118 protein-coding genes are annotated in these 113,214 nt (G+C 67.4%); 51 read left to right on the top strand and 67 right to left on the bottom strand.

All coding sequences use genetic code 11. The features are described from left to right. Positions 1-294: 294 nt before the first annotated feature. From RMCB_RS13225 to RMCB_RS13205, 5 genes are all read left to right on the top strand, one after another. Complete coding sequence (locus RMCB_RS13225; protein ID WP_062829140.1) at positions 295-1,260, top strand: acyl-ACP desaturase; 966 nt, start codon at positions 295-297, stop codon at positions 1,258-1,260. 89 nt (positions 1,261-1,349) lie between these two features. After that, entirely contained in the window at positions 1,350-2,186 is an 837-nt protein-coding gene (locus RMCB_RS13220; protein WP_062829519.1) for a TetR-type transcription factor C-terminal domain-containing protein, read from the top strand. A gap of 169 nt (positions 2,187-2,355) precedes the next feature. Beyond that, positions 2,356-3,387: a phosphotransferase family protein gene (locus RMCB_RS13215; protein ID WP_062829518.1), complete on the top strand. Its 1,032-nt coding sequence runs from the start codon at positions 2,356-2,358 to the stop codon at positions 3,385-3,387. Next, on the top strand, positions 3,387-4,148 hold the full coding sequence (locus RMCB_RS13210) for an SDR family NAD(P)-dependent oxidoreductase (RefSeq protein WP_062829139.1): 762 nt from the start codon (positions 3,387-3,389) through the stop codon (positions 4,146-4,148). Before RMCB_RS13215 ends, RMCB_RS13210 begins: the two co-directional genes overlap by 1 nt. Before the next feature lie 22 nt (positions 4,149-4,170). Further along, the gene (locus RMCB_RS13205) at positions 4,171-5,376 is read left to right on the top strand and encodes an acyl-CoA dehydrogenase family protein (protein ID WP_062829138.1); all 1,206 of its coding nucleotides are present in this window, start codon (positions 4,171-4,173) and stop codon (positions 5,374-5,376) included. Between the two features lies 1 nt (position 5,377). On the opposite strand, the gene RMCB_RS13200 is transcribed toward RMCB_RS13205, so the two are convergent. Next, the gene (locus RMCB_RS13200) at positions 5,378-6,202 is read right to left on the bottom strand and encodes a PucR family transcriptional regulator (protein WP_062829137.1); all 825 of its coding nucleotides are present in this window, start codon (positions 6,200-6,202) and stop codon (positions 5,378-5,380) included. 22 nt (positions 6,203-6,224) lie between these two features. Further along, positions 6,225-6,587: an RsbRD N-terminal domain-containing protein gene (locus RMCB_RS13195; RefSeq protein WP_131805520.1), complete on the bottom strand. Its 363-nt coding sequence runs from the start codon at positions 6,585-6,587 to the stop codon at positions 6,225-6,227. Between the two features lie 172 nt (positions 6,588-6,759). Here RMCB_RS13195 and hchA point away from each other — a divergent pair, with 172 nt between their 5' ends. Further along, positions 6,760-7,641 carry a glyoxalase III HchA gene (hchA, locus tag RMCB_RS13190; protein WP_029369593.1) on the top strand — a complete coding sequence of 294 codons (882 nt, stop codon included), beginning with the start codon at positions 6,760-6,762 and terminating at the stop codon, positions 7,639-7,641. Positions 7,642-7,762: 121 nt separating this feature from the next. Here the strand turns inward: hchA and RMCB_RS13185 are convergent, their stop codons facing one another. The 12 genes from RMCB_RS13185 to RMCB_RS13130 form a co-directional block, all read right to left on the bottom strand. Continuing rightward, positions 7,763-8,584 carry a BtpA/SgcQ family protein gene (locus RMCB_RS13185; protein ID WP_029369592.1) on the bottom strand — a complete coding sequence of 274 codons (822 nt, stop codon included), beginning with the start codon at positions 8,582-8,584 and terminating at the stop codon, positions 7,763-7,765. A gap of 45 nt (positions 8,585-8,629) precedes the next feature. Then, positions 8,630-9,400, bottom strand: a complete 771-nt coding sequence (locus RMCB_RS13180) for an SDR family NAD(P)-dependent oxidoreductase (protein ID WP_029369591.1) — start codon at positions 9,398-9,400, stop codon at positions 8,630-8,632. Between the two features lie 29 nt (positions 9,401-9,429). Then, positions 9,430-10,506 (bottom strand): ABC transporter ATP-binding protein, encoded by a 1,077-nt coding sequence (locus RMCB_RS13175; protein WP_062829134.1) that lies wholly within the window; start codon positions 10,504-10,506, stop codon positions 9,430-9,432. A gap of 22 nt (positions 10,507-10,528) precedes the next feature. Beyond that, a complete protein-coding gene (locus RMCB_RS13170) occupies positions 10,529-11,344 on the bottom strand; it encodes a carbohydrate ABC transporter permease (RefSeq protein ID WP_029369589.1) in 816 nt (271 codons plus the stop codon). Then, positions 11,341-12,192: a carbohydrate ABC transporter permease gene (locus tag RMCB_RS13165; RefSeq protein WP_062829517.1), complete on the bottom strand. Its 852-nt coding sequence runs from the start codon at positions 12,190-12,192 to the stop codon at positions 11,341-11,343. The genes RMCB_RS13170 and RMCB_RS13165 overlap by 4 nt, the downstream gene beginning before the upstream one ends. Positions 12,193-12,252: 60 nt before the next feature. After that, a complete protein-coding gene (locus RMCB_RS13160) occupies positions 12,253-13,578 on the bottom strand; it encodes an ABC transporter substrate-binding protein (RefSeq protein WP_029369587.1) in 1,326 nt (441 codons plus the stop codon). A gap of 29 nt (positions 13,579-13,607) precedes the next feature. Further along, positions 13,608-15,089 (bottom strand): FGGY-family carbohydrate kinase, encoded by a 1,482-nt coding sequence (locus RMCB_RS13155; RefSeq protein ID WP_062829133.1) that lies wholly within the window; start codon positions 15,087-15,089, stop codon positions 13,608-13,610. Then, a complete protein-coding gene (locus tag RMCB_RS13150) occupies positions 15,086-15,901 on the bottom strand; it encodes a DeoR/GlpR family DNA-binding transcription regulator (protein ID WP_029369585.1) in 816 nt (271 codons plus the stop codon). Before RMCB_RS13150 ends, RMCB_RS13155 begins: the two co-directional genes overlap by 4 nt. A 172-nt stretch (positions 15,902-16,073) precedes the next feature. Next, positions 16,074-16,553 carry a pyridoxamine 5'-phosphate oxidase family protein gene (locus RMCB_RS13145; protein WP_062829132.1) on the bottom strand — a complete coding sequence of 160 codons (480 nt, stop codon included), beginning with the start codon at positions 16,551-16,553 and terminating at the stop codon, positions 16,074-16,076. A 13-nt stretch (positions 16,554-16,566) separates the two neighbouring features. Beyond that, positions 16,567-16,791: a hypothetical protein gene (locus RMCB_RS13140; protein ID WP_062829131.1), complete on the bottom strand. Its 225-nt coding sequence runs from the start codon at positions 16,789-16,791 to the stop codon at positions 16,567-16,569. Positions 16,792-16,829: 38 nt separating this feature from the next. Continuing rightward, on the bottom strand, positions 16,830-17,435 hold the full coding sequence (locus RMCB_RS13135) for a TetR/AcrR family transcriptional regulator (protein WP_062829130.1): 606 nt from the start codon (positions 17,433-17,435) through the stop codon (positions 16,830-16,832). Continuing rightward, the gene (locus RMCB_RS13130; protein WP_062829129.1) at positions 17,422-18,291 is read right to left on the bottom strand and encodes an oxygenase MpaB family protein; all 870 of its coding nucleotides are present in this window, start codon (positions 18,289-18,291) and stop codon (positions 17,422-17,424) included. The genes RMCB_RS13135 and RMCB_RS13130 overlap by 14 nt, the downstream gene beginning before the upstream one ends. 109 nt (positions 18,292-18,400) lie before the next feature. On the opposite strand from RMCB_RS13130, the gene RMCB_RS13125 reads away from it, so the two are divergent. The 8 genes from RMCB_RS13125 (at position 18,401) to RMCB_RS13090 (ending at position 29,687) form a co-directional block, all read left to right on the top strand. Then, positions 18,401-22,780 (top strand): AAA family ATPase, encoded by a 4,380-nt coding sequence (locus RMCB_RS13125; RefSeq protein WP_109784295.1) that lies wholly within the window; start codon positions 18,401-18,403, stop codon positions 22,778-22,780. A gap of 75 nt (positions 22,781-22,855) precedes the next feature. Continuing rightward, complete coding sequence (locus RMCB_RS13120; protein ID WP_062829127.1) at positions 22,856-23,596, top strand: hypothetical protein; 741 nt, start codon at positions 22,856-22,858, stop codon at positions 23,594-23,596. Between the two features lie 7 nt (positions 23,597-23,603). Continuing rightward, complete coding sequence (locus RMCB_RS13115) at positions 23,604-24,776, top strand: polyprenyl synthetase family protein (protein ID WP_062829126.1); 1,173 nt, start codon at positions 23,604-23,606, stop codon at positions 24,774-24,776. Then, positions 24,773-25,234, top strand: coding sequence for a hypothetical protein (locus tag RMCB_RS13110; protein ID WP_062829125.1), 462 nt, complete (start codon positions 24,773-24,775; stop codon positions 25,232-25,234). The genes RMCB_RS13115 and RMCB_RS13110 overlap by 4 nt, the downstream gene beginning before the upstream one ends. Next, positions 25,231-25,485: a hypothetical protein gene (locus RMCB_RS13105; protein WP_062829124.1), complete on the top strand. Its 255-nt coding sequence runs from the start codon at positions 25,231-25,233 to the stop codon at positions 25,483-25,485. Before RMCB_RS13110 ends, RMCB_RS13105 begins: the two co-directional genes overlap by 4 nt. Further along, a complete protein-coding gene (locus tag RMCB_RS13100; protein WP_062829123.1) occupies positions 25,482-26,492 on the top strand; it encodes a hypothetical protein in 1,011 nt (336 codons plus the stop codon). The genes RMCB_RS13105 and RMCB_RS13100 overlap by 4 nt, the downstream gene beginning before the upstream one ends. Next, a complete protein-coding gene (locus RMCB_RS13095; protein ID WP_062829122.1) occupies positions 26,485-26,886 on the top strand; it encodes a hypothetical protein in 402 nt (133 codons plus the stop codon). The genes RMCB_RS13100 and RMCB_RS13095 overlap by 8 nt, the downstream gene beginning before the upstream one ends. Continuing rightward, a complete protein-coding gene (locus RMCB_RS13090; protein ID WP_062829121.1) occupies positions 26,886-29,687 on the top strand; it encodes an FAD-dependent oxidoreductase in 2,802 nt (933 codons plus the stop codon). Before RMCB_RS13095 ends, RMCB_RS13090 begins: the two co-directional genes overlap by 1 nt. Here RMCB_RS13090 and RMCB_RS13085 read toward each other — a convergent pair. The 8 genes from RMCB_RS13085 to RMCB_RS13050 form a co-directional block, all read right to left on the bottom strand. Next, positions 29,684-29,914, bottom strand: coding sequence for a hypothetical protein (locus RMCB_RS13085; RefSeq protein WP_029369573.1), 231 nt, complete (start codon positions 29,912-29,914; stop codon positions 29,684-29,686). The two genes, RMCB_RS13090 and RMCB_RS13085, sit on opposite strands and share 4 nt — an antisense overlap. Beyond that, the gene (locus RMCB_RS13080) at positions 29,911-30,384 is read right to left on the bottom strand and encodes a transport-regulating membrane protein Mce1N (RefSeq protein ID WP_062829120.1); all 474 of its coding nucleotides are present in this window, start codon (positions 30,382-30,384) and stop codon (positions 29,911-29,913) included. Before RMCB_RS13080 ends, RMCB_RS13085 begins: the two co-directional genes overlap by 4 nt. After that, positions 30,377-30,781: a hypothetical protein gene (locus RMCB_RS13075; RefSeq protein WP_062829119.1), complete on the bottom strand. Its 405-nt coding sequence runs from the start codon at positions 30,779-30,781 to the stop codon at positions 30,377-30,379. The genes RMCB_RS13080 and RMCB_RS13075 overlap by 8 nt, the downstream gene beginning before the upstream one ends. 26 nt (positions 30,782-30,807) lie before the next feature. Beyond that, complete coding sequence (gene hemB / locus RMCB_RS13070) at positions 30,808-31,788, bottom strand: porphobilinogen synthase (protein WP_062829118.1); 981 nt, start codon at positions 31,786-31,788, stop codon at positions 30,808-30,810. Continuing rightward, positions 31,789-33,471, bottom strand: coding sequence for a bifunctional uroporphyrinogen-III C-methyltransferase/uroporphyrinogen-III synthase (locus RMCB_RS13065; RefSeq protein ID WP_062829117.1), 1,683 nt, complete (start codon positions 33,469-33,471; stop codon positions 31,789-31,791). Continuing rightward, positions 33,468-34,427 (bottom strand): hydroxymethylbilane synthase, encoded by a 960-nt coding sequence (gene hemC, locus RMCB_RS13060; protein WP_109784275.1) that lies wholly within the window; start codon positions 34,425-34,427, stop codon positions 33,468-33,470. Before hemC ends, RMCB_RS13065 begins: the two co-directional genes overlap by 4 nt. Positions 34,428-34,430: 3 nt before the next feature. Further along, positions 34,431-35,786, bottom strand: a complete 1,356-nt coding sequence (locus tag RMCB_RS13055; RefSeq protein ID WP_062829116.1) for a glutamyl-tRNA reductase — start codon at positions 35,784-35,786, stop codon at positions 34,431-34,433. 119 nt (positions 35,787-35,905) lie between these two features. Further along, positions 35,906-36,190, bottom strand: coding sequence for a glutaredoxin family protein (locus RMCB_RS13050; RefSeq protein ID WP_029369566.1), 285 nt, complete (start codon positions 36,188-36,190; stop codon positions 35,906-35,908). 38 nt (positions 36,191-36,228) lie between these two features. Here RMCB_RS13050 and RMCB_RS13045 point away from each other — a divergent pair, with 38 nt between their 5' ends. Both RMCB_RS13045 and RMCB_RS13040 read left to right on the top strand, forming a co-directional pair. Then, entirely contained in the window at positions 36,229-37,134 is a 906-nt protein-coding gene (locus tag RMCB_RS13045) for an HAD family hydrolase (RefSeq protein WP_029369565.1), read from the top strand. A gap of 64 nt (positions 37,135-37,198) precedes the next feature. Next, positions 37,199-37,729: an FAS1-like dehydratase domain-containing protein gene (locus RMCB_RS13040; protein WP_029369564.1), complete on the top strand. Its 531-nt coding sequence runs from the start codon at positions 37,199-37,201 to the stop codon at positions 37,727-37,729. Between the two features lie 87 nt (positions 37,730-37,816). Here RMCB_RS13040 and RMCB_RS13035 read toward each other — a convergent pair whose 3' ends face one another. The 8 genes from RMCB_RS13035 to RMCB_RS13000 form a co-directional block, all read right to left on the bottom strand. Next, entirely contained in the window at positions 37,817-38,884 is a 1,068-nt protein-coding gene (locus RMCB_RS13035; RefSeq protein WP_029369563.1) for a lysophospholipid acyltransferase family protein, read from the bottom strand. A gap of 36 nt (positions 38,885-38,920) precedes the next feature. After that, positions 38,921-40,042 carry an SDR family oxidoreductase gene (locus tag RMCB_RS13030; RefSeq protein WP_062829115.1) on the bottom strand — a complete coding sequence of 374 codons (1,122 nt, stop codon included), beginning with the start codon at positions 40,040-40,042 and terminating at the stop codon, positions 38,921-38,923. A gap of 29 nt (positions 40,043-40,071) precedes the next feature. After that, positions 40,072-40,173 (bottom strand): 30S ribosomal protein bS22, encoded by a 102-nt coding sequence (locus RMCB_RS13025; RefSeq protein ID WP_003402602.1) that lies wholly within the window; start codon positions 40,171-40,173, stop codon positions 40,072-40,074. 89 nt (positions 40,174-40,262) lie between these two features. Further along, positions 40,263-40,493 carry a cell division/environmental response transcriptional regulator gene (locus tag RMCB_RS13020; RefSeq protein ID WP_026256699.1) on the bottom strand — a complete coding sequence of 77 codons (231 nt, stop codon included), beginning with the start codon at positions 40,491-40,493 and terminating at the stop codon, positions 40,263-40,265. Positions 40,494-40,631: 138 nt separating this feature from the next. Beyond that, the gene (gene proC / locus RMCB_RS13015; protein WP_109784294.1) at positions 40,632-41,489 is read right to left on the bottom strand and encodes a pyrroline-5-carboxylate reductase; all 858 of its coding nucleotides are present in this window, start codon (positions 41,487-41,489) and stop codon (positions 40,632-40,634) included. 45 nt (positions 41,490-41,534) lie between these two features. Then, positions 41,535-42,380: a sugar phosphate isomerase/epimerase family protein gene (locus RMCB_RS13010; RefSeq protein ID WP_029369560.1), complete on the bottom strand. Its 846-nt coding sequence runs from the start codon at positions 42,378-42,380 to the stop codon at positions 41,535-41,537. A 72-nt stretch (positions 42,381-42,452) separates the two neighbouring features. Then, positions 42,453-43,439 carry an Rv0497 family membrane protein gene (locus RMCB_RS13005; protein ID WP_029369559.1) on the bottom strand — a complete coding sequence of 329 codons (987 nt, stop codon included), beginning with the start codon at positions 43,437-43,439 and terminating at the stop codon, positions 42,453-42,455. Positions 43,440-43,469: 30 nt separating this feature from the next. Continuing rightward, on the bottom strand, positions 43,470-44,441 hold the full coding sequence (locus RMCB_RS13000; protein ID WP_029369558.1) for a Ppx/GppA family phosphatase: 972 nt from the start codon (positions 44,439-44,441) through the stop codon (positions 43,470-43,472). Positions 44,442-44,548: 107 nt separating this feature from the next. Here RMCB_RS13000 and RMCB_RS12995 point away from each other — a divergent pair, with 107 nt between their 5' ends. After that, positions 44,549-45,340 (top strand): DUF3109 family protein, encoded by a 792-nt coding sequence (locus RMCB_RS12995; protein WP_029369557.1) that lies wholly within the window; start codon positions 44,549-44,551, stop codon positions 45,338-45,340. On the opposite strand, the gene regX is transcribed toward RMCB_RS12995, so the two are convergent. The 6 genes from regX to RMCB_RS12965 all read right to left on the bottom strand — a co-directional run bounded on the left by regX (position 45,341) and on the right by RMCB_RS12965 (position 51,343). Beyond that, on the bottom strand, positions 45,341-46,027 hold the full coding sequence (gene regX / locus RMCB_RS12990) for a two-component sensory transduction protein RegX (RefSeq protein WP_029369556.1): 687 nt from the start codon (positions 46,025-46,027) through the stop codon (positions 45,341-45,343). It lies immediately after the preceding gene. An 8-nt stretch (positions 46,028-46,035) separates the two neighbouring features. Then, entirely contained in the window at positions 46,036-47,220 is a 1,185-nt protein-coding gene (locus RMCB_RS12985; protein WP_062829113.1) for a sensor histidine kinase, read from the bottom strand. Positions 47,221-47,352: 132 nt separating this feature from the next. Further along, positions 47,353-48,096, bottom strand: coding sequence for a phosphoglyceromutase (locus RMCB_RS12980; protein ID WP_029369554.1), 744 nt, complete (start codon positions 48,094-48,096; stop codon positions 47,353-47,355). A gap of 40 nt (positions 48,097-48,136) precedes the next feature. Beyond that, positions 48,137-48,643, bottom strand: coding sequence for a type III secretion system chaperone family protein (locus RMCB_RS12975; protein WP_062829112.1), 507 nt, complete (start codon positions 48,641-48,643; stop codon positions 48,137-48,139). Continuing rightward, complete coding sequence (gene mshA, locus RMCB_RS12970; RefSeq protein WP_062829111.1) at positions 48,640-49,974, bottom strand: D-inositol-3-phosphate glycosyltransferase; 1,335 nt, start codon at positions 49,972-49,974, stop codon at positions 48,640-48,642. Before mshA ends, RMCB_RS12975 begins: the two co-directional genes overlap by 4 nt. 10 nt (positions 49,975-49,984) lie before the next feature. Beyond that, positions 49,985-51,343 (bottom strand): ROK family protein, encoded by a 1,359-nt coding sequence (locus RMCB_RS12965; RefSeq protein ID WP_062829110.1) that lies wholly within the window; start codon positions 51,341-51,343, stop codon positions 49,985-49,987. 191 nt (positions 51,344-51,534) lie between these two features. On the opposite strand from RMCB_RS12965, the gene RMCB_RS12960 reads away from it, so the two are divergent. Next, a complete protein-coding gene (locus RMCB_RS12960; protein WP_062829109.1) occupies positions 51,535-52,287 on the top strand; it encodes an SDR family oxidoreductase in 753 nt (250 codons plus the stop codon). On the opposite strand, the gene RMCB_RS12955 is transcribed toward RMCB_RS12960, so the two are convergent. Together RMCB_RS12955 and RMCB_RS12950 are read right to left on the bottom strand one after the other, a co-directional pair. Further along, a complete protein-coding gene (locus tag RMCB_RS12955; protein ID WP_201028301.1) occupies positions 52,284-53,570 on the bottom strand; it encodes a L,D-transpeptidase in 1,287 nt (428 codons plus the stop codon). The genes RMCB_RS12960 and RMCB_RS12955 overlap by 4 nt on opposite strands. A 45-nt stretch (positions 53,571-53,615) precedes the next feature. Then, entirely contained in the window at positions 53,616-54,680 is a 1,065-nt protein-coding gene (locus RMCB_RS12950) for a UDP-N-acetylmuramate dehydrogenase (protein ID WP_062829107.1), read from the bottom strand. Positions 54,681-54,706: 26 nt separating this feature from the next. Here RMCB_RS12950 and RMCB_RS12945 point away from each other — a divergent pair, with 26 nt between their 5' ends. Genes RMCB_RS12945 through RMCB_RS12930 form a run of 4 tightly spaced genes read left to right on the top strand, consistent with a single transcriptional unit; the run spans position 54,707 to position 57,771 of the window. Further along, the gene (locus RMCB_RS12945; RefSeq protein WP_062829106.1) at positions 54,707-55,213 is read left to right on the top strand and encodes a DUF2505 domain-containing protein; all 507 of its coding nucleotides are present in this window, start codon (positions 54,707-54,709) and stop codon (positions 55,211-55,213) included. A 23-nt stretch (positions 55,214-55,236) separates the two neighbouring features. Further along, entirely contained in the window at positions 55,237-56,046 is an 810-nt protein-coding gene (locus tag RMCB_RS12940) for a class I SAM-dependent methyltransferase (RefSeq protein ID WP_062829105.1), read from the top strand. 4 nt (positions 56,047-56,050) lie between these two features. Continuing rightward, positions 56,051-56,866: a carbon-nitrogen hydrolase family protein gene (locus RMCB_RS12935; protein ID WP_062829104.1), complete on the top strand. Its 816-nt coding sequence runs from the start codon at positions 56,051-56,053 to the stop codon at positions 56,864-56,866. Continuing rightward, on the top strand, positions 56,863-57,771 hold the full coding sequence (locus RMCB_RS12930) for an LmeA family phospholipid-binding protein (protein ID WP_062829103.1): 909 nt from the start codon (positions 56,863-56,865) through the stop codon (positions 57,769-57,771). The genes RMCB_RS12935 and RMCB_RS12930 overlap by 4 nt, the downstream gene beginning before the upstream one ends. Positions 57,772-57,775: 4 nt before the next feature. Here the strand turns inward: RMCB_RS12930 and deoC are convergent, their stop codons facing one another. The 6 genes from deoC to RMCB_RS12900 all read right to left on the bottom strand — a co-directional run bounded on the left by deoC (position 57,776) and on the right by RMCB_RS12900 (position 61,773). Continuing rightward, on the bottom strand, positions 57,776-58,453 hold the full coding sequence (gene deoC, locus RMCB_RS12925) for a deoxyribose-phosphate aldolase (RefSeq protein ID WP_062829102.1): 678 nt from the start codon (positions 58,451-58,453) through the stop codon (positions 57,776-57,778). After that, complete coding sequence (locus tag RMCB_RS12920; protein ID WP_062829101.1) at positions 58,453-58,878, bottom strand: DUF2599 domain-containing protein; 426 nt, start codon at positions 58,876-58,878, stop codon at positions 58,453-58,455. Before RMCB_RS12920 ends, deoC begins: the two co-directional genes overlap by 1 nt. A 4-nt stretch (positions 58,879-58,882) precedes the next feature. Continuing rightward, positions 58,883-59,164, bottom strand: coding sequence for a DUF2516 family protein (locus RMCB_RS12915; RefSeq protein WP_029369541.1), 282 nt, complete (start codon positions 59,162-59,164; stop codon positions 58,883-58,885). 77 nt (positions 59,165-59,241) lie between these two features. Next, a complete protein-coding gene (locus RMCB_RS12910; protein ID WP_062829100.1) occupies positions 59,242-59,871 on the bottom strand; it encodes a hypothetical protein in 630 nt (209 codons plus the stop codon). 13 nt (positions 59,872-59,884) lie between these two features. Then, on the bottom strand, positions 59,885-60,352 hold the full coding sequence (locus tag RMCB_RS12905; RefSeq protein ID WP_029369539.1) for a helix-turn-helix domain-containing protein: 468 nt from the start codon (positions 60,350-60,352) through the stop codon (positions 59,885-59,887). 86 nt (positions 60,353-60,438) lie between these two features. Continuing rightward, complete coding sequence (locus tag RMCB_RS12900; protein ID WP_029369538.1) at positions 60,439-61,773, bottom strand: DUF445 domain-containing protein; 1,335 nt, start codon at positions 61,771-61,773, stop codon at positions 60,439-60,441. A 106-nt stretch (positions 61,774-61,879) separates the two neighbouring features. Between RMCB_RS12900 and RMCB_RS12895 the strand changes: the two genes are divergently transcribed. The 3 genes from RMCB_RS12895 (at position 61,880) to RMCB_RS12885 (ending at position 64,435) form a co-directional block, all read left to right on the top strand. Next, positions 61,880-62,572, top strand: a complete 693-nt coding sequence (locus RMCB_RS12895) for a TetR/AcrR family transcriptional regulator (RefSeq protein ID WP_029369537.1) — start codon at positions 61,880-61,882, stop codon at positions 62,570-62,572. Positions 62,573-62,589: 17 nt separating this feature from the next. Further along, positions 62,590-63,468 (top strand): polyphosphate kinase 2 family protein, encoded by an 879-nt coding sequence (locus RMCB_RS12890; RefSeq protein ID WP_062829099.1) that lies wholly within the window; start codon positions 62,590-62,592, stop codon positions 63,466-63,468. A gap of 109 nt (positions 63,469-63,577) precedes the next feature. Then, positions 63,578-64,435 carry an endonuclease domain-containing protein gene (locus RMCB_RS12885; protein WP_062829098.1) on the top strand — a complete coding sequence of 286 codons (858 nt, stop codon included), beginning with the start codon at positions 63,578-63,580 and terminating at the stop codon, positions 64,433-64,435. Between the two features lie 76 nt (positions 64,436-64,511). Here RMCB_RS12885 and RMCB_RS12880 read toward each other — a convergent pair whose 3' ends face one another. From RMCB_RS12880 to RMCB_RS12865, 4 genes are all read right to left on the bottom strand, one after another. Continuing rightward, complete coding sequence (locus RMCB_RS12880) at positions 64,512-65,387, bottom strand: cyclopropane mycolic acid synthase family methyltransferase (protein ID WP_029369534.1); 876 nt, start codon at positions 65,385-65,387, stop codon at positions 64,512-64,514. 143 nt (positions 65,388-65,530) lie between these two features. Then, entirely contained in the window at positions 65,531-66,391 is an 861-nt protein-coding gene (locus RMCB_RS12875; protein WP_062829097.1) for a 3-hydroxybutyryl-CoA dehydrogenase, read from the bottom strand. Between the two features lie 216 nt (positions 66,392-66,607). Continuing rightward, positions 66,608-67,894, bottom strand: a complete 1,287-nt coding sequence (gene aceA / locus RMCB_RS12870; protein WP_029369532.1) for an isocitrate lyase — start codon at positions 67,892-67,894, stop codon at positions 66,608-66,610. Positions 67,895-68,148: 254 nt separating this feature from the next. Next, positions 68,149-68,970: an acyl-[acyl-carrier-protein] thioesterase gene (locus RMCB_RS12865; RefSeq protein WP_062829096.1), complete on the bottom strand. Its 822-nt coding sequence runs from the start codon at positions 68,968-68,970 to the stop codon at positions 68,149-68,151. 117 nt (positions 68,971-69,087) lie between these two features. Here RMCB_RS12865 and ramB point away from each other — a divergent pair, with 117 nt between their 5' ends. Both ramB and RMCB_RS12855 read left to right on the top strand, forming a co-directional pair. Continuing rightward, a complete protein-coding gene (gene ramB / locus RMCB_RS12860) occupies positions 69,088-70,503 on the top strand; it encodes an acetate metabolism transcriptional regulator RamB (protein WP_062829095.1) in 1,416 nt (471 codons plus the stop codon). 97 nt (positions 70,504-70,600) lie between these two features. Next, a complete protein-coding gene (locus RMCB_RS12855) occupies positions 70,601-71,152 on the top strand; it encodes a carboxymuconolactone decarboxylase family protein (RefSeq protein ID WP_029369527.1) in 552 nt (183 codons plus the stop codon). Positions 71,153-71,163: 11 nt separating this feature from the next. On the opposite strand, the gene RMCB_RS12850 is transcribed toward RMCB_RS12855, so the two are convergent. The 5 genes from RMCB_RS12850 to adh all read right to left on the bottom strand — a co-directional run bounded on the left by RMCB_RS12850 (position 71,164) and on the right by adh (position 76,320). After that, on the bottom strand, positions 71,164-72,513 hold the full coding sequence (locus RMCB_RS12850) for an MFS transporter (RefSeq protein WP_062829094.1): 1,350 nt from the start codon (positions 72,511-72,513) through the stop codon (positions 71,164-71,166). 87 nt (positions 72,514-72,600) lie between these two features. Further along, a complete protein-coding gene (locus tag RMCB_RS12845; protein WP_029369525.1) occupies positions 72,601-72,870 on the bottom strand; it encodes a hypothetical protein in 270 nt (89 codons plus the stop codon). Continuing rightward, the gene (lpdA, locus tag RMCB_RS12840; RefSeq protein WP_062829093.1) at positions 72,867-74,267 is read right to left on the bottom strand and encodes a dihydrolipoyl dehydrogenase; all 1,401 of its coding nucleotides are present in this window, start codon (positions 74,265-74,267) and stop codon (positions 72,867-72,869) included. The genes RMCB_RS12845 and lpdA overlap by 4 nt, the downstream gene beginning before the upstream one ends. A 53-nt stretch (positions 74,268-74,320) precedes the next feature. Then, positions 74,321-74,794: a DUF779 domain-containing protein gene (locus RMCB_RS12835; protein WP_029369523.1), complete on the bottom strand. Its 474-nt coding sequence runs from the start codon at positions 74,792-74,794 to the stop codon at positions 74,321-74,323. Between the two features lie 2 nt (positions 74,795-74,796). Beyond that, on the bottom strand, positions 74,797-76,320 hold the full coding sequence (gene adh, locus RMCB_RS12830) for an aldehyde dehydrogenase (RefSeq protein WP_062829092.1): 1,524 nt from the start codon (positions 76,318-76,320) through the stop codon (positions 74,797-74,799). A gap of 61 nt (positions 76,321-76,381) precedes the next feature. Between adh and RMCB_RS12825 the strand changes: the two genes are divergently transcribed. Both RMCB_RS12825 and RMCB_RS12820 read left to right on the top strand, forming a co-directional pair. Then, positions 76,382-78,385, top strand: a complete 2,004-nt coding sequence (locus RMCB_RS12825) for a prolyl oligopeptidase family serine peptidase (protein ID WP_062829091.1) — start codon at positions 76,382-76,384, stop codon at positions 78,383-78,385. A 76-nt stretch (positions 78,386-78,461) separates the two neighbouring features. Then, positions 78,462-79,190 carry a gamma-glutamyl-gamma-aminobutyrate hydrolase family protein gene (locus RMCB_RS12820; protein ID WP_201028288.1) on the top strand — a complete coding sequence of 243 codons (729 nt, stop codon included), beginning with the start codon at positions 78,462-78,464 and terminating at the stop codon, positions 79,188-79,190. Between the two features lie 8 nt (positions 79,191-79,198). Here RMCB_RS12820 and RMCB_RS12815 read toward each other — a convergent pair whose 3' ends face one another. Continuing rightward, the gene (locus RMCB_RS12815; RefSeq protein WP_029369519.1) at positions 79,199-79,714 is read right to left on the bottom strand and encodes a MarR family winged helix-turn-helix transcriptional regulator; all 516 of its coding nucleotides are present in this window, start codon (positions 79,712-79,714) and stop codon (positions 79,199-79,201) included. Positions 79,715-79,944: 230 nt separating this feature from the next. On the opposite strand from RMCB_RS12815, the gene RMCB_RS12810 reads away from it, so the two are divergent. The 3 genes from RMCB_RS12810 to RMCB_RS12800 are packed head-to-tail and all read left to right on the top strand — an operon-like array spanning position 79,945 to position 83,375. Beyond that, on the top strand, positions 79,945-81,297 hold the full coding sequence (locus RMCB_RS12810; protein ID WP_062829089.1) for a glutamine synthetase family protein: 1,353 nt from the start codon (positions 79,945-79,947) through the stop codon (positions 81,295-81,297). 28 nt (positions 81,298-81,325) lie between these two features. Beyond that, entirely contained in the window at positions 81,326-82,294 is a 969-nt protein-coding gene (locus tag RMCB_RS12805) for a PDR/VanB family oxidoreductase (protein ID WP_062829088.1), read from the top strand. A 25-nt stretch (positions 82,295-82,319) separates the two neighbouring features. Beyond that, on the top strand, positions 82,320-83,375 hold the full coding sequence (locus tag RMCB_RS12800) for a Rieske 2Fe-2S domain-containing protein (RefSeq protein WP_062829087.1): 1,056 nt from the start codon (positions 82,320-82,322) through the stop codon (positions 83,373-83,375). Between the two features lie 60 nt (positions 83,376-83,435). On the opposite strand, the gene RMCB_RS12795 is transcribed toward RMCB_RS12800, so the two are convergent. Continuing rightward, positions 83,436-84,701: a cytochrome P450 gene (locus RMCB_RS12795; protein ID WP_201028287.1), complete on the bottom strand. Its 1,266-nt coding sequence runs from the start codon at positions 84,699-84,701 to the stop codon at positions 83,436-83,438. A gap of 129 nt (positions 84,702-84,830) precedes the next feature. On the opposite strand from RMCB_RS12795, the gene RMCB_RS12790 reads away from it, so the two are divergent. Genes RMCB_RS12790 through RMCB_RS12740 form a run of 11 tightly spaced genes read left to right on the top strand, consistent with a single transcriptional unit; the run spans position 84,831 to position 94,500 of the window. Next, positions 84,831-85,652: an acetoacetate decarboxylase family protein gene (locus tag RMCB_RS12790; RefSeq protein WP_062829086.1), complete on the top strand. Its 822-nt coding sequence runs from the start codon at positions 84,831-84,833 to the stop codon at positions 85,650-85,652. Then, positions 85,649-87,133: an aldehyde dehydrogenase gene (locus RMCB_RS12785; protein ID WP_062829085.1), complete on the top strand. Its 1,485-nt coding sequence runs from the start codon at positions 85,649-85,651 to the stop codon at positions 87,131-87,133. Before RMCB_RS12790 ends, RMCB_RS12785 begins: the two co-directional genes overlap by 4 nt. Then, positions 87,133-88,086 carry a DODA-type extradiol aromatic ring-opening family dioxygenase gene (locus RMCB_RS12780; RefSeq protein ID WP_062829084.1) on the top strand — a complete coding sequence of 318 codons (954 nt, stop codon included), beginning with the start codon at positions 87,133-87,135 and terminating at the stop codon, positions 88,084-88,086. Before RMCB_RS12785 ends, RMCB_RS12780 begins: the two co-directional genes overlap by 1 nt. A gap of 23 nt (positions 88,087-88,109) precedes the next feature. Next, a complete protein-coding gene (locus tag RMCB_RS12775) occupies positions 88,110-88,973 on the top strand; it encodes a fumarylacetoacetate hydrolase family protein (RefSeq protein WP_201028286.1) in 864 nt (287 codons plus the stop codon). A gap of 4 nt (positions 88,974-88,977) precedes the next feature. After that, positions 88,978-89,916 carry a TIGR03619 family F420-dependent LLM class oxidoreductase gene (locus RMCB_RS12770; protein ID WP_201028285.1) on the top strand — a complete coding sequence of 313 codons (939 nt, stop codon included), beginning with the start codon at positions 88,978-88,980 and terminating at the stop codon, positions 89,914-89,916. Continuing rightward, complete coding sequence (locus RMCB_RS12765; protein ID WP_062829082.1) at positions 89,916-90,632, top strand: type 1 glutamine amidotransferase; 717 nt, start codon at positions 89,916-89,918, stop codon at positions 90,630-90,632. The genes RMCB_RS12770 and RMCB_RS12765 overlap by 1 nt, the downstream gene beginning before the upstream one ends. After that, positions 90,632-91,429, top strand: a complete 798-nt coding sequence (locus RMCB_RS12760) for an SDR family NAD(P)-dependent oxidoreductase (protein ID WP_062829081.1) — start codon at positions 90,632-90,634, stop codon at positions 91,427-91,429. Before RMCB_RS12765 ends, RMCB_RS12760 begins: the two co-directional genes overlap by 1 nt. A 26-nt stretch (positions 91,430-91,455) precedes the next feature. Beyond that, positions 91,456-92,913 (top strand): APC family permease, encoded by a 1,458-nt coding sequence (locus RMCB_RS12755; protein WP_062829080.1) that lies wholly within the window; start codon positions 91,456-91,458, stop codon positions 92,911-92,913. A 28-nt stretch (positions 92,914-92,941) separates the two neighbouring features. Beyond that, positions 92,942-93,142, top strand: a complete 201-nt coding sequence (locus tag RMCB_RS12750; RefSeq protein WP_029369506.1) for a hypothetical protein — start codon at positions 92,942-92,944, stop codon at positions 93,140-93,142. A 31-nt stretch (positions 93,143-93,173) separates the two neighbouring features. After that, positions 93,174-94,073 carry a crotonase/enoyl-CoA hydratase family protein gene (locus tag RMCB_RS12745; protein ID WP_062829079.1) on the top strand — a complete coding sequence of 300 codons (900 nt, stop codon included), beginning with the start codon at positions 93,174-93,176 and terminating at the stop codon, positions 94,071-94,073. 19 nt (positions 94,074-94,092) lie between these two features. Further along, on the top strand, positions 94,093-94,500 hold the full coding sequence (locus RMCB_RS12740) for a DUF1622 domain-containing protein (protein ID WP_062829078.1): 408 nt from the start codon (positions 94,093-94,095) through the stop codon (positions 94,498-94,500). A 10-nt stretch (positions 94,501-94,510) separates the two neighbouring features. Here the strand turns inward: RMCB_RS12740 and RMCB_RS12735 are convergent, their stop codons facing one another. The 5 genes from RMCB_RS12735 to RMCB_RS12715 form a co-directional block, all read right to left on the bottom strand. Beyond that, complete coding sequence (locus RMCB_RS12735) at positions 94,511-95,365, bottom strand: hypothetical protein (protein ID WP_062829077.1); 855 nt, start codon at positions 95,363-95,365, stop codon at positions 94,511-94,513. A gap of 42 nt (positions 95,366-95,407) precedes the next feature. Beyond that, complete coding sequence (ppk2, locus tag RMCB_RS12730; RefSeq protein ID WP_062829076.1) at positions 95,408-96,268, bottom strand: polyphosphate kinase 2; 861 nt, start codon at positions 96,266-96,268, stop codon at positions 95,408-95,410. A gap of 73 nt (positions 96,269-96,341) precedes the next feature. Continuing rightward, positions 96,342-97,871, bottom strand: coding sequence for an aldehyde dehydrogenase family protein (locus tag RMCB_RS12725; protein ID WP_062829075.1), 1,530 nt, complete (start codon positions 97,869-97,871; stop codon positions 96,342-96,344). Positions 97,872-97,924: 53 nt separating this feature from the next. Beyond that, the gene (locus tag RMCB_RS12720; RefSeq protein WP_062829074.1) at positions 97,925-98,488 is read right to left on the bottom strand and encodes a phosphatase PAP2 family protein; all 564 of its coding nucleotides are present in this window, start codon (positions 98,486-98,488) and stop codon (positions 97,925-97,927) included. Next, positions 98,485-99,003 (bottom strand): mycothiol transferase, encoded by a 519-nt coding sequence (locus RMCB_RS12715; RefSeq protein WP_029369498.1) that lies wholly within the window; start codon positions 99,001-99,003, stop codon positions 98,485-98,487. The genes RMCB_RS12720 and RMCB_RS12715 overlap by 4 nt, the downstream gene beginning before the upstream one ends. Before the next feature lie 55 nt (positions 99,004-99,058). Here RMCB_RS12715 and RMCB_RS12710 point away from each other — a divergent pair, with 55 nt between their 5' ends. Further along, entirely contained in the window at positions 99,059-99,652 is a 594-nt protein-coding gene (locus RMCB_RS12710) for an Rv1363c family protein (protein WP_062829073.1), read from the top strand. Beyond that, the gene (locus RMCB_RS12705) at positions 99,649-100,164 is read left to right on the top strand and encodes a hypothetical protein (RefSeq protein ID WP_062829072.1); all 516 of its coding nucleotides are present in this window, start codon (positions 99,649-99,651) and stop codon (positions 100,162-100,164) included. Before RMCB_RS12710 ends, RMCB_RS12705 begins: the two co-directional genes overlap by 4 nt. Here the strand turns inward: RMCB_RS12705 and RMCB_RS12700 are convergent. Beyond that, complete coding sequence (locus tag RMCB_RS12700) at positions 100,161-100,544, bottom strand: VOC family protein (RefSeq protein WP_029369495.1); 384 nt, start codon at positions 100,542-100,544, stop codon at positions 100,161-100,163. The genes RMCB_RS12705 and RMCB_RS12700 overlap by 4 nt on opposite strands. A gap of 65 nt (positions 100,545-100,609) precedes the next feature. On the opposite strand from RMCB_RS12700, the gene RMCB_RS12695 reads away from it, so the two are divergent. The 3 genes from RMCB_RS12695 to RMCB_RS12685 all read left to right on the top strand — a co-directional run bounded on the left by RMCB_RS12695 (position 100,610) and on the right by RMCB_RS12685 (position 104,292). Continuing rightward, on the top strand, positions 100,610-102,361 hold the full coding sequence (locus tag RMCB_RS12695) for an N-acyl-D-amino-acid deacylase family protein (RefSeq protein ID WP_062829071.1): 1,752 nt from the start codon (positions 100,610-100,612) through the stop codon (positions 102,359-102,361). After that, positions 102,358-102,735 (top strand): hypothetical protein, encoded by a 378-nt coding sequence (locus RMCB_RS12690; protein WP_062829070.1) that lies wholly within the window; start codon positions 102,358-102,360, stop codon positions 102,733-102,735. Before RMCB_RS12695 ends, RMCB_RS12690 begins: the two co-directional genes overlap by 4 nt. Before the next feature lie 210 nt (positions 102,736-102,945). Beyond that, entirely contained in the window at positions 102,946-104,292 is a 1,347-nt protein-coding gene (locus tag RMCB_RS12685) for a PE-PPE domain-containing protein (RefSeq protein WP_062829069.1), read from the top strand. An 80-nt stretch (positions 104,293-104,372) separates the two neighbouring features. Here the strand turns inward: RMCB_RS12685 and groL are convergent, their stop codons facing one another. From groL to RMCB_RS12660, 4 genes are all read right to left on the bottom strand, one after another. Continuing rightward, entirely contained in the window at positions 104,373-105,998 is a 1,626-nt protein-coding gene (groL, locus tag RMCB_RS12680; protein WP_029369491.1) for a chaperonin GroEL, read from the bottom strand. A 217-nt stretch (positions 105,999-106,215) separates the two neighbouring features. Next, positions 106,216-106,773 carry a hypothetical protein gene (locus tag RMCB_RS12670; protein ID WP_062829068.1) on the bottom strand — a complete coding sequence of 186 codons (558 nt, stop codon included), beginning with the start codon at positions 106,771-106,773 and terminating at the stop codon, positions 106,216-106,218. A gap of 9 nt (positions 106,774-106,782) precedes the next feature. Then, positions 106,783-107,616: an LLM class F420-dependent oxidoreductase gene (locus RMCB_RS12665; protein ID WP_062829067.1), complete on the bottom strand. Its 834-nt coding sequence runs from the start codon at positions 107,614-107,616 to the stop codon at positions 106,783-106,785. 10 nt (positions 107,617-107,626) lie between these two features. Then, positions 107,627-108,175 carry a TetR/AcrR family transcriptional regulator gene (locus RMCB_RS12660; RefSeq protein ID WP_062829066.1) on the bottom strand — a complete coding sequence of 183 codons (549 nt, stop codon included), beginning with the start codon at positions 108,173-108,175 and terminating at the stop codon, positions 107,627-107,629. A 108-nt stretch (positions 108,176-108,283) separates the two neighbouring features. Here RMCB_RS12660 and RMCB_RS12655 point away from each other — a divergent pair, with 108 nt between their 5' ends. Continuing rightward, the gene (locus RMCB_RS12655; protein ID WP_062829065.1) at positions 108,284-109,237 is read left to right on the top strand and encodes an SDR family NAD(P)-dependent oxidoreductase; all 954 of its coding nucleotides are present in this window, start codon (positions 108,284-108,286) and stop codon (positions 109,235-109,237) included. On the opposite strand, the gene RMCB_RS12650 is transcribed toward RMCB_RS12655, so the two are convergent. Continuing rightward, complete coding sequence (locus tag RMCB_RS12650; protein ID WP_062829064.1) at positions 109,227-109,994, bottom strand: polysaccharide deacetylase family protein; 768 nt, start codon at positions 109,992-109,994, stop codon at positions 109,227-109,229. The two genes, RMCB_RS12655 and RMCB_RS12650, sit on opposite strands and share 11 nt — an antisense overlap. A 96-nt stretch (positions 109,995-110,090) precedes the next feature. On the opposite strand from RMCB_RS12650, the gene RMCB_RS12645 reads away from it, so the two are divergent. Both RMCB_RS12645 and RMCB_RS12640 read left to right on the top strand, forming a co-directional pair. Next, on the top strand, positions 110,091-110,585 hold the full coding sequence (locus RMCB_RS12645; RefSeq protein WP_062829063.1) for a cupin domain-containing protein: 495 nt from the start codon (positions 110,091-110,093) through the stop codon (positions 110,583-110,585). Between the two features lie 73 nt (positions 110,586-110,658). Then, the gene (locus tag RMCB_RS12640; RefSeq protein WP_062829062.1) at positions 110,659-112,365 is read left to right on the top strand and encodes a DEAD/DEAH box helicase; all 1,707 of its coding nucleotides are present in this window, start codon (positions 110,659-110,661) and stop codon (positions 112,363-112,365) included. A 7-nt stretch (positions 112,366-112,372) separates the two neighbouring features. Here the strand turns inward: RMCB_RS12640 and RMCB_RS12635 are convergent, their stop codons facing one another. Beyond that, positions 112,373-112,858: a hypothetical protein gene (locus RMCB_RS12635; RefSeq protein ID WP_062829061.1), complete on the bottom strand. Its 486-nt coding sequence runs from the start codon at positions 112,856-112,858 to the stop codon at positions 112,373-112,375. Between the last annotated feature and the right edge of the window lie 356 nt (positions 112,859-113,214).

Genomic DNA, 113,214 nt, shown 5'->3' with positions numbered 1-113,214 from the left:
TGGAGCGGCATTCCTGCCACCGGGAAACCGGTGCAGAGGGGCCCAGACGCCGCACGTGCCACTGACGGCGTGCCCATGGGATCAAGTTCCCAGTTCAAGAAAGCGCGTCCAACTGCGTAGAGGCCGATCTTGATGAGGCAGGCAGAGCGCACTTACCGGGTCGACCACGCGTCGGTATGTCCCATGAATGGGACGGCAAATCGGATTTGGCCGCAAAACCGGGTACCTTACACGTGGCTATCTAGGCAGACACCGCGGACACGCACCGGTCGGGCTAACACTTAAGGGGACCCGTTGCAGAGACATTTGACCGACGTCGAGATTCTCAAGGAGCTCGAGCCGGTTGCTGAGGCAGGCCTCAATCATCATTTGAAGGTCGCCAAGGAATGGCATCCGCACGACTACGTCCCCTGGGACCTGGGCCGTAACTTCGCGGCCCTGGGCGGCGAGGACTGGGATCCCGAGCAGTCCCGGCTGTCCGAGGTCGCCAAGGTCGCGATGGTCACCAATCTGCTCACCGAGGACAACCTGCCGTCCTATCACCGGGGCGCGGCCAATCACTTCTCCCTCGACGGCGCCTGGGGCCACTGGGTGAACCAGTGGACCGCCGAGGAAAACCGTCATGGCATCGTCATCCGCGACTACCTCGTCGTCACCCGCGGTGTGGATCCCGTGGCGCTGGAACGCATGCGTATGGAGCACATGCGCAACGGCTACGACCCCGACGAAGAAGAACGCGAAATCCATGAGCCCGGACCGCTGATGATCTCGGCGTACGCGACGCTGCAGGAGCTCGCCACCCGCGTGAGTCACCGCAACACCGGCAAGATCTGCGACGACCCGATCGCCGAGTCGATGCTGCAGCGCGTCGCCACCGACGAGAACCTGCACATGGTCTTCTACCGCAACATGTTCTCGGCCGGTTTCGACCTAGCGCCCGACCAGGCGATGGAAGCGGTGTGCGCCATCATCGAAGGATTCCGGATGCCCGGCCGCGGCATGCCGAACTGGCGCCGCAACAGCGTGATCATGGCCAAACACGGCATCTACGATCTGCGCCAGCACCTCGAAGAGGTCGTGATGCCCAACGTCAAGAAGTGGCGGATCTTCGAACGCAACGACGTGACCGCGATCGGTGAGAAGCGCCGCGAGCAGCTTGCCGATTACCTGGAGGACCTGCAGAAGCAGGTCGTCAAATTCGAGGAGCAGCGCGACCGCATGCTCGCGCGCGAGGCTGCGAAAGCCGAACTCTCGGCATAGCCGCCCGCCCACTGGCCAGGTGATGCACGGATCGAACGAAAACGCGTGCGACAACCGGCCCTTGCTGAACGGTGCCTACCATGTTCAGCATGGCTGAACATACCGGTGCGCTCGTGCGGTCCGCCCGAACGCGAGCCGGGGTCTCGTTACGCCAACTGGCCACCCGCATCGGCGTGAGCCCGGCGACGATGAGCGCGATCGAGAACGACAAGGCCGGCCTCAGCGTGGACCGGCTCTACGCGATCGCCGAAGCCCTGGGCACGTCGGCCACCGAGATGTTGCGAGTGCCCGAGGCCGACCACGTCCCGCAGCCCCGGGCCCACGCCAAGGCCCCCGGCGCAGACTGGCGCACGTTCCCCGCCCTGAACCTGGATCCGGTGCTCATGGCCGCGATCTCGGTGTTCGTCCGCACCGGCTACCACGGCGCCACCATGCGGACCATCGCCACCGCCGCACACATGAGCGTTCCCGGTGTGTACCACCACTACCCGAGCAAGCAGCGCCTGCTGGTGGCGATTCTCGACGTCGCGATGAGCGAGTTGCACTGGCTCATCCCGGCGGCCAGGGCTGAAGGATCAACGCCCACTCAGCGGTTCAGCAACATGGTCGAGGCGCTTGCGCTGTTCCATACCCACCGCAGAGACCTGGCCTTCATCGGCGCGAGCGAGATGCGCAGTATCCTGCCACCGGATCACGAACGAATTTCCGCGCTACGCAACGATATCCAGTACATGCTCGACGACGAGGCCCAAGCGGCGATCGCGACAGGCGAATTCCGCACGCCCCATGCCCACGACGCCACCCGGGCGATATCCACCATGTGCACGTCGCTGCCGTCGTGGTTCCAGCCGTCCGGGCCGACGTCGGCGTCCGAGATCGCTCGGGAGTACGCCCGGTTCGCAATCGACATCATGCGCGCCGGCTGACGTTCTCACGTTCAGCTTTCCTGAACATAACTACTGCCTCGTCAGCGCTGTTGACAGATGCTGTTGACAAAACAGCAGCGCTCACCGCACCATGGGGATACCGAACCCTATCGAGCGTTCGGTCGGGACCCGCAAATCGTGTCCCACCACCCGCAGAACGGAACACCTCATGACCGATGTCGAATCGCTGCTGCACCCGGCCCGACTGGGCCCCGCCCTGGCCGACGTCACGCTCGACAATCGCTGGGCCACGTTCAAGGCCAGGCTCATCGCCGGCGGAAAGTCGAACCTGACCTTCGAACTGACTTCTGCCGCAGGCGAATTGATCCTCCGTCGACCACCGCAGGGGCCCCTGCTGCCGAGTGCGCACGACATGGCCCGCGAGGCGCGCGTGCAGCGAGCACTGGCACCGACATCCGTGCCGGTCGCATCGGTCGTCTACGCCGAGACCACCGCGCAGACGCTCAAAACCCCGTTCTATGTCATGGAGAGAGTCGCAGGCCACGCCATCCGCGACGCCATGCCGGCCGATTACGCGACGGCGCCGGCGGATCGGCACAAGATCGCCGACGCCCTCATCGACACACTGGCCGATCTCCACGGCATCGAGCCCGCATCCGTCGGCCTCGACGACTACGGCCGGCCGGAGGGTTTCCTGGCCCGTCAGGTCACCCGCTGGCGAAAGCAGTCGCTGGCCAGTCGTTCCCGCGATGTGCCCGCCCTGGATGCCCTGGCGACCGCCCTGGAGGCGGACCTGCCGGCCAGCCCGCCACCGGCCATCGTGCACGGCGACTTCCGGCTGGACAACTGCCTCATGGACCCGACCGATCCCGGTCGCGTCGCCGCGGTGCTGGACTGGGAGCTGTCGACGGTCGGCGATCCGCTCACCGACCTCGGTCTGCTGATGTTCTACTGGCCGCAGGCAGGCGAACCGCAGATCCCGCTGGTGCCGACGGTCACCACGCAGGAGGGATTCCCGCCGCGGTCATATCTGTTGTCCCGCTATGCGGAACGGACCGGACGTGACGTCTCGGCGGTACCGTTCTACGAAGCGTTCGCCCGGTTCAAGTTCGCCGTCATCATCCAGGGCGTCGCGGCCCGCTCGGCCGCGGGAATGATGGCAGGCCAGGATTTCGGCGAGGTGGAAAGCGAAGTCGTCCAGCTCGCCGAGGCCGGCCTGGCCGCCCTGGAGGCGGTGTGATGGAGAGCGTCATCGACCGGTTCCGGTTGGACGGGCGGGTCGCGGTGGTGACCGGGGCGAGCTCAGGCCTGGGAGCTGGATTCGCCCGGGCACTCGTCGACGCCGGCGCACGCGTCGTGCTCGGAGCCCGGCGCGAGGACCAACTCCACACGCTGGCAAGTGAATTCGATACAGATGTGGTCCGCACTCGGCGCACCGACGTCACCGATCCGCAAGATTGCACGGCGCTGGCCGAGCTGGCGATCACCGAATTCGGCCGTCTCGACGTCCTGGTCAACAATGCCGGGGTCGGCACCGCGGTGCCCGCACTGCGGGAAACCCCCGACGAGTTCCGCGGCGTCGTCGACGTCAACCTCATGGGCACGTACTGGATGGCCCAGGCCGCCGCCCGGGTGATGAGACCCGGATCGAGCATCGTAAACATTGCCAGCGTGCTCGGCTTGATCAAATCCTATGCGCCGCAAGCGGCGTACGCGTCGAGCAAGGCCGCGGTCATGGGCCTGACCCGGGACCTGTCCCAGCAGTGGTCGGGCCGCAAGGGCATCCGGGTCAACTCCATCGCGCCCGGATACTTCGAGAGTGAGATGACCGCGGCGATTCCCGGTGACCAACTCGCCGCGTTTGTCGACCAGACCTCGACGCTCAAACGCGTCGGCCGCCAACACGAACTCGATACCGCCCTGATCTTTCTGGCCAGCGACGCGTCGACCTACATCACCGGAATCACGCTGCCCGTCGACGGCGGCATGTCCGGCCACTGAACCCTCGGACAAGGAGCACATCATGGATTTCAGCCCGTCACCACGTACCACCGAGCTCGCCGAGAAGGTGTGGGACTTCATGCGCGAGAAGGTGTTTCCCGCCGAATCGGTCTACCGGGACTGGCGCGCGGCGAACTCTGCGCACGCGCGGCCACCCGTCCTCGAGGAACTCAAGACCGAAGCCAAGCGGCGGGGGCTGTGGAACCTGTTCCTGCCGCATGAATCAGGGCTCAGCAACACCGAATACGCCGCGATCGCCGAGATCACCGGGTGGTCGCCCGTCATCGCCCCCGAGGTGATGAACTGCAACGCGCCCGACACCGGCAACATGGAAACGTTGTTGATGTTCGGCACCGACGAGCAGAAGAAGCAGTGGCTCGAACCCCTTCTGGCAGGCGACATCAGGTCTGCGTTCGCCATGACGGAGCCGGCAGTGGCCAGCTCCGACGCCCGCAACATCACCACCTCGATAACCCGCGACGGCGACGAGTACGTCATCAATGGCCGCAAGTGGTGGATCACCGGCGTCGCCGACGAGGCGTGTCAGATCTTCATCGTGATGGGCAAGACCGATCCTGACGCCGCGCCGCACCGGCAACAGTCCATGGTGCTGGTCCCCCGCGACACCCCGGGACTCCAGATCGTCCGGCATCTACCGATTTTCGGGTATCAGGATCAGCACGGGCATTCCGAGATCGTGTTCGACAACGTCCGCGTCCCGGTGACCAACGTGCTCTCGGGCGAGGGCGACGGGTTCATGATCGCCCAGGCACGTCTGGGTCCGGGCCGCATCCACCACGCCATGCGGGCCATCGGGATGGCCGAACGTGCATTGGCGCTCATGGTCGATCGCGCCCAGAACCGCGAGGCGTTCGGCGGACCGCTTGCCGAGCAGGGCGTGGTGCGTGACCTCATCGCCCAGTCCCGCATCGAGATCGACCAGGCCCGTCTGCTGGTGCTGCACACCGCATGGCTGATCGACCGGTACGGCGCGCGCGGGGCCGCGACCGAGATCGCCGCCATCAAGGTCGCGGCGCCGAACATGGCCACCCGGGTGATCGACCGCGCCATCGAGGTGTTCGGCGGCGGCGGGGTCAGCGACGATTACCCGCTCGCCTACTTCTACAGCTGGGCGCGGGTGCTGCGGATCGTCGACGGCCCCGACGCGGTTCACCGGCGCACGGTGGCCCGCAACGAGCTGCGCCGCGAACGCCCGTACGTCGGATAGCTCACGGCACCGAGATCCGGCATTCCGGCAGGCGTCGGACGGCGTCCAGGGCGATGTACAGCTCGGCGGAATCGAGCCGCCGGTCGAAGGACCGGCCGGACAGCTGCTCGATGCGGCGCAGGCGGTAGCGGACCGTGTTCGGGTGGCAGTACAGCCGCTCGGCGGCCTCGCTGGCAGAGCCGTCGACCGCGAAGTAGGTGGCCATTGTCGTGAGCAGCAGCTCGCGGTCGGCCTCGGGCAGGTCGAGCAGCTCACCCAGGATCTGCTTACTGATGGTCGCTGCCGTCGACGGTGCGCCGACCACCAACATCGGCAGCGGCGCATCGTCGAACACCGTCACACGGGCCACGCCGGCCTGGGCACCGGCAAGCGCGTTGCGCGCCAGGTGCAACGCCTGCGGCGTCTGATCCAGCCGGGTGTAGGACGGGCTCACGCCGACGGCCCCGACGGCGAGCACTCGCAACGCGTCGACCAGTTCGGTCAGGCCATCGGCACCGCGCATCGACACGATTCCGATGTGCAGATCGGGGGTGAGCCGCCACGCTGACCCGATGTCCCGGGCCCGCAGCACCGGTTCCACGTTGGGTAGCGCGTGCCGGGCCAGGCCCGGGGCATCGGCCACGACGACCGCAAAGGTGCCCTGATACGGCAGGGCCAGCAGGTCGGCGGCATCGAGGATGGTCTTGGTGTCACCGGTGCCGCCGCCCTGCAACACTGCCTCGACCAGCGCAGAACGCTCCTGATCGCGCTGCACCATCAGCAGGGCCGCGGTCTCGCTGAACGAGTTCATCATCGCGGTGGTGAAGGCGTCGTGAAAGGACCACACCTCACCGACGATCCCGACGAGGTCAGCGTCGGTGACCCGTGTCGGTGCGCGCAGCTTCGGTCACGATCATCTCCCACATACAGGCGAACGAATGCCGAAATGCGGTCTGCACCATCGCCAGCGGAACACCTTGTTCAGCACGCCTGCGCCCGGTCTGCCGCGGCGCATCGAGATCGAGCCACGGCTCGTGCGCGACGTGGCGAATCATGAATTCCAGGTTGGTGCGGCACGACGTGTAGAGATCGTCGGGTGGCACGACGTCGTCGGACCGGTACACCTCGATGTTGTCGCGGATGCGGTCGACCAGCACCTGCGCCAACTCATCGACGCGGGGCAGCATCGCTGCCGCGAGCGTCGCACCGGCGTCGGGAATGGGAGCGCGCACGATGCCAGGGTATGCGGACACCCGTCCCGTGCGACCAAAGTTGTGCCGGTGGACTTGTGCCGGTGGACAAACGACGCCTGGCCGGTCTTGTTTGGCACACCATCGACTGGGGCAACCCGCGACGACCACGATGGAGAAAGACCGACAACCGAGAAGAAAGCAGGTGGACGCCGTGGCAGCCAATGCAGACGATCTGAGCAGGGAACCGACGCCGGACCCTGCCGAAGACAACGCCTTCTTCCCGTCGCCGTACTCGCTGAGCCAGTACACCACCGCCAAGACCGACTTCGCAGGCGTCAAGCACAAGGACGCCTACACCGGCGGCAGGTGGAAGGTGCTCATGATCGCCGCCGAAGAACGCTACGTGCTGCTGGAGAACGGCAAGATGTTCTCGACCGGCAACCACCCGATCGAGATGCTCCTCCCACTGCACCACCTGATGGAGGCCGGCTTCGAGATCGACATCGCCACGCTGTCGGGCTACCCCGCCAAGCTGGAACTGTGGGCCATGCCCCGCGAGGACCAGGCGGTCATGTCGACCTACGAGGCGCTCAAGCCCAAGCTCAAGCAGCCAAAGAAACTTGCCGACGTAATCGCCGATGACCTCGGCCCGGACTCCGACTATCTCGCGGTGTTCATCCCGGGGGGTCATGCCGCCGTGGTGGGCCTGCCTTCGAGTAAGGATGTGGAGCAGACGCTCGATTGGGCCCTGGCCAACGACAAGTTCATCATCACCCTGTGCCATGGCCCGGCCGCGTTGCTGGCGGGTGCTCTCGGCAAGCAGGAATCGCCGTTCAAGGGCTACTCAGTGTGCGTCTTCCCGGATGCCCTCGACCAGGGCCCGAACCTCGAGATCGGTTACCTGCCAGGGCATTTGCGGTGGCTGGTCGCCGACCTGCTCGGCAAGCAGGGGCTCACGATCGTCAACGATCAGATGACCGGCCAGGTCCACCGGGACCGCAAGCTGCTCACCGGGGACAGTCCACTGGCCTCGAACAATCTCGGCCTACTCGCCGCCGACGCTCTGGTCGAAGCGGTTCGCGCCGACGGGTAGCCACGCCCGGGCCCGCGAGCAGACACGAAAGTCCGCCAAACGCCGCGCGTCGCGAACTTTCGTGTCTGCTCGGCGGGAGTGCGGCACGCGTGAGCGGTCCCGCCCACGCGTGCCGTCACCCTCACACCAACTGCTCGCGATATGCGCGCGCGTTGCCCATCAACTCTTCCACCCGTGCGCGCTGCGCCCGGTTCTCGAACACACCGTCGGCCTTGAAGTAGGTGCCGACCACCGCGCCGTCGGCGATGGCCAACTGGTCGGCGACGTTCTCGGCACGCACCCCGGTGTTGACGAAGACCGGGACCGCGCCGGCCGCCGCCTTGACCACGCGCAGTGCCTCGAGGTCCGTCGGTGACCCGGCCGTCGCGCCGGATACGCAGATGGCGTCCGGTGCGGTGGCGAACACCGTGGTCCGCGTGATCGACGCGAGATCGCGTGCAGCGAGGTACGTGGCCGACTCCGGCACGATGTTGAAGAGCAGTTTCACGCCGGCCCCACCCACCCGGGCGCGGTGCCGGGCGACCTCGCCCACGTTGGTGTCCCACAACCCGAAGTCACTGGCGTACACGCCGGTGAAGATCTCGCGGACGAATTTCGCCCCGGTCGCCACCGCGAGATCGATGGAGGCCCGCCCGTCCCACAGGACGTTGACCCCGTAGGGCACGGCGATGTTCGGCAGCAGCTCACCGATGATGCGCGCCATGGTGATCGCCGTGATCGGTTCGGTCTTGGTCAGGTACGGCAGGCTGAACTCGTTGCTGAACATCACTGCGTCAACGCCGCCGGACTGCAGGGCATCGAGTTCTTCGCGGGCCCGATCGACGACCGCGGCGATACCGCCCGCGCTGTCATATGCGGGGTCGCCGGGCAGCGCGCTCAGGTGGAGCATGGCGATGACGGGCTTGCGCACATGGAAAACCTCGTCGAGCCAGGTGGTGGTCACTACTTGTACCTTTCTTTTTTGTCTTGCATCACAGTCTGTTTCGGGCTAGTCCATGTAGGCGCCGCCGTTGACGGCCAGAGCCTCGCCGGTGACGAATCGCGCGTCCTCGGAGAGCAGGAAGGCCACGACGCGTGCGACGTCCTCGGGTTGTTCCAGCCGGCCCAGCGGCGTGTCGTCGATCATCATGGTGCGCACGCCCTCGGGGGTGATCCCGCGCAGTTCCGCCTCCCACCCCAATTCCCTTGACTGCATGGGTGTTTCGACATAGCCCGGGCAGACGCAGTTCACGGTGATGCCGTGCTCGCCGAGTTCGTAGGCCATCGCCTGGGTCAGGCCGACGACACCGAACTTCGACGCCACATAGTCGGACAGGAACGGAACCCGACCCTGTTTGCCTGCCATCGATGCCGTGTTCACAATGGCTCCCGCCGTGCCGCTGCGCACCATCGCGCGCGCCGCCGCCTGCCCGCACACGAAGACACCCTTGAGGTTCACATCCATGGTCTGGTCGTAGCGGGCTATCGGAGCGTCGAGGAATTTGTGCATGAAGGAGATGCCGGCGTTGTTGACCCAGGCATCGAGGCCGTGGCGGTCGGCGACCCCGGAGGCCACTGCGGCGGCATCGTCGGGCTCGGTGACGTTGAGCACCGCCGATTCGTGGCCGGCGTCCGGATTGGCCAGTGATGCGGCGACTTCCCGTGCCGCGTCGCCGTTGATATCGGTGACGACGACGCGCCAATCCCGTTGCGCGAGAATGGTGGCGATGGCGCGCCCGATCCCCGAACCTGCGCCGGTCACGACGACTGTCTTGGTCATGAGTGTGGTTCGTTCCTATCCGTTTTCGGTTACTTGCCTGCGCCCGTGAGACGCCGGCCGGTGGCTGGGTCAAATGTGTGGACGGCGCCGGGCCGGGCCGCGAGGGTGACCGCGGCACCCTCACGTATCCCCGACATGCGGGACACCTCTACGACACTGGTGAGCTCGGTGCCACGCGCGTCGATCGTGACGATGGCCCGAGGGCCCAGCAGTTCGACGAGTGTCACGGTGGCCGCGGTCTCGTCGCCGTCGGCGGCGACCGTGGGCACCAGGTCGTCGGGGCGCACACCGAGCGTCACCGCGCCGGACGCCTCGGCCCCCTGCACCCCGAACGCGAAACCGGTTGGCAGCGTGAACGTCTGGCCGTCCAGCCGGCCGTCCACGAGGTTCATCTTGGGGCTGCCCACGAATGCGGCGACGAAGGTGTCGGCCGGGGTGTTGTACACCTCCAGGGGCGTGCCTTCCTGCGCGGTGCGGCCGTCGCGCATGACCACCATGCGGTCCGACAGCGTCATCGCCTCCTCCTGGTCGTGCGTGACGTAGACCGAGGTGATGCCGAGCCGGCGCTGGATCTGCAGCAGCTCAGTGCGCGTTTCGACGCGCAGTTTGGCATCCAGGTTCGACAGCGGTTCGTCGAACAGGAACACCGACGGTTGCCGCACGATGGCGCGGCCGATCGCGACGCGCTGCTGCTGCCCACCGCTGATGTCTTTGGGCTTGCGGGCCAACAACTTTCCCAAGCCGAGCGATTCGGCCACCTCGTCGGCCCGCGCCAGCGCATCGTGCCGGGGCGTCTTCGACGCCCGCAACGGAAACGCGATGTTCTCTCGCACGGTCAGATGCGGGTAGAGCGCGTAGTTCTGGAACACCATCGCGACATCCCGGTCACGCGGCGGCAGGTGGGTGACGTCGCGGTCACCGATCGTGATGGTGCCCGCCGTCACGGTTTCCAGCCCTGCCAGCATGCGTAGTGACGTCGACTTGCCGCAGCCGGACGGCCCGACCAGCACCGTGAACGAACCGTCGGGCAGTTCGAGGTTCAAGTCCTCGACGATGGACGTCGAACCGTAGGACTTGTTGACACCCGAGAATCGGACTGTTGCCATGAAGTGTTGATCACCAACCTTGTCAGAACTTGACCGCGCCGCCGCTGATGCCCTGCACCAGCCTGCGCTGAATGAAAAAGCTTGCTATGACTACCGGTACGACCGCGATGAGGATCGCCGCGCTCATCGAGCCGATCTGGACACCGCGGAACGTGTTGAACCCGGCGATCGCCACCGGCAGGATCGCGGCCTTGCCGGGCGCCAGGATCAGGCCGTAGAACAGGTCGTTCCACGACAGGGTGAACCCGAAGATGGCGGCGGCGCCGATGCCCGGATACACCTGGGGCAGCACCACCATCCGGAACGCCTGGAACCTGGTGAAACCGTCGACCTGGGCCTGCTCCTCCAGCGACCGCGGCACTGCTTCGAAGAAGCCGATCAGGAACCACGTCACCACGGGCAGAACGAAACTCAGGTGCGCAAAGATGACCGGCACCAAGGTGTCGTTGAGCCGCAGCGCGTACGCCATGGTGAGGAACGGGAACACCAGCACCGCCGGCGGCAGCACCTGGGCCGCCAGCATGCCGAACCGGGTCGCGGTGCCGCCGGCCCGATACCGCGCGATCGCGTAGGCGCCCATGCTGCCGACCACCACGCTGATACCGACGGTGACGACGGCGACGACGGCACTGCGGCCGGCCGCGGCCAAGATCCCCGATGTCAACACGTTGCGCCAGCTGTCGAGCACCGGGGTGAACGCGATCAAGAACGGATCATTGAGCTGCTGAGGGGTTTTCACGCTGGCCAGCGCGACCCATACGACCGGGAACAGCACCGTGATGGCCGCGGCCCACAACAGAGCGATCCGGCATACCGTGAGCGCGATCGAATTCCTCATGACTGCTTCGTCTTCTCCATCCGGCGGAACGCGAGCACGATGACAGTGAGCACCACCAGCAGCACCACGAAGGCCATGGACGAGGCGGATCCGAGCCGGAAGAACTGAATTCCGGTCTGGTAGATGAAGTACTGCAAGGTTTCGGTTTCGGTGCCCGGGCCGCCCCGAGTGGTGGCGAACACGTACTCGAACACCTTCATGGCGTCCAGGCACCGCAGCATGATGGCCACGACCAGCACGGGCGCCAGCAGCGGCAGGGTCACCCTCCGCAGGATGTACCAGCCGCCTGCGCCGTCGACGCGCGCAGCCTCCAGCGGTTGGCGCGGAATGGATTCCAGCCCGGCAAGCAGGAGCAGCACCATGAACGGGGTCCACTGCCACACGTCGATGAAGGCGATGGTGAACAGCGCGCGGCCAGGCCCGAAGAAGTCGTAGTCGATACCGATGGCGCGCAACAGATGTGGGATCGCACCGAGCTGATCGTTGAGCAGGAAGCGGAAGATCAGCCCGACGGCGATGGGCGTGATGAACATCGGTGCGAGCAGCATGGACCGCGTGAGATCGCGTGCCCAGCGCTGCTTCTGCAGGGCGAGCGCAATGGCCAGCCCGATGACCAACTCGAGCCCCACCGCCACGAACACAAACAGCGCGGTGATGCCGAACGCGTGCCAGAACTCGCCGTCGCCGAAGGTGTTGACGTAGTTTTTGGCACCCACCAGGTTCGGTGTGCCGTGATTGGTCAGCCGATAGTCGGTGAGGCTCAGGTAGAACGCGTACGCCAGGGGGAAACCGACCACCCCGACGAAAAGCGCAATCAGAGGGGCGACCATGCCGTGTTTGAACTGCATCATGGTCATTGCTCCTTTCGCGGGGTGGTCGGTTTCATGAGGGCAGCTGCGAGGGGTCAGCTAGCCCTGGATCTTCTCGGCCGCGGCCTGTGCGGCGGCCAGCGCGTCGTCGACACTCTTGGTGCCTGCGACGGCCTCGTTGAGCTCGGTGCCGACGGCCTGGATCATCTCCTCGCCGCTGGGACCCTGGCTCAGCGGTGCGGAATTGGCGAGGAGCTTTTCCACCGTCTGGTAGTAGTCCGCGCCGAACTTCCCGTTCAGCACCGCCGGGTCCTTGAGCGTGCTCTGCCGGATCGCGGCGCCGCCCTTCTCGGTGCGGGCGACATCGTGCGGCTTGGCCGTGATCCACGAGGCGAACGCCCAGGCGGCGTCCGAAGCACCGGAGTTGGCCGGGATGGCCCAGCTCCAGGAGCCCAGCACCTGCTTGCCGCCGGGAATCGGCGCCAGCTTGAACTTGCCTGCCGAGGGCCCGGATCCGGGCTCGTTGACGGCGGGTAGCTGCCAGTTGTAGTTGATCATCGACGCGGCCTGCCCGGCGGCCAGCGACCGCTGGGCCTCGTCCATGCTCCAGTTCAGGCTGTTGGGCGGGGCGGCGTTCTTGTAGGTGTCGATGTACGCGGCCAGCGCACGCTTGGCCTGCGGCGTGTTCAGGGTGGGCTTGCCGTCGGGACCGTAGATGGAGCCGCCCGCGGCGAACAGCCAGTTGCCCCATTCCTCGAAGATCTTGTAGCCGCGCTGCGGCTGCATCGCGATACCGGCGTGATCACCGGACTTGAGCGCCTTGCTGGTGCTGACCAGTTGATCCAGGGTGGTCGGGACCGTCTGCTTGGCCTGCGCCAGATCGTCTGTGTTGTAAAGGTATCCGAGCGCGTAGTTGTAGAACGGCACGGCGTAGCGGACCCCGTCGACGGTGGTGATGTCGGTCAGTGGCTTGAAGAAGTCGGCCGCGTCGTAGCCGGGCGTGCTGTCGATACGGGCGTCCAGCGGCTGCAGGAACTTGGCCTTGGCGAAGTCCACCATCCACGGGTTGTCCACCACGATCAGGTCATAGTTCGGGGTGGTGGACTGGAACGAGGACACCAGCTTGTCGCGCATCTGGTCATAGGTCAGCAGCTCGATGTCGACCTTGACGTCTGGGTAGTCCTTGTTGAAGTCGGCCACCATCGATTTGACGATGTCGCTGTCCGGGACGTTCTCCATCAGGATGCGCACGTTGCCGGAGGTGTTCTTCGGGATGTCCCCCGTTCCGGTCCCCTGTGCTTGCTCGGGTCCACCGCTGCCGGCGCAGGAGCTCAGCAACATGGCGACCGCTGACACCAGGGCGATCACGGCAGCCAGAAAGAACGGCCGCCTCCGCCCTGGTGTCGGGTTAGTGGTGATTTTCATTGCGGCACTTATCCTTTCGGTTCTGATTCTCATCGGGGGGCACGGGCGATGGCGTGCGAGATGGGCGCCACCGCGTCGCCGAGGTCGCGCCACGTCGCGTATGCGGCGTCATAGATCGACTTGTGCGCCGGGTCCGGCACATACGGTGCGTCCAGCGTGATGAACCGCGAGACATCCGACCAGTCGTCGAGGGCACCGATGCCGATGGCGGCGATCACGGCGGCGCCCAGAGAGGCGCCGGGATGACCGCGCACCGGCAGCATCTCCAGACCGAGGATGTCGGCGTGGATCTGTTTCCACAGTGTCGATTTCGATCCGCCGTTGGTGATCATCACGCGGCGCAGCGGGAGGCCGATGTCGGCGAATACGTCGATGTGGTGGCGGAATCCGAAAGCGATGGCCTCCAGCACCGAGCGGTACATGTCCGCTCGGGTGTGCCCAAGGTGTAAGCCCGCGAACACGCCTCGCAGGTCCGGGTCGTGGATCGGGCTCTTCTCCCCGAGGAAGTAGGGCAGGCACATGACCTCCGCCGGTGCCCGGCCGGCCGCCTCGGCGTCGAGCGCCGTCAGCTCGACACCGCCGACGAGGGCCTGGAACCAGCGAATGAGGCTGCCGCTGGTGGCCATACAGCCGTTGGGCAGCCACTGCCCCGGAACCGGATGGGCGTCGAGGTAGAGCCGCTCGTCGACCACCCCGGTGTTGCTGGCGGCCAGGATGTCCCCCGCCCCACCGAGTTTCACCAAAGCATCGCCGGGTTGATTGACGCCGGCGGCGTACGCCGAGAGCACGTGGTCGGCACCACCGACCACGAGCGCCGTGCCCGCCCTCAAGCCCGTCAGTTCGGCGGCCGCCGTGCTGAGCTCGCCCACCCTGGTGCCCGGCCGGCACACCGGCGCGAGGGTCGCCGGGTCGATGTCAGCAGCGGCGAGCACAGGTTCAGCCGTCGCCCCGGCGATCGTGAACAACCCGGATTCCAGCGCCCAGTTCTGCTCCACGTGCACCTGCGCACCCAGCGCTGCGAGCACCCAGTCATACGAGCCGACCCAATGCGTGGTGCGGGCATGGACATCCGGCTCGTTCTCGCGCAGCCACACAATGGTCGGAGCCACCGACTGCTGAGTCAGCGCAGAACCGGTCAGACTGACCAGATCGACTGCGGCCACCGACTCGGCGAGCCGGTCGACCTGCCGATGCGCCCTGGCATCGTTCTGAAGAATGCCACGGCGCAACGGTTTTCCCGACTTGTCGATCGGCACCACGGCGGGCACCATGCCCGACGTGGCGATCGCGCCGACCTCGCCGGCGTCGGCGCCCGCGGCAGTGACCACTTCCCGGATCGACTCGACCACGTTCCGATGCCATTGCTCGGTGTCCGCCTCGGCGATGCCAGGCCCCGTCGAGTACAGCGCGGTCTCACGGGAAGCGGTCGCGACGATGCCGTGATCGACATCGAACAGCACCGTCTTGGTGCCCGTGGTGCCGATGTCGACCCCGATGGTGTAGTGGCTCATACCCGGGCCGCCTCAGGGTCGGAGGCCGGATCCTCTTGCCCCGCAACGCAGATCACCTCGACACCCGCATTGCGTGCGGCGACCAGCGCCGGGTGGTCGACAGGTCCGTCGGTGACGATGACGTCGATATCGGTCAGTGCGGCAATGCTGACGAACGTGACGCGTCCGAGCTTGCTGGTGTCCGCCGCGACGATGACCCGGTCCGCACGGCTGCTGGCCACCCGCTTGACCCGGCTCTCGGCCTGGTGATAGTCGGAGATCCCGCGCTCGACGTCGATACCCGCGACGCCCATCACGAAGGTGTCGCAGTTGTACTGGGTCAGAGTGTCTTCCGTGGCGGGACCGATCAGGCTCAGCTCGCCGGGACGCAGCTCGCCGCCGGCCAGCACCACCTTGGTGTCCGGCTCGTCGACGAGTTCCACCGCGGCGAGCACGCTGGGAGTGACCACGGTCAGGCCGAGCCCGCGGCCGCGCAGCGACTGCGCCACGGCCAGCGCCGTACTACCGGAATCGAGGATGAGGGTCTCCTCGGGACCGATCAGGTCCGCGACGGCGTCGGCGATGTGGCGTTTCTGCTCGGCAGCGTCGGCCACCCGGGTGGCGAACGACGGCTCGGTGCGCTTGCCGGTCAGCGCGATGACGCCCCCGACCACCCGGCGTACGACACCGAGTGCCTCCAGAGCCTCGACGTCGCGGCGGATGGTCATCTCGGACACGTCGAACTCGGCCGCCAGCTCCGCGTAACCCACCTCGAAATCGGTGCGTACCCGTTCGCTGATGCGATCTCTGCGGGTCTTGGCGTCCACGCTCACACCCGCCACTCGTGTGTAAGTTTCACATCGCGAGGGCGCGAATTCGCCACGCCGACCGCTGAATTGCACATAGCGTGTGAATATATGACAGCTATGGCCCGGTGTCTACGGCTGAGTGTGAATTTTTTTCAGCGAAGTTTTCAGAAAAGTAACGAGGCTGTCCGCCGTGACGTCAGGCGCGCCACGTCAGCACTTCCCCGGCGCCTGCCGTCAACACCGTCCCCGGCATGACGCGCAGCCGGTACGGGCTCAACCGCAGCGCCGCGAAGCCGGGCGACGTGGGCCCGTCCCATCCCGGGATGATCGCCGGGTCGTAACCGACCGGCGCGGGCGCGGTCGCGAAACGGTCCCACACCTGGCGGCGGGTGTCGTCGTCGAGATACCACTCGACCAGACAGTCCGCCGAGCAGGTGTCGTGGCTGGTGGTCCAATAGCTCACCGAGAGATAGGGGTGCGCGGCGAGATCAGCTTTCTTGACCGGCGTGGGCCCGGTGGCGATCCAGCCGAACAGGTCGGTGCCGTCCCACTCCCAGATCGGGTGCAGGATGCGACTGCGCGGGCGCCCATCGGCGTCGACGGTGGCGGCCGAGGCCCACACGATCGAATGGGCCATCTCGACGAAGGCAGGCGCGATGCGCTCCAGTGAGGTCACACGAGCGAGGTTATTACCCGTCGTCGCCCTTGTCGGCGTCTTTGTCCGCGCCCTTGTCGTCCCGGCCGTAGATGGGCTTTCCCTCGTCGTCGAGCCAGTCGTTGACCGCAGTACCCGACACCGTGCCCCCGGTTCCGGGCAGGGTGACGGTCGGCCGGGTGTCGTCGTAGGACTTCATGACCTCTTCGGCCTGTCTGTGGTTTTCCTCGGTGACGTGGAGTTCTTTCTCGGTAGCCATGGGTAACGGCTGCCCAAAAAGCCGGGCCGCCAAACGGCTCAGGCCGAGACCGTGCGCAGCGACGCGGGCACGCTGGGCAGGAAATGCCGAGCCGCGAACGCCCGGATCTCCTCGGCGGTCTGCACCGGCTGGACACCGGGCAGCAACAACACCATCGCCGCGTAGCGCAGGATGGTGTCCGCCAGGTCATTGACCGCCTGCGGGCCGATGCGTTCGGCGAACCCATCCGGGAAGATCACCCGCAGCGCGGCGGCCATCCGCTCGATCGCCGCCCCGTAGTGCCGGTGCATCAGCTCCAGGACCAACGCCGGTTCGTCGACGATCATCTGGTTGAGCACCCGGTGTGTGCGGAATCTCAGGATCGAGAGGGTGAACGCTTCGACATAGTAATTCGATTGCGGCCCGGCGTCTTTCAGTTCGCGCGCGATGTCGGCGAACAATGCCACGTTCTCCCGCTCGATGACGGCGGCCACCAACTCGTCGCGATTGGCGAACCGGCGGTAGATGGTGGTGCGGCTGACGCCTGCGCGGCGGGCCACGTCGTCGAGCGCGACCCGGCGGAAACCGTGCCGTTCGAATTCGGCAAGGGCCGCGTCCAGGATCCGCCGGGTCGATTCCGACCCCGTCGGGTCAGCCGCGGGCATAGCCCCTCTGGGCGAAACGGTTGTAGCGCACGCTCATCGGCAGATGGTCCCACACCCAGTTGACCGGAGCCGACCGCCAGAACGCGGCGAACCGTTGATAGTTGCGCTCCTGGCGCTCCGACCACGGCAGCTGCAGCAGATCGCGGGCGCGCGGCGGCAGGCCGCCCGTCGTCAGGAAAGCCGCGACCGGGTTGAACACCGTCGCCACCACCCGCCACAGGACCGGGTGCACGGCCCTGGGGCACGGGAAGCCCTTGGTGACGTAGCCGACGCCGTATCGCGCGCTCTTGTGCGCGACGGCGACCTCATTCATCATCCGGTCCCAGTACCGCTCGAACTCGGCGTAGTCGGCGGGCATGGGCCGGTCGCTGACGCCGTAGCGGCGGTACCAGGTCTTCGATTCGAGATAGATCTGCTCCTTCTCCTCGCGGGTCAACCGCTTGACGAAGGTGTCGGCGAAGTAGAGCACCTGCTCGACGAATGTCGCGTGCGCCCAGAAGTAGGTGTCGGGATCCAAGGCGTGATAGCGCGACACCGGCTCCCCGTCGGGGCCGGGCATGACGCCCTTGACGTGGTGATGGAAGTCGCGGACCTGGGTGCCCGCGTTGTCGTCCTCGGTCCCGTAGACGGTCCGGAAGATCGGCGGCACAGTGCGTTTGAGCCGTTCGGCGGTATCGGAGAAGAACGTCGAATGATCCAGCACGCCCTGGCCGAGCTCGGCGAGCATGTTCTGCAACACCGCGGGCCGAGGACCGATCAGGTACATCCGGTTGTCGCCGAAGTACTTCCACACCAGCGATTGCGGGCCCAGCGGCAGGGCGTCGGCTTGCTGCGACGGTTCGGCCAGTTCGGTCATAGACACAGTGTTACAAATTTTGAACTTTGTTCCAATGCGTGTGGCGCAACTCACGGCAACCTCGACGAGCTTTCTCATCGCCGCACTCCAGCGGGCATCGCTCACTACGATGAGTGCACGTTTGCGGGGGGCGGAAGGAACGGTGGCCGTGACCGCTCCGGTACTCGACCTCGACGGACGCGTCGTCGGACGCGCCGCGGAGTCGAGCGCGCTACGCGCCGCCATCACCGATGCAGAACGCAACGGCGGCCGCTGTGTCCTGGTCAGCGGCGCGCCCGGCGTGGGCAAATCGACCCTCGTGCAGGCCTTCGGTGCCGAGCTCGCCCAACGCAACTGCGTCTTCGCCTACGGTCGGTGCCGCGACGGCGCCCCGGCGCCCTATGCGGCACTGGGAGAGGCCTTCAGCTCGATCGTGCATGCCATGGACACCACCGGCCCGGCCGAACGGGACAGCTGGCGTGCCGACCTCGCCACCGGCATGGCGGCCCTGTCCGGCGTCCTGTCCGAGCTCGTACCGGACCTCGGGCAGGTGCTCGGACAGCCGTCCGCGACCGGCGATCGCGAGGCCGCCGACCCACGCCGCCGGCTGCACCGCGCGGCCATCAGGCTGATCTCCGAAACCGCCTCCTACCGTCCGGTGGTGCTCGCGATCGACGATCTGCAGTGGGCGGACCACGACTCGCTGCTGATGCTCTCCGAGCTGCTCGCGGTGTCGTTGCGCAATGTCTTGGTGCTCGGCGCGCACCGGGCCGGCGAGTTCGATCCGAACAGCGCGGGCCTGCCCACGGCCGGGTTGTCCAGCATCCGGCTCGCGCCGCTGTCCCGCGACACCGTCGAAGAGCTGCTGGCCGGTGTGTGCGGCCGCGCCGTCGAAATCGGCGACGTCGCCGCCGAATTCCACCATCGCACCGGCGGCAACCCGCTGCAGGTCCGCCAGTTGCTGTACCGCGCGCAGCGGGAAGGCGCGCTCAGCCCGGTCGGCGCGAGCGGGCGTCCCAGCTGGGATCTGCGGGTGTTGTCCTCGATCGAGGTCACCGACTCGGCCGCCGAGTTCCTCAACCGCTACCTCGACCAGCTGCGCCCGGCGCACCGCGCGGTGCTGAGCACGCTGACCTGCATCGGTGGTGAATTCGACCTCGCCGACGCGACCACGGCGGCCGCGCAGCCCACCGACCTCGTCGCACAGGCACTGTGGTCGGCCCTGGAGCTCAGGCTGCTCGAAGCCGTCGACAGCCGCGGTCAGCGCATCGCCAACACCATCAGCCACGACGCCCGCTACCGGTTCAGCCACGACCGGGTTGCCGAGGCGGCCCGCGAAGACCTCTCCGACGACATCGCCCGCGATACGCACCTGAGGCTCGGCAGGCAACTCGTCGAGCAGGGCGACGAGCGGCTGTTCGAGGCCGCGCGGCACCTCGGCATCGGCGGACACGGCCTGGCCGACGACGCCGAGCGCATCCGGTTCGTCGACGTGCTGCGGCGGGCGGCGCGTAAGGCCAGGGCGCAGGCGTCGTTTCCGCTGGCGCTGACATACTGCCGCAACGGGCTGGACCTCCTGGGCGACGAGCGTTGGACCCGGTACTTCGACGTCGCCCGGGAACTGCAGCTCGAGGCGGCCGAAGCCGCGCTGCTGGTCGGTGACGTGGCGGAGTTGCACACATTGCTGGACGAGGCCGAGGCCGGCTTGCGCGAACCGGCCGACCGCACACGGCTGGCATATCTGCGGCTCAAGGGACGCATGGCCCAGAACCGGTTGCAGGAAGCGCTCGACACCGGGTTACGCGCACTCGACGAGCTCGGCGAGACGCTGCCGAGCGACGCAGGCAAACCACGAATGGTCAACGCGCTCTTGCGGATGCGCTTGGCGGTGCGGCACTGGAGCACCGACCAATTGCTCGAGTTGCCCCGATGTGAGGACCGGCGCGTGGTGGAAACCCAGCGCATTCTCGCCGAGCTGCGCAGCCTGTCCTACATCGCGCGGCCCAACCTGTTCCCGCTCATCGTGCGCAAGCAGCTGGACCTGACCCTCGCGCACGGCCATACGCCGTCACTGCCACTGGTGCTGGTCAGCTACGGCGTGCTGCTGGTGCTGACCGGGGACCGCGCAGGCGCGCAACGGTTCGGAGAGACCGCGCTGCTGCTCACCGAGCGGCCCGAATTCCGCGATGCCCGGCCCGAGACGCTGTTCATGCACCTGAACTTCATCCGGCACTGGCGGCACCCACTGCGCGACGGCTTCGGCCAGCTGCGCGACGCAGTGACCGAGGCGCTCGACCACGGCGACCAGGAATATGCGGGATTCCTTGGCGCCGTTCTGCTTTCGCAGTACTTCTGGATCGGCCGGCCGCTGGCCGAGATCGACGAACTCGCGCAGACCCTGATCCCGGAGATCTGGTCGCAGCCGGTGCCGCGAGGGTTGTGTCAGGCCGTCCAGCAGATCTGCCTGAACATGATGGGGCGCAGCGAGGATCCGTTCCTGCTGGCCGGCGAGAGTGGCTACGACGAGCGGGTGGCCCTGCCCGCGGCCCGCCGCGAGGGCGACGAGGTGGCCCTCGGCGCCGCGGCGACGATGCGCCTCGGCCTGCACTTCTGGGCCGGTGACTACGCCGGGGCGGTCGAGGTCGCCGACGACGCCGTCGAGCACATCGGCGGCATGGAGGGCACCGCCATCATGCAGCTCGTGCACATGGTGAATGCGTTGAGCCGCATCCACGTTGCGCCCGACGCGCGCTCGACCCGCCGCTGTGCACACCGCGCTCTGACACTGCATCGCAAGTGGGCGGCGGAATCACCGGCAAACTACGCGGCGCCCTGCGCACTGATCGAGGGCACCTGGGCACACGCCCGCGGCAGGCACCAGACGGCCGAACTCGCCCTGCACCGAGCCATGGAACTCGCCGACGAGCACCAGCTGCCGCTGATCGCCGCGGCAGCCCACGAGCAAGCCGCGATCCTCTACGCCGACACCGGCCGCAGCCGGCTCAGCGAGCACATGCTGCGCACGGCGTATCAGCGGTTTTCCACACTGGGTCTGACGCTGCGCACCGAGCGGCTGGCCCGCGCCCATCCGTGGCTGCTCAGCCGCGATCTCGTCACGCCGGATTCGGCAGGCATCGATCCGGCGGGCGCCCATCATCTGGCGCGCGCCCTGTCCGCGGCACGCAGCGCCGACAGCCTGGCCGACATCGTGCTGCGGACGGTCGCCGACACGACCGGTGCCCACCGCGTCCTGCTGCTCACCGGTGAGCCCGAGCATCTCAGTGTGCGGACCGTGCTCGACGGCGCCGAGATCACGCCGGTCGAAGGACCATGGACCGAGGTGGCCTACGACCGCGCCCTGGTGCGCCGCGTCGTCGACTGCGGCACGCCGCTGATCGTGGCCGCCGACTCGACGCGGCGCCCCGGGCCCAACGGCCAGCGCCACCCGGTGCCGTCGGTGCTGGCGGCACCGATTCGCCTGCAGGACAACATCATCGGCATGGTCTATGCCGAACATGACGATCCCGCACAGCATTTCGGCGCACATCACGAAGAAGCGGTCTCGTTCGTCTGCGACCAGGCCGCCGCGCCGATGTGGAACTTTCAGCTCGAGGCGCAGCTGCAGGCCGCCGATGAATACCGCCGCTCGCTGATGGACGCGCAGTCCAAGTTCGTGCCCAACGAACTGCTGCGCATCCTCGACATCGACGATCTGCGCCGCGTGCACAGCGGCTACCGCGTCGAGCGTGAGATGACCGTGCTGATCTCCGATATCCGCGGCTACACAACCCTTTTGGAGGACATGAACGTCTCCGACGCCAGCAATCTGGCGATGGGCTTCCTGCGTGCGGTCGAGTTGCCGATCATCAGCTGCAACGGCATGATCCAGGACGTCCGCGGTGACGAGATCGTCGCGGTGTTCGAATCGGAAACCGACGCCGTACGGGGCGGTCTGGCCATGCTGCGGTCGCTGCGCGAGCACAATCGTGACCGGCTCGCGCACGGATCGGAGGAGCTTCAGGTCGGCATCGGTATCAATACCGGCCGCGTCGGGGTAGGTCTCGTCGGTGGCGTCAACCGCATGGTCCTGACCATCATCGGCGACGCCGTGAACGTTGCCGCACGCATCGAGAGCACCAACAAGCGTTACGGCACCGCGCTGCTCATCTCCGACGCGACCTACGCACGCGTCGCGGCGGCAGGCCAGTTCGCGATCCGCCGGATGGAACGGGTGATGGTGGTCAACCGGCGCCGCCCGGTGACCATCTACGAGGTGTACGACGAGGATCCGCCGTCGTTGCGGGAGGCAAAACGCGCCGCACAGCCGATGTTCGACGAGGCATTCGGCTTGTTCGACGCGGGTGACGCCGCGCGAGCACGGGCCGCGTTCGAGAAATGCCGCCAGCTGCTGCCCGAGGACACCGTTGCCACGCTGCACGTCGCGCACTGCGATGCCGTCGTCCGCGGTGACATGTCCCCTGGTCAAGAGGTCGCCCTCGCGCAGAAGTAGCTACGTCAATCGGCCCTCGACGGCCCGGATCCTCTGCCATGATTTGGACCACACTCGTCGAGGGGGTCGCAGCCCATGTACCTGAGCGCCGAGCGGTTGGCCGTGGCCAACCGGGCCGTACGCGAGACGTTCGAACAGACCAGCGTTGCCTGGCAGGCGATCCCGCACTGGGACACCGGCGATCCGGGACAGACCTGGGTCCGCAGCGACACCATCCCGCCGGGCTTTCTCGAGGTCGACACCGTCAACGAGAAATTCGCGGTGACGCTCGCGCAGGCGGGTGCGCCGCTGGCCGACCCCCTGCTGGCGGTCCTGATGAAGACGACCGTCGAACTCGCTGCGACCATCGACACCGCGGTCCTGGCAAAGCTGCAAGCCGCGGATCCCACGCCTCTGCAGACCGCAGGCACCACCCAGGACTTGCTGAACACCCTCGTCGACGCCCGGGCCAAAGTGGAGACGGCCGGGTACCGGGCACCGTCATGCTTGTTCACCGGCGCCGACGGTCTCAAGCGGCTCAATCACATCGAGAGCGGAGAGGACATCGCCGAGGCCGTGCTCAAGGCGGGCGGTGTCACCAGCCTCTACCGCGTCGACGAAACCGGGATGCTCATGCTGGGCCGTCGGCAACGCATCGCGCAGGGCGCCGCCGCGACGGCCTCACCGGGCGAGGAGCCGGTGGACCTCGCCGTCGCCGTCGCGCCCAGCCTTGAGGTCATCGGCGAAAACGCCGACGGCGCGATCGAACTGGCGGTGCGGATTCGCTACGCGCTGCGGATCAAGGACCCGGGCGGTGTCGTCGGCATCACTTTCTGACCCGCCCATGCCGGCTGTCGTGGAACTGCCTGCGCGAACATCGGGCCTTGACGACTACCTCGCCCGATGCAAGGACGCGTGCGACGGCGAGATCGAAAGGCTTTACGGCTCAGGCGATCACGGCACGAGCGGGCTGCGGGAGCTGATCCTCGACTATCCGCTGCGCGGCGGGAAGGCGCTGCGGCCTGCGCTGAGTATCGCGACGTGCCTCGGGCTCGGCGGTCACCTCGAGGCGGTCCTGCCGACCGCTGCGACCTTGGAGCTCTACCACAACGCCTTCCTCATCCACGACGACATCGAAGACGATTCCTGGCACAGGCGCGGCAGGCCCACCCTGCACATCGACCACGGCATCCCCATCGCGGTCAACGTCGGCGACGCGATGCTCTCGCTGTCGCTGCAGCCCCTGCTCGACAACGTCGAACGCATCGGGTTGGGTCCCGCCCTGCGCATCCTGCGGGCCGTCGCCCACATGACCCGCCAGACCGTCGAGGGCCAGGCCATCGAACTGGAATGGGTGCGGTCCAACATCTGGCGCCTGGACGACGCCGACTATCTGCGCATGGTGGAACTGAAGACCAGTTGGTATTCGTTCATCACCCCGCTGCAAGCCGGGGTGATCGCCGCGGGCGGCGGGGCCGACCGGCTGGCACCGCTGGAAGTCCTCGGTCGCCATCTCGGCGCGGCCTTCCAGATCACCGACGACCTGCTGAACCTACGAGCCGATCCACAGGACTACGGCAAGGAGATCGGCGGTGACCTGTGGGAGGGCAAACGCACGCTGATGCTGCTGCACGCGCTGCGCCGCGCCGACCCCGAGGACCGTGAGCGGGCCGTGGCCATCCTGGCCAGACGGCGCCCGAGTGCGGCCGGCGAACTGGGCCTGGCCGAACTGCTCGACCGGCTCACCGCGCGCGGCGAGCTCTCCCGGGTCGGGCGCGACGCGATCGCGGCGCAGGTGCTGGGCCGGCACGAAACCGAGGCCAAGACGCTCGACGACATCCGGTGGCTGTACCGCCTGCTGCACCGGACCGGGTCGCTCGCCCACGCGCGCGACGTCGCGGCGGGCCACGCACGGGACGCGGCGGCCGTGCTGGCCGGCCTCGACTGGTTGCCGCCGAGTCAGCACCGCGACATGCTCAGCGACCTCGTCGCCTACGTGCACGGACGCACGCGATGACGCCCGAGGCCTTGGTCGGCATGCTGGCCGAGTTGGACCGGATCCGAGCCCTGACGCTGGACCTCGTCGAGCGCAGCGCACCACAACTGCTACCGGCCCCGCCGCAGGACGCCGCCGGAGACGAGCGGGCCGTGTACGAGCTGTTGCTCGGGGCGCGGCGCGCGGTGCTCGGCAACCCCGCCGCCGCGCGCGGTGTGCACGACCTGCTGGTGGCCGAGGGGGTTCGCTATGCGCAGACGCCGGAGGGAGCGCGGCTGCGCGACGCGCTGACCACGTCCGAGGCGGTCGAGAACTTGCGGCGGGTGTGGGAGACCGTGAGCCTCAACGTGCTCGACGGCCCGGCCCCGCCGGCGGCCGCGCCGACCGCCTGGATCGAGCTGCTCGCCGACGCGATCATCGGGGCCTCGCGCGCCGACGATCCCGTGCTGGCCCGGCTGCGCCCCGAGGGGTTCGCGTGAGCCTGACCGAGCCGCGAGCCGCACTGGCCGAGAACGCCTGCCTGATCGACTATCTGGTGGGCCTGGCGGGCCTGGGCCGGCTCGTGCGCACGCTGGGCACCGGCGGCAGCGAGCGGCGGGAGGCCGACGACTTCGTGCACGTGCTGCTCGGGCTCGCGGCCCTGGGCGCCCGGGTGGAACGGTTGGCCCCGCCCGCACCGCCTGCGCCGCCCGGTGCGGCACCCGACCCGTCGGTGCGGTGGTTGCGATGACGCTGGCGGCCAGTGATTTCCTGCGGGCCCCGGTCCTGGCCGCCGCGCAACCCGCAGGTTTCAAAGAATGGCATCACTTCGTGGTGCATGGCCGTACCGGCAGCTTCTTGATCAACTTCAGCCTGGCGTGCGAAGACACCCCGACCGGGCGCTCTCGCATGGCGCCGCGCGTCATCGTCATCGCGCACGACCGCCAGTGGACCGGGGCCGTCGAGCGCTTCGCCGAGACGGCCCTGGACATCTCTGCCGATCTCGGGGCGTGCACCGTCGGCGCCAACCGCATGATCGTGCGGCCCGACGGCTATGAGGTGCTCATCGACCTGCCGGGCATCCGCGGCGAGTTGCACCTCACCCCGGTCAGCCGGCCGTTCGCCGTCAACAACCAGCCTGTCGGGCAGGGCCGCATGTCATGGCTGTTCGTGCCGCGGCTGCGTGCCGACGGATGGCTGCGCATCGCGGATCGAGAGCATCGGCTGGAGGCCGCCCTGGCCTATCACGACCACAATTGGGGCCGGTTCCGGTGGGGCGAGGACTTCGGCTGGACGTGGGGCACGATCCTGCCCGCGGAGCCCGACGATCCGTGGTCGGCGGTGTTGCTGCAGATGACCGACCGGCACCGGCTGCGGTTCCTGTCGCAGGCGCTCTACGTGTGGCACCACGACGACCCCGCGGCGATCTTCCGGCATGCGGAGGTGCACATCGGCACGTCGGGGCGGCTCGGCCGGGCACCCGACTGCACCCTGCCGCCGCCGATGCGGCTGCTGATCGACGGTGACGTCCCGGGCGTGCCGGAGCACGTCGAGGTCAGTGCCACCCGGGCGGGCGATACGGTGCACGCCGAGTTCCGGCCACAGTCCTACGCCCGGCTGGCCCAGCCGAGCGAGATGAGCCTGGACCGCTCGACCGTGCTGTGCGAGGCGACCGGAACGGCCCGCATGACCGGATCCATCAACGGCGAAGCCATCGACTTCACCGGCACCGGAGTATTCGAGTTTCTCCATGGCTGAGCCGGTGGCGGCGCTGCTGCGCCGGTCGGTCGGACATCTCGCGGACGAGGTGCCCGCGAGCTACCGCCTGGTGCTCGAACGGCTCGGGCCGCTGGTGGTCGCACTCGACGTCGACGGCGAACGCTTCGCGCTGCGCGGCGGGCCTCGCCTGGAGGTGGCCGACGGCGATGTTTCCGGCGGCCCGCGGATCACCACGTCGCGCGCCGCGATCCTCGACGTGCTCGACGCGCGGATCGGGCTGCACGACGCTGTGCAGGCCGGCGCGGTGAACGTCGAAGGCTCGCTCGACGAACTCCTGCAGGTGCACGACACCCTGCTGGCCTATGTGCACGCCGCGGTCCGGGCGCCGTCGCTGCCGGGGCTGCTGTCCGCATTGCGGGAGGCACCGCCGTGATGAGCGAGGTCATCACCACACCCGCGTCGTGCCCGCGGCGGCCCACCGTAGCGGTCCTGGGCGCGGGCATCGCGGGGCTGACCGCCGCGCACGAATTGGCGCAACGGGGTTTCGACGTCACGGTGTACGAACCGCGCGTCGACGAGCGCGCCGGGCTGGGCGCCGCACCGCCCGACACCTATCCACCCGTCAAGCTCGGTGGGCTGGCCGCCTCGCAGTACTCGACGGTGGGCACGCATGACGGCAGCGCCGCCGAGCTGCGGCCCTTCCCCGGCCGCCGCGGTGACCCGCGTCCACCCGCGCGGGCCGTCGCCGGCGAACACGGCTTCCGCTTCTTCCCCGCGTACTACCTGCACACCTGGGACCTGTTCCAGCGCATTCCCGTCTACCAGCGCATCGACGGACCCGGTGGCACGGTCGACTGGGTGCCCACCGCGCGGACCATCATGGACAACGTCCGGCGCGTGGTCACCCAGGGCACCACCGTGGACGGCAAGCCGTCACTGGTCTTCCCGCGCGAGGCGCCCCGTACGCCGGCCGAATTCCTCACCATCGCAGGGCAATTGACCCAATTGGGTTTCACGGCCTCGGACATCGACAGGTTCGTCAGCAGGCTCGTGCGTTACCTCGTCACGAGCCCGCTGCGCCGGGCCGCCGAACTGCAGAACCTGTCGGCCTACGACTTCTTCGTCGGCCGCGACGACACCGCCGAGCCACCCCGGTTCACCTACTCGCCGCGGTTCGACTCCCTGCTGCTGGAGATGCCCCGCGTCCTGGCCGCGTTCGACACCCGCTGGGGCGACGCCCGCACCAACCTGACCACCTATCTGCAACTGCAGCTGCAGATGGACCGCCGCGACAACAAGGCCGACGGGGTGCTCAACGGCCCGACCACCGAATCGTGGTTCGACCACTGGCACCGCCACCTCGTCGAACTCGGCGTCCGCTTCGTCCGGGCCGGCGCCGGACGCCTGGAACCACCCGCGTCCGAGCCGGGACAGCCGCCGCACCTGCGGCCACGCGTGCAGGTGACGCTGACCGACGGCACCCGGCTCGCCCCCGACTACACCGTCGTCGCGGTCGACGCCCCGGCGGCCGAACAGATCACCGAAGCGTTGCGCGCCGCGGGCACGGGCGGCACCGTGGCCGAACTCGACGGGTTCACCACGTCGCCGCCACCGAACGACGGACCGCTCGAGCCCGGTCACCGCCGCCCGCAGACCCGGCGCGACCCGTACGCCATGGACGAGATGGGCCGGGTGCCGTGGGACCGGTTCCAGACGCTCGGCGGCATCCAGTACTACTTCGACACCGAATTCCAGCTGCTGCGCGGGCACATGTACTACTCGGGTACCGAGTGGGCGCTGTCGTCGATCAACCAGCACGGCCTGTGGGAACGCCGGCCGACGCTGGCCCGTGACGGCCACGTCTCGGTGCTGTCGGTCGACATCGGCGACTTCAACACGCCCTCGCGGCATCTGCTCGACGAATCCGGGCGCGGCAAGGCGGCCCGCGACTGCACGGCCGACGAAATCGCCACCGAGGTGTGGCGCCAGATCGTGTGGGCCCTGACCAGCGACGTCGACAATGTCGCCGAAGCGCTCATGCCGTGGCCCACCTGGTACGCGCTGGACCGGGGTCTGGTGATGGGCGGCGGCCCGGGCCAGGGGCACGGCAAGGCGGTGCGCAACGAGACGCCCTACCTCGTCCCGATCGTCGGGGACTGGGAGAACCGCCCGGGCCCGGACCCGTGGAATCCGCACGGCGGGTCCTGGGGCACCCGGCCGACCGAGGAGACCTGGCTGGAGGATCTGCGGCAGCGCAACGTCTGGCAGGCCCGTCACGGTGGCTACCAGGTGCATCACAACTCGGTGGTGTTCGCGGGCACCTGGACCAAGACGTTCACCCGGATGACGTCGATGGAGGCGGCCTGTGAATCGGCCCGCCACGCCGTCAACGCGATCCTCGACCACTACATCTGGGTGGCCTCTGGCGGCACCGATCACCGCGAGAACACCACGCTGGACTGGCGCTTTCCCTACGACTTCCTCGACCAGGGCTACTCCAGCCCCGTTCGGATGCCGTCGCCCGCCGGGGACTACTGCTATGTCTTCGACATCGAGAACCGCGAACCTGCCGATGCCCGTCCCCTGCGCACCCTCGACGGCCAGTACTGCCGGGAGGCGCTACCCCACCCATTGGACACTGCGGCGCCACTGCTGCTCCCCGCCGGAGGAGGCCTACCGATGACCCAGCCGACCATGCCGCCCGAGCCTGTGCACCTGCTGGCCTACCTGCAGGCCTGGCGCCAGTTCTTGCAGCAGGCGGGGCTCGGGGGACTCGGTGGTGCGCTGCTGACCCCGCCGGGCACGCCGGTCACGGCCGCGCCCACCGACTACGCCCAGCAGCTGCTCACCTATCTGCAGGCGTGGCGGCACTACCTGGAGCAGACCGTGGGTGAGGCGACGGGCCGCCCCAGCGAGGGCGGCGGACCGCCCGGCCGACCGCCGTATCCCGGGGAAGAGGTCGTCGCACCCGCCGACGACTACGGAATCCAGACCACCGCGGGGGCTCGGCCGCGGCGCGAACCGGCGCCGGCCCGGGCCGAGCCGGAGCCCGCGCGTCCGACACCGCCACCCCCGCCCGCGGGGTCAGCTCATCGCCGGTTCACCGAGGCCGCCGACGCGCCGGCGTCGGCGCCTGCGCCCCGGTCGCTGTACGGCAGGGCACCCGAGCCCGGGACAGCGCGGTCGGCGTACCCGGGGATCACCGAGACCGACTGGCTCGACCGGGACCGTTAGCGGCGGCGCAAGCGCGCGATACCCAGCACGGCGAGTACCCCGGCGACGGTCGCCAGCAGCAGCGACAGCACCAGCAACGGGGCGGAATGGACGACCGACGTGGTCGACGGTTCGCCGGGCAGGATGGGCGCGACGTCCACCGTGGTGCGGGCCGCAAGCCAACTCACCACACACCCGGCGGCCGCGCAGAGCGCCACCACCAACTCGATCACGGCACGGATCTTCATGGTGTGCGCTCCTCGATCAACGCATCCAGCTGCTCGCGCAGCTGCCGATGCCTGCGGGCCCACGCCTGCACGGTGCGGTCGCCCTTGAGTTTGAGGCCGATCCCGGTCCTGCCGCGGGGCACCCCGGTCAGCTCACCGAGCGCCCGGGCGGACTGCCACTTGGGCACGTCGGTGCCGCTGGCCTCGGGGTAGAGCTTGACGACCTCGTCCAGGTTGAGCTTCTCGGTGCCCTGCCGCAGCGTGTCCCTCGTCAGCTCCACCGAGGTATGAATCCTGGCGGCCTTGATCTGGATGGCGACGAAACCGGAGACCAGGACCAGGAACAGCAGCGGTATCCACGGGTCCCGCCCGTAGCCGCCCGTCATCTGCAACAACGCCATGCCGATCGCGGAAAATGGCCCGAGCAGCAGCCACAGCCACCTGCCGCCCGGTTCGTAGAACAAAGGCTGCGGCGTGGATTCGTCAGTCACCGGTCCCCCTGGAGATCTGTGCGTTCAGCACGGTCCCGGCGATCAGCAGGATCACCCCGGCCAGCGTCAGCATGTGCACCGGAACGAGGCTCAACGCTGCCGCCACGGCGATCAGCACGGCAGCGGCCAGCGCCAAGGACATCGCGGCCCGGCGAAATCGCGGATCCCCGCCGCGGCTGCGGCCGGCCAGGAACGCCATCACGACACCGACGATCACGGTGAGTACCCCCGACCCGCGATACAGGGTGCTGACGGCGCCCGGCCAGGACACGGTCGCGGCGATGAGACCGCCGACGATCAACAACACGGACGCGGCCAGCCAGCAACTGAACGCGATGGTGGCGCGCAGCGACCGCGGCGACGGCTGCTTCGGGGACGGCGACGACGGTGCAGGCATTGCCGGGAAGCCTAGAGGGTCGCGGGTCAGGCCAGCCATCCGGCCACGTCGGCCGCCCAGTACGTCAGCACGATGTCCGCTCCGGCCCGCCGGATGCCGACCAGCGATTCCAGTGCGGCGGCCTGCAGGTCGATCCAGCCGTTGGCGGCCGCGGCGCTGATCATCGCGTACTCGCCGGAGATCTGATAGGCCGCAACGGGCACGGGCGAGATGTCGGCCGCCGCGCGCACCACGTCGAGGTAGCTCATCGCGGGCTTGACCATCACCATGTCGGCGCCCTCGTCGATATCGAGCTCGATCTCGTGCACGGCTTCGCGGATGTTGCCCGAATCCTGTTGGTAGGTACGGCGATCGCCGCTCAGGCTGGAGGACACCGCCTCGCGGAACGGGCCGTAGAACGCCGAGGCGAATTTCGCCGCATACGCCAGGATCGCGACATCGGTGTGCCCCGCCGCGTCGAGCCCGTCGCGGATGGCGGCCACCTGACCGTCCATCATGCCGCTGGGACCCACCACCTGCGCACCCGAATTGGCTTGTGCCACAGCGAGTTCCGCGTACCGGAGATTGGTGGCGTCATTGTCCACCCGACCCGCGGAGTCCAGCACGCCGCAGTGGCCGTGATCGGTGAACTCATCCAGGCAGGTATCGGCCATCAGCACCGTGGCGTCGCCCAGATCCTTGGCGAGGTCACGCAAGGCGACGTTCAGGATGCCGTCCGGATCGGTTCCGACAGAGCCGACGGCGTCCTTGGACTCGTCACGCGGCACCCCGAACAGCATCAGGCCACCCACACCCGCGGCGACCGCGTCGGCGGCAGCGCGGCGCAGCGAGTCTCGCGTGTGCTGCACGACGCCCGGCATCGAGGAGATGGGCCGTGGCTCCGACAGACCGTCGGCGACGAACATCGGCAGAACCAAATGCCTTGGCTCCAGCGAGGTTTGCGCAACCAGTCGGCGCATCGCCGGTGTGGTGCGCAGCCTGCGGGGCCGGTGCCTGGGGTACCCCATCTAACGCCGGCGGCTCTTCTTGCGCGGCGGAGGCAACGCCCCCTCGGCCCGCAGCCGGGCGGCATGCTCAGCGAGCGCCTCGACCAACGGTCCCACCGCGGCGGTCTCGGGCTGCACATCGACACGCAACCCGAATTCGGCTGCGGTCTCAGCGGTTTTCGGGCCGATGCAGGCGACGATGGTACGGGCGTGCGGCTTGCCCGCGATACCGACCAGGTTGCGCACCGTCGAGCTCGAGGTGAAGCAGACCGCGTCGAACCCGCCGGTCTTGATCATCTCGCGGGTGTGTGCCGGCGGCGGTGCCGCGCGCACGGTGCGGTACGCGGTGACATCCTCGATCTCCCAACCGCGTTCGCGCAGGCCCTCGGCCAGCGTCTCGGTGGCGATGTCGGCCCGCGGCAGCAGCACGCGGTTCACCGGATCGAAAATCTCGTCGTAGGGCGGGAATTCGTCGAGCAGGCCGAGCGAGGACTGCTCACCCGACGGCACCAGCTCGGGGTTGATGCCGAACGCACGCACCTTGTCCGCGGTGGCCTGACCGACGCAGGCGATCTTCACACCGGAGAACGCGCGTGCGTCGAGGCCGAACTCGCCGAACTTCTCCCACACCGCACGCACCGCGTTGGTGGAGGTGAACACGACCCACTGGAACCGGCCGTCGACCAGACCCTTGACCGCGCGCTCCATCTGCGCGGGGCTGCGCGGCGGCTCGACCGCGATGGTCGGCACCTCGATCGGCAGGGCGCCGTGGCCCACCAGCTTCTCGCTCATCTCGCCGGCCTGATCCTTGGTGCGCGGCACCAGCACGGTCCAGCCGTACAGGGCGCGGCTCTCCCACCAGTTCAGCTTGGCCCGGTTGGCGACGGTCTTGCCGATGGTCACCACCAGCGGCCCAGCGAGGGGACCCGCGGGATCGGACGCGGCGTGCTTTTCCAGCATGCCCTTGTCGATCAGCCCGCCCAGAGTGGTCTCGACCGAGCGCTGCTGGCAGGTGGTGCCGTTGGCCGTCACCACCGCGGGGGTGGAATCGGCCAGGCCGTACTCGATCAGCGTGCGAGCGGCGTCCGGCAGGTGCGACGTGGTCGCGTGCAGGATCAGCGGACCCGGCGCGGCGGCCAGCGCGGCCCAGTCGACGTCGCCGCGCACGTCGGCGACGGTGTGCGACGAACCCAGCGGCAGGCCCGCGTAGGTGGGCACCGCAGTGGTGTCGGGCAGGCCCGGCACGATCTCGAAGTTCAGGTGGGTCTTGGCCAGCGCACCGATCTCGGTGATCACGGCGTCGATCGACAGCGGATCCCCCGCCACGAGCCGCACCACGTCGAATCCGTGGCGAGCCTCCGCGGCCAGCGTCTTGGCCACCTCGGCCGGGTCGCCGAGCGCGGGACGGATCTCGGGGCCGCCGGGGATGACGGCCGATGCGGCCTCGGACTGGCCGGAATCGGCGGTTGCCGCGTCAGCGTCGCCCGCGGATTTGGCCGGCGCGGCCGGGGCCGGACCGGAGGCCGGCGGCAGATCGGTGCCGACCATCGCCAGCACGGCTTCGGGCACATCGGGGTCGGTGAAGACCATCTCGGCGTGCGCCAGCACGGACTGCGCCCGCGCCGTCAACAAACCTGGATCCCCGGGGCCCGAACCCACGAAGGTGATGCGGCCGGGCTTTGCCTTGCGGCCTCGCATGGTCATGTTTCACTCCCGCGCTCTACCAACAGCTCGCGTGCCCCCAGTTCGAAAAGCTCCGTAGCCACCGAGACGCCGAGGTCGGCGGCCCGTTCCGGAGTCCCGATGCCGGACGCACGGATCACGTCGGATCCGTCCAGCGTCGCCACGCAGCCGCGCAACGACAGCTCCTCGAAGACATTGCCGTCCTCATCGATCGACTCGACCACCTCAGCGATCGCGCCTACCGGTGCGGAACAACCCGCCTCCAGTTCGGCGAGCAGGACCCGTTCGGCGGTGACCGCGGCACGCGTGTCGGCGTCATCCAACTGCGCAAGCACCGCGATCAGCTCGGTGTCGCCGGCGCGGCATTCCACCGCAAGCGCACCTTGAGCCGGCGCTGGCAACATCTGCACCGGCTCGAGCGTCTCGGTGACAACGCCGAGCCGTCCGATGCGGGAGAGACCCGCCCGGGCGACCACGATGCCGTCGAGATCACCGCTCGTAACCCTGTTCAACCTGGTATCTAGGTTGCCTCGTAGGGGGCGGATTTCCAAACCGAGACCCAGTGCTCTAAGCTGCGCCTCCCGCCGCGGGCTCGAGGTGCCGATGACCGAGCCCGCCGGCAACTCTCCGAGCACCAGCCCGTCGCGGGCCACGAGCGCGTCGCGGGGGTCCTCACGGGGCGGGATCGCGGCGATGACGAAACGCGCGTCGGCCGCGGTCGGCAAATCTTTGTAGGAGTGGACGGCCATGTCCACCCTGCCGTCGTGGATGGCTTCGCGCAGTGCCGCGGTGAACACGCCGACACCGATCTCGGCAATGGGGGCACTGGAGCGGTCCCCGTCGGTGGAGATGATCACCAGCTCACAGGGATGACCTGCGGCCAGCAACGCGTCTCTGACATGTCCGGCCTGTGTGGTGGCCAGCAGGCTACCGCGGGTGCCGATTCGGATTACCGGGGCTTCAGGAGAGATGGCCAAGCTTTACTCAGACTTATCGAGTTCTGTTGTCATGAAGGGCAATTCGCTGGCCGCAACAGCGTCGACAGCCTGCGGGTCGAGCTCGAAGAGCTCACGCAGCGCCTCGGCGTAACTGTCCCCGCCGGGGGCGCTGGCGAGCTGCTTGACCCGCACCGTCGGCGCGTGCAGCAGCTTGTCGACGACGCGACGCACGGTTTTGGCCACCTCGTCGCGATGGGCGGCATCCAGCCCCGGCAGCCGGTTGTCCAGCCGCAGCAACTCCGCCTCCACCACGTCGGCGGCCCGTTGCCGCAGCGCCGTGACGGTCGGGGTGACCTCTGCCATCCGCTGGCCGGCCAGGTAGTTGGCAACCTCGGTGGCGACGATGTTGCGGGCCGCATCGGCATCGGTGGCCGCGGCCCGCGCGGTGGGTTCGCGCTGGATGCGGTCCATGTCGACCACCCAGACGCCGGGCAGCCCGGCGACCGCGGGGTCGACGTCCCGGGGCATGCCGAGGTCGCAGATCACCAGTTGATGGTCAGGCTCGGTGACGCTGCGCTGAGCGAGTGCGTGGTGCACGTCGGCCAGCGACACCACCGGACGCACGGCGCCGGTGCTGCTGATGACGACGTCCACGTCGGTCAGCGCCCCGGACACGTGGTCGAGGGTGAAGGCACGGGCCTGGACGCCCTGTTCGATCAGCTTCTTGGCCAGCCGCTGGGCGCGCGGCAACGACCGGTTGACCACGTGCACGCGTTCGATGCCCGCGCGCACCAGGTGGGCGCCGGCCAGCGCACCCATGGATCCGGCGCCGACGACGGCCGCGGTGCGGCCCGCCAGCCCGCCGGTGAGTTTCGTCTCGGCCATGTCCAGTGCCACCGAGACCACCGACGCGCCTGCGGCGTCGATCCCGGTCTCGGAATGCACCCGCTTGCCGACGGAGAGCGCCCGTTGCGCCAGCTCGTGCAGCGTGCGGCCGGCAGTGTGATTGGCCTCGGCGGAGGCATAGGCGCGGCGCACCTGGCCGAGCACCTGTTGTTCACCGATGACGGCCGAGTCCAGGCCGCTGGTCACGGCAAACAGATGCTCGACCGCGGCCTCGGCGTAGCGCACATAGGCGTATTTGGTGAGGTCCCCAAGACCCATCCCGGAATGCTCGGAGAGCACCTGACCGATCACCGACAGACCGCCGTGGAAGGCCTCCACCACCGCGTACACCTCGACGCGGTTACACGTGGACAGCACCATGGCCTCGGTCACCAGCGACGACTGCAGGATCTGGTCGATGATCTTGGCCTGCTCAGCCTCGTCCGTGCTCAATTGCTCCAGGACGGACACCGGCGCGCTGCGGTGCGAAACTCCGAACAGCAACACGCTCACGGCTTCATCACCACGTCATCTAAGGTAAACGTTTTACCTCCGGCCACCAAATTTCGCCTAGTCAGCGCACTGTTGGCCGGCTGTGGCCCGCTGTTCCCGGCAGCAGATCCGCCGGGCACTCACAGGGTGGCCAGGTCCTCCCGCAGCTGCGCTTCGTCGACCTCCCAGTAGCCGTGCACGTCGCCGTTGAGCAAGATCACCGGCAGCAGGTCCCCGTACTGGGCCCGCAAGGCCGTGTTGCCCGCGGCGGCCTCGCTGTCGACGTCGGTGGTCAGCAGCGTGAAGCCCAGCTCGTCGCGCAACGCGGCCAGCTGTTCGGCGGCCCGCGCGCACAGGCTGCAGCCCGCCCGGGTCAGCAACGTCACGGTGTGCCGGCTGCCTGCGCCGGTCTGCGGGTGCTCCACACCGCCAGTATCCGGGCGCGGTGACTTAGGGTGAATCCGTGTCCGAAACCGGTAGTGCCGATGCGCCAGATCAGGAGCTTGCCGCCGAGGCCAGCGCCGAGGTGGCGGTCGCCGGACTGCAGGCCGAAGCAGCCGAATCCGGCACGGGCGCCACACCTGCCCCACCCCCGCCGGACCTGACCGCGGCGGCGTTCTTCGACGTCGACAACACCCTGGTGCATGGTTCGTCGCTGGTGCACTTCGCGCGTGGCCTGGCCGCGCGCAAGTACTTCACCTACACCGACATCCTCGGCATCGTCTATGCGCAGGCCAAGTTCCAGTTCACCGGTAAAGAGAACAGCGACGACGTCGCAGAGGGCAAGCAGAAGGCGCTGGCGTTCATCGAGGGCAGGTCCACCGCTGAGCTGACCGAGCTCGGCGAGGAGATCTACGACGAAATCATCGCCGACAAGATCTGGCCGGGCACCCGTGCGCTGGCACAGATGCACCTCGACGCGGGCCAGCAGGTCTGGCTGGTCACCGCAACGCCCTACGAGCTGGCCGCCACGATCGCCAAACGCCTCGGCCTCACCGGGGCGCTGGGGACCGTCGCGGAGTCGGTCGACGGGGTGTTCACCGGGCGGCTGGTCGGCGACATCCTGCACGGCACGGGCAAGGCCCACGCGGTGCGGTCGCTGGCCATCCGGGAGGGCCTGAACCTGCGGCGCTGCACGGCGTATTCGGACAGCTTCAACGATGTGCCGATGCTGTCGCTCGTGGGCACGGCGGTGGCAATCAATCCCGATGCCGCGCTGCGCGACGTGGCCCGGGAACGCGGCTGGGAGATCCGCGATTTCCGCACCGCGCGCAAGGCCGCCCGGATCGGCGTGCCGTCCGCACTGGCCCTCGGCGCGCTCGGCGGTGCCCTGGCCGCGGTGGCCTCCCGGCGTCACGACATTCGCTGAGCAACCCGGACGCGCTGATAGGCTTCACACCCGCCAGACACGTTTGAGTGGAGAGCGCGGACACATGAGCATCGCCAGCGACATCATCGGTACCCACTTCCGGTACCCCGACTATTTCGAGGTCGGCCGGGAGAAGGTCCGCGAATTCGCCAAAGCGGTCAAGGACGACCATCCCGCGCACTACAGCCAGGAAGCGGCCGAGGAGTACGGGCACGACGCCGTGGTGGCGTCTGTGACCTTCCTGGCAGTTGCCGGGCGGCGCGTCCAGCTGGAGCTGTTCGACAAGTTCGACGTGCCGATCAACCTGGAGCGCGTGCTGCACCGCGACCAGAAGCTGATCTTCCACCGCCCGATCATGGTCGGCGACCGGCTGTGGTTCGACTCCTACCTGGACTCGGTCATCGAGTCGCACGGAACCGTGATCTGCGAGGTGCGCGCCGAGGTCACCGACGACGACGGCAAACCCGTGGCCACCAGCATCGTCACCATGCTCGGCGAGGCCGCGCACCCCGACGAGGCCGGCGAGATCAGCTCGCAGATCGCCGCGGCGCGCGACGCCGCGATCGCCAAGATGATTGCTGGGCAAAACGCCTGAGCGTCCCCGTTTCCTTGCGCGAGCAGACATAGAGGTCCCCCAAAGCACGGCGTGTCGGGTGCCTACGTGACTGCTCGGCGGGAAGGGTCAGCCGAAGAACATGTTCCGGCGGCCCGCCAGCAGCTGGTAGAGCGTCTGCTGAATGGTCTCGCGGACCTGGTCGGTCAGCTCGAAGGTGACCATCGGGTCGTCGGCCGCGGTCTCGTCGTAGTCCGCGGTGTCGATCGGCTCTCCAAATTGGATGTGCCACTTGGACGGCAGCGGAATCAGGCCGGCCGGACCCGCCACCGGGAACAGCGGCGTGATCGGGAAGTACGGCAGCCCCAGCAGCCGGGCCAGCAGCTTCACGTCGGCGATCATGGGATAGATCTCCTCGGAACCCACGATCGAGCACGGCACGATGGGCGCTTTGGCCCGCAGCGCCGCGGACACAAAGCCGCCACGGCCGAATCGCTGCAGCTTGTAGCGGTCTTTGAAGTTCTTGCCCAGCCCCTTGAAGCCTTCGGGGAACACCGCGGTGAGCTCACCGTTGGCCAGCAGGCGGTGGGCATCGGTGGTGCAGGCGACCGTGTGGCCTGCCTTGCGGGCGAGCTGCCCGACCATCGGCAGGTCGAACACCAGGTCGGCGGCCAGCAGGCGCAGGTCGCGGTGGGCCGGCGTGTGATCGTGCACGGCCACCTGGGTCATCAACCCGTCGAAGGGCAGGGTGCCCGCGTGGTTGGCGACGACGAGCGCCGCCCCGGTCTCCGGGAGGTTCTCGATGCCGGATACCTCGACCCGAAACCATGACCGGAAGAGCACTCTCAGCAAAGGCAGAAAGATAGCGTTGTTGAGGTGCTCGTCGAAGCCGAACTCGTCGACGGAGTAGTCGCCCGCCATCCTCTTGCGGAGAAATTCGCTCGCCGTCGCGATCTGCTTGGCAAGCTCCGTCGGGCTGTTGTCGACGGTCGCGGACCCCGAAACGGCACCGCGCCGCTCGTCGATTTCGCGCACCACCGCCGCGATCTGTTCCGCGGACGCCCGGGAACCCGGATCGGTCAGCAGCGACGGGTGCCGCCGTGCGCTCTCCGAGCGTTGGGCCGCCCGGCGCGCTGATGTTGCGCGATTCGAATTGCCGTGTAGCGGAATGACTTTGGCTTTAGGTTCGCCCGCCACGTCGATACCTTCTCCCCACCCCGGTAAAGCTGATTCTTATCGTCCCCAACGCTGCGCCAACGCCACGGCGCTACTCTCCATTGAGCGTACCCATCGCGGGTCGAGGATCGGCGTCAAACCACGACCCCGGACGTAGTCGTCGAATGCCTCGGCAGTCGTCCACTTTGGACTGTAGCCCAGATCCCTGCGCATGCGCGTGGTGTCCATGACGCGTCCGTAGCTGAGGTAGTTCAACTGTTCGCGATCCAGCTCGGTGGAGCGGGCGGCGCGGCTCAGCGAATCAACGGCAGCCAGTGCCGAACGTGGTACGGGGAGCCGGAGCCGGCCTGATCGCCGGATGGCCTGGCTCATCATGATGATGCCCGAGGCACCGATGTTGAAGGTGCCGGGTTTGCCGGCCACGGTCGCCCGTTCGAGAGCGCCGAGGGCGTCCTGTTCGTGCAACAACTGCAGTCGGGCGTCGTGCCCGATCACCGATGGCACAACAGGACCTGCCAGGTACCGCGAGAGTGCGGTGTCCATCGCGGGGCCGATCATGTTGGCCAACCGCAGGATGGTCACGGCGATGTCGGGACGGCGGCGCGCCAAACCGCGGGCGTATCCCTCGATGTCGATACTGTCGCGGGCGAATCCCTCGCCCGGTGGCCGACGTGCGCTGCTGTCCTCGGTGAACATCACCGGGTCACGCGAACTCGAGCCGTACACCTCGGAGGTGGACTTCAGCACGACCCGGCGTACCGACGGCGTCTTCTGACATGCCGCGAACAGCTGGATGGCGCCCATCACGTTGAGTTCTTTCAACGTGGCCCGCCCGCCGGAGCGGGGCGCGTACGACGCGGCGGCGGCATGCACCACGGTGTCGACGTCCCCGTTCCGAATCACCTTGGCGATGAACGGGTTACGGATATCGGCCCGAACGAACTCGGCCCGGCCCATCCGACGGAGCAGATCCTTGCTCGGCGTGATCGCGTCGACCGCGATCACATGGTTGATCAGGGGGTTCTGCGCCAGGCGGGCGGTCAGGTAACCGCCCAGGAACCGACAGGCCCCCGTGACCAGAACCACTTTGGGGTAGGGCGCCGCGTCGGTGGATTCTGAGCCACCTGAATCACCGGTGCTGCCTGGCGCGCGCCCTCCCGAACGACCATCAGAATCCATCGGGCAAGCCTAACGGCCGGGGCTGAAAGCTACTTGCCGAGCTTTCTGCGCTGCACCCGGGTGCGTCGAAGCAGCTTGCGGTGCTTCTTCTTCGACATGCGCTTACGACGCTTCTTGATGACTGAACCCATAAATCCCGGTGACTCCGCTACCTAGACAGCAATTGGTTGACCCGGTCACTTTACCCGGGCCCGCCAGTGAAACGGAAAACGGCTGCCGCTTAGCCCGCGTCGAAGTAGGAGGTCTCCAGCAGATCGTGCACGGCCTTGGCGTGCACGCGGAACGAGCGGCCCACCCGCACGGCAGGCAGCTCGCCGTTGTGCACCAACCGGTACACCGTCATCTTCGACACCCTCATCAGGTTCGCCACCTCGGCGACTGTGAGAAATTGAGCTCGGGGCTGGCCGTCGCCAGCCGAATCCCGCGCCGATGGCCCGTTCATAGACGTCATCGCAACCCAATCAATCAGGCACGGACAGTTCCAGCGGCTTCCCCACCGCTGGCACCAATCCGCGCATACAAAGGGAGAATAGCGTGGCGGATGGGGTTACTGCGACGGGTGTGGGCTAATCCATCAGAAATTATCTAATTACTCAGATGTAATTCCTAGCTGCTCAGACCGCGTTTTCGCAGCCTCGACCGCGTTGCCCAGCGCGGCCCGGAATCCACCACGCTCCAGTTCGCGCAGCCCAGCGGCGGTCGTACCGGCCGGAGAGGTGACCATGGCGCGCAGCGCCGCAGCGGTCGTGTCCAGCGCGGCGTCTCCCGCGGCGGTCACCTCATCGAGGCGTTCCAGCAGCATCGCGGCCGACCCGGCCATGGTCTGCACCACCAGATCGGTGGACACGGCACGTGACAAGCCGGCCGCCACGGCCGCATCCACGAGGGCCTCGACCATCAGGAAGAAGTACGCGGGCCCGGAGCCGGAGACGGCCGTGACGGCGTCCAGTTGTGCCTCGGCGACCGTGATGACACCGCCGACGGCATCGAAGATCCCCGCAACCTCCTTGAGCTGTTCGGGGGTCGCGAACCGGCCCGGGGCCACCGCGCTGATGCCGCCACCGACCAGGATCGGGGTGTTGGGCATGACACGGATCACCGGCGCCCCTGCGGGCAGCTTGGCCTCGTAGTACGCGGTGCTGACACCCGCGGCGATGGAGACGAACACCTGCTCGGTATCGCTGTCGGCCGCCGACGCGGCACCTGCGACCTCGTCGACGACGTACTCCACATCGCTCGGCTTGACCGCGACGATGACGTAGTCCGCGTTGTCCGCGGCGTCGGCGACCGACGTGACCAGCACCGAGTACTTCTCCGCGAGGTATTTGGCCCGGTCAGGGTGCTTCTCGGCGACCACCAGGTCCTTGACCTGCCTGCCGGCCCGTAACAAGCCGGACAGCAGGGCCTCGCCCATGCTTCCGCCACCGATGATCGCGATTCTCGACATGGGCCACAGCATTGCACGAGCCGGCGCGGGCGCCGAACCGGCGCCTCAGCGCATCAGATGCGCCCTGGCAAACTTCAGCGACTCGGTCAGCAGTGCATCGCGCTCGGTGGCCGTCCGGGCGCCCGACGTGGTGATCTCCAGGATGACGTGCCCCGAGAAGTTCCCGGCTGCCAGCATCTGGCACACCTCTGCGGTGGGCTGGGTGCCGCGGCCCGGCACCAGATGCTCGTCGGTGGACGCGCCGTTGCCGTCGCACAGGTGCAGATGCGCCAGCCCGTCGCCCATGCGGCGGGCCATGTCCAGTGCGTCGGTGCCCGCGGTCGCGGTGTGGCTGAGGTCGAGCGTGTAGTGGGCGTGATTGCCGTCCAGCGGGTCGTAGGACGGCGCGAACGCCGATATGCCGGGTCCTGGCCTACCGCCGCGCTTACGCATCCTCTCGATGGACGTCTCGCCCGCGCCGAAGAAGCGGTCCGCCCGGAAGGGGAACATGTTCTCGACCGCGACCAGCACGTCGCTGCCGGCCTCCAGCTCGGCCACCTGCTCGCTGAATCCTTCGGCGTAGCGGCGCTGCCAGCGGAACGGCGGATGCACCACGACCGTCTGGGCGCCCAGCTGTTCGGCGGCCCGCACGCTGCGCTCAAGCTTGGGAATCGGGTTGGCGCCCCACACCCGCTGCGAGATCAGCAGACACGGCGCGTGCACCGAGAGCACCGGCACGTTGTAGCGCTTCGACATCGCTGCCACGGCCTCGATGTCCTGGCTGACCGACTCCGCCCACACCATGAGCTCGACGCCGTCGTAGCCGAGCCGGGCCGCGTGTTCGAAGGCCGCCTCGGTCCTCAGCGGATACACCGAGGCAGTCGACAGGCCGACCTTGATGGCAGGACGCACGGGGTAATTGTCTCCGGTTGTGTCGCTCCTCGCGTGCGCGCCGGCTCACCGGCTCGCCCGCGAGCCGCCTGACTAGCTCGCCTGCAGCAGAGCCAGCGGCCCGAACGTGACCAGCGCACCCACCGCCACCGCGGTCAGGGTGCTGCCGATGTCCTCGGTCTTGCGGACCACCCGCACTCCCCCGGCCAGGCCCAAGATGACCAGGACACCCAGGATCAGCGCGACGATCGTGTTCCACTTCCACAGCTGGTCGAAGGCGATGAACAGGCCCGCCCCGAAGGCGACCGCGATGACGCACTGACCGACCACCCACAGGCCGTGCATGAGCGAGGTCCCGCTGACGCGCGCACCGGAGCCTGCCGCTTTCTCGTGCTCGTCGAGTTCGTCGGCCTGGTCGAGCTCATCGGCTTCGTCGAGGTCGTGCTCATCGTGCTCACGATCTTCGAGATCGATGTCCTCGGGCCCCGGCCGGCCACGCCGGCGCGCCACGTCGTCGGCCACCGACTGGCCACCGAACAGCGGTCCCAGCGTCGAGCCCAGGTACGCCGGACGGTCGTCATCGGCGGCGGACTCGTCGTCTTCGGCGTCATCGAGCAGGTCCGGGCTCATGCGCTCGGCGCCCGTCCCCGACGGCTGGTAGTCCCGCAGCGGACGCGAGTACTGGGGCCGGCGGCTGCTCGGCTTGAACTCGACGGGCTCCGGGTCGGCGTCGCGGGCGTCCAGATGTGCCCGGTAATCGGCTTCCGCATCGGTGGCGTCTACGGACGCGGCCTCAGGTTCGACCTCGACCTCGGTTGTGTCGTTGGTCACCTTCGCGCCGTTGGTCGGCGCGGCCGGCTTGTCGGCCTTCTCGGCAGGAGCTTCCTGCGGCTCGTCGGCATGGTCGGAGACGATCGGGATCTCGCCGGTGAGTTCGGCGACGGTCACCGCGTCGCTGTTGCCCCGGCGCCGCCTCCGGCGACCGCCGACGGGAGGGGCGCCGATGGTGCCGTTCTTTGCCAGCAGTTCCGCAACCGAGATCGGCCGGGTGGCGGCGTGGCTATCTTCTGGTCCAGTCATGTCCTGTATTGCCTTTAGGGCTAGCTATTCCTACCGTGCAGCATCCCGCGTCGATGTCTGCACCAGGGCGGTGCCATCGGCCTCGCTGTCGAGTTTCCGCAGAATCAGCCCCTCCCGCAACGCCCAGGGGCAAATATCGACTGATTCCACTTCGAGGGCTCGCATACTGGCCTCAGCTACCAAAGCTCCGGCCACGATCTGTGGCGCCCGCTCGGCACTCACCCCTTCCAGTTCGGCACGGTCTGCCGCCGTCATCCTAGAGATGAAAGCTATGAGCTGTCTTAATCCGGCCGCGGTGAGTGTCCGCTTGACCCGCGGACCCGCTCCCGAGGGTGCCGCGCCGGTCAGCCTGGCCAGTGACCGGAACGTCTTCGAGGTGGCCACGGCCAGATCAGGACGCCCGGCGGCGCCCATCGTCGCGCCTGCCTCGGACAGCTCGGTGGCCAGCCAGTCGCGCAGCATCGCCACGCGGCGCCGGCCCGGCGGATCGTCGGGCAACCACTCGCGGGTCAACCGGCCGGCCCCCAGCGGCAGTGACAGTGCCACCTCGGGCTCCTCGTCGACACCGCTGGACAGCTCCAGCGAACCGCCGCCGATGTCGATGTTGATGATCCGCCCCGCGCTCCACCCATACCAGCGCCGGACAGCCAGGAAGGTCAGGCGGGATTCGTCGACCCCACTGAGCACGCCCAGGGAAACCCCGGTCTCGGCGCGCACCCTGGCCAACACATCCTCGGAGTTGGTGGCATCCCGCACCGCCGACGTGGCAAACGCCATCAGCTCGGCACAGCCGGAACTGGTGGCGATCTTGGCGAACTCATCGACGGTCTCAACGAGCTTGTCGGCCCCACGCCGGCTGAGCTTGCCGGAGGGTTCGATGGCCTCGGCCAACCGCAAGGCCGCCTTGGTCGAACTCATCGGGGTCGGATGGCCGCCGCGACGAGCGTCCACCACGAGTAGATGGACCGTGTTACTGCCCACATCGAGCACGCCTAACCGCACGCCCACAACCTATCGGAGTGGGTGGCCCGGTTCGCTGCCTGGACCACCCGCTGGACGCGAGCGCGAAATAATTCGGGTTCAGCCCGATGCGAGTACCGTTTCCCCCCGTGACAGACGTGCATCCTGGCGAAGTCGAGTTGGACTTCGCCCGCGAGTGGGTGGAGTTCTACGACCCCGACGACGCGGAGCATCTCATCGCGGCCGATATGACCTGGCTGCTGTCCCGCTGGACGTGCGTGTTCGGTACCCCGGCGTGCCAGGGCACCGTGGCCGGACGGCCTGACGACGGGTGTTGCTCGCACGGTGCGTTCCTGTCCGACGACGACGACCGGGCCCGGCTCGACGATGCGGTCAAACAGCTGACCGACGAGGACTGGCAGTTCCGCGACAAAGGCTTGGGCCGCAAGGGGTATCTCGAAGACGACGAATACGACGGCAAGCCGAATCTGCGCACCCGCAAGTACAAGGGCGCCTGCATCTTCTTGAACCGGCCCGGTTTTCCCGCGGGCATCGGCTGCGCGCTGCACAGCAAGGCACTCAAGCTCGGGGTCGAACCGCTGACCATGAAGCCGGATGTGTGCTGGCAGTTGCCGATCCGGCGCAGCCAGGACTGGGTGACGCGGCCCGACGGCACGCAGGTGCTGCGCACCGTCATCACCGAGTACGACCGGCGCGGTTGGGGCGAGGGCGGCGCGGACCTGCACTGGTACTGCACCGGCGATCCGGCCGCCCACGTCGGCGCGAAGCAGGTGTGGGAATCCTACGCACCCGAACTCACCGCGCTGCTCGGCGAGAAGGCGTACGCCGAACTGGCCGCAATGTGCAAGCGGCGCAGCAGTTTGGGGCTCATCGCGATACACCCGGCGACCCGCGCCGCGGCCTCCACCGCCGAGGACTAGCTAGCCCTCCAGCTTGTAACCCAGCCCGCGGACCGTCACCAGGTGCACCGGGTTGGCGGGATCGGCCTCGATCTTCGACCGCAGCCGCTTGACATGCACGTCAAGGGTTTTGGTGTCGCCGACGTAGTCCGCGCCCCACACCCGGTCGATGAGCTGGCCACGCGTGAGCACCCGCCCGCTGTTGCGCATCAGGTATTCGAGCAGGTCGAACTCCTTGAGCGGCAACGTGATCTGCTCACCGTTGACGCTGACCACGTGGCGTTCGACATCCATGCGGACCGGGCCGGCCTCCAGCACGCCGTCGCCGCCGCCGGAGTCGTCGGAATCGGATCCCCGGCGCAGCACCGCCCGGATCCGCGCGATCAGCTCACGCGCCGAATACGGCTTGGTGACATAGTCGTCGGCGCCCAGCTCCAGCCCGACGACCTTGTCGATCTCGCTGTCGCGGGCGGTCACCATGATCACCGGCACGCTCGAGCGTGACCGCAACTGCTTACAGACGTCGGTGCCGCTCATCCCGGGCAGCATCAGGTCCAGCAGCACGATGTCGGCGCCGGAGCGCTCGAATTCGGCCAGAGCTGAAGGGCCGTCGGCCACCACGGTGGCCTCGAAGCCTTCCTTGCGGAGCAGGAATGCCAGTGGATCGGCCAGCGACTCCTCGTCCTCAACGATCAACACGCTGGTCATCGTTCTCGCTAATCCTCTCGTTCGTACGATTCATCTGATCGGTCGTGATGGGGATAGGCCGGGATCGACAACGTGAACGTCGACCCGGTTCCCGGCTGACTCCACAGCCGGATGGTTCCGTTGTGGTTGGCCGCGACGTGTTTGACGATCGCCAACCCGAGGCCGGTGCCGCCGGTGGCCCGCGAACGCGCCTTGTCCACCCGGAAGAACCGTTCGAACACCCGCTCCTGGTCGGCCTTGGCGATACCGATACCGCGGTCGGTCACCGCGATCTCGACGCTGCCGCCGCGCCGACGCCGGCTGACGGAAACGCCAGAACCGTTGGGCGAGTAGGCAATTGCATTGGAGACCAGGTTGGCGATGGCGGTGACCAGCAGCGCCTCGTCGCCGAGCACCCGGTAGCCCGTCGGCGCGTCGGTGGTGATCGAGATGTCGGCGTTGTCGGCGGCCACCTTGTGCCGGGACAACGCCTCGGCGACGACGGCGTCGACGTCGACCTCGTCGAGATCGGGCAGTCGTTCGCCGCCCTGCAGCCGGGACAACTCGATGAGTTCACCGACCATGTCGGCCAGCCGGTGCGATTCGGCGACCATCTTGTCCGCGAAGTGCCGCACGGTGTCCGGGTCGTCGGCCGAGGCCAGCAGGGCTTCGGCCAGCACACCCAACGCGCCGACCGGCGTCTTCAGCTCGTGGCTGACGTTGGCCACGAAGTCGCGTCGGGTCGCCTCCATGCGGGCATGCTCGGATTGGTCGTCGGCGTAGACGACGGCGAATCGGCGGTCGTGGTCGGTGAGCAGTTTCACGATGCCCCGCACCGAGATGCCCGACCGGCCGGGGTTGGCCACCTTCAGCGGCGACAGGTCGACCTCGACGCTCTGCCCGGTCGCGAACACCTGCTCGGCGGCGCGCCAGGCGCGTTCGTCGAGCAGCCGGTCGCGCACCACGCCCAGCTCGTCGGCCCGGTCGTTGGTGTAGACCACGTCGTTGAACATGTCGACGACCACGATGCCCACCGGTGAGAGCGACACGATGTGCTGCAGCATCTGCGAGACGGTCAGACCCGCCTCGTCGGCCGCCCGCCGCTCCTGCCTAGCCCTGATCCGGGGTATCAACCCGACACCGATGCCCAGCCCGAGCGCCAGCGCAAGCACTGCGACGACCGCCGTCAGCAGTAACGCCGACACAACACTCACGCGAAAAGCGTACGCATCGGGTGAACGTCATCCCAGCAGCGTGCGGCCAAATTGGGACAAGTCACACGGGCAAACACAGGAGTTCGGTCTGCGTTTACCCAGGTTCACCGGTTGTTTGCCGAATGTCCCGACTTACTTCTTGGCGCCCTGCGCCGCGACGGCCGCCGCGCCCGCAGCCGCGGCCTCGGGGTCCAGGTACTCTCCGCCCGCCACCACCGGCTTGAGGTTCTCGTCCAGGTCGTAGCGCAGCGGTATGCCGGTGGGGATGTTCAGCCCGACGACGTCCTCGTCGGACATGCCGTCGAGGTATTTCACCAGCGCCCGCAGCGAGTTCCCGTGTGCCGCGACCAGCACGGTCTTGCCTGCCTTGAGGTCCGGCACGATGGCCTGCTCGTAGTAGGGCACGAACCGGGCCACGACGTCGGCGAGGCATTCGGTCAGCGGTCCGCCGCCGATGTCGGCGTAGCGCGGGTCGGCGTCCTGGCTGAACTCGCTGCCCTTCTCGATGGGCGGCGGCGGGGTGTCGTAGCTGCGCCGCCATGCCATGAACTGCTCTTCGCCGTACTTCTCCTTGGTGGCGGCCTTGTCGAGGCCCTGCAGCGCGCCGTAGTGCCGCTCGTTGAGTCGCCAGTCCCGGTGGACCGGGATCCAGTGCCGGTCGGCCTTGTCCAGCGCGAGGTTCGCGGTGTTGATGGCACGACGCAGCAGCGACGTGTAGACCACGTCGGGCAGCACGCCCTGCTCGGCCAGCAGTTCGCCGCCGCGCACGGCCTCGGCGCGGCCCTTTTCGGTGAGGTCGACGTCAACCCATCCTGTGAACAGGTTCTTCTGGTTCCAGTCGGACTCACCATGGCGGAGCAAGATCAGCGTCGGCATGTTCTGTTTGTCCTCCTCGCGTGCGGTCCAGAGGATCTTCTCATGAGTCGCCGTCGTCGATCAGATGCTCGAAGGCCTTGAGGTTCTTCAGCGACTCGCCGCGGGAGACCCGCCAGGCCCACTCCTTCTGGATGGAGCTGCGAAAACCCAACTCCAGCAACGTGTTGAAGTCCGAATCGACGGCTTCGAGCACCTGCCCGAGCACGCGGTCGATCTCGTCGGGCGTGACCGCATCCAGCGACATCCGGCCGACCAGATAGATGTCGCCCACGTTGTCGAGGGTGTAGGCGACGCCGTAGAGCCTGCGGTTGCGTTTGAGCAGGAACCGGTAGACGCCCTCGTGGTTCTCGTCGGGCTTGCGGCAGACGAACGCCTCCACGCGCACCGAGTGCTCGCCGATGCTGAGGATGGTGTTGGTCTTGAGCTTGCGTTCACCCGGGAGCGCCACCACCAGGCCGGGCAGTCCGCCGTGCGAACCCGGGTGGTGACTGTATTCCAGGCCGTGCTCGTCGAGGGTTTCCTCGATGACCTGCTGGACCGCCGTCACGTCCGCACACCCCTGCGCATCGAGAACCTGCGGCCGGACCGGCGCGCCGGCGGCCGGGCGTGCCGGGCGCGGTAGTCGCTCATCGCCCGGCTGTAACTGGCCAGCAACGCGTCGACGGTGTGGGCCCAGGAGAAGCCGTCGGCGTGGGCGACGGCGGCGCGGCTCAGCGCGACGGGATCGCGCTGCAGCACATCGTCGATGGCCGCGGCCCAGTCGTCGATGTCGTGACCGTGGACCAGGGCGCCGGTGACGCCGTCGCGCACGGCGACCGGAAGTCCGCCGACGGCGGCGGCCACCACGGGTGTGCCGCAGGCCTGCGCCTCGATGGCGACCAGCCCGAAGGACTCCGAATAGCTCGGCACGGCAACAAGATCGGCGGCGCGGTACACATTGACCAACTCGGCCCGCGACTGCGGCGGCAGGAACGTCACCCGGTCGGTGATACCCAGTTCGTCGGCGAGTCGAACCAGGGTGTCCGGCTCGGTCAGCCCGGAACCGGACGGGCCGCCGGCCACCAGGACCCGCAGGCCGGGGAGCTTTGCCGCCGCCCGCAACAGGATGTCGGGAGCCTTGAGCGGCTGGATGCGGCCGACGAAGGCCACCACCTGTTCGTCGGCGGCGAGGCCAAGCACGGCCCTGGCCGCGCGTCGATCACCCGGGCTGAACAGTTCGAGATCGACCCCGGGATGCACCACATCGATCCGCGAGCGATCCGCGTTGTGCAGTGAAACAAGTTGCTGCGCTTCATGTTCGGTGTTGACGATGAGCCGGTCGGCCTCGTCGACCACCTGCTGTTCCCCCACGGCACGCAGCGGCGGCTCGGGAGCGTCACCCTCGGCCAGCGCGGCGTTCTTGACGGCGGCGAGGGTGTGCGCGGTGTGCACCAGCGGCACCGCCCAGCGGTCCCTGGCCAGCCAGCCCACCTGGCCGGAGAGCCAGTAGTGCGAATGCACGACGTCGTAGTAGCCGGGTTCGTGGGTGGCCTCGGCGCGCAGAACCCCGGCGGTGAACGCGCACAGCTGCGTGGGCAGGTCGTACTTGTCGAGACCCTCGAACGGGCCTGCCACGACGTTGCGCACCAGCACACCCGGAGCCACCGCGACCGTCGGCGCGTCGGCCGACGACGTCGCCCTGGTGAAGATCTCCACCTCGACGCCGCGGCGGGCCAGTTGCAGGGCCGTCTGCAGCACGTAGACGTTCATGCCGCCGGCGTCACCGGTGCCGGGCTGGGCCAGTGGCGAGGTGTGCACGGACAGCACCGCGACGCGACGCGGCCCGTCGGGCCGCTGCCGTTCCGCAGAGACGTCGGAACCGTCTGAAGTTAGGCGCACATCGTCATGTCTACACCGCGGCAGATCGGCGGGTCTGAGCGCGCCGCATCGCACCGATCGGATCGGCGTACAGCCCGCCCAGCGAAACGATGCCCGCGCCGGCCTCCTGCACCCGGTTTCCGAATGCCGTGACGCGGATGTCGCGCGCCGCGAGCACCGACCGGCTGGCGAAGGCGGACTCCACCGCGGACATGCCCTCGGGGTACTCGGTGAAGGCCTGGCCGCCGACGATCAGGTCGTCGGGGTTGAGCATGTCGCGCAGCAGTGCGACGGCTTCACCGAGCACGCGGGCGCGGTCGGCCAACAGTTCGGCGGCCTGGGCGTTGCCCGTGCGCGCGGCACGCAGCACCGCGGGCAGCGTGGACGCAGGCCCGTCGGCGGGCACGATGCGCAGCTTGCGGGCCGCGGTCAGCACCGCCTCGTCGCTCACGGTGGACTCCAATTGCCCTGTGCCACCGAGCAATTCGGATTGAGCGGGCAGGGCTGCGATGGTGCCCGGTCCGCTGGCAGGCGAATGCACGCGGCCGTCGATGGACAATGCGTAGCCCACGGTCTCGCGGGCGTAGACGTACAGGCTGGTCCTGGCCGCACCGGCGTCGGCGCCCTGACCCGATTGCTCGTCCCGTCCGCGCCGTGCGCCCGCCAGGAGCAGTTCGGCACCCGCCATGGCGTCCACGTGCGAGGCCAGCGACACGGGCAGGCCCAGCGCCTCGGCCAGCACCGGCCCCACCGGGGCGTCGTGCCAGCCGAGCCGGGGGTGATCGAGGTAGCCGGTGGTGCTGTCGACGACGCCACCGGAGGCGACGCCGACCCACAGCGGGCGACGGCGGTGCCAGCGGCTGAGGTAACGCCGCGCGCTGGAGGCCAGCGTGGCCAGGGCCGCGGCCTGCGCGCCGGACGGCGTCGGCGTCTCGACCACGTCGAGGGTCCGGCCGAACAGGTCGGTGGCCACGATCGAGGTGGTGCGGGCGCCGATGTGGATGCCCAGGGTGAGGAACGGCTCGTGGTTGACCTCGACGGGCACGCGAGGGCGTCCGATGGCACCCGATACCGCGAGGTCGGCGCGTTCCCGCAGGATCCCGGCCTCCAGCAAGGCGGTGACCTGACGGTTCACCGTCGCGATGCTGAGCTGGGTGTGCTGGGCGATGGCGTCACGCGCGATCGGCCCGCGCAGCCGCGCAGCGCTGAACACCGATGCCGCGGCCGCGTCGGCGACCTTCAGCGACGGCGCGACGATGTGCAGCAGACGCGACTGGGGATAGCGGGCACTCGCGGGGGTGAGCACGCGCTTGTTGTGCGCGGCGCCTGCCCGGGTGGAACGACGCAGCGGGGCGGCGGGGGCGGTGCTGACGGCGGTAGCGGTGGTCACGTGAGAGGTCCTTACTGGAGGTCGGCCGGTGGGTGGGGGCCACACCTGGCGACTCAGCAGGACAGGAAAACGATGTCCGGGTACGAATCAGGCGCGGCGGGGTGCGCGACAACAACACGCACGCCGCACGAGGGCAGCCTGAGAACTCCGAGACACACGACGAACTTAGCACGCCAATTAAAGTTGGGCAGATGACGACACCACAGAACGACCGCCGGGTGGCGGTGGTGACCGGTGCCAGCGCGGGCATCGGTGCGGCTACCGCCAAAACCCTTGCCTCCCTTGGCTTTCACGTGGTCTGCGTGGCCCGCCGGGCGGACCGGATCGAGGCCGTTGCCGCGGAGATCGACGGGACGGCAATTGTGGCGGACGTCACTGACGACGCCTCGGTCGATGCCCTCGCGGCGGGTTTGGACCGCGTCGACGTGTTGGTCAACAACGCGGGCGGCGCCAGAGGCCTTGAGCCCGTGGCGGCGGCGGATCTGGATCACTGGCGCTGGATGTGGGAGACCAATGTGCTGGGCACCTTGCGGGTGACCAAGGCGTTGTTGCCCGCCCTGGAAGCCTCGGGTGACGGGCTGATCGTCACGGTCACCTCGATCGCGGCGTTCGAGGTCTACGACAACGGCGGCGGTTACACGTCGGCCAAGCACGCCCAGAGCGCGCTGCACCGCACCCTGCGCGGCGAGCTGTTGGGAAAACCGGTGCGGCTCACCGAGATTGCGCCCGGCGCGGTACACACCGACTTCTCCCTGCTGCGCTTCGACGGTGATGCGGCACGCGCCGACGCCGTCTACGCCGGGCTCACCCCGCTGGTCGCCGAGGACATTGCCGAGGTCATCGGTTTCGTCGCGACGCGCCCCAGCCACGTCGACCTCGACCAGATCGTCATCCGGCCACGCGATCAGGCGTCGGCCACCCGGTACAACCGGCGGACGGATTAGCCGCCCGGCCCCCGGGCCGGCGGCGGCGTCGTGGTGGTCGGCGTACCCGACAGGGTCGGCGCGTCGGTGGGCGTCGCGGGGGCGCTCACCGGGATCTCCGGTGGCTTCTTGTTGTTGATGGCCGACATGGACACCCACTCGTCCCAGCTGATCGCCCAGTCCCAGATGTCGCCGTCGGCGTAGGACAGCTGGATGGACGTGCCGGTGACCTCGACCGGGTCGCCGTACATCGCGGTGTGGAAGTACTGCTCGGCGTCACCGGTGGACAGGTTGATACAGCCGTTGGTGACGTTGGTGTTGCCCTGGGCACCGGAGCTGGCGGGGTTGGCGTGGATGAACTCGCCGTTGTTGGAGATCCGCACCGCCCAGCGCTCGTGGACGTTGCTGTAGCCCGCCGCCGGGTTGGACATGTAGAAGTCGGCGTACTTCTCGGTGACGACGTGGGTGCCGCTGCGGGTGACGTTGCGCGGCAGGTCGGCCTCGCCGTAACTGCACGGGAAGTCGAACAGCACCCCGCCGTCGTTGATCACCTGGATGCGGTGGCTGGTCGCGTCGGCCTTGACCACCTGGCGGCGGCCGATCTCGATGCTCAGCGTGGAATCGGCGGCCCCGTAGGCACCGTCGCCGAACTTCACGCCGTAGAGCGGCGCGCTGACGTTGACCTTGGTTCCGGCCGGGTAGTACTCGCGGGTGCGCCAGTGCACCCGGGAGCCTGCCGCCTCGTCGGGCAGCCAGGCCCAGGCGCCTTCCACCGGCGGATCCGTGGTGACCTTGAGCGCCTTTTCGACGGTCACCTTGTCGGCGTCGCTGATGGAGGCGTCGAACTGCAGGATGATCGGCGCGGCCACGCCGACGACCTGGCCGTCGGCGAGCTGGAACTGCCCGTTGACCTGCTTCTGCGGGTCGATGGTCTTGAACTTGGCCTGCAGTTGCTCGGCCTTGCCGTCGTGGCCCACCACCGACCCGGACCACTTGTAGGTCATGCCGTAGCCGAGCGGTTCGGTGACCGTGTACGCGGTGCGGTCGCTGTTGAGCGCGCCGGCCACGATCTTGCCGTCCGGATTGGTCAGGCTGACGGTCTGGAACCAGCCGTCGGCGACCTGGACTCCCACGGCAGCCGTCGGGATCACGTCGGACGCGTCAGCACCGGGCTGATAGGTCACGGTCGGGGCCGCCGGGGCGGCCTCCGGTGCGGACTTGGGCGTCGAGTTACCCGAGCACGCTGCCAGCACACTTGCGCCGACTCCGACAGCAAGCGTGGACAGGGCTCGGCGCCGGTTCATCACCGGCGCCGGGACCTGGAAAAAACCGGCTGAGCTCACGTGGACCTAGGGTACCGATAGCGAGCTGCCAATCAGAATTGGTTCAGGTGTGAGATCTATCCCGAACACCTCGCGTACGCCCGCCTGCACGCGTCTGGCCAGCGCAATCACGTCGGCGCTGGTGGCCCCGCCACGGTTGGTCAGGGCCAGGGCGTGCTTGGTCGACAGCCGGGCCGGGGCGCCGTCGCCCGGAAAACCCTTGCCGAAGCCCGCGTGCTCCACAAGCCAGCCCGCCGCGAGTTTCACGCCGTCGGGGGCCGGGTAGTGCGGCACGTCGGCCGATTTCCGCAACGCGTCGAACCGGTCCGCCGACACCACCGGGTTGGTGAAGAACGAGCCGACGCTCCACGTGTCGTGGTCGTCGGCGTCGAGCACCATGCCCTTGCCTGCCCGCAACTCGAGCACGGTTTCCCGGACCAGCAGCGGGTCAGCCCGCTCGCCCGGCTCGACACCGAGCGCGTTGGCCAGTTCCCGGTAGCGCAGCGGCGCGCTGCGGCCTTGCGCGTCGAGCTCGAATTCCACCTCGAGCACGATGACGGCATCCGAGTGCTTGAGCACACTGGTCCGATAAGCAAAACGCAGTTCTTCCGGTGCGGCCCAACGATCTTCGCCGCTGCGGCGGTCGAGCAGGCGGACCCGCCGGATGGTGTCGGCGACCTCCGTTCCGTACGCGCCGACGTTCTGCACGGGTGTCGCCCCGGCGGAGCCGGGTATCCCGGACAGGCATTCCAGCCCGCCCAGGCCGTGCGCCAGTGCGGTCACCACCACGTCGTCGAACACCGCGCCTGCCTCGGCGCGCACGATGTTGCCGTCGACGGTGATCTCGGTGTTGGCCACCCGCACGACGGTGAGCTCGGGTTCGGTGTCGGCCAGGTCGTCGGCGAGCACCACGTTGGAGCCCCCGGCGAGCACCAGGATCGGATCATCGAGCGCACGCAGCACGCCGACGAGTTGTTCGGTGCTGGTGCAGGTCAGGACCCGGCGCGCGACCGGCCCGACGCGCAGCGTGGTCAGCGGCGCCAGCGGGACCGACTCGGCGACCGCCACCCCGGCGACATACGAAGTGGCCACGGCCGGTAACGGTAGCGTGGCCAGCTATGCCGCGATCATTCGACATGGCCACCGAATATCCCGCCACGGTCGAACAGGTGCATCAGGCTTTCCACAGTGAGCAGTACTGGCGCGCCCGGCTGGCCAATTTCGGCGCCGACGACGCCACGTTGGACGAGTTGACCGTCACCGACGACGGACACATCGACGTCATCACCAGCCATGTGCTGCGCGCTGAAGGGCTGCCTGCGCTGGTCTCGCAGTTCCACCACGGCGACCTGCGGATCCGGCGCGAGGAGCATTGGCAGCCGGTTCGCGACGGCCGGTCGGCCGTGACAGTCAGCGGCTTCATCGCCGGGGCGCCGGTGACACTGGACGGCGGCGGGCTGCTGGCGCCGGCCGGCAGCGGTGGCCGGCTGACGGTGACGCTCAGCGTCGAGGTCAAGGTGCCCTTGGTCGGCGGCAAGATCGAGAACTTCATCGGCGGCCAGCTGGTGGATCTGCTGACCGCCGAACAGCGGTTCACCACGGTGTGGATCACCGAGAACAGCTGACCAGGGCGGTAGCGTCGAGAACCATGAGTCGGCCCCTCGGGGCGATCACGCGGGGCACCACCGGATACAACCGGCTGCGCCGCAGTGATCGTTGGCTGGTGCACTCGGCGCGCGTGCGCACCGCGCTGAGTGCGGCGGCCGACCCGCTGGTGGTGGACCTGGGCTACGGCGCGCTTCCGGTCACCACGCTGGAGCTGGCGGCGCGCTTGCAGTCCGTGCGCGCCGGCACCCGCGTCGTCGGCCTGGAGATCCACCCGGAGCGGGTGGCGACGGCCCGGGCGGCGCGACCGGATCCGTCGACCGGCCCGTCCGTGGAGTTCGCGCTCGGCGGCTTCGAGCTGGCGGGCCTGCGCCCGGTGCTGGTGCGCGCGTTCAACGTGTTGCGGCAGTATCCGGTGGAGGCGGTGCCCGAGGCGTGGGCGACGATGCAGCACCGGCTGGCCCCTGGCGGCTTGATCGTCGACGGAACGTGCGACGAGCTGGGCCGTTTGAGCTGCTGGGTGCTGCTCGATGCCACCGGGCCGGTGAGCCTGACCCTGGCGTGCGACCCGTTCAGCATCGAACGGCCGTCGGATCTGGCGGTGCGCCTGCCGAAGGTGCTCATCCACCACAACGTGCCCGGCCAGCCCATCCACGCCCTGCTGAGCGCCGCCGACCTGGCCTGGGCCAGTGTCGCCGGGCACGGGGTCTTCGGGCCGCGGGTGCGCTGGCGCGCGATGCTGGAATTGCTGCGCGACGGGGACTTCGGAGGCTTTCCGGTCGAGCCGCCGCGGCGGCGCATGCGCGACGGCGTCCTGAGCCTGCCGTGGGCGAGCGTCGCGCCACTATCCTGAGGCCATGCGAGTTGCCCTGGCGCAGATCAACACCGGCACCGATCCGGCGGCCAATCTCGAGCTCGTCGATTCCTATACGCGCCGCGCCGCGGCCGTCGGGGCCCAGCTGGTGCTCTTCCCCGAGGCCACCATGTGCCGCTTCGGGGTGCCGCTGGCACCGGTCGCGCAGCCGCTGGACGGCCCATGGGCCAACGGGGTGCGCGACATCGCCGCGGCCGCCGGGGTCGTGGTGGTGGCCGGGATGTTCGCGCCTGCCGACGACGGGCGCGTGACCAACACGCTGCTGGCGACCGGGCCGTCGGTCTACGCGCACTATCACAAGATCCATCTCTACGATGCGTTCGGTTTTGCCGAATCCAAAACTGTCGCACCAGGTTTCGAGCCGGTGACCATCACCGTCGACGGCATGACGGTCGGGCTGACCACGTGCTACGACATCCGCTTCCCGGAACTGTTCATCGAGCTCGCCCGCCGCGGGGCCCAGCTGATCACCGTGCACGCGTCCTGGGCGTCGGGACCGGGCAAGCTCGAACAGTGGACGCTGCTGGCCCGGGCGCGGGCACTGGACACCACCGGATTCGTCGCGGCGGTGGATCAGCCCTATCCGGGTGAGGAGCTCGCCAAGGCCGGGCCGACCGGCGCGGGCGGCAGCATCGTCGCCTCCCCCACCGGTGAGGTGGTGGCAGCGGCCGGCACGGACAACGAGTTGCTGATCGCCGACATCGACCCCGACGCCGCCCGGCGCGCACGCGAGAGCATCGCGGTGCTGCAGAACCGCTCAGAGCTCGCTCAGATCGGTAGGGCACAATCGGCGGGGTGACCGATCCCTGGGCTCGCCCCACCGACCAGTCCCCTCCCGTGACGTCCGAGAGCGCGCCCGAGCCTGCCCAGGCCCCGCCGCCCGGATACCCGGCGACCCCGCCCGCAGGCGCGTCAACACCGCCTGAAGCGCCGAAACCGGCGACGTCGGCGGCTTCGAAGATCAAGAACCTGCTGTCCGATCCGCTGTCGATCGTGCTGGTCGTGGTCATCGTGCTGGCACTGGTCGCCGCGGGATTGCTGGGCGGCGAACTGTACGCCCGCAAACGCGCCGACAGCGTCGTCGCGGGTGTCGTCGCATGCGTCGTACAGGACGATGCCAAGGCATCGTTCGACCCGCTGCCGCCGTTCCTGTGGCAGCACGCCACCGGGCACTACACCAACATCAACATCGAGACGGCCGGTAATCAGATCCGCGAGGCCAAGGGCATGAAGGTCGTGCTCGGGATCAAGGACGTCCGCATCCACGACACCGCCGATTCCAGCGGCACCGTCGGATCGCTGACGGCCGACATCACCTGGTCGCTCGACGGCCTGAGGCAGACGGCCGCCAACATGGTGCAGCTGCCGTTCCTCGGCTCGGCCATCACCGACGTGTCGACAAATGCCTCCGCGGGCACCATCCAGCTCAAGAGCATGCTCGGCACCATCACCGCCAAGCCGGTGGTCGCGAACAAGGGCATCGCGCTGCAGATCACCGAGCTGAACGCGATCGGGCTGTCGTGGCCGCGCGAAATGATCCAGCCCATCCTGGACAGCTTCACCAGCCAGCTGACCGACAACTACCCGATGGGCATCCACGCCGACAGCGTGCAGGTGACCGACAACGGCGTGAAGGCGCAGTACTCGACGCAGAACGCGTCGATGCCGAAGGCCTCCGAGGACCCGTGCTTCGCGAAGCTGTGACTCGCTAGTCCAGCGCGTCGAGCACCGCGCGGGTGCCGGACAGTCCCAGCCTGGTGGCGCCGGCCTGCAGCATCGCGACGGCCTGCTGCGCGGTGCGGATGCCGCCGCTGGCCTTGACCCCGAGCCGTCCGCCGACCGCGCCGGCCATCAGCTCGACCGCGCGCACCGAAGCGCCGCCGCTGGGGTGAAACCCGGTGGAGGTCTTGACGAAGTCAGCTCCCGCATCCTCGCTCACGCGACACACGTCGAGCAGCAGTCGCTCGCCGGAGAACTCCAGCAACGCCGCGGACTCCACGATCACCTTGAGCGTCGCCGCGGGCACCGCGGAGCGGACCGCGGCCACGTCGGCGGCGACCGCGTCGAGGTCGCCGGCCAGGGCCGCGCCGACGTCGATGACCATGTCCACCTCGGCGGCACCCGCCTCGGCGGCCAGGGCCGCCTCGTTGGCCTTGACCGCCGACAGGTGCTTGCCCGACGGGAACCCGGCCACTGTGGCGACGGCCAGGCCGTCGCCGGCGGTAGCGCGGGCAACCGGGACGAACGGCGGTGACACGCAGACCGCGAACACGCCCAGCGCGGCCGCGTCGCCCACCAGCGCCGTCACATGGGCAGCGGTGGCCTCTGGTTTGAGCAGGGTGTGGTCGACGAGTGCGGCCACCTGGGCGCGGGTGTAGCCAGTCATCAGAACGGTTCCTCCGTACCGCCGGGGTTGCACCGGGTCGCCACCATCTGTTCGGGTGACACCTGCGGGCGCCATGGCTCTAGGTTCCAGCTGGTCTTGCCTGGCTCGATGAGCTCGGCGAACGTCCAGTGGCACAGGAACTGTTCGCGCATACCGGGCAGATCGGCGTCCGGCGACTGGGTCAGCACCTCGCCCCATGCCTCGTCGGCCTGCGCCGTGGTGCCGGGCTGCGCAGCGAGCCGGCGCGCGGCGGCGGTCGGGTAGACCCGAAGGCTCGACAGGTCACCCCACTTGGCCCACTCCACATGGTCGACGTATGGCGGCGCGGGCGCCGGATCGGGTTCGGCGACCGCCACCGGTGCGAGGGTGAGCAGCCCGGACATGGCCAAGCAGGCCGCACCGAGTGCGGCCTTGGGTGAGCGCATCGACCTACCGCTTTCCTTGGATCTCAAGCAGTTTGGGGCGCACATCGACCAGGTAGACGCCGGTGGCGCAGGCCGAGATGGCGGCCCCGAAGGCGTCGCGCATCAACAGTTCCAGGAGTAGTCCCACTCCGATGATGGCCAGCCACACGGGCTTGGTGAGCTTGCCCGTGGCTGTGTAGGCGTCGGGCCGCTGCATGGCCGCGTTCACGAAGGCGTAGACACCGACGACGAACACCGCGACGACGATGACAGCAACAATGACGCCCGCAAGGTTGGCAAGTATCACCTCACCACCCTATGCGGGCGTCATCGTCAGTGCTAACGACCCGGCCCCGAATCGTGCGGATGCCGGTCGGGACCGAATTACTTCTGGGTCACCTTCTTGGCCGGGGTGGCGGCCTTCTTGGCGGCCGGGGCCGGAGCAGCCTTCTTGGCGACCGGGGTCGCCGGGGCGGCCTTCTTCGCCGGGGCGGCCTTCTTGGCGGGGGCGGCCTTCTCGGCCTTCTTCGGCAGTTCGACACCGACGAGCTTGGCGGCACGCTCACCGACGGCGCGGGTCTGCGACGCCACGGTGCCCAGCGCCTCCTGGGTCAGCTCGGTGACCTGGTCGGTGTAGCCCTCGACACGGCTGGCGGCCTCTTCGATCGCCGGCTGGTTGCGCAGGCGCTCGAGGGCGGCCTCGCCACGCTCGACGAGCTTGTTGTAGGTCGCGGTGGCCTGGTCGGCGTAGCCTTCGGCAGCCTTGCGCAGTTCCTCGGAGGTGAACTTCTCGCGGAGCTCGCCGAACTGGCCCGGCAGGTCTTCCTGCAGCTTGTTCAGGCGGGCGCGGCTCTCCTCGACGCGGGTGTTGGCGTCGGTGCGGGCCTCTTCGGCACGCTCACGCAGGCTCGCGATGATCTCGTTCACGGTGGCCAGGGCCAGATCGGCGGCGCCGACGGCGGCGAACAGCGGGGCCTTGAGGTCCTCGACGTTGGGCTGGTTCTTCTCGGTCATGTCGAATTTCCTTTCAGATGCTTGCAGTTGATGACGGGGGTGTGTGCGGTGTTTCTGAGGGCGATTCCGGCGCTGGTTCCTGTGATGCCGGCACCGCCTCTGCCGTGTCTTCACTGCCCTCGTTCTGCTGACAGAAAGACGTGTATATGTCGAGCAGCACCTGCTTCTGCCGCTCGGTGATCGCGGTGTCGCCGACTATTGCGTCGCGGACCCGGTTGCCCTCGGTGGGTTCGAGGATCCCGGCCCGCAGGTAGAGCACCTCGGCAGAAACCCGCAATGCCTTGGCGATCTCCTTGAGCACATCCGCTGAAGGTTTGCGCAGTCCCCGCTCGATCTGGCTGAGGTAGGGATTGCTGACGCCTGCCTTCTCGGCGAGCTGGCGCACGGACACCTGAGCGGCCTCACGCTGGCTGCGAATGAAGCTTCCGATGTCCGAAGCCGCATTGCTCACCACGGCTGCAAGATTCTCGTCCTGCGACATGTTGAGCCTCGTTCCGTTTGGGCTTGCGCTGACAAAACCCACGGTACGACCTAGTGCTAACAATTGCAAGCACCTGCTAGCGCAGGTCAGAACAGTAGTTGACCGATCGTGTAGATGATCAGTCCCGCCAGCGCACCTACCACGGTGCCATTGATCCGGATGAATTGCAGGTCACGGCCCACATGGAGTTCGATACGGCGGCTCGCCTCGTCGGCGTCCCAGCGCTCGATCGTCTCCGTGATGATCGCTGTGATCTCCGTCCCATACTCGCCGACCAGGTGTTTTGCGGCCCGCACGATCCAGTTGTCCACCTTGTCGCGCAGCTCTGCGTCGTCGCGCAGCGACTCCCCGATGCGCATGACCGAGTCCGCAATCCGGGTCCGCAGCGCCGACGACGGATCGTCGACCGACTCGCCGATGATCCGTTTGGCCGCGTCCCACGCCGTCTCGGCGGCCCGGGCCACCTCGTCGCGGGCCATGATCTGCTCTTTGACGTTCTCGGCGCGCTGGATGGTGGCGTCGTCGTTCTGCAGATCGTCGGCGAACTCGAACATGAAGCGGGTGGCCGACCGGCGCAGTTCGTGGTCGGGATTGCGCCGCACCTTGTCGGTGAAGTCCATCAGCTCACGATGGATCCGGTCGCCGACGAGATGATCGACCCACCGCGGCGACCAGGTCGGAGAGTCACGTTCGATCACCCGCTCGATGACCTCGCCCGCGTTGAGCGACCACTGGAACGCACGGTCGCACAACAGCTGGATCAGTGCCTCCTGCCGGCCCTCGGCCAGCAGGGTGGCCAGTACGCGGCCGATCGGCGGCCCCCACTTGGGCTCGGCGATGCGCTTGACGATCATGCGATCCAGCACGTGCTGCACGTCTTCGTCGCGCAACAACTCCACCCCGACGCGCAGCACGGTCGCGCTCTCGGAGGCCACGCGCTCGGCGTGGGAGCGGTCGCAGAGCCATTTGCCGAGCCGGCCTGCGATCTCCGCGTCGCGCACCTTGGTCTCGATGACCTGCGGTGACATGAAGTTCTCCCGCACGAACGTGCCGAGCCCTTCGCCGAGTTGGTCCTTCTTGCGTTTGATGATCGCGGTGTGCGGGATCGGGATGCCCAGCGGATGCCGGAACAGTGCCGTGACGGCAAACCAGTCGGCCAGCGCGCCCACCATGCCCGCTTCGGCCGCCGCGCGCACATACCCGACCCACGGCGGCGCCGCGGCGCCGCGGGATTCTGCCCAGGTGCACACCAGATAGACCGCGGTGGCGCCCAGCAGGAAACCGAGGGCCACAGCCTTCATCCGTCGCAAACCGCGCCGGCGCTCGGCATCAGCCGTCGGATCGGCACCGGCCAGTGTCTCGGCGAAACTCGCTCGCGGAGCAGGAAGCGCACGCAAACCTGCTTCGGATCTATGTGCCACGCCTCCATCATCCACAAAGGCATGCCCGGAGGCTCGATCCCAGGGGCCGGAGGCGGTTGTTTCGCCGTACTATCAAGTGGAACTAGGGAATGGGACTACCGCGACAGTGGCACAGCAGACTCCGCCGGCGACGGTGAAGACCGATGGGCGAAAGCGGCGCTGGCACCAACACAAGGTGGAGCGCCGCAATGAGCTGGTAGACGGCACTCTCGAGGCCATCCGCCGGCTCGGCAGCAACGTCAGCATGGACGAGATCGCTGCCGAAATCGGTGTCTCGAAGACCGTGCTCTACCGCTATTTCGTCGACAAGAACGACCTCACCACCGCGGTGATGATGCGGTTCGCGCAGACCACGCTGATCCCCAACATGGCCGCGGCGCTGACGTCGAACCTCGACGGCTTCGACCTCACCCGCGAGATCATCAAGGTCTACGTCGAGACGGTGGCCGCCGAACCCGAGCCCTACCAATTCGTCATGACGAGCAACTCGGCGAGCAAGAGCAAGGCGGTCGCCGATTCCGAGCAGATCATCGCGCGCATGCTCGCGGTGATGCTGCGCCGCCGCATGGCCGACGCGGGGATGGACACCGGCGGCGCCGAGGCGTGGGCGTTCCACACCGTCGGCGGTGTGCAGCTGGCCACCCACTCGTGGATGTCGAATCCGCGGATGACCTCCGATGAGCTCATCGACTACCTGACGATGCTGTCGTGGAACGCGCTGTGCGGCATCGTCGAGGTCGGCGGATCGCTGGAGAAATTCAACTCGCAACCGCATCCTTCCCCGGTATTGCCGCCGTAGCTGCTTGACTAGGCCGCGTGAGCACCAGCGACAAGTCCGATGACGATCTGCCGGCGCAGTGGAGCCACGAGCCACACCACCATCTGGAGTTCCGGTCCGGTGACAAGGTCGTCGACATCGATCCCGACGCCACACCCGGATTCACCGGATCCAAGCGCGACGCGCCCGAACTGCAGGCCGAACGCAACACCCGGTTCGCGGGCCTGCAGGAGATGCTGTACGCGGGCAGCCGGGCCGGCGACACCCGCTCACTGCTTCTGGTGTTGCAGGGCATGGACACCGCGGGCAAGGGCGGAATCGTCAAACACGTTGTGGGAGCTGGCAATCCGCAGGGCATCAGGTATGCCAGCTTCGGCAAGCCGACCGAGGAGGAGCTGGCACACCACTACCTGTGGCGCATCCGCAAGGCCCTGCCGCCCGCCGGGCACATCGGCGTGTTCGACCGGTCGCACTATGAGGATGTGCTGATCGTCCGCGTGCACAACCTGGTGCCGCCCGACGTCTGGGAAGCCCGCTACGACGAGATCAACGCGTTCGAGAAAGAGCTGGTCGACTCCGGCACCAAGATCGTCAAGGTCGCGATGTTCGTCTCACTCGACGAGCAGAAGCGGCGGCTGGCCGAGCGCCTGGACCGCCCCGACAAGTTCTGGAAGTACAACCCGGGCGATATCGACGAACGCTTGCTCTGGCCGCAGTACCAGGAGGCCTACCAGGCGATGCTGGACCGGACGTCGACCGACTACGCGCCGTGGCACATCGTGCCCTGCAACCGCAAGTGGTACAGCCGGCTGGCCATCCTCGAGCTTCTCATCGAGGCGCTCAAAGAATTCGACTTGTCCTGGCCCCCAGCCGATTTCGACGTGGAAGCGGAAAAGCGCAGGCTCGCCTCGGCGTGAATCTCCCGCCGACACTACGGTTTATGTCGCGAAATCCGTCAAATCGCGCAATAAACCGTAGTGTCGCGAGTGGGGAACCGGGCGGGCACCCACTGCGTCGAATATCGATGTGGGGGACATCATCGTGGGCACCGAGGCACTCGCCGCCGGCGCCGTCACCCGGTACGCACTTCGGACCAGCTATCGCAAACTTCACCAAAATATCTACATACCAAAAGATTTCACGCTCGACGCGGCGTCGAGGGCTACTGCTGCGTGGCTGTGGTCCGGCCGCCGCGCAACCCTGGCCGGGTACTCCGCGGCGGCGGTACACGGCAGCCGTTGGCTACCCGAGGATGCGCCGGCGGAGCTTGCCCGCGTCCGGCAACCATCTCCCCCGGGCATTCTCGTCCACACCGGCGGTCTCGCCGACGACGAAGTCGACATCGTCGACGGTATGACCTGCACCAGCGTCGCCCGCACGTGCTACGACATCGGGCGCCGCCGACCACTCGACACTGCGATCATCCAGATCGATGCACTGCTCAACGTGACCAACGTGGGGGTGGTGCGCGTCAGGAGCGTCGCCGAGCGCTACCCGGGCGCCCGCGGTATCCGGCGGCTGCGCAGCGCCCTCGATCTTGCCGACGCGGGAGCCGAATCCCCGCAGGAGACCCGGCTGCGTCTGCTGCTCGTCCGCGGCGGGGTGCCCCGTCCCGTCTCCCAGATTCCGGTTGCTGACGAGTGGGGCCGGGTGCGCCGGCGAATCGACATGGGTTGGCCGGACTGGATGGTGGGCGTCGAGTATGACGGTGTTCAACACTGGACGAACCCGCAGGACCATGAGAACGACATCGTCCGGCTGGAATTTCTGGCGTCGCGCGGCTGGACGATCGTGCGGGTGAGCGCCCGGCAACTGCGATACCGGGGCCCGGAGGTCGTCGCCCGCACCTGGGCTGCACTGCATGGGGCGGGATACCCCCGCTGAATGCACCGAGGCTACGGTTTGTGGCGCGAAATCCGAGAAATCGCGCCAAGAACCGTAGCCTCGGCGAAGAAGAGACTTACTTGACGAGCGTGAACTGCCCGATGTTGGTGATGCCGCGACGGAAGAAGTCCGCGCAACCGGTGAGGTACTTCATGTACCGGTCGTAGACCTCCTGGCCCTGCATGGCGATGGCCTCGTCCTTGGCCGCCTCCAGGTTGGCCGCCCACATGTCCAGCGTGCGTGCGTAGTGCGGCCGCAGCAGATGCGTGCGCTCGAGCTTGAAGCCTGAGTCGTCGGCGAGCTTCTCGATGTCCTCGACCGCGGGCAGCTGCCCACCGGGGAAGATCTCCTCCCCGATGAACTTCATGAACTTCAGGTCGCTGATCGTGAGCTTGATGCCGTTCTCGCGGAAGAACTGCTGGGTGTGCGCCAGGATCGTGTGCAGCAGCATCCGGCCGCCGTTCTCCGGCAGGATGCTATAGGCGCGCTCGAAGAAGATCGGGTAACGCTCGGCCTTGAAGGCCTCGAACGCGCCGATCGAGACGATCCGGTCGACGGGCTCGTCGAACTCTTCCCAGCCCTGCAGCCGGATGTCGACGGTGCGGTTGGTCTCGATCTTGGCCAGCCGCTCGCGAGCCCACTCCGACTGCGCCTTGCTCAGCGTGATACCAATTACGTTGACGTCAAATTTGGTGACGGCACGCTCCAGCGCACCGCCCCAGCCGCAGCCGATATCGAGGAGGGTCATGCCCGGCTTCAGATCGAGCTTGCCGAGTGCGAGGTCGAACTTGGCGTTCTGCGACTCATCGAGCGTCATGTCCTCGCGCTCGTAATAACCGCAGGTGTAACCCATGGTCGGCCCGAGCCACAGGGCGAAGAACTCGTTGGAGATGTCGTAGATCGACTGCGACTCCTCGTAGTACGGAGCGAGATCGGAATCGGCTTGTGACATGCGACGGTAACCCTTTACGTTTCTCTGCTGACAAGTAACCGGCCCAGCCGGCGCGTGGCGCCGCGCGGACTCAAAACCGAGCCAGCAGGCCCTACTGAAGGTAGGGTAGCTAAGCGCGGCCTTGAGTGCCAGCGCGGGTCCGTTCAGTAGGTGTAGAACCCTTTGCCGGACTTCTTGCCCAGTTGCCCTGCCTCGACCATGCGCAGCAACAGCGGCGGAGCGGCGTAGAGGGGCTCTTTGAACTCCTCAAACATCTTGTCTGCGATCAGCTTTAACGTATCGAGGCCGACCAGGTCAGAGAGCCGCAGCGGCCCCATCGGATGCGACAGTCCGGCGACCACCGCCTTGTCGACGTCCTCGATCGTGGCGAACCCGCCCTCGACCATCCGCACGGCCGCGAGCAGGTACGGAACCAGCAACGCGTTGACCACGAAACCGGACCGATCGGCACACCGCACGACCTGCTTCCCCAGCACCGAACCGGCGAATTCCTCGGCTCGCGAAGCGGCATGGTCGCTGGTGACGAGCGTGGGAACGAGTTCGACCAGGGGCAACACCGGCACCGGGTTGAAAAAGTGCAGGCCCAGCACCCTTGCGGGGTTCTGGGTAACGGCTGCGAGTTTCATGATCGGGATGCTCGAGGTGTTGGACGCCAGCACGGCGTCGGGATCGCTGATCACCCGGTCGAGCTCGGCGAAGATCTTGGCCTTGACGTTCTCGTCTTCGATGACCGCTTCGACGACGAGTTGCCGGTCGGCGAGATCGGCCATGCTGGTGGTGAATTTGAGGTTTGCCAGAGCGTTGTCTTTCTCCCGCTCGGTGACCTTGCCCGCACTGACGGCACGCTCCAACGACTTGGTGATGCGGTTGCGTCCGGCGGTGACCAGGTCGTCATTGGTCTCGAAAACCAGGACGTCGACACCGGCCCGCGCCGACACCTCGGCGATGCCCGCGCCCATCTGCCCGGCGCCGATAACACCCACTCGTTCTATTTGATTGCTCACGCTCTCACTTTCGTCTCAAGATCCGGACATGCGACAGGCCCCGCCCAAGAATTCTGAGCGAGGCCTGCCGCTGTCAACTAGCTCGGTACCGCGAGCGGTGACCGGGCCTTAGTGGCTCCGGCTAGTCGGTTCCACTTCGCAAGCTCAGTGGCTCCAGCTTGTCGGTTCCACTTCGCAAGCTCAGTGGCTCCAGCTTGTCGGTTCCACTTCGCAAGCTCAGTGGAACTGACCCTCTTCGGTGGAGCCGGCCAGCGCGGTGGTCGAGCTGGTCGGGTCGACGGTGGTGGCGATCCGGTCGAAGTAACCGGCGCCGACCTCACGCTGGTGCTTGGTGGCGGTGTAGCCGCGCTCCTCGGCAGCGAACTCGCGCTCCTGCAGCTCGACGTAGGCGCTCATCTGGTTGCGGGCGTAGCCGTGGGCCAGATCGAACATCGAGTAGTTGAGGGCGTGGAAGCCGGCCAGCGTGATGAACTGGAACTTGAAGCCCATCGCGCCGAGCTCCTTCTGGAACTTCGCGATGGTCGCGTCGTCGAGGTGCTTCTTCCAGTTGAACGACGGCGAGCAGTTGTAGGCCAGCATCTGGTCGGGGAACTCGCTCTTGACGCCCTCGGCGAACTTCTTGGCCAGCTCCAGGTCCGGGGTGCCGGTCTCCATCCAGATCAGGTCGGAGTAGGGCGCGTAGGCCTTGGCGCGGGCGATGCAGGGCTCCAGGCCGTTCTTGACCCGGTAGAAGCCTTCGGCGGTGCGCTCACCGGTGATGAAGGGGCGGTCGCGCTCGTCGACGTCGCTGGTGATCAGGGTGGCGGCCTCGGCATCGGTGCGGGCGATGACGACCGTCGGCACGTCGGCGACGTCGGCGGCCAGGCGGGCCGAGGTCAGGGTGCGGATGTGCTGCTGGGTGGGGATCAGCACCTTGCCACCGAGGTGGCCGCACTTCTTCTCCGAGGCCAGCTGGTCTTCCCAGTGCGAACCGGCGACACCGGCGGCGATCATGGCCTTCTGCAGCTCGTAGACGTTGAGCGCGCCACCGAAGCCTGCCTCACCGTCGGCGACGATCGGGGCGAGCCAGTTCTCGACGGAGGTGTCGCCCTCGACCTTGGCGATCTCGTCGGCGCGCAGCAGCGCGTTGTTGATGCGGCGGACGACCTGCGGCACCGAGTTGGCCGGGTACAGGCTCTGGTCGGGGTAGGTGTGGCCGGAGAGGTTGGCGTCACCGGCGACCTGCCAACCCGAGAGGTAGATGGCCTTGAGACCGGCGCGAACCTGCTGCACGGCCATGTTGCCGGTCAGCGCACCGAGCGCGTTGACGAAGTCCATGTTGTGGAGCTGGTCCCAGAGCACCTCGGCGCCACGGCGGGCCAGGGTGGCCTCCTCGACGACGTGGCCCTGCAGTGCGACGACGTCTTCCGGGGTGTAGGTGCGGGTGATGCCCTTCCAGCGGGGGTTGTGATCCCAGTCGTGCTGGATCTGTTCCGGTGACTTGGGGGTGCCCACGGTCGACATAGGGACTGCTCCTTCGGTTTGTTCACCGCCGCCCGTTACTTGTTAACGCCGCAGCAGCTTCACTGATGTGCTAATCCGACGATGACACAGCCCATATCCGCAGGTCCACCCGTTTAAGTTGCCAATTTTCGCCAAATGGCAGCGTTAACTTGCGAAGTTTGCGAAGAAACATGATGGCTGTACCGGTTCAGAAGCTACCCAGCGGTAACCGATTTACGCAGGTCAGTACGCTCGTACTGTTAAACCGGGGATGATCAGAGGGAGAACAGTGCGGCGATGGCTTTGGCCTCGTCGCCGACCACATATGTGAGCGTTATAACAGTGCGATCGGACAGCTCCGGCCCGAACTTGTCCGTCGACCCCGCCGGGTACACGTGAGAGAGGATCTCCAGTTTCTCGCCGAGAGCCACGGCCGCGTCGTGCTCGATGGCCACCCGCAGTGGTCCGGCGAGCAGCTCCGGATGGGAGTAGAGGTAGTCCTCGATGACCGTCCAGTAGACCGAGTTGTTCATGTGGTCGAAGAGGTCGATGTCCGACACTCGGACCGGATATTCCTTGATCTCGACGGCGTCCTCACGGCTGCCCGGCTTCAAGTAGGGCTTCCACCGCAGCCGGGATTCGTCGGTGGTCCGTCGCAGACCTTCGAGGAAGTCGTCGGAGATGCGGGCAGGCCCCTGGGTCTCGCGGTTGATGTTGATCCAGAACGCCTCGGATTCCATGAGCCCGCCCTTACGGCCGTCGATGCGCACCCGCATCTCGCACCACCGGTTCGACGTCCCCGAACACCAACGCCGCATCCGCAGCATGTCCTGGAACTCGATCGGACGGATCAGGTCGATCATGGTCCGCCGGACGATCCACAGTGGGTGGGTCTCCTCGAAGCCCATCTCCCGCAGCTGATCGGACCCGATGTCCTGGATGTGGCGGCACGCGGCGTCGAACCGCAGCCGGCCCACGCGGTCGATGTCGCCGACCCGCAGCGGCCACTCCCTGTCGAAGACGTCGGGATGAGGATCCGGTACCGGCATCATGACTTTGCCCAGTCCGGCCTTCGGCTTATCCGCGGAACCCGTCATCTCGATCTCCCCAATCGCTCGTCCAGACCGATCATGCCAGGCAGCCCGAGGCAGCCCCAAGGACCGTTCTGCCAAGAATGCGAAGCTGGGCTTCACAGCGTTGTTACGCTGGTTGACGTGGCAAAAACCTTCGTCGGCTCGAGGGTGCGACAACTGCGCAGTGAACGCGGTTTCAGCCAGGCCGCGCTGGCGCAGATGCTCGACATCTCCCCCAGCTACCTCAATCAGATCGAGCATGATGTGCGGCCGCTCACGGTGGCGGTGTTGCTGCGCATCACCGAGGTGTTCGGCGTAGATGCCACCTTCTTCGCGTCGCACGACGACACGCGCCTGGTCGCCGAACTACGCGAGGTGACGATGGACCGCGACCTCGGCATCGATGTGGACGTCGCCGAGGTCGCCGACATCGTCAACACCCATCCCACGCTGGCGCGGGCGATGGTCAATCTGCACCAGCGGTATCGGCTCACCACAACGCAACTGGCCGCGGTGACCGAGGGCCGGTATTCCGACAGCAGCGGCACCGGCGCGATCACCATGCCCCACGAGGAAGTTCGCGACTTCTTCTACCAGCGGCAGAACTACCTGCACGAACTCGACACCGCCGCAGAGGATTTCACCATCCGGATGCGGATGCACCGCGCCGAGCTCTCGCGCGAGCTCTCCGAGCGGCTCACCATGGTGCACGGCGTGCGCATCGTCAGGCGTATCGACCTCGGCGACAACGTGATGCACCGGTACGACCCGCAGACCAAGACTCTCGAGATCGGCGGGCATCTCTCGTCGGGACAGTACGTGTTCAAGCTCGCCGCCGAGCTGGCGTATCTGGAGTTCGGCGACCTGATCGACGCGCAGGTCACCGAGGGCATGTTCACCAGCGACGAGTCCCGCAAGCTCGCCCGGCTGGGACTGGCCAACTACTTCGCGGCCGCCACCGTGCTGCCCTACCGGCAATTCCACGATGTCGCCGAGAACTTCCGCTATGACGTCGAGCGCCTGTCGGCGTTCTATTCGGTGAGCTACGAGACGGTGGCCCACCGCCTTTCGACGTTGCAACGACCGTCGATGCGCGGTGTCCCGCTGTCGTTCGTCCGCGTCGACCGGGCCGGCAACATGTCGAAACGCCAGTCCGCCACCGGTTTTCACTTCTCGTCGTCGGGCGGCACGTGCCCGCTGTGGAATGTCTACGAGACGTTCGGCAATCCCGGCAAGATCCTGGTGCAGGTCGCCCAGATGCCCGACGGACGCAACTACATGTGGGTCGCCCGGACCGTGGAGCGTCGCGCCTCGCGATATGGCCAGCCCGGCAAGACTTTCGCGATCGGTCTGGGCTGCGAGCTGCGCCACGCCAGCCGGCTGGTCTACTCCGATGGCCTGGACGTCTCCGGCGAGGTCAGCACGCCCATCGGCTCCGGATGCCGGGTGTGCGAACGCGACAACTGCCCGCAGCGCGCATTTCCCGCGCTCGGCCGGGCTCTGGACATCGATGAGCACCGCTCGACGGTGTCGCCGTATCTGGTCAAGAAGTCCTGATAGTGCGCACTCGCCGCCGACACTACGGTTTCTGGCGCCTAATCGTCGAAATCGCACCACAAACCGTAGTGTCGCCAGGTGTGCCAGACTCGGCTAGGTGAGCACAACTGAGCCCGCCCGCATCGCACCGGGAGGATTCCGGGAGCTGGGGCCGATCAACTGGGTCATCGCCAAGGCAGGAGCACGGGCCATCCGGGCACCGCGGTTCACCTTGTTCAACGTGCTGGGGCAGCACAAACTCCTGTTCCTGGCGTGGCTGCCGTCGGCAGGGCTGCTGCTCGGACCGTTCGGCAAGCTCACCCGTAAGGACGCCGAACTGGTGATCCTGCGCGTCGCGCACCTTCGCGACTGCGAGTACGAGTTGCAGCAGCACCGCCGCCTGGCCCGCAGCCGCGGGGTGGACCGTGAAACCCAGGCTCGCATCTTCGAGGGTCCTGACGCCGCGGGACTCACCGACCGGCAGCGCATACTGATCACCGCGACCGACGAATTCGTCGTCACCCGCTCGATGTCGTCGGAGACCTGGGCCGCGCTCTCGGGGATCCTCACCCGTACACAGCTCATCGAATTCTGCATGCTGGCAGGACAATACGACGCGCTCGCCGCGACGATGGCGACGCTGCGGATCCCGCTGGACTTCCCGGACTGAGCCGCCGGGTGTCAGCGCCTGACCGGCTCTTCTTCGGGTGATCCGGACTTGGCGTTCGCCGCCTCACCGAGCGAACGTCCCGCCGTCTCGACACCCCATGCGACGGTCACGGCCAGTCCGACGAACGAGATGGCCGCACCGGCCAGCAGCACCCAGTTGACCCCCTTGTCGAGCGCAAGCGGCATGAGGTAAACGGCCACCGCCGCACCGATTCTGCTGGCCGCGGTTCCGATACCTACTGCGGTGGCGCGGATCTCGGTCGGGAAGAGCTCATTCGGATAGACGATCTCCAGGAAATTGGAGCCTCCGGACAGCAACGCAAACGCACACACCGCCCCGAAGACGGCCATCACCGGCAGACCGGGGATCAGGCCGGCAACACCCCAAATGATGCCGATGCCGGTGAAGGTGTAGATCAACAACGCCTTGCGGCCTATGCGGTCGACCAGCAGCAGGCCAGGGATGCCGCCGATGACGAACAGCGCGGCGAGGAAGACCTCGGCTCCGTTTCCGGTGATGCCGACCTCAGCGAGGATGTCGAACGAGAACGAGTAGATGGACAGCAGCGGGATGACCTGGCACATCCAGAACAGGCTGACGAAGAGGGTCCGAGTCAGGTAGGGCGGTTTGAAGACCGACCAGAACGTCGCGCGCCCAGAAGATTCGGGCTCACCGAGATCGGCCACCCCGTAGTTGGGGCCGAAGACCTGCTTGATGGATCGATCGGCCTCCTCGACGCGGCCCTTGCTGATGAGCCAACGGGGCGACTCCGGCGTACCCAGCCGCAGGAACAGCGTCACGAGGGCAAAAATCGCGGGGCTGGCGAGCATCCACCGCCAGGCGTTGTCACCGGCAAAATGGCTGCACACCATGGCAACTGCCGGGGCGGCCGTGGCGCCGATGGCCCAGACGACGAACGTCGCGCCGAGCATGCGCCCGCGGTATTTGGCAGGCAGGTATTCCGCCAGCAGCGAGGTGGCGATCGGATAGTCCGCACCGATCGCCATGCCGATGAGGAACCTGAGCAGCACGAGCTGCCACACCTCGGTGGCGAACAGGCAGGCGAGCGAAAATGCCGCCAGCGCAACAAGATCCAGAATGTACATGACGTGGCGGCCGACCTTGTCGGTCACCCAGCCGAACAGGCCGCCCCCGACGAAAATGCCTACCAGGACGGCGGCGGCGATCATGCCCTTGTCGGCGGCGGTGACGACGAATGACTTGCTCATCGTCGCCCAGGTGAAGCCGATGATCGCGATGGCATAGCCGTCGATGAACGGCCCACCGGAGGAATACACCGTCAGTTTCTTGTGGAATGCAGTCAACGGCGCGTCGTCGATCAGGCCACTACTAGATGACATACATCGACATTTGCCCAGCGGATACCGAACGAGAACCGCACGGATGCTCGAAATACAGTCCCTACCGTTGTGCGATCACACAATGACCTAGAGGTACGTCACCCCGAGCACGGCGATCGAGAACAGCACCGGCGAGACCGGTAGCAGCCACAGGAACGCCGCCCATTCGTAGGCCTTCTGCTGGTACTTGCGCCTACCCAGCAGACCGGCCGCCACGGCGATCAGGAACGACACCGCAGCGACCACCAACACCCACTGGTTGACGTAGCCGCTGTCGGTGGCCAGCGAAATGGCCGTCAGCCACAGGATATGGCCGACGACCAATCCGCCGATACCGGCAATGATCTCGTTTCTCAAAAGTTGATCATGTGGCCGGTGAGGCCGTGGAAGCATTCCTGCAGCGCTTCGGACAGGGTCGGGTGGGTATGCACGTTGCGCGCCAGTTCGTGCGCGGTCAGATCCCACTTCTGGGCCAGCGTCAGCTCGGGCAGCAGTTCGGACACATCCGGTCCGATGAGGTGCCCGCCGAGCAGTTCCAGGTGCTTCTTGTCGGCGATGAGCTTGACGAACCCGGTCGGGTCGGCCAGGCCGTGGGCCTTGCCGTTGGCCGTGAACGGGAACTTCGCGACGACGACGTCGTAGCCCTCATCCTTGGCCTGCTGTTCGGTCAACCCGAAGCTGGCCACCTGCGGCTGGCAGAAGGTCGCGCGCGGCATCATCCGGTAATCGCCGAGCGACAACGTCTCGGCACCGGCGATGGTCTCGGCGGCCACCACGCCCTGGGCCTCGGCGACGTGCGCCAGCTGCAGCAGCGCCGTCACATCGCCGATCGCATAGATGCCCGGCACGTTGGTGCGCATGTACTCGTCGATCGCGATGGCCTTGCGGTCGGTGAGCGCCACCCCGGCCGCCTCCAGGCCGTAGCCGTCGACGTTGGGCGCGAACCCGATGGCCTGCAACACCTTGTCGGCCTTGAGCTCTTCGGTCTTGCCGTCCTTGCTGACGGTGACGCGAACTGGACCGTCAGCTCCCTCATCGACGATGCCCTCGACCTTGGTCCCGGTGAGAATCTTCACACCGAGCTTCTTGTACTGCTTTTCGATCTCCTTGGAGACCTCGGCGTCCTCGTTGGGCAGGGCCCGCGGCAGGAACTCGACGATGGTGACGTCGACGCCGTAGTTCTTGAGCACGTACGCGAACTCCATGCCGATCGCGCCCGCGCCGGCGATGATGATCGACTCGGGCAGCTCACGGGACAGGATCTGGGTCTCGTAGGTGACCACGTTGTCGCTGAGCGTGGTGCCGGGGACCAGGCGGGTCGACGATCCGGTGGCGATGATCGCGTTGTCGAACGTCACGTTCTCGGTGCCGCCGTCGTTGAGTTTCACCGAGATCGACTTGGGCCCGGTGAAGGTGCCGTAGCCGTGAATCTCGGTGATCTTGTTCTTCTTCATCAGGAAGTGCACGCCGGCCACCCGGCCCTCGGCGACCTTGCGGCTGCGGTCGAATGCCGCGCCGTAGTCGAAGCTGGCCTCACCGCTGATACCGAAGGTCTTGGCTTCCTTGGCGAAGATATGGGCCAGCTCGGCGTTGCGCAGCAACGCCTTGGACGGGATACACCCAACGTTGAGGCACACTCCACCCCAATACTTGGGTTCGATGATGGCGGTGTTCAGCCCCAGTTGAGCGGCACGAATAGCCGCGACGTATCCACCGGGACCGGCTCCGAGAACGACGACGTCAAAGTGGGTCACGCCCTCACCCTAGTGGGCGGGGCAATAGCCTCACTGCGCGATCCGGGTGATTCCTACCTCTGAGGCACCGGGCAGGCGTCCGACGCCTCGGCGACGATGTGGCTTCCCGTGTCGGTCGGACGCTTCCCCGCCGCGTATTCGGCCCCGGTCAGCGGTGGGGACGCAGCGAGTTCGTCGATCTCGGCGTCGGTGAACGCCCGTCCGCGTGACAGGAACCGCTTACCCTCGGGCGCCTCCAAGCTGAACCCGCCGCCACGGCCGGGCACCACATCGATCACCAGCTGGGTGTGTTTCCACGCGTCGAACTGCGGCCCGGAGATCCACACCGGCACGCCGGTATCGCCGACGTCGAGGATGCCCAGCAGGATGTCGCGGTCCCCGACGATGAAATCACCGTCGGGGTAGCACATCGGCGACGACCCGTCGCAGCATCCGCCGGACTGGTGAAACATCAACGCGCCGTGCCGCTCCTGCAGGGTCGTCAGCAGGTCGGCGGCGGCCTGGGTGATGAGGGCTCTGCTCGTCATATCTAGAAGAATCCCTGGGCCTTGTTGCTGTAGGACACCAGCAGGTTCTTGGTCTGCTGGTAGTGGTCCAGCATCATCTTGTGGTTTTCACGGCCGATGCCGGACTGCTTGTAGCCACCGAACGCGGCGTGCGCCGGATAGGCGTGATAGCAGTTGGTCCATACCCGGCCGGCCTTGATGTCGCGGCCGGCCCGGTAGGCGGTGTTGCCGTCCCGCGACCACACGCCCGCCCCCAGCCCGTAGAGAGTGTTGTTGGCGATGCTGATGGCGTCGTCGTAATCCTTGAACGACGTCACCGCGACGACGGGTCCGAAGATCTCCTCCTGGAAGATCCGCATGTTGTTGTTGCCCTCGAACACCGTCGGCTGGATGTAGAAGCCGCCGGCCAGGTCACCACCGAGGTCGGCGCGTTCACCGCCGGTGACCACCCGCGCTCCTTCGGATTTGCCGATCTCGATGTAGGACAGGATCTTCTCGAACTGGTCGTTGGAGGCTTGCGACCCGATCATGGTCTCGGTGTCCAGCGGATCACCCTGCCGCACCGCCTTGGTGCGGATGGCCGCCAGCTCGAGGAACTCGTCATAGATGTCGGCCTGGATCAGGCTGCGCGACGGGCAGGTACACACCTCACCCTGGTTCAGGGCGAACATCGTGAACCCTTCCAGGGCCTTGTCCTGGAAGTCGTCGCCGGCCGCCATCACGTCGTTGAAGAAGATGTTGGGGCTCTTGCCGCCGAGTTCGAGGGTGACCGGGATGAGGTTCTGCGACGCGTACTGCATGATCAACCGGCCGGTCGTGGTCTCACCGGTGAAGGCGATCTTGGCGATCCGGTTGGACGAGGCCAGCGGCTTGCCCGCCTCGACCCCGAAACCGTTGACGATGTTCACCACGCCCGCCGGCAGCAGATCACCGATCAGCGAGAAGAGGTACAGCACCGAGGCCGGAGTCTGTTCGGCCGGTTTGATGACGACGGCGTTGCCCGCCGCGAGCGCCGGGGCCAGCTTCCACGTGGCCATGAGGATCGGGAAGTTCCACGGGATGATCTGCCCGACCACACCCAGCGGCTCGTGGAAGTGGTAGGCGACGGTGTCCTCGTCGATCTGGCTCAGCGAGCCTTCCTGTGCCCGGATCGCGCCGGCGAAGTAGCGGAAGTGGTCCACCGCCAACGGAATATCGGCGTTGAGCGTCTCGCGGATCGGCTTGCCGTTGTCCCACGACTCGGCCAGCGCGATGGATTCGAGATTGGCCTCGATGCGGTCGGCGATCTTGTTGAGGATCACCGCGCGCTCGGCGGGTGAGGTCTTGCCCCACGCGGGCGCGGCCGCATGCGCGGCGTCGAGCGCCTTCTCGACGTCAGCCTCGGTGGACCGCGGGATCTCGCAGAACACCTGCCCGGTGACCGGTGTCGGATTCTCGAAATACCGCCCCTCGGCCGGGGCCACCCACTCCCCACCGATGTAATTGCCGTAGCGAGACTCGAAGGACATCAGGGCGTCGGCAGCCCCCGGGCGCGAAAACACTGTCATGACGGACTCCTCGTGAGCGGTGTAACACAGCTCACATTACGCGCGCGGGCACAATGTTGAGGTGGCAGACGACCCGTACTTGTGGCTCGAGGACATCACCGGCGACGACGCCCTGGATTGGGTCCGCAAACACAACGACGCGACCGTGGCAGCGCTCAGTGGCGACCGGTTCGACGAGCTGCGTGACCAGGTGCTCGAGGTACTCGACACCGACGCACGCATACCGTACGTGGGCCGCCGGGGTGAGTACCTCTACAACTTCTGGCGAGACGAGGCGAACCCGCGGGGCATCTGGCGGCGCACCACCTTGGACAGCTACCGCACCGATGAGCCCGACTGGGACGTGATCATCGACCTCGACGAACTCGCGCGCACCGAGGACGAGAACTGGGTGTGGGCAGGCCCCGAGGTCATCGAACCCGAGCACACGCTGGCGTTGATCAGCCTGTCGCGCGGCGGCGCGGACGCCACGGTGGTGCGTGAATTCGACATGCGCACCAGGGAATTCGTCGAGGGCGGCTTTGAACTGCCGGAAGCCAAGTCATCGGTGACGTGGGAAGACGAAAACACCGTGTTGGTGTGCACCGACTTCGGCGATGGGTCGATGACCGAATCCGGTTACCCCCGGATCGCCAAGCGCTGGCGCCGCGGCGAACCGCTGGAGAGCGCCGAGACCGTATTCGAGGCCGAACCGACCGATATCCGCGTGATCGCCAGCGTGGACCGGACCCCCGGATTCGAGCACACCCGCGTCGGCCGCTACACCGACTTCTACAACAAGCTGCGCTATGAGCTCCGCGGCGGCGAACTGATCCTCATCGACGTCCCGACCGACGCGACGACGTCGACGCACCGCGAATGGATGCTGATCTCGCTGCGCAGCGACTGGGAGGTCGGCGAGGTCACCTACTCGGCGGGCAGCTTGCTCGCCACCAAGTTCGACGACTTCCTTTCCGGCAACCGCGAATTCACCGTCGTCTACGAGCCCGACGAGCACAGCTGCCTGTCCGAGGCCAGCTGGACCAAGGACAAACTGGTGCTGGTCACGCGGCGCGACGTCGCGAGCCACATCGAGATCGTCACGCCCGGAACGTGGGAGCGCGTCGACGCACCGGGCATCCCCGTGGGCGACGAGACCGTCGTCGTCGAGACCGATCCGCTCGGCGACGAGGTCTTCTACGACTCAAGCGGTTTCATCACACCGTCGCGGCTGCTGCACGGAACCGCTGGTGGCTCACTCAAACAGCTCAAGTCCGCCCCGGCGTTCTTCGACGCCGACGGCATCGACGTCGCGCAGTATTTCGCGACCTCCGCGGATGGCACCGCGATTCCCTATTACGTGGTCGGTCAGCGGTCGGCACCCAGCCCGACGTACCTCTACGGCTACGGCGGCTTCCAAAGTTCGTTGACTCCCGGCTATTCCGGAGGCATCGGGCGGACCTGGCTGGCCCGCGGCGGCACCTTCGTCTCCGCCAACATCCGTGGCGGCGGGGAGTACGGCCCACGCTGGCACACCCAGGCGATGCGGGAGAACCGCCACCTGGTCTACGAGGACTTCGCCGCCGTGGCAGCCGATCTGGTGCGGCGCGGCATCACCACGGTCGAACAGCTCGGCGCGGCGGGTGGCAGCAACGGCGGCCTGCTCATGGGCGTCATGCTGACGCAGTATCCGCAGTTGTTCGGCGCCCTGGTGTGCAGTGTGCCGCTGCTGGATATGAAGCGCTATCACCTGCTGCTGGCGGGCGCGTCCTGGGTGGCCGAATACGGTGACCCCGACGATCCCGCCGATTGGGAGGTCATCTCGAAATACTCGCCGTACCAGAATATTTCGAGTGACCGTCGCTATCCGCCGATCCTCATCACCACCTCGACGCGCGATGACCGCGTGCACCCGGGACATGCCCGCAAGATGACCGCGGCCCTTGAGGCCGCGGGGCATGACGTGACGTACTACGAGAACATCGAGGGCGGGCACGGCGGCGCCGCGGACAACAAGCAGGCCGCGTTCAAGGCTGCGCTGACCTACGAGTTCCTGTGGCGGAAGCTGGGTCGCACCGGGGACTGACCCGACACCCCTGGCGGGGCAGATCCCGAACCGGTATCGTTCGGGTGCGAACAATCCCCGTCAGGCAGGAGTCACCGTGTCCGTCAGGCGTCCGATGATTGCCATCCCGGCCCGGTTCTCCGAATCGGCCTCGGCCCTGCGGTCCCGCGCCGGCGTCGTCTCCCGCAAGATCGCCGAGTCGGTGTACGCCGCGGGCGGCGAACCGGTCGTCGTCCACCCGTACGCACCCGCCGGTCAGATCAGCGATGCCGACGTCGCCGCACGGCTGTGGTTCGCCGACGGCGTGCTGCTGCCGGGCGGCGGCGACATCGCCTCCCACCGCTACGGCGCCGTCCCGAGCCCCTCGGCCTACGACGTCGACGAGGAACAGGACGCCTTCGACCTCGCCGTCGCCCGTATCGCACTGGACCGGCGGCTCCCACTGCTCGCCATCTGTCGAGGGAATCAAATCGTCAACGTCGCGCTCGGCGGAGACCTCATCCAGGACATGGACGATGCCTGCGGCAATCACCGCCACGTCACCCATCCGATCGAGGTCGCCGACGACGCCATGCTTGCCCAGATCGTCGGCCCCGCACCGACCATCTCGTGCTATCACCACCAGTGCATCGGGCGGCTCGGCGACGGCCTCCGCCCCACGGCACGCGCGGCCGACGGCGTCATCGAAGCAGTCGAGTTGCAGGCGCACGACGGGTGGTACGTCGGTGTGCAGTGGCATCCCGAAGACACCGCGGCCGACGATCCGGCCCAGGCGGCGCTGTTTCGCGCGTTCGTCGACGCAGCATGTGACCGGGTGGCGGCCTGACCGGCGACTCAAGCCGGCTCGGCGGCGTCGATCTCCTCGATGTGCGTGACCAGGTCGCGCAGGATGCGGGTGAAACTCGCGAGCTGACGGGGCGGCAGGCCCGCGACGAGTTCGGACTCCACACTGTTGAACTCGGGATATATCGTCTCCATCAACCGCACCCCATCCGCAGTCAGGAAGAGCCGCACCAGGCGCCGGTCATGCTTGTCACCCTCGCGCACCATCAGGCCGCGACCCTCCAGGGTCTTCACCACGCCGGTGAGCGTGGCCTTGGAGATGTCGGCCGACTCCGCGGCGTGCCGCGCCTCCATGCCGTCCCAGATCCACACCACCCACAGCACCACGAAACCGGTCCAGGTGATGTCGTGCTTGCGCAGCACGCGGTTGGTGAGCTCCTGGCGCACGGCGTTTGCTGCCCGGAACAGGCTCGACAGCGCATGCGCTGCCTTGAAGTCCAGTGACAGCGAACTGACGTGGTCGGTCATCGCCTTCTCGGTCTCGGCGAGGGTGTGGCGGTCCGGCATGGGGCCAAGATTACCCGGCCACCAGGATGCCTGGGAATTAAGCGCAAACCTCTTGACATAGTCATTCGGCCCCGTACGATTCAATCGTTCGTTCCCAAACGATATCACGAGAGGTGGCGCGGTGACGGCCACGGGCGAATCGATTGCAGCGGTAGATGTGCCCCTGCAACGGTGTTCGCTCAACGTCGCCGACGGAGCCTGAATCCCAACCAACAAGGGAGTGCGGAAGCGTGGGTCACTTCGACGAGAGCGGTCTGTTCCGGGTCGCCGAACAACTCGGCGCCGACGGAATCGACGTGGTCCGCCTGGGCTACGCCGACCTGATCGGAACCGAACGTGGCCGGGACCTGCTGGTGGAGCGGTTCGGTCGCACCGTCGGCGACGGCGTCGCCTTCTGCCGCTCGGTCTACGGCACCTCCCCGATGGGCGACGTCGTCGACATCGAGGGCGGCATGTCAGCGGGCCTGCCCGACATCGTCGCCTTCCCCGACCTGGACACCGTGCGGCCCGTGCCGTGGGAACCCGGCGTCGCGCATGTCATCGCCGACGTCTTCAATCCCGACGGCACCCCCTCGCAGGAGAGCCCGCGCGCCGTGCTCAAGCGGGTCATCGACAAGTTCGCCGAGTTGGGGATGCGCCCGATGGTGGGCCCCGAGCTGGAGTTCTACGTTCTGGAGCCCGACGCCACCGACCCACGTGGCTGGCGCCGGTACGGCGAGGGCACCGGCAACGTGTACGTCTCCGGGCTCAAGGGCGATCCCGAGAACACGCTGCTGGCCTCGCTTCGCCAACTCTCCGCATACGGTCTCGACGTCGTCGCGGCCAATCACGAATTCTCCAGCGGCCAGTTCGAAATCAACCTCTGGCACTCCGACGCCCTCGACGCGGCCGACCGCGCATTCCGCTTCAAGTGCGGTGTCCAGGAGCTGTCCCGTCGCAGCGGCAAGATGGCAACCTTCATGGCCAAGCCGTTCAACGACGAGGGCGGCTCAGGGTTCCACATCCATTTCTCCACCGTCGACGACGACGACAAGCCCCTCTTCGACGACCCGAACGGGCCCGACGGTCTGTCCGACATCGCGCGTTCGGCGATCGCCGGGGTGCTGGCCCACGCGCCGGCGCTGGCCGCGGTGCACAATCCGACAATCAACTCCTACAAGCGTTTTGGTCCCGACACCCTGGCTCCGTGGCTGATCGACTGGGGTCTGGACAACCGCAGTGCGATGGTGCGCATCCCGCCCGAACGTGGGCGCGCCTCCCGCATGGAGCTGCGGCTCGGTGACGCGTCGGCCAATCCCTATCTGGCCATCGCGAGCCTGCTCGCTGCGGCCTACCTCGGCATCCGGGACGGCCTGCAGCCGCCTGCCAAGTTGGAGGGTTACGGGTACGACACCACCAAGGCCGACATGCTGCCCGGGGATCTCGCCACCGCGATCGACGCGCTGGAAAAAGACCAGGACATCGCAGACATGCTCGGCCCGACATTCGTTGCGGCCTTCGTCGCCTACAAGCGCAACGAACTGCAGCGGTTCGGCCAGTACGTCACCGACTGGGAGTTCCGCGAGTACGCCTACCACCTGTGACCGTCGACCCGTTAGTCGGAGGACAACGATGACAACCCCAACCATCGTGCGCGAGTTCGAAGCCGACCTCGTCGTGACGGACTCCCACGTGGTGGCCGACGACGTGGTGGCCCTCACCCTGGCGGCCGCCGACGGCTCGTCGTTGCCACCGTGGACTCCGGGCGCCCACGTCGATCTGGTGCTCGGTGACGAGCTCGTCCGGCAGTACTCGCTGTGCAGCAGCCCCGGCGACCGGTCCGCGTGGCGGCTGGGCATCCTGCGCACCCCCGACAGTCGCGGCGGGTCCAAGGCCGTGCACTCCGAGCTACGCAGCGGCTCGACCGTGCGAGTCCGTGGGCCGCGCAACCACTTTCCACTCGTCGCCGCAGGCAGCTATCTGTTCATCGCCGGTGGTATCGGCATCACCCCGCTGCTGCCGATGATCGCCGAAGCCGACGCGGCCGGAGCCGACTGGCACCTGCTCTACGGCGGCCGCACCCGAGGATCCATGGCGTTCCTGGACGAATTGGAGCCCTATGGGGACCGCGTCACCCTGGTACCCCAGGACGAGTGCGGCCTGCTCGATCTCGATGCCGCGCTCGGCACGCCCCGCGAGGGCACGCTGGTGTACACGTGCGGCCCCACGGGTCTGCTCGACGCCATCGAAGCACGCTGCGCGACATGGCCTTCCGGCACCCTGCACCTGGAGCGGTTCGTGGCGAAGACGCCGGAGGCCGGCGCGCCGGGCAACACCGAGTTCGAGCTGGTGCTGCAACGTTCCGGGCTGACGCTGACCGTACCGGCCGACAAATCCGTCTTCGAAGTCTGCAAGGAGGCCGGCGTCAGCGTCGTGGGCTCATGCCTCGAAGGTATCTGCGGCACCTGCGAATCCGAGGTCGTCGACGGCGATGTCGACCACCGCGACTCCGTCCTCAACGAAGAGGAACGAGAGTCGAACGAATACATGATGATCTGTGTGTCCCGCTGCCGGTCAGCGCGGCTCACGTTGGATCTCTGACCGGCACATCGGGACAGGAGTGGTGATGAAAGCTGCGACGAAGCCGCTGCACCGGCTCGGAGTGACCGCAAAGGGTTACCCGCGCAACGCGTGGTACGCCCTGGCCGCCACGGACGAGGTCGCCGACGGGCCATTCGGCACCCGCGCGCTGGAGCGACCGGTCGTGCTGTTCCGGGTGTCCGACGGTTCGGTGGTGGCACTGGCCGATCGCGATGCGCATCGGCCTTACCCGTTGAGCCGTGGGCGGGTGGACGGGGACACCATCGTCTCCGGTTACTCGGGCTTCGCCTACGACCGCAACGGCACGTGTGTGCGCGTGCCGACACAGGCCCAGGTTCCTTACGGCGCACAGGTTCCCAGCTATCCGGTGCGCGAGCATGACGGGCTGGTGTGGGTCTGGCTGGGCGAGCCGTCGTTGGCCGACCGGCGACCGCCGGAGCCCACGCCGTGGCTGTCCGACCCCGCGTGGACCACATTCGGCGGCCAGTGGGAAACAGCGGCCCACATCGGGTTGCTGCTGGAGAACTTCGCCGACATCACCCATGTCGCAGTCGTCGACCCGGTCATCTCACCGCCGGCGCTGACCACCGAGGTGGCCCCGCCACTGGAGGTGCAGCTCACCGAGACCACGGTGAGCTTCCGCCGGGACTGGCCGCCCGCGCCGATGCCGGCCTGGCAGGCCGACATCACCGGCGCCTCGGCGACGACAGCGTACCCGCAGCGCGAGGAAGGCGCGTTCCTGTCGCCGGGCCTGTGGGCCGACAGATGGGACTGCCACCTGCCCGAAAGTGAAGGTGGCCCACAGACTTTCCGGTTCACCCACGCGATCACCCCGGTGGACGCAGGCACCACCCGGCACATCTGGCGGGTCAGCCGCAATTTCGCCCCTGGCGAGGCGGCCACCGAAGCGATGCGGCCGATCTTCGAGGGCTATTACCGTCGGGTGCAGGAGATCCTGCAGACCATGCAGGAGGTCATCGACACCGATGGCTATGGCGACGAGGTCAGCGTCGCGGCCGATGTGGCCGCCCTGCAGGTCCGCAAGATCATGCGCCGCCTGGTCGCCGACGAAGGGGCATAGCGCGGAAACGGCATTCCAGCAGACTTGCCGGAATGCCGTTTCGGCGGGAAATCCGCAGATTCAGTCGGAGCTGACCCGGACCGGCAGGGTCTTGATGCCGTTGACGAAGTTGCTCCGCACCCGACGGACATCGCCGGCCAACTCGATCGACTTCAACCGCGGGATCAGCTCTTCGAACATGAGCCGGACTTCCATGCGCGCCAGGTTGTTTCCCAGGCACAGGTGCGGGCTGCCCTTGCCGAAGGTGACGTGGTTGATGTCGGTGCGGGTGACGTCGAAGTCGTAGGGGTTTTCGAACACCGACTCGTCGCGGTTGCCCGAGGCGAACCACATGACGACCTTGTCGCCTTCCTTGATCTGCTTGCCTCCCAGCTCGACATCGCGGGTGGCCGTGCGGCGGAAGTGATAGACCGGCGACGCCCACCGCAGGAACTCCTCGGTCGCGGCGGCAATGAGCTCGGGCTGGTCGCGCAGCAGGCGCAGCTGGTCCTGATGCTCGATGAGAGCGAGCATGGTGTGGCTGATGGTGTGCCGCGTGGTCTCGTTCCCGGCCACCACCAGCAGCAGGAAATAGTTGTCGAAGTCGGTGGCCGACAAGGCGTTTCCGTCTTCGGGAATCTTGTTGACCAGCATGCTGACCAGGTCGGTCCCGGTCCCGCCGCGGCGCTCGGCGGCCAGTTTGCGCCCGTACTCGAACACCTCGATCGACGCGGGTGAGCTGAACGGCAGGTGCTTGTACTTGGCAGTCTCGGGATCGCCGAGCAGATGGTCGCTGTAGTCCGGGTCGGTGTTGCCGATGATCTCGTTGCCCCAGTCGATGAGCTGGCCGGTATGCTCGTCGGGCACGTCGAGCAGCCGCGCCAGCACCTGGATCGGGAAGTCGGCGCTGACCTCCTTGACGAAGTCGAACTCCCCCTTCGCCAGCGCGGCGTCGACGGTGGCCTTGGTCAGCCCACGGAGGAACTCCTCGTAATTGCGCATGAGGTTGCCCTGGCTGAACTCGCGCTGGATCAGCTTGCGCAGGGCGCGATGCCGCAGCCCGTCGGTCTCCAGCATGGAGCGGCGGATGTCCATCAGATCGTCGTCGACCTCCTCGAGGTTGACGAACTTGGTGGAGGTGAACGTCTCCGCGTCCTTGTCGACCGCGCAGATGTCCTCATGGCGCGTGATGGCCCAGAACCCCTTGTTCGGGGTCGGCTCCGGATTGAAGTAGACCGGCGCCTCCCGGCGCAGGGTGTCGAACATGCCCCAGCCCTGGTTGCCGGCGAAGCGGTCAAGGTCGGCAAGGTCGACGTCTGCAAGCGGCACGTGCGGGGGCTTTTCCACGACGTTTCTCCTCCATCGAATATTGTTCGTATCCGAACGATAACGGGAGGAATGTGCCGCCGCAAGGCTAGCCATTCGTACCCGAACAAGTTATCGTACGGATGCGAACGATCTCTCGACGGGAGCCATATGAACGACCAGTTGGGGTTCTTCTTTCCCCGAACGGCCACCGGCCGATCCTCCATCATCCCCGCACCGCCGTGGTACTACTCGGGTGATCTGCTCACCGTCGAGTACCGCACCGACCCGGCCCGCGTTGCCGAGCTGCTGCCCGCACCACTGGAACTCGCTCCCGACGACCCCGGCGCCGTCGCCCTGATCTGGGCTGACTGGCAGTCCTGCTCGTCGTCACGCGAAGAGCTGCTCGACCCGGTGCGGTCCCAGTACAAAGAGGCATTCGTCGTGGTGCGGTGTGCCTTCGAGGGCGTCACCTATTCGCGCTGCGTCTACATCTGGGTCGACAAGGACTTCGCGATCGCCCGCGGCATGCACCAGGGCTACCCGAAGAAGTTCGGCTCGATGTGGCAGACCCGCCCGCACCCCTTCTCGCAAGCCGCACCCCAGGTGGCGGCCGGGGGCGTCTTCGGCGCCACCCTCGCCGCGGGCGACCGCCGCCTGGCCCAGGCCGTGCTGACCCTGCGCGAACCGTCGGAGACCAACGGCTTCGTCAACGGCCACCCGATGGCCCACCACCGCATCTACCCGGGCATCGGAAAGGGCAGCCCGGACAGTTACGTCGAACTGATCGCTTCGGGCGCACGCGAATTCGAGGCCGGCCCGGCCTGGACCGGCGATGTCGAGCTTGAGCTCTTCGACTCCCCCACCGAGGAGCTCGCCCGGCTGTCCGTCGACGAGATCATCGGCGGCTACTACCGTCAGGTCGGCGTCGTCTGGGACGGCGGGCGCAACCTGGCCACGCTGACCCCGGAACCCGCGGCGGCCGCCCAGTGACGGCCGAGTACGCCGAGGTGGCGGGGGTACGCGTCGACACCCGGCACTGGATCGGCGGCCGCCGGGTCGCGTCGAGCAAAACCTTCACCGACATCTCGCCCATCGACGAACAACCGATCGCGCAGGTGCACGCCGGCGGCGCCGACGAGGTCGACGCCGCCGTGGCCGCGGCCCGCGAGGCGTTCGGAGCGTGGGCCGCACTGCCCGTCAAGCAACGCGCCGACATCCTGCGCGCGGTCGCCGACGGCATCGAGGCCAGGATCGAGGATCTGGCCCAGGTGGAGACCCGCGACAACGGCTCGCTGTTGCGCAGCCACCGCCGCGGCGTCATGCCACGCGTCGCGATGAACTTCCGCTACTTCGCCGACCTCGCCGAGCGCCTCACCCACCCCATCGACGAGGTCCGCGGCCACCGCCAGCGGGTCAGCTTCGACCCGGCGGGCGTGGTCGCGATCATCACGCCGTGGAACGCACCGCTGATGCTGGCCACCTGGCGCATCGGCCCGGCCCTGGCGGCAGGCAACACCGTGGTGCTCAAGCCGCCGGAGTGGGCACCGCTGACCGCGTCGCTGCTGGCCGACATCGCCGACGAGGCCGGACTGCCCGCCGGGGTGTTCAACGTCGTGCAGGGCACCGGTCTTGACGCAGGGGCCCCACTGACGCGCCATCCGGGGATCAACCGGCTGTCGTTCACCGGTTCGGTGCCCACCGCCGGGGTCATCGCCGAGGCCGCCGCGAAAAACATTGTGCCGCTGTCGTTCGAGCTGGGCGGGAAGTCGCCGCTGCTGATCCTCGAAGACGCCGACCTCGATCTCGCCGTCAACCTCACGGTCGAGCAGTTCGACAACGCCGGCCAGGTCTGCCTCGGGGCGTTCCGGGTGCTGGTGCACGAGAGCCTGCATGACGAGTTCCTGCAGCGCGTGTTGGCCAAGGCGCAAACGGTCGTCCAGGGTGATCCACGCGACGAGGCCACCGACGTCAGCGCGCTGGTCAGCAGGCCACACTTCGAGCGGGTCCGCGGTTTCGTCGAACGCGCCCTGGCCGACGGAGCTCACGCCGTGCTGGGTGGCGGCCCCAACGACGATCTGGGCGGCCTCTACTTCCGGCCGACCATCCTGACCGGTGCCCGGCCCGGCAGCGAGATCCTCACCGAGGAAGTGTTCGGTCCGGTATTGACGATCCAGACCTTCGCCACCGAGGAGGAGGGCATCGCACTGGCCAACAACACCCGGTTCGGCCTGGCCGCCACCATGGTCACCGGCGATCCGGAACGCGCAGAACGGGTTTCAGCTCGACTCAACGCCGGAACGGTGTGGGTCAACTGCTTCTTCGTCCGCGATCTCGGCGCACCGTTCGGGGGCAACGGCAAATCCGGCATCGGCCGTGAAGGCGGCCCCTGGTCGTTCGACTTCTACTGCGATGTCAAGAACACGGTGTTCTCCCCGAACGGTTGGCACACAGGCAACGGAGGCAATTCCTGATGGGCGAAATCGTCGGCGCCGGACTCATCGCGCACGTTCCGACCATCGTGCTACCCGAGAAGATCCGGCGCGAACTCAACAACGGTGAGGACACCACGCTGGTCTCGGGCCTGCAGCAGTTGCGCCGCGAGGTCTTCGACGTCATCGACTACGACACCGTCGTGGTGCTCGACTCGCACTGGGCCACCACCGTCGAGTTCGTCGTCACCGCGCACGACCGCCGGACCGGGCTGTTCACGTCCGAGGAACTGCCGCGCGGCATGACGCAGCGTCCCTACGACATCCCCGGCGACCCTGAACTGGCGCACCTCATCGCGAGCAAGGCAACCGCGCACAGCACCTGGATCACCCCGATCGACGACGATTCGTTGCCGATCTTCTACGCCACCACCAACGTGTGGGAGTTCCTCGGCAAGGGACTGCCAGACAAGCGCTGGATCTCCATCGGCGTGTGCCAGACCGCCGACACCGAGGACAATCTGCGGCTGGGCCGTGCGCTGGGCGCTGCCATCGCCGAGTCCGACCGCAAGGTGCTGCTGATCGCCTCGGGCGCGCTGTCACACACCTTTTGGCCGCTGCGCAAGCTGCGGGACCACGAGGCCGCAGGCGCCGAGCACATCTTCTCCCCCGAGGCCGCCGCTGCCGACGCCGAGCGGATGGCCTGGTTCGAGGCGGGCGATCACGCCCGCGTGCTCGACACCATGACCGATTTCTACCGGTACAAGCCCGAGGCGCGCTTCGGCCACTACCTGATGATGATCGGCGCGCTGGGCGAGGGCGACTGCACCGCGACAGGGCGGCGCTACGGCGAGTACGAGAACTCCGTCGGCACCGGCCAGGTGCACTACTGGTTCGACCGCCCCGCAGGGGGTTTCCCGCCGTCGCGAGCCACCCCGACTGATCCCGACTATGTCCGTCAGACCTCGGGTCCCGACCTGCCCGCCGCCGGCTGACCCCACCATCCCAGGAGCATTTCATGACAGTGCGTGAGTACCGCCGAATTCTGTTGGACGGCAACATTGTCGACGTCATCCGTGACGGTGACACCCTGATCGCCGGGGACGGCCGAACCGTCGCCGCCGACGACGCCCACCACCTGCCGCCGGTCACCCCGACGAAAATCATCTGCGTACACCTCAACTACATCTCGCGGGTCAAGGAACTGCTGACCAAGCTGCCGCCCGCCCCGACGTACTTCCACAAACCGGTGTCCTCGCTCAACGCGCACGGGTCGGCGGTGGTCCGTCCGCAGGGCTGCAAGTGGCTCAACTACGAAGGCGAGGTCGGCATCGTCATCGGGCGCACCGCGCGCAACATCTCCCCCGCCGAGGCCGGCGATTACATCCGCGGCTACACCGTCGCCAATGACTATGGCCTGCACGACTTCCGCGACACCGACTCCGGCTCGATGTTGCGGGTCAAAGGCGCCGACACGCTGTGCCCGCTGGGCCCCGGCATCGTCGAAGGCTGGGACTTCCACGACAAGCGGATCCGCACCATCGTCAACGGCGAGGTCCGCCAGGACGGCAACACCGACGAGATGGAGTGGGACATGCACTATCTCGTCGCCGACATCGCCCGCACCATCACCCTGCAGCCCGGGGACGTCCTGCTCTCGGGCACCCCGGCGATCTCCCGAACCGTCTATCCGGGCGATGTGGTGGAGGTCGAAGTGGAAGGACTCGGCGTGCTGCGCAACCATATCGTGGAGGGCCCCACCGCCATTCGCGCCGATGTGGGTGCCCAGCCCACCGAGAGCGAAGAGGTGCTCTCCACCGCCCAGGGCGGCGACTGGGAATTCCGCGGCATCCGCAAACCCGACCTGTCGAACACCTTCTGATCCCGTGACCACCCCCAGGATGCTGCTGATCCTCAGCGAGAACTGGACCCTCACCGCCGGTCGCGATCTCGGCGACCTCGTCCGGTGGGCGCGGATCGCCGAGGATGCCGGGTTCGACTCGGTGATGATCTCCGAGCACATCGTGCTCGGACCGGACGCCAGCGACAAGGGCGTGATGGCCAACCCGCGCGCATATGCGTTGCCGGGCAACCAGGATCCGTTCACGCCGTGGCCGAACTCGCTGATGTTGTTGTCGGCGATGGCCTCGGTGACCAGCCGGATCCGCCTGGTCGCGGCGGCCGTGCTGGCCCCGTTGCGGCACCCACTGTTGCTCGCCCGTGAACTCGGCACGCTGGACCTGCTGTCCGAGGGCCGGTTGGTGGTGCAGCCGAGCGTCAGCTGGAGCCGTGACGAGTATGCCGCGATGGGCGTGCCGTTCGCCGAACGCGGCCGCATCCTCGACGAGCAGCTCGCGGTGATGGATCTGGTGTTCGGCAACTCACCGGCGAGCTACCACGGCCGGTACTTCTCCTTCGACGACATCTATCTGGAGCCCAAGGCTTTTCGACCGGACGGCCCACGCATGTGGTTCGGCGGCCAGACCGCACACGGCAAGGTGGTCGAGCGCCTGGTCCGCTACGGCCACGGCTTCCATCCGCTCGGCGCGCCGAGCGCCGAGGACATGAGGGCGATCGGGGAAGCGATGACCGCCGCCGGACGCGCGATGGCCGACCTCGAGATGATCGGCGGCGTCCGGGTGGACTTCCCCGACGACCACTCCTGTGCCGACATCGGCAAGGCCATGGCCTCCGTACCCGAGCAGCTGGAGAAAGGATTCACCACCATCTGCGTGAAGCCGTCGATGTTCATCGACGACGCCGGTGAACTACCCGCATTCTGCGCCGACGTGATGCGCCGCGCCGAGTCGATGGCGGTGCACTGATGCCACGGCTGCTGCAGATCGCGCACGATCACGTGTCGCCGGCCGGCGCCGTCGCCCACCAGTTCGTGGTGCGCGGCTACGACATCGACGAGCGTGTCGTGGTTCCCGCCGAGCGGTTCCACGATCCCGGCGTCGAATTCGACTTCCCCGACCCGGCCGGTTACGACGCGGTGCTGGTGTTGGGTGCACCGTGGTCGGCGTACGCCCCGGAGGTGGCCGGCTGGGTGGGCCCCGAACTGGAACTGATGCGGCGGGCCGACCACTCCGGGGTACCGGTACTCGGCATCTGTTTCGGCGGTCAGCTGCTGGCCACTGCGCACGGCGGCCTGGTGCACAAGTCACCTTTTCCTGAAATCGGCTGGCGGCCCGTGCATTCCGAGGAACCCTGGCTGGCAGGGCCGTGGTTCCAATGGCATTACGACCGCTGGCTAACCCCGCCCGATGCGGTGGAGCTGGCCCGAAACGGCGCCGCCCCACAGGCTTTCAGGTTACGGCGCAACCTTGCCCTGCAATTCCATCCGGAGATCGACACCGCAGCACTGAAAGGCTGGCTGGAATTCGGCGGGGACCGCGAGGCGGTGGCGGCGGGCCTGGATCCCGGGGTCCTGCTCGCTCAGACCGAAGCCGCCGAGGCCGACGCCGCCGTGCGCGCCCGCCGCCTGGTGGACAGCTTCCTCGATCGCGTCGCGGTCGCCGACCCCCTCGGTGCGCGGTGATGAGCGGCCGCGTCGTCCTCGTCACCGGCGGCGGCACCGGAATCGGTGCGGCGGTGGCCGGTCAGCTCGCCGCGGCGGGCGATCAGGTGGTGATCTGCGGACGGCGCGCAGAACCGCTGCGGCGCGTGGCCGAACAGACCGGCGCACTGCCGGTCGTCGCCGATGTCAGCGCTCCCGCGGGGGTGGGCGCTGTCGTCGAACAGACGCTGGCGGCGTTCGGACGCCTGGACGGGCTGGTGCTCAACCACGGCATCATCCGGGTCGGCCGGGTCGACGAGCTGTCGGTGGAGGATTGGCAGGACACCCTGCAGGTCAACCTGACCGGGCCGTTCCTGCTCGTCCGCGCGGCACTGCCGCATCTGCTGGCCGCCCGCAGCGCGGTGGTCGCGGTGTCTTCGGTGGCCGCGCTGCGCGCCAGCGAGGCGATGGCCGCGTATTCGGCGAGCAAGGCCGGGCTGATCCTGCTGACCCAGTCGCTGGCCGTCGATCACGGTCCTGACGGGTTGCGGGCCAACGTGGTGTGCCCCGGCTGGACGGCCACCGAGATGGCCGACATGGAAATGGCGGAATTGAGGGAAACCAGGGGGATCTCGGCCGCCGAGGCCTACCGGCTCGCGACGGCCATGGTGCCGCAACGCCGTGCCGCCTCGGCCGACGAAGTGGCCGGCGCGGTGTGCTGGTTGCTGTCGGACGCCGCGTCGTATGTCAACGGCGCGGTACTGCCCGTCGACGGCGGTTCGTGCGTCGTCGACCCCGGAACGCTCGCACTCGATACCCGAGTGTCAATCAGGCTCTGAATCAACCCCTTTCGAAAGGATCCGCCATGAGCGAGATCAACACCGAGTTACGCCGCAATGCCCTCGGCGTGGCCGGCATCGTATTCCTGGTCCTGGCCGCGGTGGCTCCGTTGACCGGCATCGTCGTGGTGGCGTCGCTGGTTATCGCGCTCGGCAACGGCGGCGGCGCGCCCGCATCGTTCTTCATCGTCGCAATTGTGTTGCTGCTCTTCGCCGTCGGCTACGCACAAATGTCCAAGCAGTTGGTCAATGCCGGCGGGTTCTACGCCTTCGTGGTCAAAGGTCTTGGCCGCACCGGCGGTCTCATCGCGGGCTTCATCGCCACGCTGGGCTACAACTTCTTCGTGGTCGGCACCATCGGCACCAGCGGCTTCTTCATGCAGTTGGTGATCTCGGACCTCACCGGGTTCAACCTGCACTGGTATGCCTGGGGCCTGGCTTCGATCGTCGTGTCGTTCGTGATGGCCCGCCGCGGAGTCGATTTCAGCTCTCGGGTGCTCGGAGTGTCCCTGGTTCTCGAGACCACGATCCTGGTGGTGTTCGACATCTCGGTGCTGGTGCAGACCGGCTACGACGCGTCGGCGTTCAGCCCCAGCACCGTGGTGTCCGGTTCCCTGCCCATCGGCCTGCTCCTGGCGGCGACCGGATATCTGGGCTTCGAGGCGACGGCGCTGTTCAGCGAGGAAGCCCGCAACCCGCTGCGCACCATCCCGCGGGCCACCTACATCGCGATCACCAGCATCGGGGTCATCCTCGGCGTCACGACCTGGGCCGTGGTCAGCGCGACGGGCGTCGCGCAGGCACAGCAGACCGCCGTCGAGCACCTTCCCACCGGCGACCTCATCTTCAGCCTGGCGCAGAAGTACCTGGGCACTGCCCTCACCGACGTCATGATGGTGCTGCTCCTGGTCAGCCTGTTCGCGGCGATGCTCGCCTTCCACAACTCGGCGACGCGCTATCTGTACGCGCTGGGCCGGGCGAAGGTGTTGCCGACCATCCTGGCGCACACCCGATCCGGCGGCGCGCCGCAGGTTGCCGGCATCGTGCAGGCGACCTTCGCCGCGGTGGTCGCCGGACTGTTCGCCGTCGCAGGCCTGGATCCGATCACCTCGCTGGTGCCCAGCATGCTGGGCTTCGGCACCCTGAGCGTCATCGTGCTGCAAGCGCTGGCTGCGTTGTCGATCATCGTGTATTTCCGCCGCGCCCATGACCCCCGGCTGTGGAGCACCTTGATCGCGCCCGGCATCGGATTCCTGGGGCTGCTGGCGATTTCGATCCTCGCGGTGGTGAACTTCGACATCGTCGCGGGGTCGGACGCACTGGTGATCCGGCTCATGCCATTGCTGCTGATCTTCGCGATCGTCGGCGGCATCGGCTACGGGGCATATCTGAAGAGCTCGAAGCCTTCGGTGTACAACGGCCTGACGACCGATCTGGAGAAGTTCAACGTGCACGCCGAGGACCGGGCATCGACCGCTCTCTGACGGCTGCGAACGCATATGCTCACAGTCGATGGAGACCCTGCAGCGCTACCTCCTCATCCAAGGGATGACGTTCGTCTTCGGCATCGTCGGGCCGATCTTTCTCGTCATCTTCTTCTCCGCGCAGCCGGACCCCACGCTCAAATGGATGTACTGGGCGGGCTTGTTCATCACGGCGGCCGATGTCCTGATCGCGTTGGCCATCACCGAGTCGACCACCAGAGACTCTTGACTTGCGCGCCGAAGCTGACTCGACTGCTGGGATGGCCCACGAGTTCGAAACCCTCCTGTACCGCACGGCTGCACCCGTCGCGACCATCACTCTGAACCGGCCCGAGCAGCTCAACACGATCGTCCCGCCCATGCCCGACGAGATCGAGCAGGCCATCGGGCTGGCCGAACGCGACCCGGACATCAAGGTGATCGTGCTGCGCGGTGCGGGCCGGGCGTTCTCCGGCGGCTACGACTTCGGCGGCGGGTTCCAGCACTGGGGCGAGGCGATGAACACCGATGGCCGTTGGGATCCCGGCAAGGATTTCGCGATGGTCAGCGCACGGGAAACCGGACCGACCCAGAAATTCATGGCCATCTGGCGAGCGTCCAAACCGGTGATCGCCCAGGTGCACGGCTGGTGCGTGGGCGGCGCCAGCGATTATGCGTTGTGCGCCGACATCGTGATCGCCAGCGACGATGCCGTCATCGGCACGCCGTACGCGCGGATGTGGGGTGCCTACCTGACCGGGATGTGGCTCTACCGCCTGAGCCTGGCCAAGGTGAAATGGCATTCGCTGACCGGCGAACCGTTGACGGGCAAGGAAGCCGCCGCGGTCGAGCTGATCAACGAATCGGTGCCGTTCGAGCGGCTGGAGGCCAGGGTGGCCGAAGTGGCCGGGAAGCTGGCCCGGATTCCCTTGTCACAGTTGCAGGCTCAGAAACTCATCGTCAACCAGGCCTACGAGAACATGGGATTGTCCTCCACCCAGACCCTCGGCGGCATCCTCGACGGGTTGATGCGCAACACTCCAGAAGCGCTGCGGTTCATCGACACTGCCGCACAGCAGGGCGTGCGTACCGCGGTCGAGCACCGCGACGGCCCATGGGGCGATTACAGCCAGGCCCCGCCCGAGCGTCGGCCCGACCCGTCGCACGTCATCGAGCCGTGATTGCCGAAGGGATATCGAGGTGCACGTACAGGAGTTCTTCGAACGGGCAACGACCGCGTTCGAAGTGCTGGGCGTCTTGTCGATGGTGCTCGGGTTCCTGTTCGCGTTCATCCTGGCGCTCAGGTCGTGGCGGCGGACCGGCGACGGCAGCCGCGCATTCAAGACGCTGCGGGATTCCCTTGGCGGGGCGATCCTGCTCGGGCTCGAACTGCTCGTCGCGGCCGACATCGTCAAAACCGTCACTGCCACACCGTCACTCACCGATGCCGCGGTGCTCGGCATGATCGTGCTCATCCGCACCGTGCTGAGCATCTCGATCGAGATCGAGGTCGATGGGGTGGCCCCGTGGCGCAAGGCCCTGACCACGGGACCACAGGTGCTGGCCCGCACGGCCCGCGAATCCGGACGGGCCGATCCCACCGCCTGAGTCCGGCCGGCTACCGGTCGCTCGGGCGACGACGCAGGCCGCCCAGCATGGCCACGATCACGCCGAACACCACCAGCCCACCACCGACCGCCAGGGTCAGGTTCAGCCATTGGTGCAGGCTCGCGATGGCGTGGTTGACCATCGCATCGGCGGCCTGCCGGATGTCACCGCTGGTGTGGTTGAGCGCGTTGTTGAGATAACGCCGGCCCGCCTCCAGCCCGGCCCAGCCTGCCGCGCCGACCAGAAGCGCTGAGACACCCAGCGCGGCAAGGGTTTTCCCCCGCGACTTGGCGGCAGCCAACGTCAGCAGGGCGAACACGCCGGCCAATATCGTCGACCCCACACTGACCCACGGCCCCCACACGGCCAGCGGCCGGAGCTTGCCGGGCTGCAGCGCCTCGGGGGCAGTCGCCGCGATCGGCACCGTAAGCGTCTGCGGCACCTTGACGTTGAACTGCGACAGGGTCTCCTGGAACGACGAATCCGCCAGCATCGGGGCCAGGTCCACGACCCAGGAGCCGTTCTCGTCGCGCGAGAGCTGGTTGGTGAACATCCAGGTGTGGGCGATCTCGTTGGCCTTCGCGAACTGGCCGGGGAACACCGGGCCTGCGGTGTAGGCGTTGGCCACACCGCGGATCAGTGCCGCATTCACCTCGGCGCCGTTCTTGGACGCCAACGTGCGCACCTGCGTGGTGAGCTCACCGGCCACGGCCTGCTGCAGCTGCGGATCCTTCGCCGCGGCCGCCGCGAACGCCGAGTAGCCCGCCTTGTCGACGATGTTCTTCTGGGCCCACGCCGTGGGCACCGCGACGGCGAGCAACACCGTCGTCAGCACCCACAGCAGCAGCGCCATCACGAACCGCACGCCGTCCTCCTCAACTCGGGACGGCCCAGAAGCGGATCTGCGTCAATCCGAAAGCGCGCGCCCCACGATCAGCGGATCGGCGTCGCCGACCACCTCATGGTCCTTGTTGTCGTAGTTGAACTTACCGAGCACGTGGCGCATCGCGTTGATACGGGCGCGCTTCTTGTCGTTGCTCTTGACGACGGTCCACGGCGCGATCTCGGTGTCCGTCCAGGCGAACATGTCCTCTTTGGCCGCGGTGTAGTCGTCCCACTTGTCCAGCGACGCGAGGTCGGTGGGCGAGAGCTTCCACTGCCGCACCGGGTCGACCTGGCGGATGGTGAAGCGGGTGCGCTGCTCGTTCTGGGTGACCGAGAACCACAGTTTGGTCAGGCTGATGCCGTCGTTGACGAGCATCTGCTCGAACAGCGGGGCCTGCCGGATGAACTCGGCGTGCTGCTTGGGGGTGCAGTAGCCCATCACGCGCTCGACGCCGGCCCGGTTGTACCAGGACCGGTCGAACAGCACGATCTCACCGGCGGCCGGCAGGTGATTGACGTAGCGCTGGAAGTACCACTGCGTCCGTTCCTTCTCGGTGGGCTTCTCCAGCGCGACGACCCGGGCACCGCGCGGGTTGAGGTGCTCCATGAACCGCTTGATGGTGCCGCCCTTGCCCGCGGCGTCGCGGCCCTCGAACACGATGACGTGCCGCAGGCCGTTCCCCTGGCTCCACTTCTGCAGCTTGAGCAACTCGATCTGCAGCAGCCGCTTCTGCTCCTCGTACTCGGAGCGCTTCATGCGTTCCTCGTACGGGTAGCCTTCGCGCCACGTGTCGACCACCTCGCCGCTCGGCATGAGCAGCAGCTCGGGGTCGTCGTCATCGTCGTCGCGGACGGAGTAGCCGGTGGGATCCAGGGTGGTCACCCGCCGAAAATAGCCAGCTCGTCGTACCGGCGGGTGACACCACGGTGAACGCCAGGTGGCGCCCCCGTCGGGCCTATTTGGCGACCCTGCGCGGGCGGGCCAACGCCAGCCTGGTCATCAGCTTGTTCATCCGGGCCAGGGCCTTGTGTGAATTGTTGTAGTAGTTGCCGCCTGCACCCACACTCGTGCGCGGCGCAACCACCGTTTCCTGTTTGCAGAACTTACGCACGCCATCGACTCCGCCGAACCGGGCGCCGATGCCGGAAGTCTTCCAGCCGCCCATCGGGGCCGTGGTGCACATCAGGTTCGAGATCACGTCGTTGATGTTGACGGCACCGCAATCCAGTTGCAGGGCAACCGCTTTCGCTCGATCAACGTCCTTGGAGAACACCGAGGCGCTCAGCCCGTACTGGCTGTCGTTGGCCAGCCGCACCGCTTCCTCGACGGAGCTCACCTTCATGATCGGCAGTGTCGGGCCGAAGGTCTCTTCCGTCATGCACGACATGGTGTGATCGACGTCGACCAACACCGTCGGCGGGTAGAAGCTGCCCTCACCGTCGGGGCGCTTGCCACCGGTGAGCGCCTTGGCGCCTGCCGCCACGGCTTGGCTGACGTGCCGATCGGTGATGTCGACCTGACTGTCGTCGATCTGCGAGCCGAAGTCGTAGCCCTCGCCGGAACCCATCTTGAGGTTCTCGACGGCGCGCACCACGGCCGCGACGAACTGGTCGTAGATCGGCTCGAGCACATAGACCCGCTCGACGGACACACACGTCTGGCCGGCGTTGAACATCGCACCCCACACGGCGGCGTTGGCGGCAAGCTCGACGTCGGCGTCCTCGAGCACGATCATCGGGTCCTTGCCGCCGAGTTCGAGGCTGACCGGGGTGAGCCGGCGAGCGGCGCGCTCCATCACCTTGGCGCCGGTCGCGCTGGAGCCGGTGAACTGGATGTAGTCCGAGTTGTCGATGACGGCTTCGGACACCTCACGGGCACCCTGGGCGAGTGCGAGCACCTCAGGTGCGCCGGAATCCAGCCAGCCACGCAGGAGCACCTCAGCGGTCAGCGGGGTGCGCTCGGACGGCTTGAGCAGCACCGCGCAACCGGCAGCCAAGGCTCCGATGGCGTCCATCATCGCGTTGGCAACGGGGTAGTTCCACGGCGCGATGATGCCGACGACGGGACGGGGCCGGTAATGCACCTCGACCTTCTTCACCGCCAGGAACGGCAAAGATGCGGGACGGTTCTCAGGCGCCAGCGCCTTCTCCACCGTCTTGATGTAGTACGACAGGATCATGATCAGCAGCGGCACCTCTTGGGCCGCGTCGACCGCCGACTTGCCCGTCTCGGCGATCAGCAGCTTCTCGATCTCGTCGCGGTGGTCCCCCAGCCACACGGCGTAGCGGGCAAGCACCTTGGCACGCCCCTTGGCGCCGCGGGCCTCCCACTCGCGCTGCGCCTCGCGCAGGCCTGCGGCGATCCGCGGCACGTCGGCCGCATCGGTCCAGCGCACCTGACCGGCGACGGCGCCGGTCGCGGGGCTGTGGATGGTGCCGGATCCCGTGAACGGAGCCGGCCGATCAACATCTGGCGTCGCTGTCATGGGGCCATGTTAACCACCGTGTGTGACGCAGGTCGCACCGGGGTTGACACCTGTCAAGTGAGACGGGCGGCCGAGGCAGCCTCGACCTCGCGCCTGGCGACGAGAGCGACCATGCAGACCACCGATGTCGCCAGCAGCACTGCGCCGATGGTGTCGGTGAAGTAGTGATAGGTGATGGCCTGGCCGAACATGGCCAGCAGCCCGAGGGTGACTGCGACGACCAAGGACCACACCGCGATCCCCGCCGCGACCACCAGCAGGCCGAGCACCACCACCGCGAACGTGGTGTGCCCGCTGGGATAGCACAGCGCGCCACCCTTCTCCCGACCGAAGATGCGTTTACAGACCTGCACCACAAGTGTGGACAGCGGCGCGCTCAGCAGCATGGCGACCGCCAGCCACCACTGTCTTCGACGCAGCGTCACGACGATCACGGCCACCAGCACCAACGTCAGCGCCGGCGGGTAGGTGAACACCAGGAACGCGGTGCGCGAGGAACCCATGTCGGAACCCAGCTGCTGGAACCAGGTGTCGACAGCGGTCGGTCCCTGACCGAGGGCCCAGCCCAGCAGCAACATGGCCACCAGCCCGATCGGCGGCCAACACCGCGCGATCACCCGATGATGCCGCGTAGGTACGCGGCCTGCCCCAGGTGCTGCGCACAGTCGTCGATGATGCTGACCAGCCGCACGCTCGCGGTCACCGGCGGATTCCACCGGGTGTCGACGATGCGGCTCAGCTCCTCGGGCGTGACGGTGGCGATGTACTCCAATGTCACCTTGTGCACGGCCCGGTAGTAGCCGGCCAACAGATCCGCGGAGGCGCGGACCTTGGCGACATCGGCGGCACTGTGGCCGTAGCCCATGTCGTCGCGCGGCAAGTCGAGGCCGAACCGGTCCACCCACCCGTCGCGGAACCACACCTGCTCGAACCCTGCGATGTCACACAGCTGCAGATCCTGCCCGCGCGCACTGTGCCAGATCAGCCACGCGATGCTGTTGGCCTGCGGCGTCGGGCGGTACGTCGCGGCTTCGTCGCTGAGCCCGTCGGTGAGGTCATCGACGTGTTCGATCAGCCGGGAGAAGGAATCGCGCAGCAGTTCGCGGACAGCGTCGGATTCATCGGAGGTCATGGCAGCGACGCTACCCGCAGGTCCCGACCGGTCGAGCGCCGTTACTATCACGGCCATGGGCGGTCAACCGGATCCGTGGCACCAGCCTCCGCCGATCCAGCACGCACCGCCGTACCTGCCCGGGTACCTCCCACCGCCCGGTCCGCCACGCAAATCCCAGGCCCTGGTGGTCGCCGCCATCGCAATCCCCGCGGTCCTGGCCCTGATGTTGCTGGGCGCCACCGGTTTTGCGATCAGCCAGTTCGTCCGCAGCGAACCTGCCGCGTCTACCGCCAACCCGCGGTGGCAACCGTATGTCGACGCCGCGCGAAGCTTCGCCGAGACGGTTTCGTCGGTGAGCGCGGCGAGGGTCGATGCCGACATCCAGCGCGTGCTCGACGGGTCGACCGGAGCATTCCACGACGACTTCCAGAAGCAGGCCGACACCTTCAAGCAGGCGATAGTGACCAACGGCTCGACGTCTCGCGGCACCGTCAGCGCTTCGGGCCTCGAATCGTTCACGGCGGGACAAGCCGTCGTGCTGATCAGCGTCTCCACCCACACCAGTACCACGACCACCGCCCCACAGGACCGGGCACAGCGGTTGGTGCTGACCGTCGTCGAGACCGCGGCCTCCTACAAGGTCTCGAAGCTGGAGTTCGTTCCGTGACCGCGCGACGGGTCGCATGGGGACTGCTGGTCGCATTCCTCTGCCTCGGCATCGCCGTGGCGACCGGCCTGGGCGGCTGGCAGTTCATCATCAAGAGCAGACCGGCCCCCGAGCCGGTGGCCGACCGAGCCGCGGCCCGGCAACAGGTGATCGACGTGGTGCGCGCGAACCTGCCGACGGTCATGAGCTACACCCCGGCCATCAGCGAAGCCGACCTCGGTTCCCGCACCGCGCTGCTGACCGGCAAGTTCCTTACCGACTATCAGGACACCATGCGCAAGTCGGTGATCCCGCAGGCCCGCCAAACCCACATCACCTCGACTGCCACCGTGGTGCGCGCCGGCGTCGACAGCCTGTCCGAAGACACCGCCCAAGTGCTGGCCTTCGTCAACACCACCGCGACGACGGGCGATCAGCCCCCGACGCAGTCACAGAACACCGTGCTGATCGGGCTGACCAATGTCCACGGCTCCTGGCTGATGGACTCGTTCGATCGGAAGGGCACCCCCTAGCCCGCGGCCCCGTGGAAAACCGCCTCGACGTTGTTGCCGTCGGGATCGCGCACGAATGCCCCGAAGTAGCCCGGGTGGTACTCCGGCCACAGCCGCGGCTCGTGCAGTGATTCGGCGCCCAACCCCACGGCGGCGTCGTAGAACGCCTTGACCGCGTCGACGTCGGCCGCCTGGAACGCCACGTGGACCTCCCGGTTGGGGCCGCCCGCGTCACCGGCACTGGCGTCGGCAATCCAGAAGTCCGGCTTACCATCGCGGCCGTAGCCGATCGCGACGTCGAAGTCGAGCTGGCGGCCGTACCCGAGCACGCCGAGCACAGTGTCATAGAACTGCTTGGACTTGGCCCAGTCGGTGCAGTTGATTCCGAAGTGGTCGATCACGGCTTGATCTTGGCATGTGGCACCGACACATTCCCCTACGGCGCGGATCGTCGTACGTTGGTTAGGTGGGCTATGACTCTGACGCCGCAACATTCGATCTGTGCATCCGCGGCGGCCTGATCGTCGACGGGCTGGGCGGCAAACCGTATGCCGGCGATGTCGCGGTGCGCGACGGCGTGATCGTCGCGGTCGGATCGGTGGATGGTTCCGGGACGCGCGAGATCGACGCCACCGGCCTGGTGGTCACCCCGGGATTCGTCGACCTGCACACCCACTACGACGGGCAGGCGATCTGGAGCGACCGGCTCACGCCGTCCTCGGCGCATGGCGTGACCACCGCGGTCATGGGCAATTGCGGCGTGGGATTCGCGCCGTGCCGGGCCGAGGACCACGACGTGCTGGTCGACGTGATGGCCGGGGTCGAGGACATCCCCGGCGTGGTGATGGTCGACGGTTTGCCGTGGACGTGGGAGACGTTCCCGGAGTTTCTCGACACTCTCGATGCGGGACGACGCGATATCGATGTGGCCGCGCTGCTGCCCCACTCGCCGCTGCGTGTGTACGTGATGGGCCAGCGCGGTGTGGATCGGGAGCCGGCCACCCCGGAAGATCTCGCACAGCTGCGCAAACTCGCCGCCGAGGCGGTCGAGGTCGGCGCGCTGGGTTTCGCGTCATCGCGGCTGACGATCCACAAAACCCAAAGCGGACAACCGATTCCGAGTTACGACGCGGGCCACGATGAGATCGAGGCGATCGCCCGCGGCGTCGACGACGCCGGTGGCGGCCTGATCCAATTCGTGCCCGATCTGGTCGCCGGCGACTACGAACCCGCCCTGCAGACCGTATTCGACGTCGCCGCCGAGGTCGGCCTGCCGGTGACCTTCACGCTGGCGATCGGCAATGCCGGGCCCGCGTTCTTCGAAGACGCGCTACGCATGGTGGAGAAGTCCAACGCCGACGGCGGAGATATCACGGCGCAGATCTTCCCCCGTCCCATCGGCCTTGTGCTCGGCCTCGAGCTGTCGGGCAACCCGTTCGTGATGTACCCGTCGTACCAGGAGATCGCCGACCTGCCGCTGCCCGAACGCGTCGCCGAGATGCACAAACCCGCAGTGCGACAGCGCATTCTGACCGACAAGCCGAGCAGTGACGGGCATCCGCTGATGTTCGCCGCGCAGGCTTGGGACTACATGTACCCGCTGGGCGATCCACCCAATTACGAACCGTCGCCGTCGGATTCGATCGGCGCGCGGGCCCGGGCCCGTGGCGTCGACCCGCTGGAAGAGGCCTACGATCGGCTGCTCGACGATGACGGCCACGCCATGCTCTTGGTGACGCTGGCCAACTTCCGTGACGGTTCGCTCGACACCGTCGCCGAGTTGATCCGCCGTGAGGACGTGGTGCTGGGTCTCGGCGACGGCGGTGCGCATTACGGGATGATCTGCGATGCGAGCTTCCCGACCTACCTGCTGACACACTGGGTGCGCGACCGCGCTTCGGGTCGGCTGTCGATGGCCGAGGCGGTCCGTCAGCTCACCTCGGTGCCCGCGCGCGTCGCACACCTGCTGGACCGCGGACGAATTGCCGTGGGCTACAAGGCTGATCTCAACGTGATCGATCCTGACGCGCTCCGGCTGCACAAGCCCGTGGTGGCCAGAGATCTTCCGGCCGGCGGACGTCGGCTGGATCAGAGTGCCGACGGGTATGTCGCCACGGTCGTGTCCGGACAGATCATCGCCGAACACGGCGTACCCACCGACGCCCGGCCGGGCAAACTGGTGCGCGGCAGGCAACCCGCTCCGGAGGGCGCAGCATGAGCGTGAAGGTAGATCTGGACCAGTTGGCCGACGCGCTGGCGGACTTCGCGTTCGCCTACCTGATCACCGTCGGTGACGACTTCCGCGCACACACGGTGGCCGTCGATCCGGTGCTGACCGACGGCGTCATCGGCGTCGGCACGGCCGGTCGGCACACCCGCACCAATCTCGTCGGACATCCTGCTGTCACCGTGATCTGGCCGCCGCGCGAACCGGGCGGTTATTCACTGATCGTGGATGGGACAGGCGAACTGGCGGGCGACGAGGTGCGGGTGGTACCCAGCCGGGCCGTGCTTCACCGCAAAGCCGCACCCGAGTCCCCCGCGGCAAGCAGTGGCCATCTGCACGACTGCGTACCCATCGAAGAAAGCTGAGCTTTTTTCGTTCGCAAAGACCGCGGAACCTTCCCTGGGCAAGTTTGCTCAATCGGGTCACACCCAGCAACTTCACCGCTACTGTCTGATCACCAACGCGTCACGAGTTAGCCTCGGACGCGACGGACGTTTGCGGGGAGGGTCCGGATGTCTGGTCGTCATGCGCATAACAAGCGGTCGACTCGTCGCTCTGTCGCGGGTACCGCGGCTGTGGCCGCCAGTTGCGTTCTGATCACGCCGGTCGCGCTGAACAGCCCGACCATCGCGGCCACCCTGACGAACTACGTGATCGGGGTGGGCGGCAACAACGACCCGACCAGCGGCAACATCAACCACAAACTCGACGGCCAGTACAGCGACGCGCACGGCGTGCAGTATCTGGCGGCGATCTGGCCGGTCAGCGGGCTCACCGCACCCACGTTCGCGCAGTCGGTGAACGACGGCAACAGCAAGCTCGGCCAAGCGATTTCGAGTGCGAACTCACCCAACACCGCCGACGATCACATCGTCGTCGTCGGCTACTCGCTCGGCGCCGTCGTCACCAACAAGCAGCGCAAGCAGCTCGAGACGGACCCGACCGCACCGGCGAACCTCGAGTTCGTCCTGATCGCCAACGCCAACAAGCCCAACGGCGGCATATTCGCTCGATTCCCTTGGCTCTACGTACCTTTCGCCGATATCCAGTCCACCGGCGCGATGGGGCCCGACCAGTTCACGACCACCGACATCACCCGGGAGTACGACACCTACGGGGACTTCCCGGCGTACTTCAACCCGTTGTCGCTCGCGAATGCCGCAGCGGCCGTCGTGTATGTGCACCCGGACGCGAACTACGACAACATCGACATGAGCCAGTACACCGACGCCAACGCCGTCAGCCATGAAACCAACGGCGACACAACGACTTACCAGTACGCGGACGGCACCACCAAGACCGTCGTCGAGCAGCCGGGCAAGGCACCCACCACCTACTACGTGGTGCACACCGATCACCTGCCCCTGCTGATGCCGGCGCGCCAGGCCGCCGACGCGCTGGGCCTGCCGCAGGGCGGAATCGACGCCGTCGAGCCGGTCCTGCGCGTGCTCGTCGACATGGGTTACGACCGCACGACCAACCCCGCCACCCCCACGCAGTTCAGCTTGTTCACGCCGCCGCAGAAGTTCGTCGAGGCCGCGGCAGCCATGCCCGGCGCAGTCCAGCAGGGCATCAACAACTTCCAGAACCCGCCCCCACCGGTTCACAGCGGGATCGCAACCGAACCCACCCCGGACCTGACATCCGCCACCGCTGCACCGACCAGCACCAAACTGCCGCAGAACCCGATCACGCTGAACCTGCCGAAGTTGCCGTCACTCCCCGATCTGCCGAAGCAGGCCACCCCGAAGCTGCCGAAACTCACGACGACACAACCGGATACCAAGAAATTGAAACTGCCGTCGCTGCGTGACGCCGCCAAATCACTGACGAGCCTGACCAAGATCAAGATCAAGACCAAGACCAAGGCCACGCCCGACGACAAGACCGAGCAGCCCGCGAAGGACAAGGACGCGGCGTAACAGCGACTCGCGACACGAAAAAGCCCGGCCTCCAAGGAGACCGGGCTTTTCCGTTGTTCTTCCGCAGAAGGGCAGGACTCCTAGAAGTCCATGCCGCCCATGCCACCGGTCGGGTCGCCGGCAGGTGCGGCGGCCTTCTCCGGCTTGTCGGCGACGACGGCCTCGGTGGTGAGGAACAGCGCCGCGATGGACGCCGCGTTCTGCAGCGCCGAGCGGGTGACCTTCACCGGGTCGGCGACGCCGGCCTTGAGCAGGTCCTCGTACTCACCGGTGGCGGCGTTCAGGCCGGTGCCGGCGGGCGAGTTGGTGACCTTCTCGGCGACGACGCCGGGCTCCAGACCACCGTTGAAGGCGATCTGCTTGAGCGGGGCCGACAGCGCGACACGCACGATGTTGGCGCCGGTGGCCTCGTCACCGGTGAGCTGCAGCTCCTCCAGCGCGGGGGCCGACTGCAGCAGAGCCACGCCACCACCGGCGACGATGCCCTCCTCGACCGCGGCCTTCGCGTTGCGGACGGCGTCCTCGATGCGGTGCTTGCGCTCCTTGAGCTCCACCTCGGTGGCAGCGCCGGCCTTGATGACTGCAACACCGCCGGCCAGCTTGGCCAGGCGCTCCTGCAGCTTCTCGCGGTCGTAGTCGGAGTCGCTGTTCTCGATCTCGGCACGGATCTGAGCCACGCGACCGGCGATGGCGTCGCTGTCGCCTGCGCCCTCGACGATGGTGGTCTCATCCTTGGTCACGACGACCTTGCGGGCCTGGCCCAGCAGTGCGACATCGGCGGTCTCCAGCGAGAGGCCGACCTCTTCGCTGATGACCTGGCCACCGGTGAGGATGGCGATGTCCTGCAGCATGGCCTTGCGGCGGTCGCCGAAGCCCGGGGCCTTGACGGCGACGGACTTGAAGGTGCCACGGATCTTGTTGACGACCAGGGTCGACAGGGCTTCGCCCTCGACGTCCTCGGCGATGATCAGCAGCGGCTTGCCGGACTGGATGACCTTCTCCAGCAGCGGCAGCAGGTCCTTGACGGTCGAGACCTTGGAGCTGACCAGCAGGATGTAGGGATCCTCCAGGACGGCTTCCTGACGCTCGGCGTCGGTCACGAAGTAACCCGAGATGTAGCCCTTGTCGAAGCGCATGCCCTCGGTGAGCTCCAGCTGCAGCCCGAAGGTGTTGCTCTCCTCGACGGTGATGACACCCTCGTTGCCGACCTTGTCCATGGCCTCGGCGATCAGGTCACCGATGGACTGGTCTCCGGCGGAGATACCGGCGGTGGCAGCGATCTGCTCCTTGGTCTCCACCTCCTTGGCGCTCTTCAGCAGCGTCTCGGTGACCTTCTCGACGGCCTTCTCGATGCCGCGCTTCAGGCCGAGCGGGTTGGCGCCGGCAGCGACGTTGCGCAGGCCTTCGCGAACCAGGGCCTGGGCCAGAACGGTGGCGGTGGTGGTGCCGTCGCCCGCGACGTCGTCGGTCTTCTTGGCGACCTCTTTGACCAGCTCAGCGCCGATCTTCTCGTACGGGTCCTCCAGCTCGATCTCCTTGGCGATGGACACACCATCGTTGGTGATCGTGGGGGCGCCCCACTTCTTCTCGAGGACAACGTTGCGACCCTTGGGGCCCAGCGTGACCTTTACCGCGTCGGCGAGGCTGTTGAGGCCCCGCTCGAGGCCACGACGGGCCTCTTCGTCATACGCAATTGTCTTAGCCATTGCGAAGTGATTCCTCCGGATAGGGGATCGCACGTTCTGTAGTCGGGTTCAGTGCCCGCGACGGACGACTGGGGTGTGCTCCCGCAGGTGCGGCCCCGGTCTCACCGTCCCGACCTAGCACTCACTGATCGAGAGTGCCAACTGCATTCTTAGCACTCGGCCTGGGTGAGTGCAAGAGCGTTCGCGTTCAGCGGAGTGGTCGCGGGGCGACTGCCCCTCAATGCCCACGCGAGAGCACGAAGAGCTGCACGTGATCGCCGTTGCGAGCCAGCAGCACGGTCTCGGCGTCCGGCGGGGTGCCGGAGTAGTTGTCGGTCAGGACATCCTCACCGTCCAAGGACCGGGTGCTGACCGCCAGCTCGGTGCCGGCATCGCAGTGGAACCCCTCGAGTTCCGCGAAGTCGTGATGCACGATCTCGTCGGCACAGGTGGCCCGTCGCAGTGCCGGGAAGTCGGGATTGGCTTGCGCCAGAGCATGTTCCGCGTCGTCGAAGGGATCGGGCACCGCGTAGCGGCCGATATACCCATCGGCCCCGGAGAACACCCGCTGCACGGTCATGGCCTCGAACGTGAATCCGTCGGGGATGCCGATCCGCCGGTCATGCATGGCCTTGGCCGCCGCTTTGGCATCGAGGGCGTGCGGACCGACATTGTCGTCGTCGGCGAAAGACACGAAGAAGACGACGAACCCGATCACGAGCGTCAAGCCGACGCAGCTCAGCACCACGGCGGCCGAGATCAACGCGACCAGCCACCAGTTGGTTCTGCGCCTCACCGGTGAAGGCTAACCGGATTGGTACTGCTGTACCTGCGCCGCATAGTCGTCGAGCAGGCCCAGGGTTTCGTCCTTGCCCACCGAGGGCAGGAACAGGCCGAGCTGACCGAAACCGAGGTCCTCGGCGGCGCGCCAATAGTCGGGCTTGATCGGCGCACCGAACATCGCCAGCGGCACATCGTGTCCGGCGCCGTCGCGAATCTGGGCGATCCGGTTGGCCAGCGCTTCGCGCGGCAGTGCGTTGGAGATCCAGCCCGCACCGTGGCGGATCACGCGCTTGACCGTGGCGTCGGAGTTCCCGCCGACGTAGATCGGCGGGTGTGGCTTCTGGACCGGCTTGGGACGGCAGTAGGACGGGTCGAAGTTGACGTACTTGCCGTGATACTCGGCGGGTTCGTCGGTCCACAGTGCCTTGATGGCCTCGATACTCTCGTCGAGGCGCGCACCGCGGGTCTTCGGATCGGTGCCGTGGTCGCGCATCTCCTCGAGATTCCAGCCTGCCCCCACGCCGAAGACGAAGCGGCCGTCGGAGATCAGGTCGATGCTCGCGGCTTCCTTGGCGGTGTGGATCGGATCGCGCTGGATGAGCAGGGCGACCCCGGTGAAGAGTTCGATCGTGGAGGTCACTGCCGCGGCGGCGGCGAGCGTGACGAACGGGTCGAGCGTGTTGTAGTAGTACGCGGGCAGATCGCCGCCGTTGGGGTAGGCCGATTCCCGGCTCGCCGGGATGTGACTGTGCTCGGCGACGATGAGCGATGCGAAGCCCCGCTCTTCGATCGCACGCGCCAGAGATACCGAATCGATGGTGTCGTCGTCGACGAACGTCGCGATGCCGAACTTCATGTGGCCGACGCTACTCCGGGCGGGCCCGCAATCCGTCGAAGACGACGTCGGTGACCCGTTCGGCCACACCGGCGTTGTAGGTCTGCATGGCCTGGCAGCCGACGAGCAGCGCCTTGACTTCGGGAACGGTGACATCGTTGCGCACAACCCCTGCGCGCTGGGCCGCCGCGAGCAGCTCGGCGAGCGCTGCGAGGAACTCGCCCTCGGCTTCGGGCGCCGCGCCGTTCACCTCGATACCGAGGCCGGCCAGCGCGTCGACCAGCCCTTTATCGGTCGCCCCCCACTGAAGCACCATCGCGCGCAGGAACAGGAACAACGCCTCGCCCGGGTCGGCTCCGGCGAGCAGGGTGCGCGCCTTCTCGACGACGAGGCGGATCCGCTCGGCGATCACCGCGCGGAACAGATCTTCCTTGGTGGGGAAATGCCGGTAGACGGTCCCCGCTCCGACGCCCGCCCGCCGGGCGATCTCGTCGATCGGCACCGAAAGGCCTTCGGCCGCGAACGTCTCATAGGCGACGTCCAGCACCCGGGCACGGTTGCGGGCAGCATCCGCGCGCATCGTTGATCACCTCACCACTTGCCAGCGTTGACAAAACGGGGCGCGCGTTCCGTATAGTTGGAACACAACCGGAGCGCTCTCTCCGTTTTACCCGACAAGGAGTCTCTCATGCCCCACTGGACCACCGCCAACATCCCAGACCAAACGGGCCGTACGGCCGTCGTCACCGGCGCGAACACCGGCCTCGGACTGGAAACCGCCAAGGCGCTCGCGGCAAAGGGCGCGCACGTCGTGCTGGCCGTCCGCAACCTCGAGAAGGGCAAGGACGCCGTGCGGCAGATAGAGCTGACCAGCCCCGGCGCCCGCGTCGCGCTGCAGGAACTGGACCTGACCTCGCTGGACTCGATCCACGCGGCCGCCGATGCGCTGCGCGCCAACCACCCGAGCATCGATCTGCTGATCAACAACGCCGGCGTGATGTTCACCCCGAAATCGACCACCAAGGACGGCTTCGAGCTGCAGTTCGGCACCAACCATCTGGGCCATTTCGCGCTGACGGGCCTGCTGCTCGACCGTCTGCTCGCGGTGCCGGGATCGCGCGTGGTGACGGTCAGCAGCATCGGTCATCGCTTCGCGCGCGGCATCCGGTTCGACGATCTGCAGTGGGACCTCGGCTACAGCCGCGTCGGCGCCTACGGGCAGGCCAAGCTCGCCAACCTGATGTTCATCTACGAATTGCAGCGGCGGCTTCAGTCCAATCGCTCCTCGCGTGCGCAGCCCGGCACCCGCACCATCGCGGCCGCCGCACATCCCGGCGGATCGCGGACCGAACTCACGCGCAACCTGCCGCCGCTGGTCGGCGCCGTGACCAAGCTGGCCGAACCGCTCTTCCAGAGCGCCGCGATGGGCGCTCTGCCGACGCTGCGCGCGGCCACCGATCCTGGTGTGCTGGGCGGGCAGTACTTCGGCCCCGATGGCTTGGGCGAGCAACGGGGTTACCCGAAGGTCGTCGCCTCAAGCGCAGCCTCGCACGACACCGCAGCACAGCGCCGGTTGTGGACGGTGTCCGAGGAGCTGACCGGGGTGAGCTACCCGAGCCTGCAGGACATCACTACGGCGTGACGAACTGCCAGCCGGCGGCCTGCATCTGCGGGATCGCGTCGGCGATGCCGGCGTGGGTGCCCGAGTTCGGGTGGTTCATGTGCGCGACCACGATGGACCCGGGTGCCGCCGTCATGACGTTGGAACGAACCGCCGCGGCCGACGCCTTCGCACCGAGGTCGCCGTTGACCGAGAAGCCGAGTGGTTGCTCGCCGAGCTGATGGACGATGTCGACGGCCACGTCGTCGTAGTACGCGGTGCCCGGCCGGAACCAGACGGGCGCCCTGCCCGTCAGCTCGGTGAGCCGCTGGTGGTTGCGCCACACCTCGTCGACCACCTCGTCGACCGACCGCGTGCCCCCGATGCCGTAAGCGGACCGCCCGGTGACCGACAGCGGAAGATGCCGGGTGCCGTGATTGCCGATCTCGAACAACGGATTGGCCGCCAGTTGCGCGGCGCGGTCGGGGTTGCGGTCGATCCAGCGGGAGTTGAACATCAGCACCGCAGGCACACCGTAGTTCTGCAGCGTGGTGAGCAACGCCTCGTCACAGGCGCCGTCGCAGGCGTCGAACGTCAGCGCGATCTGCCGGCCGCCGGGTGCGAACGACGTCTGCACGCCCGGCAGGGCGGTCCCCCAGCGCGACGGGGCCCGGCCGCGGTTGGTGGCCGCGACACTGCCGGGGTCGGGTGCAATGGGATTGGCGAACGCGCGAGGCACACCTGCCGCGGCCAATGAACCGACAGCGGTGGCGGCCAGAAAAGCCCGCCGGGTGATCACATGGCGGATGGTAGGCGCGCAGGTTGAACCCCACGTGTCCGCAAACTGTGGATTGGCTGCCTGGCCTTGAGCCCGGTCAGGGCTACGCTCAAGGGCGTGTCGCTTGTCGTGCCGCCATATCCCCCGGCCCGCTATACCAAGGACGAACCGGAAGTCAGCGCCTGGATCCGACGCGCCGACGACCCACCCGACTACGACTCCTTCGGCCTGGTCAAATACCACTATCTGGCCAATCAGCAACGGACCAACGGGGATTACGGTCTGTACCGGGTGGACATCAGCCCCAAGGGCGGCGGCCCCGGTCCGCATTTCCACCGCGCCATGTCCGAATCCTTCTTCGTGCTGTCGGGGACCGTGCGGCTCTACGACGGCACCGAGTGGCTGGATGGCAACACCGGCGATTTCCTCTACGTGCCACCGGGCGGCATCCACGGCTTCCGCAACGAGTCCGACGCGCCGACGTCGTTGCTGATGCTGTTTGCTCCGGGCGCGCCGCGCGAGGTCTACTTCGAGGGGTTCGCGCAGTTGGCGGACATGAGCGACGACGAACGGACCGAGTGGTTCATCAAGAACGACAACTTCTTCATCTGACGACACATCCTGCGGATATGCGCTGACGTAAGGCACTGGCCTAGACTGCTTTCCGACTGAGAGGAGTCCTCGGGTGCGGGCTGATGCAGCGCCCAGCACCCAGGCACTGCGGGGCTGGCAGCGCAAGGCGCTGGTGAAGTACTTGACCGCCAAGCCACGGGATTACCTGGCGGTCGCCACCCCCGGCGCGGGTAAGACCACGTTTGCGCTGCGGATCGCGGCGGAGCTGCTGGGTGACCGCACGGTCGACGCGGTCACCGTGGTGGTGCCCACCGAGCATCTCAAGATCCAGTGGGCACAGTCGGCGGCGCGCAACGGCATCGCGCTTGACCCGAAGTTCAGCAACTCCAACTCGCAGACCTCGGCCGAGTACCACGGCGTCGTCGTCACCTACGCCCAGGTGGCCAGCCACCCCACCCGGCATCGGGTGCGCACCGAGAGCCGCAAGACGCTGGTGATCTTCGACGAGATCCACCACGGCGGTGACGCGAAGAGCTGGGGCGACGCGATGCGTGAGGCGTTCGACGACGCGACGCGGCGCCTGGCTCTCACCGGAACCCCGTTCCGCAGCGACGACAGCCCGATCCCGTTCGTCAGGTACGAGCCCGACGAGAGCGGATACCAGCGTTCCCAGGCCGACCATGTGTACGGCTACTCCGACGCGCTGGCCGACGGCGTCGTGCGGCCGGTGGTGTTCCTCGCCTACTCGGGTGAGGCCCGCTGGCGCGACAGTGCCGGCGAGGAGCACGCTGCGCGGCTCGGCGAACCGCTGACCGCAGAGCAGACCGCGCGGGCCTGGCGCACGGCGTTGAACCCGGCAGGCGAATGGATGCCCGCGGTGATCGCCGCGGCCGACAAGCGCTTGCAGCAGAAGCGTCAGCACGTGCCCGATGCCGGCGGCATGATCATCGCCACCAACCAGACCACCGCCCGGGCCTACGCCGACCTGCTCACCAAGATCACCGGCGAGGCCCCCACCGTGGTGCTCTCCGACGATCCGGCCGCCTCGGATCGGATCAGCCAGTTCTCGCAAAGCACCAGCCGGTGGCTGGTCGCGGTCCGCATGGTGTCCGAGGGCGTCGACGTGCCGCGGCTGTCCGTCGGCGTGTACGCCACGAGCGCCTCGACGCCGCTGTTCTTCGCTCAGGCCATCGGCCGGTTCGTGCGTTCGCGCCGCCCCGGTGAGACCGCCAGCATCTTCCTGCCGTCGGTGCCCAATCTGCTGCTGTTGGCCAGCGAGATGGAAGCGCAACGCAACCACGTGCTGGGCAAGCCGCACCGGGAGTCCGACGGACTGGACGACGAGGCGCTCGAAGCCGCCGAGAAGCGCAAGGACGAGAAGAGTGAGCTGGAGAACGGCTTCGAGTCCCTCGGCGCGGACGCCGAGCTGGACCAGGTCATCTTCGACGGCGCATCATTCGGCACCGCCACGCCGGCAGGCAGCGACGAGGAAGCCGACTATCTCGGCATCCCGGGCCTGCTCGATGCCGAGCAGATGCGAGACCTGTTGCGCCGCAGGCAAGATGAACAACTCAACAAGCGCACTGCCGAGGCGGCCGTCGCGGGTGGTCCCCCGCCGCCGCGCACCACGCACGGCCAGATCCGGGAATTGCGTCGCGAACTCAACGCGTTGGTGACCATCGCGCATCACCGCACCGGCAAGCCACACGGCTGGATCCACAACGAGTTGCGTCGCATCTGCGGTGGGCCGCCGGTGGCCGCGGCGACGACCGATCAGCTCAAGGCCCGCATCGAAGCGGTGCGCGACCTGAAGGCCTGAGAAGGCACTAGTGCGCGGCGCAGTCCAGCGTCACGTCGATGGTCTTGCTGACGGTGATCGTCGTCTGATGCTTGTTGCCGATCGAGCCAGGCCCTCCGGGTGCATTTCCCCCGGAGTTCAACGAGGTGACGGTCATTGGGTTGTGCACCTCCACCACAGCGCAGTCGGGCAGTGGATGATCGCCGGTTCGCTCTACGGTCACAGAGTAACCGGCACCTTGCAGGTCCGCGATCGTCGTGACCGCATGCGTGTCGGGCAACCAGTGGATCTGCCCTGACTCATCGGCCATGCAGCGAAGGGCGCCACCATCGGGAGCCGTTGCCTTATCACCGATTTGGGCCGAGCCACAATCCGTGCCGACGGTGGGTGCGTCGGCACGAACCAGTGCTACCGGTCCGACGAGGCCCGCAGCCAACAGCCCGGCCACGGCCAGAATCCGAAGATTGACAGTAACCATCGCGTCGTCCCCTAACTCTCGGGCGACCTGGAACATCGCCAATACCTGCTGGTCACACTAGATCTCGCTGAAGCCGCCGCTAATGGCCAAAGGGCACCAACCGCGCGGACTCAAGTCACACAGAACAGGACTTCGGTCCCCTACACCTGGTTCTCCCCACGGAATCGTGGACACTGAGCCCACAGGCCGCGAGCTCGACGAAAACGCTGTGATTTCACCGACGCCCCTCTTTGCCAGGCTGGTTGTGAGTCATTCATCGACCTGTTTGGGATGGAGGGTTATGTCGATCAGCCCGGGGTTTTCGGCGGCGGAGGTTCGTGCGTTTGTCGATCGGTATCACCTGCAGCCTCATGGGCAGAAGCGCGGGTGGCTTGCCGCGCAGGGGGTGTCGG

Source organism: Mycolicibacterium brisbanense, assembly GCF_001570425.1.
Taxonomy (GTDB): domain Bacteria; phylum Actinomycetota; class Actinomycetes; order Mycobacteriales; family Mycobacteriaceae; genus Mycobacterium; species Mycobacterium brisbanense.
This window is presented reverse-complemented; position numbering and strand designations above follow the sequence as displayed.

Excerpts from the sequence above, each read along its gene's own strand:
- RMCB_RS12755 (WP_062829080.1), top strand. The coding sequence starts at position 91,456 with ATGAGCGAGATCAACACCGAGTTACGCCGCAATGCCCTCGGCGTGGCC.
- RMCB_RS13125 (WP_109784295.1), top strand. The coding sequence starts at position 18,401 with ATGAGTGCACGTTTGCGGGGGGCGGAAGGAACGGTGGCCGTGACCGCT.
- adh (WP_062829092.1), bottom strand. The coding sequence starts at position 76,320 with ATGACAGTGTTTTCGCGCCCGGGGGCTGCCGACGCCCTGATGTCCTTC.
- regX (WP_029369556.1), bottom strand. The coding sequence starts at position 46,027 with ATGACCAGCGTGTTGATCGTTGAGGACGAGGAGTCGCTGGCCGATCCA.
- RMCB_RS12815 (WP_029369519.1), bottom strand. The coding sequence starts at position 79,714 with ATGCCGGACCGCCACACCCTCGCCGAGACCGAGAAGGCGATGACCGAC.
- RMCB_RS12945 (WP_062829106.1), top strand. The coding sequence starts at position 54,707 with ATGCCGCGATCATTCGACATGGCCACCGAATATCCCGCCACGGTCGAA.
- RMCB_RS12935 (WP_062829104.1), top strand. The coding sequence starts at position 56,051 with ATGCGAGTTGCCCTGGCGCAGATCAACACCGGCACCGATCCGGCGGCC.
- RMCB_RS12955 (WP_201028301.1), bottom strand. The coding sequence starts at position 53,570 with ATGAACCGGCGCCGAGCCCTGTCCACGCTTGCTGTCGGAGTCGGCGCA.
- RMCB_RS12865 (WP_062829096.1), bottom strand. The coding sequence starts at position 68,970 with ATGACGGGTTCCGCGGATAAGCCGAAGGCCGGACTGGGCAAAGTCATG.
- RMCB_RS13180 (WP_029369591.1), bottom strand. The coding sequence starts at position 9,400 with ATGACCAAGACAGTCGTCGTGACCGGCGCAGGTTCGGGGATCGGGCGC.
- RMCB_RS13220 (WP_062829519.1), top strand. The coding sequence starts at position 1,350 with ATGGCTGAACATACCGGTGCGCTCGTGCGGTCCGCCCGAACGCGAGCC.
- RMCB_RS13095 (WP_062829122.1), top strand. The coding sequence starts at position 26,485 with ATGGCTGAGCCGGTGGCGGCGCTGCTGCGCCGGTCGGTCGGACATCTC.
- RMCB_RS13170 (WP_029369589.1), bottom strand. The coding sequence starts at position 11,344 with ATGAGGAATTCGATCGCGCTCACGGTATGCCGGATCGCTCTGTTGTGG.
- RMCB_RS12805 (WP_062829088.1), top strand. The coding sequence starts at position 81,326 with ATGACAACCCCAACCATCGTGCGCGAGTTCGAAGCCGACCTCGTCGTG.
- RMCB_RS12790 (WP_062829086.1), top strand. The coding sequence starts at position 84,831 with ATGAACGACCAGTTGGGGTTCTTCTTTCCCCGAACGGCCACCGGCCGA.
- RMCB_RS13075 (WP_062829119.1), bottom strand. The coding sequence starts at position 30,781 with ATGCCTGCACCGTCGTCGCCGTCCCCGAAGCAGCCGTCGCCGCGGTCG.
- RMCB_RS12775 (WP_201028286.1), top strand. The coding sequence starts at position 88,110 with ATGACAGTGCGTGAGTACCGCCGAATTCTGTTGGACGGCAACATTGTC.
- RMCB_RS13210 (WP_062829139.1), top strand. The coding sequence starts at position 3,387 with ATGGAGAGCGTCATCGACCGGTTCCGGTTGGACGGGCGGGTCGCGGTG.
- proC (WP_109784294.1), bottom strand. The coding sequence starts at position 41,489 with ATGTCGAGAATCGCGATCATCGGTGGCGGAAGCATGGGCGAGGCCCTG.
- RMCB_RS13025 (WP_003402602.1), bottom strand. The coding sequence starts at position 40,173 with ATGGGTTCAGTCATCAAGAAGCGTCGTAAGCGCATGTCGAAGAAGAAG.
- RMCB_RS13205 (WP_062829138.1), top strand. The coding sequence starts at position 4,171 with ATGGATTTCAGCCCGTCACCACGTACCACCGAGCTCGCCGAGAAGGTG.
- groL (WP_029369491.1), bottom strand. The coding sequence starts at position 105,998 with ATGGCTAAGACAATTGCGTATGACGAAGAGGCCCGTCGTGGCCTCGAG.
- RMCB_RS12800 (WP_062829087.1), top strand. The coding sequence starts at position 82,320 with ATGAAAGCTGCGACGAAGCCGCTGCACCGGCTCGGAGTGACCGCAAAG.
- RMCB_RS12725 (WP_062829075.1), bottom strand. The coding sequence starts at position 97,871 with ATGACAGCGACGCCAGATGTTGATCGGCCGGCTCCGTTCACGGGATCC.
- RMCB_RS12880 (WP_029369534.1), bottom strand. The coding sequence starts at position 65,387 with ATGTCACAAGCCGATTCCGATCTCGCTCCGTACTACGAGGAGTCGCAG.
- RMCB_RS12660 (WP_062829066.1), bottom strand. The coding sequence starts at position 108,175 with ATGCGCGCGGATGCTGCCCGCAACCGTGCCCGGGTGCTGGACGTCGCC.
- RMCB_RS12960 (WP_062829109.1), top strand. The coding sequence starts at position 51,535 with ATGACGACACCACAGAACGACCGCCGGGTGGCGGTGGTGACCGGTGCC.
- RMCB_RS12665 (WP_062829067.1), bottom strand. The coding sequence starts at position 107,616 with ATGAAGTTCGGCATCGCGACGTTCGTCGACGACGACACCATCGATTCG.
- RMCB_RS12655 (WP_062829065.1), top strand. The coding sequence starts at position 108,284 with ATGCCCCACTGGACCACCGCCAACATCCCAGACCAAACGGGCCGTACG.
- RMCB_RS13175 (WP_062829134.1), bottom strand. The coding sequence starts at position 10,506 with ATGGCAACAGTCCGATTCTCGGGTGTCAACAAGTCCTACGGTTCGACG.
- RMCB_RS12760 (WP_062829081.1), top strand. The coding sequence starts at position 90,632 with ATGAGCGGCCGCGTCGTCCTCGTCACCGGCGGCGGCACCGGAATCGGT.
- RMCB_RS13100 (WP_062829123.1), top strand. The coding sequence starts at position 25,482 with ATGACGCTGGCGGCCAGTGATTTCCTGCGGGCCCCGGTCCTGGCCGCC.
- RMCB_RS12715 (WP_029369498.1), bottom strand. The coding sequence starts at position 99,003 with ATGACCTCCGATGAATCCGACGCTGTCCGCGAACTGCTGCGCGATTCC.
- RMCB_RS13040 (WP_029369564.1), top strand. The coding sequence starts at position 37,199 with ATGAGCATCGCCAGCGACATCATCGGTACCCACTTCCGGTACCCCGAC.
- RMCB_RS13090 (WP_062829121.1), top strand. The coding sequence starts at position 26,886 with ATGAGCGAGGTCATCACCACACCCGCGTCGTGCCCGCGGCGGCCCACC.
- RMCB_RS13140 (WP_062829131.1), bottom strand. The coding sequence starts at position 16,791 with ATGGCTACCGAGAAAGAACTCCACGTCACCGAGGAAAACCACAGACAG.
- RMCB_RS12635 (WP_062829061.1), bottom strand. The coding sequence starts at position 112,858 with ATGTTCCAGGTCGCCCGAGAGTTAGGGGACGACGCGATGGTTACTGTC.
- RMCB_RS13020 (WP_026256699.1), bottom strand. The coding sequence starts at position 40,493 with ATGACGTCTATGAACGGGCCATCGGCGCGGGATTCGGCTGGCGACGGC.
- RMCB_RS12690 (WP_062829070.1), top strand. The coding sequence starts at position 102,358 with ATGAGCGTGAAGGTAGATCTGGACCAGTTGGCCGACGCGCTGGCGGAC.
- deoC (WP_062829102.1), bottom strand. The coding sequence starts at position 58,453 with ATGACTGGCTACACCCGCGCCCAGGTGGCCGCACTCGTCGACCACACC.
- RMCB_RS12850 (WP_062829094.1), bottom strand. The coding sequence starts at position 72,513 with ATGTCATCTAGTAGTGGCCTGATCGACGACGCGCCGTTGACTGCATTC.
- RMCB_RS13085 (WP_029369573.1), bottom strand. The coding sequence starts at position 29,914 with ATGAAGATCCGTGCCGTGATCGAGTTGGTGGTGGCGCTCTGCGCGGCC.
- RMCB_RS12750 (WP_029369506.1), top strand. The coding sequence starts at position 92,942 with ATGGAGACCCTGCAGCGCTACCTCCTCATCCAAGGGATGACGTTCGTC.
- RMCB_RS12940 (WP_062829105.1), top strand. The coding sequence starts at position 55,237 with ATGAGTCGGCCCCTCGGGGCGATCACGCGGGGCACCACCGGATACAAC.
- RMCB_RS13115 (WP_062829126.1), top strand. The coding sequence starts at position 23,604 with ATGCCGGCTGTCGTGGAACTGCCTGCGCGAACATCGGGCCTTGACGAC.
- RMCB_RS13030 (WP_062829115.1), bottom strand. The coding sequence starts at position 40,042 with ATGGATTCTGATGGTCGTTCGGGAGGGCGCGCGCCAGGCAGCACCGGT.
- aceA (WP_029369532.1), bottom strand. The coding sequence starts at position 67,894 with ATGTCGACCGTGGGCACCCCCAAGTCACCGGAACAGATCCAGCACGAC.
- RMCB_RS12905 (WP_029369539.1), bottom strand. The coding sequence starts at position 60,352 with ATGTCGCAGGACGAGAATCTTGCAGCCGTGGTGAGCAATGCGGCTTCG.
- RMCB_RS12745 (WP_062829079.1), top strand. The coding sequence starts at position 93,174 with ATGGCCCACGAGTTCGAAACCCTCCTGTACCGCACGGCTGCACCCGTC.
- RMCB_RS13065 (WP_062829117.1), bottom strand. The coding sequence starts at position 33,471 with ATGACCATGCGAGGCCGCAAGGCAAAGCCCGGCCGCATCACCTTCGTG.
- hemB (WP_062829118.1), bottom strand. The coding sequence starts at position 31,788 with ATGGGGTACCCCAGGCACCGGCCCCGCAGGCTGCGCACCACACCGGCG.
- RMCB_RS12920 (WP_062829101.1), bottom strand. The coding sequence starts at position 58,878 with ATGCGCTCACCCAAGGCCGCACTCGGTGCGGCCTGCTTGGCCATGTCC.
- RMCB_RS12780 (WP_062829084.1), top strand. The coding sequence starts at position 87,133 with ATGGGCGAAATCGTCGGCGCCGGACTCATCGCGCACGTTCCGACCATC.
- RMCB_RS13120 (WP_062829127.1), top strand. The coding sequence starts at position 22,856 with ATGTACCTGAGCGCCGAGCGGTTGGCCGTGGCCAACCGGGCCGTACGC.
- RMCB_RS13155 (WP_062829133.1), bottom strand. The coding sequence starts at position 15,089 with ATGAGCCACTACACCATCGGGGTCGACATCGGCACCACGGGCACCAAG.
- RMCB_RS13005 (WP_029369559.1), bottom strand. The coding sequence starts at position 43,439 with ATGACTGGACCAGAAGATAGCCACGCCGCCACCCGGCCGATCTCGGTT.
- RMCB_RS13130 (WP_062829129.1), bottom strand. The coding sequence starts at position 18,291 with ATGACCGAACTGGCCGAACCGTCGCAGCAAGCCGACGCCCTGCCGCTG.
- RMCB_RS13135 (WP_062829130.1), bottom strand. The coding sequence starts at position 17,435 with ATGCCCGCGGCTGACCCGACGGGGTCGGAATCGACCCGGCGGATCCTG.
- RMCB_RS12835 (WP_029369523.1), bottom strand. The coding sequence starts at position 74,794 with ATGACGAGCAGAGCCCTCATCACCCAGGCCGCCGCCGACCTGCTGACG.
- RMCB_RS12710 (WP_062829073.1), top strand. The coding sequence starts at position 99,059 with ATGGGCGGTCAACCGGATCCGTGGCACCAGCCTCCGCCGATCCAGCAC.
- RMCB_RS12910 (WP_062829100.1), bottom strand. The coding sequence starts at position 59,871 with ATGACCGAGAAGAACCAGCCCAACGTCGAGGACCTCAAGGCCCCGCTG.
- RMCB_RS13110 (WP_062829125.1), top strand. The coding sequence starts at position 24,773 with ATGACGCCCGAGGCCTTGGTCGGCATGCTGGCCGAGTTGGACCGGATC.
- RMCB_RS13215 (WP_062829518.1), top strand. The coding sequence starts at position 2,356 with ATGACCGATGTCGAATCGCTGCTGCACCCGGCCCGACTGGGCCCCGCC.
- RMCB_RS12980 (WP_029369554.1), bottom strand. The coding sequence starts at position 48,096 with ATGCCGACGCTGATCTTGCTCCGCCATGGTGAGTCCGACTGGAACCAG.
- RMCB_RS13165 (WP_062829517.1), bottom strand. The coding sequence starts at position 12,192 with ATGCAGTTCAAACACGGCATGGTCGCCCCTCTGATTGCGCTTTTCGTC.
- RMCB_RS13160 (WP_029369587.1), bottom strand. The coding sequence starts at position 13,578 with ATGAAAATCACCACTAACCCGACACCAGGGCGGAGGCGGCCGTTCTTT.
- RMCB_RS12765 (WP_062829082.1), top strand. The coding sequence starts at position 89,916 with ATGCCACGGCTGCTGCAGATCGCGCACGATCACGTGTCGCCGGCCGGC.